Genomic DNA, 115,343 nt, shown 5'->3' with positions numbered 1-115,343 from the left:
GGCTGTTCGAGGTGCTGCCTTACTACGGCAAGACGGCGGCCGAGGTCTGCGCGCTGTTCGATAGCGTGTATGTCTCCCTGTACAAGGGCATCGGCGGGATTGCCGGAGCGATCTTAGCCGGGAGCCGGGAGTTCACGGAGGAGTCGAAGATCTGGAAGCGCCGCCACGGGGGCGACCTGATCAGTCTCTATCCCTATATTGTCCCGGCCCGGTATTATTACCGGCAGCGTATTAGCAGGATGTCACAATACTATGAGCAGGCCAAGGAGCTGGCGGCCTTATTCAACAGCTGCCATAAGGTATCCACGCTGCCGGAGGTTCCGGTCTCGAATATGTTTCACATCCATTTCGCACTGCCTCGGGAACAGCTTGCCCCTGTACTCATCGGAATCTATAACGAGACGGGCATTGGCCTGACACCGCGGCTTAAGCCGACCAGCGAGAACTCCTGCTACTACGAGCTGAACATCGGCGATGTCTATGGCGGCGTCTCGGGGCCGGCTCTGCGGGAAGCGTTCCGGCTGCTGGATGAGCGGCTGAAGCAGCTCTGACTCTGACAGATCAGCAAACAAGCCTCTGCGGAAGCCTGCAGAGGCTTGTTTGCTGATTGCAGTGCAGGTGGAAGCAGGAACAATGAAAGGCAGCGCCTGGGTTCAAAGAATAAGAATTTATATGCATCGCGCCGCGCAATAAAAATTCCTTATCTTTCTTCTTGGAGGATGCAGACTAGGCCTGACTCCGCAGAGCCACTTTTCTCACCGGTCCGGCCACCATCTGCTTCTCTGCCCCGTTCAGTCCGAACAGCCACATGGTCAGCACATAGATGAGGGAGTAGAGGATGACATACATACCCAGGTACACGTAAGAAGTGATGCTCACGAAGCTAAGCAGGAACCCGCACGCACCGGTCAGCAGCACCACCGGAATGAAGACGCGGATGATCTGCAGCCAGAAGTGAAGAATATCGAACTTCAATTTATATTTGTAGTACACATTATTCAGGCATACATTGATGATCATCCCGATAGCCGTAGCAATGGCACAGCCTGTAATCCCCCAGATCCGGATGAACCAGAAGGTTAAGGCCACCTTCAGAATAGCAACAGAGAAATAAATGAAGGCCTTCACCCGGTGCATATTCATCGCTTCCAGCATGGTGGCGAACAGCGATTGCACAATCGATGTGATCTGGGGAATGATGATGATCAGCGCAACCGTGTATGCATATTTGTAATCCGGGCCAAGCCAGATCAGAATGAAGCTCTGTCCGAATAATACGAAGCCCGAGACGATGTAGCCTACGATCAGCGCCTGGATTCTGCCTATTTTGACCAGCTCCAGCATTAGGGCCGCCTGATCTGCACCCTTGACGATCATCTTGGTGAGCTTCGGCAGATAGAAGCTGGCCAGCACATTGGAGAAGTTGAGAATATACGTGTTGAGCTGGGCAGCGATGGCGAAGACGGCGATGGGCGTAGCTCCGAGGAACATCCCGATGATCAGCGGATCAGCATTCGTATAGATTTGAAAGGCAATCGACGACAATAAGATATACGATGAATAGCTGAAGATCTCTTTGAACAGCTTGGTATCGAAGCCGTGGAATCTGACCTTCAAGTTCAGCTTGGTCCGGCAAAAGACCACATTAATCACGCCGATTGCCAGGTTCAGCACAAGCGCAACAGTGACCATTCCTGTCGATCTGAAGTCCAGCAGCAGGACCAGCACCATCATGGCCGGAGACAGGACGACGCGGATCAGGTTGATGATTTTGAGATAGACGAACCGCTCATAGGCCGTAATGATCGAGCTGAAGATATTCAGCGGGAACGAGACAGCCACATTGATGGCGGCAATGATGAATATGGTCTTCAGAATGCCGAGCTCAGCTGCATCGAGGCTGCTGAAGATCGAATCGAAATTGAACACCAGAATCACACTGGCAAGTAAGGAGAGGAGTCCGATGGCTGAGAAGAGCAGCAGGAACATTCCGTTGATATTGCGCTGGCCTGCAGAGTCATTCTCAGAGATGTATTTCGCATTGAAGCGGATGACCGCGCTGCCGAAGCCCAGATCCAGCAGGACGATATAGGCGATGATGGAGTTCACCAGCGCGAATAATCCATATTCGGATTTCCCCAGGGTCGACACAATGAATGGCGTCGAGCCCAGGGAGATGACAACGCCTAAAAATACGGAAGCATAGGTTATGATTGCAGCAAGTTTAATATTGGTTTTCAAACAGATCGCTTCCTCGCTACAGAGAGTGTCTTGTGCTTATCTTAAGCGGTAACGATGGACGAAGCAGATTCTTCAGCGCTGCTGCTTGCCATGGATTCAATGATCTGGCTGTAGTGCTGGACCGAGAACTCATTATTGTACCGGGGGCGCTGGATCGTCTTCAATTCTTCCAGCAAGGCCGGGATTTGCTTCACATCGTTCGTGAATTTCACATAGCCCAGATGCTTTATCCATTCGTAGCTGCCTACAACCTTATAATTGTAATTCCCCAGCGCAATACAAGGCGTGGACGTAATCGCAGCAAAAATCATTCCGTGCAGCCGGTCCGTAATCACAACCTCGGCCTCCTTGAACTGGTTCCATAAGGTGTTCAGCTCGTGGTCCCGGTCTTCCAGGGAGACAGGGCGGAGGATGCAGGTATCCGTGAAGGTAGTGGAGCTGTAGTGCTTGGAGGTGTACTCCTGGATGACCTTTTTATCCTGCTCGCTGAAAATACTCTCCTTATCGGCTCTAATGCACAGAAGGGCACCATGGCGCTCCTTGGGAGGATCAGTGATATCCAGGGACATTACAATGTCCGGTGTTAACAGCACTGCGTTGTTTCTGAAACCTGCTTTCATAATTTCGTACGACGTTGCCTCTCTGGCGACCAGAGTGAGGTCCTTATGGGAACCGTAGAGGTCCTGTGTCTTCTTGAACTCCGCGCGGCCAAGCTCGGTCTCACCGAAGTAGATGGTCTGCGGGAAGACGATGATTTTGTTATTCGGGAATTCGGAGATAATCTTGCGGCGGACCTCTTCCTCGCGGAAATACTCGATTCCGAAGTTGCCTCCGCCCTGTAGCACGAAGATATCTTCCGGGGTGCAGAATTCCTCCAGGCACTTCATGTTATGCATCAGCCGGTTGGCGACAATCTCAATCAGGGTATAGTCGGGAAAAGCTTTCCGCAAAAAATTCATCTGCGCATAAGTGATGGCGTGATCGCCCAGATTGTCATGCTCGGGGGAGCCGACGACGTAAATGGCTTTTGTCTTGTCTTTATATGCATTCCGGTAGCTCAGATAGCCCTTATAATATTGATAGACGGGAATATTGCTTACATAATTACGGAAAGACAGCGGCAGGATCTTCTCAAGGGCTTGGCTCATATCATATTACTTCCCTTCAAACGGAGTTTGGAATAATACAGCATTTTGTATACCGTGGAGCTGGTCAGAATAAGCAGGGCTGCGGTCTTCATCTCCCGGCGGATGATGCGGTTGCGCAGGATCGCGGAGGTATGCTTGCTCAGGAACCCGCCCAGCTCGGCCAGATATTCCTTGTTCACTGCAGTCTCGCCGGTAATCAGCTGGAAGTTGCACAGCTCAATGCCTTCGGTTACGGTGCGGGATAACGAGATTTCTTTGGCGAGCGGATAGTTTTTATCCTGAATCGTCTCGTAGATCTCCAGTGCTGCACGGAAGCGGTCGTAATATTTCCGGTTGTTCATCGCTCCGGTGATGCTGTCGCTTCGCTTGAGATACAGGTATTTGGGGGAGTCCAGCGAGACGGTCTTCTTCGCCTGGAGGAATAATTTATAGGTGGTAAAAATGTCCTCGAAATATCGGCCGACCGGATATCTCACCTGGCTGAACAGCTCGGCCTTGTACAGCTTATCCCAGGCAAGGTTCTGGATCTCGGTATCCTCAAGCAGCTTGTCAACGGCTTGCGCATTATCGTATACACGCACCTGGTGCGTGAAGGACTTTTCCAGCTTGACATCATCCTGTACCTCGCAATGGCCGCATACAGCGATATCTGCATTGTGGGCGGTGATGAGTCCGTGCAGAGCTTCATACATGTCCGGTTCAATCCAGTCATCGCTGTCGACGAACCCGATATACCGGCCCTCTGCCACATCAATTCCATAGTTGCGGGCATCGGACAATCCGCCGTTCTGCTTATGAATGACGACGACACGCGGGTCCAGCTCCTTGTAATACTCGCATATCTCGCCGCACTTATCGGGTGATCCGTCATTGACCAGAATCAATTCAAAGCTGCGGAAGGTCTGCGCCAATATCGAATCCACACACTTCCTCAGGTACAATTCCACGTTGTAGATAGGCACAATAATACTTATCTCTGGCTTCACTCGAGCAGTCACTTCCTTTCCCGGTTCTGATTCGGGTCTACGCGTCACTATATTTGTGATAATCTTACTATCCGGGTCAAAAGGTTGTATATACTACTAAAGTGTACTTATCGCTTGAGGAGGGGCGTGAGCTGCCTGGAGGGAAGCCGCTGTTCCGCAGTAAAAAGACCGCAGCACCATGGGGTGACTGCGGCCTTTCGCCTGCGGAAATTTAGTTAAATGTAATCGCCAGCGCGCTGGTAAAATGGCCGCCCGGCGGCAGGGAGATGGCATTCTGCTTCTCCCGGAAATCGCCGGTGAAGCCTTCGAGATCGGCCACGCCATGCCAAGGCTCGATACACACGAACGGCGCATTCTTCGGCTGCCAGATGCCGAGATCAGGGAAGCCCGTGAAGGCGACCGTTACGCTCTTAGCAGACTGTTTGCTTTTCAGGGCAACCGATTTAGACTGGACATTGCGGAACACAAGGGCATCATGTGCGAACATCCCGTGGTTCAGCGGCAGCTTGTTATCCGCGCCTAGCATGGTCTCGCTCTGGCCCGGAGTGATCAGGCCATTCTCATTCAGGAATAAGCGCTCCAGGCGCTCCGGCTGCTCAAATTCAAGATAGTAGTCGGTGAAGCTGCCTTCTCCGTCAATCGGGCAGTTGAAGGCCGGATGGGTGCCGAGCTGGAAGAAGATCTCCCCTTCACCGGGATTCTCCACCCTGTAGCCGATGTCCAGCGTGCTGCCGTTCAGATTATAGGTGAGATACAGATGGAACGGGTACGGGTAGCTGGCCAGCGTGTCCTCGCTGTGCGATAGCCGGTAGATCGCTTGCGTCTCGCTTGCCTCCACCAGCGTGAATTCGTTGCGTCTGGCGAAGCCGTGCCGGGCCAGCGGATAAGTCTGTCCATCTACACGGACCACTTCGCCTGCGGCTCCCCCGATCATCGGGAACAGCACCGGAGAACGGCCTGTCCAATAAGCGGCGTCTCCGTTCCACATATATTCAGTGTCTGTATCCGTTCTTCTGAAGCTGACCAGCTCAGCACCGAGTGAACTGATCTCGGCCACGGCCAGGCTGCTGCGTAAAATAGTGTTCATGCTTTTACCCCTCTCGCCCTGCAATATGTAATCCTGATGTCTCATATTCTAACAGACTTCCCCGCAGGTGCCAGCAAATAACGGAAATTCTCCAGCCTATAATTTTTACAGTATGTACAATGACAAACAGGTGGAATTCGTTAACATATAAGGATAGCAATCATTCCATATCAGCGGAAACGGGGGAATAAGCCGATGCAGGTGAAGCAACTATTGGTGAACGGTGAGCGGCTGAAGAATACCATTGAGGCCTTTGCGGATTTCGGGCGGACAGACCATAACGGAGTTACCCGGCTGTCGCTGTCGGAGCAGGATGTGCGGGTGCGCGGCTATTTCACCGCCTGCTGCGAAGAGCTGGGCATGACCGTGAAGGTGGATGATATGGGCAATATGTATGCCACTCTGGCTGGCAGAGAAGAGGGGCCGCCGATCGTGATCGGCTCCCATCTGGATACCGTGAAGAAGGGTGGCAGATTCGACGGTGTGCTGGGGGTGATTGCCGGCCTTGAGGTCGTGAGAACCTTGGTAGATCAAGGAATTAAGCCCCGGCTGCCTGTCACGGTGATGAACTTCACCAATGAGGAAGGTGCCCGCTTCGAGCCGTCTATGATGGCCTCAGGCGTCTTATCCGGCAAGTTCGATAAGGCAGCCATGCTGGGGAAGAAGGACGCGGAGGGCGTCAGCTTCGGCGAAGCACTGGAGGCCAGCGGCTATGCCGGCGACGCAGAGAACCGGATCAGGGAAGCGGCGGCTTATCTGGAGCTGCATATTGAGCAAGGCCCTGTGCTGGAGAAGGAGAACCTTAAGATCGGTCTGGTTGACTGTGTGGTGGGCATGGCCTGCTATGAGATTGAAGTGACCGGGGAATCGGATCATGCCGGGACTACGCCGATGGATATGCGCCGGGATGCGCTGTTTGCCGCTACGGATATTATTGCGGAGCTGCGCCGCAAGCTGGCCGTGCTTGATCCTGAGCTGGTCTACACGATGGGGCGGATGAATGTGCTGCCGAATATCCATACCGTGATTCCGAACAAGGTGATCTTCACCGTGGAAGCGAGACATAAGGACATGGATGTGGTCCGGGAGGTCGAGGAGGTCATTCACGGCTTGCCGGAGGAACTGCTGGACTGCAGCGTGTCGAAGACGAAGCTGTGGGGCCGCGACACGGTATGGTTCGATCCGGACATCTGTGCGCTGGTGACTGACGCAACGCAGAAGCTGGGCTACAGCAGCCGGAAGCTGGCCAGCGGCGCGGGGCATGACGCCCAGTTCGTGGCCGGGTTCCTGCCGTCGGCGATGATTTTTGTCCCAAGTGTGAAGGGGAAAAGCCACTGCGAGGAAGAGCTCACCTCCTATGAGGATTGTGAGATGGGGGTGAATGTGGTGCTGGAGACGGTGCTGTCGGTGCTGGCGGGTGCTTGAGAAGCAGGGAGGCTAAGTAACTCCATAGGATACGGTATATAAATATGCTTAAAGGAGGGATGCGATTTCCCTCCTTTTAAATTCGCCATTTAAGATTACGAACCCAATCAACCTCGTTTTTTGCTCATCATGAGTGGATAGGCAGATCAAAATCCAATCTGTCAAACTTCCTCAAGATATCCAAATCAGAGGTAATATGATGAGTACCCCAATAATAATTACCGATGGCTTGTTCAGCGACACACCAACGTTTGCCATCGGGATGCGGGTTATTATGTTCAAAGGCGTTTAATTCTTCCTCAGGTGCTATTTGAATCTCATTTGTATTATGTAGTGTGTCAATAATCGTATCCAAATTGATATCCGCAACATGTTTAAGTTCTGGATAATGCCTGCTTTGTGGCGAACCAATAAAATATACGGGCAATGGTAACCAAAACGGCCATGTTACAGGATCAAATGATTTCATTTCTAATAATACCGGGTCATAATCGGGTACACCGTTAAGCAGGATTTGACCACACATCCTATACTTGTCTTTTAAAGCCACTGCTTTGTGGTAGATATCAAGGTTGTGGTCTGCATATGTGAGTATAAAATCGGAAAGTCTCTTTGTTACTCCAATATCAGCTTCCGTGGCTTTCTTTGGGTCGAAATGAAACCATGGCAGATGTGCGAAATCATTGTTGCTAGGGATTCCTTGCATCCCCACCCAGCCGTCATCCAAAAAATATGTACCGGAATCGAGGTATTTGATGATACCCGTAATAACTAAATCTTTTATACTGCTAACAGAATCATCTGCTGTGTCCAGATAATCCAACGCTATACATATTGTATAGGGAGAAGAATTAGGGTTCCAATTGTTACACTCGATGTTGTAACCGAAACCGCCATCCTCATTTTGGTAACTGGATAGAACCGAAAGGAATTCCCCGCAGCTCCCGTTCTCAAATAAATATTTCCATTTTGTAAATTCTAGCGGTCTGGCATTACGGTGAATCAGTTTTCTTAATCTCAAAAATTCATCCAGCGATATTTTTTTCAAAATTTTTACCTCCCCATGTAATCTCGAAACACTGGGATTATTATACATTTTAGTATTAGCTGCTGTCGATGCTGATTGGTTGTCTGTTTAACCCTCAGTTGACAGAATTCGCCCATCTTCTTTAAGTGGGGGATGAATAGAAACGGTCTAATCTACATGGATTCTAACCGCCTAAGATGCAATAATTAAAGTATTCAGTCGTATCTTGGAAAGGTCAGTGAAATCAATGAAGTTAGATTCAAATAACCATTCAGTATTCTCCCTTCACTTTCACCTTATTCTAGTCATCAAGTATCGTAGGAAAGTCATTACAGATCCCATATCCGAACGTCTGAAAGAGATATTTGCATACATTCAGCCTACTTACAATGTGACTTTGCAGGAATGGAATCATGACAGGGATCACGTTCATATCTTAATGAAAACTCATCCTAATACCGACATTTCTAAATTTCTCAACGCTTATAAGAGTGCATCCTCTAGGCTGATCAAGAAGGAGTTTCCTACCCTCCGAAAATCACTTTGGAAAGAGGCTTTTTGGTCACGCTCCTATTGCTTGCTTACAACGGGTGAAGCGCCAATAGACGTCATTCAAAAATACCTCGAAAACCAAGGTGTGAAAGGGTGATCACCATTGCTGAAAGCCTACAAATACCGTATCTATCCAAGCCATGGGCAACAACACTACTTCGCTAAAGTGTTCGGATGCGTTCGCTTCATCTACAACAGAATGCTTGCAGATAAAATGGAACATTACAAGCAAACGGAAACGATGCTGAGGAATACACCCGCACAATACAAAAAGGAATTCGACTGGCTGAAAGAAGTCGATAGCCTTGCCTTAGCGAATACCCAACTGAATTTAGACAAGGCTTATAAGAATTTTTTTCGTGATAAGAAAACGGGATTTCCTAAATTCAAGAGCAAGAAGACGAATCATCATAGCTTCACAACGAATAACCAAAAGGGAACAGTGGCTATAAAGGATGGATATCTCAAGATTCCAAAGCTAAAAACGGGCATCAATATCAAGCTGCACCGCCCATTTGTGGGGCTGATCAAATCATGCACGATTTCAAAAACACCAACGGGAAAGTATTATGCTTCCGTATTGGTTGAAACGGATATCGTCCAGTTGCCCAACATGCATACGAAGATTGGCGTTGATCTTGGGCTGAAAGACTTCGCGATCACTTCAAATGGCGAAATCATATCCAATCCTAAATACTTGCGTACGTCTGAAAAGCGGTTAGCGAAGCTGCAAAAGGATGTATCACGGAAGAAGAAGGGAAGCCATAACCGTCATAAGGCTAGGCTGAAAGTGGCCAAGCACCATGAAAAAATAGCGAATCAGCGTAAAGACTTCTTGCATAAAACGTCTGCCAAAATGATAAACGAAAACCAAGTTATCGTGATGGAAGACTTACGTGTAAAGAATATGATGCAGAATCACAAACTTGCAAAAGCGATTAGCGAGGTATCTTGGCGTATGTTCCGTTCGATGCTTGAATATAAGGCTCAATGGTATGGCAGAGAACTGATTATTGCCCCTAAGCACTATGCAAGCAGTCAGCTTTGCTCCTGTTGCGGGTATAAGAACGCAGAGGTGAAGAATCTCGCCTTGCGAGAGTGGACTTGTCCAGAATGTAACGTGCATCATGATCGGGATGTAAACGCTGCTCAAAACCTACTGAAACTAGCCATGTGATATTGCAATGATTGGGCTAGGGACTAGCCTTTGAGCTTGGGTAAACTTGGAGCAGTAGCTTCATTGACCAAGAAGCCGCCACCTCTTAGGTGGATGGTAGTTCACTTAGGATATCCAATACCCTTCACTGGCGGTTATTATCTGGAGGCGCTGATGCGGCTGAAACGGGGGATTCCAGGGTATTGGTATGAGCGGACCGTGCTATAGATCCCAGCTATGTGGGATGGCGGTTCCGGGGCCCGGCCTTGATAATCGGTACATGACCTGTTGTGGTTATGTACCGATTATTATTTTCGGAGGGGATGAAATGAGAGACAGCATGAGCGGGGCAGCCAGCCTTTGGGAGCAGGTAAACGGAGATCAGTATGTACAGAACATCAGCCGCAAAATTCCCGGCTACGCGCTGCAATATGGCTTGATGGACACGCTGCTGACAGCGTGGCTGGACAAGCAGGACAAGCAGGACAAGCCAAGGCTGTTAGTCGTGGGAGCAGGCGGAGGACAGGAAATTCTGCAACTGGGCCTGAGCCACCCGGACTGGAGCTTCAGCGGCCTGGACACCTCGCAGAGTATGCTTCAGGCTGCCAAGCAGCGGCTGGCGGCTGCGGGTATTATGGATAGAGTGCGGCTGCATCATACGGAGATTGCCGCGTGGAGCAGTAATGCGCTGCATGATGCCGCAACTTGTATGCTGGTGCTGCATTTCGTGCAGGGACGGGAGAGCAAGCTGGCGCTGCTCCGCAGCATTGCCGCACGGCTTCAGCCGGGCGCGCCGCTGTGCCTGTCCGCCATCTGTGGGGTGCCGGGCTCTCCGGCCTGGGAGATTCAGATGGCGGGCTGGCGGCTGCATATGCTCGGGAACGGCATCACAGAGGATCAGTGGCAGACCTTTGAGCACTCTTTCGGAGTAACCTCCCATCCGCTCCCCGCCGCAGAAATGGAGGAACTTCTGGAGGAGGCCGGGTTCACGGCCGTATCCCGGTTCTTCGGCGCTTATCTGATTGACGGCTGGGTGGCGGTAAAGGCGCTAGAACAGCAGTGTTTGGATAGCCAGCGGGAGTGAGGAGCATCGGCAAGAAATCCAATTAATTCCTGAGGGTCTGGCATCCGGGCGTGATTAATAGGTAATTGCACTTTGTACAATGGATTGCTGTAAAAAAGGCTTCGAAATCGATTCTATTGTATTCCGTACAATTGAATATTGAAAAAAGGCCATTTTTCAGCCAAATCACAACATTCTACTGTATGAAATACAATAGAATCCCATTTTACGGTCAGCGATGCGTTTTCTATTGCAAGAAATACAATCAGTTGTCACCCCTTCACCGCCGAGCTGGCCACTCCTTCAATAATGTACTTCTGGCCGAGCACGAAGACGAGGATCATCGGAATGATCCCGGCGGTTGCGGCGGCCATCATGCCGTTGTAATCGACATTGTTCTCCAGGATGAAATTCTGCAGCCCGAGCGGAACGGTGAACAGATCCTGGTCGATCAGGAAGACGAGCGCGTTCTCATAATCGTTCCAGTGCCAGGAGAAGTCGATAATTGCCAGTGTTGCCAGCGAGGGCTTGGCCATCGGGAGGATAATCCGCGAGAAGATGCGGAAGTGTCCGGCACCGTCGATGAAAGCGGCCTCCGAAATTTCGTGAGGCACGGAGAGGAAGAACTGCCGCATCATGAACACGCCGAAGATAGTGAACATACCGGGCAGAATCAGCGCCCAGTGGGTGTTATAGATGCCGGCCCAGTCGAACATGATGAACTTGGGCACGAACAGCACCTGCGGAGGAACCATCATCATCGACAGATAGACCAGGAACATCGTGTTACGCCCCTTGAACTCAATTCTGGCAAAGCCATAGGCCGCCAAAGCAGACAGGGAGACAGCGCCGATGGTGCTCAGCACAGCGACCTTAAGGGAATTCAGATAGTAAGGCACGAAGCTGCTCTGGCCGGACCACACCTTGATATGATGACTCCAGTTGAAGTGGTCGGGAATCCACTGGATTGGATAGCGGAAGACCTCCGCAGGGGTTTTGAAGGAGGTGCTGATCATCCAGAGGAAGGGCACAATCATGACGATGCTGAAGAACAGCATGATCAGGGTGGTGATGATTTTGGCAACGGCGGCTTTATTCATATTCTCAGCTCCTTAGTAGTGAACCCAGCGTTTCTGGCCCAGCCATTGAACGACGGTGAAGATCAGAATGATCAGGAACAGGGCCCAGGAGACCGCTGATGCATAGCCCATCTCGTAATAGCGGAAGGCATTCTGATAAATGAACAGGGATAATACGGTGGTGCTGTTCCCGGGACCGCCTTGCGTAATCGCCTGGATGATGCCGAACTGCTTAATCGACATGATCAGACCGGTAATCAGCAGCAGAAAAGTAGTAGGACTCACCAGCGGCCACAGAATGCTGCGGACCGTCTGCCACGTGTGGGCACCGTCGATGGTGGCTGCCTCCAGCAGCTCCCCGGACACCTCCTGCAAAGCGGCGAGATAGATAATCATGTTATAGCCGAGCATGAACCAGATCCAGATGATATCTATCGCATACATGGACGTATCCATTGTGGACAGCCAGCCGGGAGGGTTAGCGATGCCCATAGAGCGTAGAATACCATTAATCGGCCCGTTATTCGGGTGGAACAGCAGCATCCACACGAAGGCTACGGCTACGCCGCTGGTAATGTAGGGCATGAAGTACAAGGCGCGCAGCAGCTTTTTGAGATAGACAGAACGGTTCAGAATGACAGCCACCAGGAACGCCAGCCCAATCGATACAGGAACAGAGAGCAGGAACATCAGCGTGTTCTTGATGGCAATATAGAAGACCTCATCCCCCAGCATCCGCCGGATATTGGCCAGCCCGATGAACTTGGTATGGGGACTCATAAACTTGTAATCTGTAAACATGAGATAGAACGAATACATAGCCGGTATGATAAAAAACAGTATCACGCCAATCATATTGGGCCCGATAAACAGATAGCCCAGCAGCTGCTGGCGTCGCATCCAGGTTGCTTTCACAATAGCCCCACTCCTTCTGGTCTTGTAAGTACATTACAAGCATAGCAAGCGTTCCCGTGAGGGTTAAGGAACAAAACCACCCACTTCATGGCACAGAAATATACAATTACACAAGCGGCAGCAGGCACTTCGGTCTTAGTTATGTTCTATTGGCGTTCCGGCAGCAAGAAAAAAGCGGCATTCCCGAGAGGAATGCCGCTGGAGTGACACAATGATCGTTATCCGATAAGAAACAGGCTACAGGCTTAAGCTATCCGGCTTCTCCCGCTGTTGATGCCGGTACTGGCTGGGCGTCTGCGCGGTCAGGCGCTTGAAGATCTTAATGAAGTAGTTATCGCTCACGAAGCCGACCCGATTGCCGATCTCATAGACCGGCAGGTCGGAGCCGGTCAGGAGCCGGATCGCCTGATCTACCCGTACACGGTGCAGATAGTGGATGAGGGTGTGGCCGGTTTTCTTTTTGAACAGGGTGCTGACGTAATTCTCGGCCATCATCACATACTGGGACATCGACTTCACGGTAATATCCTCAGCGTAGTGTTCATGCAGATAATGAAGAATCTTCTGGATCTCCGGGTGGCTCGTAATCTCCTCATGGGCCGGCGGGGGCGGGGTAGGCTCCTGAGGGCTGTCCGGCTCTACCTTGCGGTTCTTCTCCAGCTCGCCGCTGATCTTGCGCAGTGTGTCCCGGAGTGAATTCACACTCATCGACAGCTTCAGAATATAATTGGACGCCCCGTATTCCATGGCCTGCCGCACGTTCTCGAAGTCATTCATGCAGGTCAGCATGACGAAGCGGGAATCGAACCCTTCCTCACGGGTTCTGCGCAGCAGCTCGACGCCATCCATCTCCGGCATGACGATATCCGAAATCACCAGATCGGGCGCATCTTCGCGGATCATCTCCAGCGCCTCAGCCCCGTTGCCCGCTTCCCCGCTGACCGTGAAGCCAAGCTCCTCCCAGGCGATAATCTCGCGCACACTTTCCCGAACGAATACCTCATCTTCCACGAGCAGTACCTTCCACATGTGTAATCCCTCCCTTAGTTATGCGCCTCAAGCCGGATGTTCGTTGCCGTAAGGTGTGGACAGGAGCAGCGGCAGCGTCAAGCGTACAGTAACACCTTCACTGGATGAGAGCACCTCAAGCTGTCCCTCTTCCCGGAACAGCAGCCGCAGCCGCTCCTGAATGTTACTCAGTCCGATGCCCGGACGCTTGCGCGGAGCCTTGGGCCCCCCGCCCTGCTCCATGCCTACGCCGTTGTCCCGGATCTCGACAAGCAGCCTGTGCTCTTCGCGGCGGATGTTCAGCTCAATGAGGCCATGGCCGGGCAGCCTGCTGATTCCATGGATAATGGCGTTCTCGACCAGAGGCTGGAGGCTGAGCTTCGGCACCAGAGCATACAGAATGTCCTCGTCATACGTGAAGGTACAGTCGAATTTGTGGGCGTAGCGGACCTGCTGAATATGGACATAGGCCTCTACAAGCTCGATTTCATCTTTGAGATGGATCAGATCCTTATCGGTATTCAGACTGGCCTCCAGCAGCTTGCCGAGCGACAGGGTCATGTTCGTAATGTCCTCGTTATGCTCGCGGATGGCGATCCATTTGATCGTATTCAGCGTGTTCAGCAGGAAGTGGGGATTTGTCTGGGCCAGCAGCATCTGAAAATGCACCGCCTCCTTCTGCCGCTCCTCCGCCTTCAGCTTCTGGATCAGCAGGTTGGTATCGTCCAGCATCGTATTGAAGGTCCGGGTCAGCTCCAGGATCTCGCCGCTGAATTTGTGCTCCGGCAGGCGGATCTTCAGGTTCTTCTGCACCGCCGCCTTCATCTTGTTCTGCAGATGGGACAAGGGCCGCGTTATGGTCGTAGCAATCACGAAGGTCATCATCAGGAAGATGCTAGTCAGCACCAGGAACGTCACGAAGTACTGCTGCTTCAGCCCCTCGATCTCCGCAAACAGCACTGACAGCGGAATCCGGTTGACGATGTACCAGTCCAGCGACTCCACATAGATATAGTTAATCAGGGCGTTCGATTCTTTGTCGATAAAATATTGCTGTCCCGGCTGCCCGGTGAAGCCTGCCTTCACCTTGTCAGACAACTGGCTGCCCGGAACCGACTGGGAGATATCCTCGCCCGAACGGGTAATCAGGAAATACTGTTGCTCCAGGTCGGACTGCTTGTGGATGGAGCGCAGCCAGTACGTATAATCAATGCTGATCCGGGCCATGCCATACGGCTTATTTCCGGCATCCTCCAGATAGGCATATAAGGAGAGAAGATAGGCGCTGGTAGAAACATCCCGCAGCACGTAGTTGGCATCATTGGGCACCCAGTGATAGGAGTTGTTATCCATCTGCCCCCGGTCGAACCCCGGATTGGCCCGCAGCTTGGCATAGACCAGTGGATCCTTGGGCGGGTATGAGGTGTATGCGCTTTCAGATAAGTCCAGAATCATGAAGTAGACCGAAGGATTATACAGGAAGAAGCTGTTGTTCAGGTTCTTGAAAATATTCTCCATCAGCCGCTTATTCTCCAGCTCATTCCGCTGCTCAGGATGGACCAGCACGGACTTCACGGTGTCATCCTGCTTCAGGAACAGCAGCGTTTTGAAGGCGATGCTGATCTGGTCCTCCAGCGTGCGGTACATCTGCTCCAGCTGATAGTGGCTCTGCTGGCTGATTTTCTTCTGGATCAGCGTCTCAATACGCTGATAGTTATAAATATTCAGTGTGCCGAACGGCAGCAGAATCAGGCACACGAATGCGGTGAACAGCCGGTATTTCAACTTCTGGGGAATCAGCACGCGCAGCAGCTGTGACACAGGGAAGCACCTCCAAGCCTGACTGAACCTGCCCGGTCCGGGCCGGTTGATATGCTAGATTATAGCATAATCGCTCCGCCGGATTGGCGATATTTCAAATTGCATGGTTTTGTTCCAGCGGACACGGGAGGGTGGCGAAAATGCATAGATTTGTTCTATTCGGGGGGCTTGACAGCGGCAGAAGAAAGACGGAGCGGATAGTTATCCGCCCCGCCTTGTCAAGGGACCTCTTGGAGTCTGCTGGGGGAGAAGATGTCAGTTTAAACGAATGATGTTGTACTTCAGCGCAAGCAGAAGAAACACGCCAGCCAGGAGAAAGCCCCCCGCCGATACTAATCCGCCTATAATGATTGTCCTGTCAAAGGGTTTGAAGCTTTTGAGCATTTCATCCCTCCTTTGCGAAGATGGTCCCTCCTCCCAGATTATAAACGATCTTCCAGTGTGCGTGGTAATTAGGGTTACCGGGCGCATGAACCGCCTATGTTTGTGGAACGAAGGACTGACGGACGATGGACTGACGGACGATGGACCGACGGACTGACGGACTGACGGACTCAGGTGCTCTTATCTGGCGAAATAATCAGCTTTATGCCGGTGGGCGGACTCAGAGGCCGCTATATCCTCCAGGTAACCGAAATTGAGAGGGAAAATGGTAGTTAAGCGCATCTGAGTCCGCGTAGCCTCCAAAATAGCGCGATTCAGCCAAATAAGCGCATCCCAGTCCGCAAGCAAACTGCATTCCTCTATGGTTTCACTAACATCACTATCTTCGCTAACTCCGCTATCATCGCTATCATCGCTGTCTTCGCTAAATTCGCTAACTCCGCTATCTGCACCCGAGCCGCTACTTCTTCTGCTTCAAATACTCGTTATGCCGCGCTGCCATGGCCTGCACAGTCTGATCTAGCGACTGTGAGCCGAGGAAATATTTCTCGTACTCCTGTGAGCGCAGGTCCATTACCTCTTGCGGAAGGCTGCGGACGTAGGTTGGCGTCTTATTGTCGAACATGACGTACATCAGGGAGTCCAGATCGTAGGAGTCACTTTTGTCGCCGATGAGGCTCTTGAGTGCATCCTCCTGCTTGGCATCCTTGGAGGCCGGGAGTCTTCCGCCCGCTGCCATCGGGGACATGCCGCCATCGGAATACCACTTCAGGAACTCCCAGGCCGCTTCCTGCTTCTTGGACTTGGCATTAATGGAGATGTAATCGCCGAGGCCCCCGCGGGTCACGTAATCACTGGCGGATTCAGTGAGCCGGGGTACCGGAGCGAAGGCGATTTTGAAATCACGCGGGAAGTCGGTGAAGTTATTGGAGCTGCGCAGCAGCCACGCCCCGATATTGAGCATTGGCACCTCTCCGCTGAGGAAGACCTGCTCCACCGGCATCTTGGAAGTTAATTGCTCGCCGAGCGGCGGCGTGGTCTTATCGTCCTGCATCATCCCGTTCAGCGTCTCCAGCCATTGTCTGACCAGCGGATGATCCAGATTGGAGGTGCCGTCCGGCTTGGTATAGCCCTCCTGGGAGAGCACGGAGTCGATGGGGTCCACGAAGGGCTCCATATTTTGAATAAAACCGTACGAACCGCCGTTCTTCAGCTTCTTCGCATACTCGCGCAGCTCATTCCAGGTCCATTCCTTCGGAACGGGCAGACCGGCCTTGTCCAGGGCGTCTTTATTCAGGGCGATGAAGAATGGGCTTTTGGTCGTCGGAACGCCGTAGAATTTGCCCTCAATTTTCCAGCTCGCGGTGTCCGCGCCCATCTTCTCTTCAATGTTGTAATCGGTGTAGCCGCTGAGGTCCAGGGCCAGACCGGATTCCACCCGCTTGGCGGCATGGGAGATCGTATAGTTCACGAACAAATCCACATCCTGGCCGGTAATCATCGCCGTGTCCAGTTTCAGATTGCCGTCATCATCATTAACATAGCGTACATATTCCACCTGAATATCGGGGTGCTCCTTATTCCAGTTGTCCACGACCTGCTGCGGACCGGATTCCGGCGGGACACCGCCCCACATTTTGAGCGTAACCGGTGTATTCTTACCTGTAGCAGAGCTTCCATTGTGCGCTGAAGATGAATTGCTGCTGTTCCCGCAGCCTGTGGCCAGGCCCATGATCAGAACGAGTGAAGTGATTCCGGCAATAACACGGCTCTTATTCAAAAGCGACAACCTCCCTGTGTGTACTGTATAAGCTTGCAACTCAAGAATAGCAGATGGCCAGAAGCGTCAGAAGGAACAAAAAACAGTAGTATATGGAACATAACTTTACATTCTCTCCCCGGATTAGGGCAAGGGCGGTGATAGTGCAGGGAAACGTTCTATTCCGGGGCAGCCGCTGTGGCATCTTAAGCCCATTGTGTAAAAACACAATCATGTCAGATCATGTTTTTCTTTTTACCCAAAATGCTGCTGGAAATCATATGTTATGATTCTTTACATAAGAGAACTCTAACCTGACAGGAGCGATGAAAGATGATTATTGGCGTACTTAAAGAGATCAAAAACAATGAAAACCGTGTAGCGATTACCCCGGCGGGTGTTGTAAGCCTAACCGCTGAAGGTCACAAGGTGCTGGTGGAAGCTGGAGCCGGTGTAGGCAGCGGATTCCTGGATCAGGAGTATGCCGCAGCCGGTGCGGAATTGGTTGCAGAAGCTGCCGCTGTGTGGGCTGCCGCTGAAATGGTAATGAAGGTGAAGGAGCCGCTGGCCAGCGAATACGGCTACTTCCGTCCGGGTCTGATTCTCTTCACCTATCTGCACCTGGCTCCTGAGCCAGCCCTGGCGGCCGCGCTGAAGGACAAAGGCGTGTTCGCGATTGGCTACGAGACCGTAGTGGATGGCCGTACCCTGCCGCTGCTCACCCCGATGAGCGAGGTAGCCGGACGTATGGCCGTACAGCTTGGTGCGCAATTCCTGCAAAAAAACTACGGCGGACAGGGTATCCTGCTCTCCGGTGTTCCCGGCGTAAGCCGCGGCAAGGTCAGCATTATCGGCGGCGGTGTGGTCGGCACCAATGCAGCCAAGATGGCCATCGGACTTGGTGCCGAGGTGACCATTATCGATTTGAGCGCAGACCGGCTTCGTCAGCTCGACGATATTTTCGGTGCCCAGATCAGTACCCTGATCTCCAATCCGTACAACATTGCTAAGGCCGTTGCTGAGGCCGATCTGCTGGTAGGGGCAGTGCTGATTCCAGGCGCGAAGGCGCCTAAGCTCGTAACGGAAGCGATGGTGCAGACGATGAAGCCGGGCTCCGTCATTGTCGATGTGGCGATTGACCAGGGCGGGATTGTGGAGACGATTGACCGGGTGACCACGCACGACAACCCTGTATTCGAGAAGCATGGGGTCCTGCACTATTCGGTCGCCAATATGCCGGGCGCAGTCGCCAAAACCTCGACCATTGCCCTAACCAACGTCACCGTTCCATATGCCCTGCAAATTGCCAACAAAGGCGTATTCCAGGCCATCGAAGACAATGCCGGTCTGAAGAGCGGCGTCAACGTGGCCAACGGCAAAATCACCTGCCAGGCCGTAGCCGAAGCTCTTGGGGAAGAGTATTTCACGGTTGAAGCCGCTGTAGAGCAGGAATTCACGCTGATCTAACTTATAGAGAGGAAGTCGGCTAGAGTAGAGTGGCAGTGCAATAGACAGAGACGGAGTCCGGTGAGCAATCACCGGGCTTTTTGTGCGGAGTAGGCCGAATGTAATCGGAAAACCGATTACAATGGGCACGTGCGAGGGGGAGCGGTCCGGATGTAATCGGAAAACCGATTACAATGGACACGTTGGGGGTGTGCGGTCCGAATGTAATCGGAAAACCGATCACAATGGACACGTTGGGGGTGAGCGGTCCGAATGTAATCGGAAAACCGATTACAATGGACACGTTGGGGGTGAGTGGGCGGAATGTAATCGGAAAACCGATTACAATGGACACGTTGGGGGTGAGCGGTCCGGATGTAATCGGAAAACCGATCACAATGGGCACGTGCGAGGGTGTACGGGCTGGATGTAAGCGAACTGCTGGTGCGAAGACATGTATGCCGGATACACCATCCATGTAAGCTATCGCTGCACACTATTTTGTGTTTGACGCAAATTCTTCATCGGATGTCAGGTTTCCTCCACATTTCTTTTATCCCCCTATAGGCAACTGCCAGGCGCTGTAATATAATGTAATCACTTATATAAGCTTCGGCTATTCTTTGGGGTTGGGGTGGTAACATTGACAGAAGCAGAGCCAGCATTTGACCGTTTTTTTGACAGCATGGAATCCCTGGCGGATACCCTTAGTGAATCGCTTCAGGCTCAGGTTACGATTGAGGACAGCAATCATCATGTGATCGGCTACAGCTCCCATCAGTTTGAGAGCGATCCGGCGCGAATCTCGACCATTATCGGCAAAAGAGTACCGAATACCGTGATCATTGGCCTTCGCAAAAAAGGTGTGATGCACAGTCTGGAGAATACCGGCCATCCGATCCGTATCCCCGCCGTGATGGAGGTCGGTCTGGGTCCCAGACTTGCCATGTGCATCCGGCACCAGCAGGAGATTCTCGGCTATATCTGGGTAGTGGACGGTGGCAATCTTACCGAAGGTCATGCGGAACATATCGTGGAGAAGGCTGCCGGGATTGCCGGACGTTATCTGCTGAAGCAGCGCGGCTGGAAGACGAAGCAGGAGAAGACGTTCGAGGATTTCTTTTGGAAGCTGCTGACCTCGCATTATGAGAGTGAGCCGCGAATCCGCCAGGAGGCAGAGGCAGGGGCGATCCTGCTGCCGGAGCGTTATTATGTCGGGGTGCTGGAGAGAAGCAGGCCGGTGGATGAGCATTTTTTGCAGAAATTCCGCAGGGTGATGGATACCTATACCGGTCAGCGACTGCTCTTTCAGACTGCCGAGCAGAACCGGCTGATTATTCTGTTCTCCTTTATGTTTCCTGTGGAAGGGACGGGGCGTCTGTCTTCGTTCCTGCACAAGCTGCTAGGGGAGCTGGGCCAGAGCGAAGGCGGCAAGTTTACGGCAGGCTGCAGTCCGGAGTACCGTGAATATGCCTCGGCCGCCGAAGCGTACCGTGAAGCGGTGCAGATTTTGGAGCTGAAAAAGCTGCTGCCTTACCATACCCGTGAGCTGCTGCTCTATGAAGAGATCGGGTTCTGGGCGTATCTTCCGGCTATACTGGAGCAGAAACGGAGCCGCCCCCGCCGGAGTCTGCTGCTCTATCCGCTGAAGGAGCATGACCGTGAGCATAAGAGCGATTTCTTGAAGACCCTCGCCGTATATCTGTCGCTGAACGGAAATTTGAAGGAAGCGGCCGCTTTTCTGCATATTCATACCAATACCTTAATGTACCGCCTCAACCGGATCGCCGAGATTACAGGCCGGAGCCTCAAGGAGACCGATTACCGCACCTCCATCTACCTGGATCTTTTAACCGAGGAAACAGCGCAGGTGAATCTATGGTTCCAGGAGGCTGCCGGGTCCAGAGAGTAGCTAATGTTTGCGGGCGATCCGAAACGCGTTGGTAGCTGCTTCAAAGCCGATTTGAGGATAGAACGTTAAGGCCTCCTCAGAAGATAAAAGCACGATGGCTACTTGATCTCCTAAGGTCTGCTGAAGAAGTTTTACCAGGTCTTTGCCTATATTTTGCTTCTGATACTCCTTGATGACGGCCAAGTCTGAGAGGTAACAGCAGTAACAATAGTCCGTAATGGCCCGTGCTACTCCGACTACCCGTCCGCCATCCCAGCAGCTAATTAAGATGTCGGCTTGATCAATCATTTTGCCCATACGTTCTAGATCGCTGTGAGGGCGCTTTAGCCCCGATAATCTAAACACCTCGGCCATTTGTTCAGGGAGCAGTTTTTCATTGACCTTAAATTCTAATGCCATAATGACTCTCCTTTTACATTCATTTTTATTATTCTAATCTATAAATGAGCAAAAATGGATAAAGGATACTCTTGCATCGTTTATGATTAAGAGTATATAGAGCCTGCCTTTCTAATGGGTGGGTTCTTTATGTTGAAAGGACTTTCTTGCCCCAGAGGAAGCGAGAGCCCGATACAGGAACGTTGACATAAATTTAACTTTATAAGTAAATAATGTTATTATTACGTCATTCCTCTGGCAGTTCGCTCTGATATAATTTCTGCTAGGTAAGGGAAAGGAGATTAGAATATTGAAAAAAGAGCTAGGATTATTGATGTTATTGAGTGCCATTTTGCTTTCAGGATGTGGGTCAGATAAGCCTGCAACAGTTACACAAGGTGCAGACGATTCTCCCAGTAAACAAGTAACAACACAGCCGGAACAGATTACAGATCGTTCTGGAGATTGTACTGTAGACCGTATAAGCTTGGATATTGAAACCGCACAAAATTTCTATGGAACTTGGAAAGTTGAGAAACTTCTAGGGTTTGCAAGTTCATACAACGATGCTTCCGAATATCCCACAGGGCAAAAATTCATTGGAGATAAAATTATCATCGAAAAAGATTTTTTTTCATCAAAAGGACTTAAAAAATACACGAAATATCAAACTGAACTAAAAAATCCATTATACGAAATTACAACGACATGTACTAACTCTGACTCTTTTTATAGATTCTACAAAATAGATATTCCAGACTTAAATATAAAGGATGTAGTAAAAGTAATAGATGTAAGTGATCCTCATACAAAACTTGGCATACCTTCTGGCTTGAATTTTTTTGCTGTTAATAGTGATAGACTTATCTTGTTATCAGAGGCAACTATTTTTGAGCTTAAAAAAGTCTCGGATTAATGCAATGTTTGCTGAACCAAGTAGCGAACGACTAGTAACGCAAAGGAGCGGTCCTCCAATAACGGAGAAACGCTCCTTTTTTACATGTTAAGCTTTGAAGAAGCTATAAGTCTTGTTTCCACCTATAGAATATTTACTTTTGGGACAGCCTCTTTCCTGTTTATGTCTTAAAACGATTGAACTACAGAGTATATACTGGATATTTGTGAGTATAACCAGAGCCTTTACAAAATAAAGTGGCTTCTTCATTTCTTCGTCTTTGTAATTTTTTATCATATGAGAATGCTTTACTGACCAATTTTGAACAATTATCAATTTCGTTTGTTGTACGTGGGCCAATAAAAGTTGGATAGATTTGCTTATAGGCAAGCATGGCTCTTACATCTGGAGTTGTTAGCACCCCAGGACCTCCATTAAAAGTGAGTTAAACAAGGGCATCAAACTGATTTTGTGAAAGTGTATGGCCGTTAGGAAGTGACAATTTATTTACTGCCGAAACAGCCTTTGCAGTATCCTCAGTAAAAAAAGTATTTGCCTTAGACTGAGAAATTGGTGAAGTATAACCTAAATTTAAAGAACTTGATAGAGCATCAGCTTCTGCTTGGGTTAGAAGAGAATCCTTTGGATTACCGGTTGTATTTCTGTTATCAGATGTCCCCATCCAACTGTTGGATACCCAACAGGATCTCCATAAAATTTCAAAGAAAATCCCTCATGCGATTTGATAAGGTCTGCTCCGCCAGCGCCAAGATTTGCCATAGTAATCACTCCTGAAATTATTTTTAGTAGAAGAACAATAGGGAGGAATCAAAGCCAGAGCACCATTCCCAAGTTTTCTGCAATGCCGTATTGTCTTCACATTAAAAAAAGAGAAATAAGTCTCTTTATTTACAACCACGCTCCTAATTTTATTTCAATTCACTAATATCAAAAGTTTGTATAACCTCAATCATTTTGACATAAAGCTTTTAATCGGTGTTTGGAGATATTTTGTTGGGTGTAACCTAATTTTTTGGCTATTTCCTCGTCCTTAAGGTTGTGGACATAGGCTAGTGATAGAATCTCTTGTTGTCGGGATGAAAGGGTCTCATAAGCTTGAAAAAGTGCATAGTCTGTGATGTGATCTCTGAGATTTGCATGTATAACATCTGGATCATAAATAGTTAATAGGACAGATTCCATATTGTCATCGTTGTCTAGTGTTAGAGGAAACCGAGTGTCCTTCATTCTTCTTTTTTTGTCATAATTAATGGAGTTGTAATAAATAAGATTGGCCATGTACGAAATAAAACGGCGATTTAAACTATCATCCGGTTTCATTGTCTGCCCCTCCTTTTGAAGAGTTCCTTCCTACACTATAAAGAGAGATTAGATTCCTTTTTTACAATCATTTCCCAAATAATAAGAACAAATGTTCCTATATTTTATCACTCTAAATACTAGAGTCAATGTAAATTCCCTTTTACGAACCACGGCAAAAAAATTTATCGTTCTGGTTGTAATCCATCTGTGTAAATCACCTTATATAGTGAGGGCATCTGTTCTGAGCCTACCCTGCTAACTAGAGGAGTGTGATAGAAATGAAGAATGTACTATATGTACCGCTGGATGACCGGCCTGTGAATCTGGATGATGTGATTGTGCTAGGGAAGTCGGCCGGGATTCATGTGATCACACCGGATGTAACGGACCTTAAGAACCGCCTGGATTCGCAAAAGACAGCATCGGGCACAACCCTGTTGACCACAGGTTCACCGGCTTATGGAGACACAGCCAGGATCCGGCAATTTATTCTGGAGCACGCCGCTTCTGTAGACGGCTTCATCCTGTCGGCGGACATGCTGGCCTATGGGGGACTGATTGGCAGCCGCCGTCTGCGTACGGATGCAGGGGGCGCTTATCCCGCTTACGATGCAGCAATTACAGACTTGCTGGACGTCATCCGTGAAGTGAAACAAGCTTATCCGGACAAGCCGGTGTATGTAATGGACACGATTATGAGGCTGGCGACCACCTCTTTTGCGGGAGGACTGGACCTCGCGGCTTATACGGAGTCCCGTAATTTCATGCTTCAGCCGCGCAGAAGCTTCACGCAGTATGGCGATATTCTCAGCGGATATAACCTGTCCCCGACCGGCGACTATGGCAGTACGGCTACTTTTGATAAAGAGCAGTATTACAATACCAGAGCGCATAAATTCAAGACGAACCGCTATATTCTGGAGGTGCTGGCGCAGGAGGGCTCTATTGATTTCCTTGCAGTCGGTGTGGATGATGCTAACACTCAGGGCGTGCAGATTAACGAGATTCACTATATGGAGGCAGGCATTAATGAATGGCTGGGCGGGACCCAGGGTCAAAATCCGCACCGGGCCGTCATTCTCCCGGATGCAGACGGACTGGGACAGGCCTTGCTGGCGCGGATGGCGAATCAGCTCTACCGGAACGGGGCTACCACCAGGTACACCGTTGAATATTTCGGACCTCATGGCTCTACCCTTACGAGTCCGTATGAATATATGGATGTGCACCAGAACATTTTGCGTCATCTGGATATTGTGGGGGGAGTGGCGGTAGGCGATGCCCGTGAGGTGGAGATTATCGCGATTACCGCTGCAGATCAGGCGCTGGCTGCGGTTAACCGGATTGAATATAACGATTCCCGCGCCGTCCCGTCGTTAGTGATTGACTGTGTCGGCGCAGGTGCAGCAGATGCTGGTATAACTGAGACTCTGCTGGGCAGCAGGCATACTGGCGCGCTATTAGGATATAGTGGCTGGAACACGCCGGGGAACAAAATCGGCCTCGCACTGGGCATGGCCCAGGCCCGATATGCTTATGTCGTTACAGAGACCGATGCGGCTGCGCTGGAGCTTGCGGTTAACGCTCACGGCTCACTGCTGTTCAAGCGCTTCCTGAAGGACTATTTCTACAAAAGACTGGCGATTGGCGAAATCCGGACGTACTCCAGAGCCCATTCGCTCTATGAGAATGCTGCAACATTTACAGATCAGAATATGTTGTTGTTCAACAGCCCGGAGGACTACGCTCATCTTCAGGCTCTGCTGAGAGAGCGGATGCAGACACACACGGCTGCGCTTGCCGGAGAGAGCGCCTTCCTGATTGGCAGTGCTGAACCAGCGCGCAGTATCCGGCAGATTAACGGGGGCGATTGGGTCTTCTCGGAATATACCAGTGCTGCCCTTCCGTACGATGACCCCGATTATATCTGGGGCCGCGCCTTTGAAATTACTTTGAATCCTCATGTCACGTTAGAATAATAGGTGTTTTTGACCGGCAGCTCTCCGTGGATAGATTACGGGGGGCTGTTTACGCACCAATAGGAGGCCCGACACGTACAATAACCTATATTTCATGGCAAGAAGACGAAAGGGGGAAGCAGAATGGGGTATGGATACGCGGCTCCGGCAGATCCGGCATTTGAGAGCAGAATGCGGGGGGAGATTATTGCGGCAGCCCGGGCAATGAATGTAGGGGGTACAGATTTCTCGACCTTCGAGAATTCCCGCTGCAATCCGAGGTATTGGACCCGTACAGGAGGCGGCGGATTTGAGCTGAATTCAAATGTCACTCCTTCGGCGGCGATTAATGATATTTTTGTCAATGGACAGCTGTATGCCTTCGAATGTGCTATGGCGATGGTGATGATTCTCTATAAAGCGACCATCAACATGATTGGGGAGGCAGCCTTCAACCGGTATTTCACCGGTCTGTACCTGTGGGATTGGAACTATGACAGCAATCTGAAGCTGATTACCACGTTCAACCGGAATGAGCTGCAGCCGGGCGATGTGGTCTATTTCAAGAATCCCGACCATGATCCGTCTAAGCCGGAATGGCAGGGGGAGAACGCGATTATGTTGTCCAGAGACAGTTACTACGGACATGGACTCGGGATTAAGAATGCCACGCAGATGATAACCTCGCTTAACAGGGAGCGGGTGCCGGGCAGCCGGACTCCGGCCTATCTGGCGGATGAAGGGCTTCATCCGGACTTTGCTTATATTGCTTCACTGGGCAACGCGCGCCTGAACCTGCCGGTCTCCGCCAAAGTGAATGCAAAAACGTCCATCTTTTCCAGAATAGGTACGAAATCTTATATTATCCGCTAGAGCAGAGGAAGTTTAACCCTTGGACGAACGGAATTTGAGCGGATGCAGGCCGGTGGTTTTTTTGAATACTGTGCTAAAATAATGGGGATTCTCATAGCCAACCCGCTCCGAGATCTCCATGACCTTCAGGTCCGTGGTCAGCAGCAGCTCCTTCGCTTTGCCTATGCGGATCTGGGTGATATAGTCGGTAATGGTTCCGCCGGTCTCCTTCTTGAACAGCAAGCTGATGTAGTTAGGTGTCAGAAACACCTCCTCGGCAATCCTGGACACGGACAGCTCCGAGGCGTATCCCTCCTGAACGATAGTACGGATGCTGCTGACGATCCGGCTGTTCCTGGAGGTATTCTTGCCTGCCACATAAGCGCTTAAATCATGCAGGAGCGACAGCATATACGCCTTAAGGCCGGTAATCGTGGTCTGCTGATATAGCTTATCCATGATGCTAATCCGGTCGCTCAGCACCTGACCGATATCCTCATCAATCTCATACAGAGCTCTGGCGGAGGTGAAAATCATCTCTGCGCAGAGGCTCTGCACATATTCAATTCTATGCTTGGGCCCGGCCAGCCCGTCAAAGAGCTGCTCCATCAGCCGGGTGACAGTGTCCGTATGTCCTGCCTTCAATTCATTCATCAGCCGGGCCTGGAGTTTATAGATAAAGGTGCTCTGCAGCTTCTCCGTGTCGGGCTGGATATCCTTGATGTAGAGGACGGAGGCGGGACCGGTATAGAATTTGTACACCAGCGCAGCCAGCGCATCCTTATAGGAATCCTCAAGCTGGCCCGCCAGCGGACAAGCCCGCCCGATGCCGACGGAGGCGTCCAGCCGCAGATACTTCTGAATGTTGGCGATAATCTGCCCGCAGGTCCCGGAGATGGAGTGGGACGGAGGCGTCTGCGGGGTGCAGAACACCAGGATGAACTCGTTCTCGCTGGCCACGAAGCTGATGGCGCAGGGGTGGCTGTCCAGGCTCTCCTGAATGATATTCTGGATGGAAAAATAAAGCAGCTGCTTGTGCTCCTCCGAGTATTTGTCCACCGCGCTCCGGTATTCATCCAGCTGGAGTACACATACGCTGAGAGGCGTCCCTTGCTGGAAGGGCAGGGAGAAATACTGTATCTTCTGCCAGATCTCCTTCTCCCTGCGGTAGAGGCCGGCGATCAGATTCTGGAGGAATTTCTCCCGCAGCAGCGGCATATTGTCTTGAAGCTGCTGCTTAAGCTGCTCCATATCCAGCTGCTGCTCGCGCTGCTCTGTCAGCTTCGCCACCGCCTGACGGAAGACACTGCGGATCTCGGGCAGCTTGACAGGCTTCAGAATATATCCCTCTGCATTGACCTTCAGCGCCTCCCGGGCGTAGGAGAAGTCCTGGGCGCCGCTGATAATAATAATCCGGGTGGCGCAGCCTGCTTCCCGCAGCTTCTCTGCTACCTCAAGTCCCCCCATTAGCGGCATCATAATGTCGGTGAACAGGATGTCCGGCCGGAGCTTCAGGCATAATTCGTAGGCTTCCAGTCCGTCCGAGGCTTCCCCGATAAGCTCAATCCCGAACTCTTCCTGCCAATCGAACACACGGATCAGACTGCTGCGGATAAACGGCTCGTCATCCGCTACGATCATCGTTAACATCTTCGTTCACCTCATTCCAAGTAGTGACCACCGGGAACCGGATGACAGCCAGCAGACCGCAGCCGTCTTCGGTATTGTCGTAGTAACGGATGCCATAGGACTCTCCAAAAAACTGCCGGATCCGCATATGCACATTGCGGATGCCATAAGACTGGTTGCCCGGCTGCGGGTCTGCCAGCAATTGGTTCAGCCGCGCGGGATCTGCGCCTATGCCATCGTCGAACACGGAGATGCTAAGCAGCTCCTGTGTCTGCTCTACCCGGATGCGGATCGTGCCTGTGCCCCGCCGCTGCTGAATCCCGTGAATCAGGGCATTCTCCACCAGCGGCTGGAGACTAAGCTTCACCACCAGACATTCCTCTGCCAGCGGCTGGTCCGTCTCCTCCAGCTCATAGTGAAGCCGGTCCTGGAAGCGGAACTGCTGAATCTGCAGATAGCTCTCGACCTGCCGCAGCTCATCGCGGAGCGGGATGATATTGCGGCCCTTACTCAGGCTGTACCGGAAGAAATCCGAGAGCGAGGTGACCATGCTGCTGATCTCGGGAATATCGTGGTTAATGGCAATCCAGTTAATGGAGTCCAGGGTGTTGTAGAGAAAATGCGGATTGATCTGGGCCTGGAGCATTTGCAGCTCGGCTTCCTTTTTGCGCAGCTCGGTGACGTAGAGCTTGTCGATCAGCGCTTTAATCTGCTGGAGCAGCTTGTTGTAGCGGTTGAATAAATAGGAGAATTCGTCCTTGCGCCGGTAACGGATGGGGATATTGAAGTTCCCGCTCTCGGCATGCGACATTGACTGGATGAATTTGCGGATGGGTGCGGAGATATTCTCGGACAGCAGCAGCGCCATCAGGAAGGAGACGAGCATGCAGATGACAATTACGGCGTACATCACCCGGCGGAAGGAGATCAGCTCCCCGTTAAGCTCGCGGACAGGCGAGAAGGACAGGATGGTCCAGCCGGTGTTCTCCAGGGTTGTGTACGAGACGAGCATCTCCTCGCTTCCGATGGAGTGGCGGAAGGAATGCAGAGCGGACGGGTGGTCTGGAGGGAGCGGGTTACCTGTGTGGTCAGTGTGGTCAGTAACGTCTGTAGTCAGGCTAAGCTTGCTGTAATAATCCTGGGCGGCGATATTCTGGCCGATCAGCGACGGCTCGGGGCTGATGGCGATGGTTCCGGACTTGTCTGCGATATAGACCTTACTGCCGGGCGTGGGCTTATAATGCTCCAGGAGCGTGCCGAATTCGGCCGCCGGAATATCCAGGGTGAGCAGTCCGACATAGGGCAGTTGTGCATGCCGGATACCGAACAGGCGCTTCGCGAATTTGAGGGTGAACCGGGAATCCAGCGAGCTAAGTCCGACCACGGCAAAATCGGCTTTGGCCGGAATGCTTAAATACCAGGGCTTCAAGGTGATAAGATCAATATTGAATACACGGCGTGAGAAGTTATATTGGGTATATTCCGGCCGGTTCAGCATATAGAGCATAGGGACGAAGCTGTTGCCGGAGGTCCCGTTTGCTGGGAAATCCTCAAGGATTTTGCTAAGGGAGGCCAGCTCATTAATGATTCCGGTGCTGTCTGCTGGCCGGTTGGAGGAGATGAGGTCCGCGAATTCAGAATTCAGGTACAGCGCAGTCATGGCTTGATTGGCGGCTTCGAACCGCTGGGACAGATTATCCTGAACCAGATTGAAGTTATTCTCAATCGATGTATTCATATTCCGGGTAATGATCCCGGCAGATTTGTTATAGATGGTGACCGAGATGATCGTAGTCGGGAGAAGAACGAGGAAGAGGAAGTAGAGAATCAGGCGGCTGCGGATGCTGAAATTGTAGAGGAAGAGTGCCTTCGACAACGAATCGTAATATTTCTTCATCGGAGTCCTCCTTCCGGGGTAATAATTGGTATACATTGTAAAACGCGTGAAGTCAGGATGTCAACGCAGGAGGTGCGGTGTGAAAAGGTTATTGTTCAAATATAAGAATTCATATGTTTCACATGATAACTTATCCTTTTATTTCTCACTGAAACGGTACCGTCCTGTAAAAGGACGCCAAAGCCGTTTCCACTTGTATCTTATTGCCGTCTTAGGCTGCGGGCTGGTTATTTACACTCTTGGTTCTAACCGCCCGCTGCTGCCGGACCTCACTCCAGGCGAGAAGGCCGTACCGGCGGCGCAGCCCACCCGGGTGAGGGTCGCCCTGTCTGACTGGACGGAGAACCTGGAAGTGAAGAACGCCATCAGCCATTACAATAAAACGAATCCCGATCAGATTGAGATTGTGCCCATGAACCTTGCAACAGACGCCTACGACGATACCTTGAATATGCTGATGACCTCCGGGCAGGGGCCGGATGTGTTCAGTGTGGATAACGCCTGGCTGGCCACTTATGTCAACAAGGGGTATCTTGCTAATCTGTCAGCGGAGCTGGATGCGGGCTGGCTGCTGCGCTTTCCGGTATGGGCGAGGGCGTACGCGTCCGGCCCGTTGTTCAAGGGCGGAATCTACTTCATGCCCTCCAGTATTGATACCGTCCGTCTCATCTACAATAAACAATTGTTCCGGACCGCCGGACTTGACCCGGAGCAGCCTCCGCATACCTTCGCTGCACTGGAGCAGGCTGCCCTGCAGATTAGCCGGGCCGGAGCACCTGTGAACAAATACGGCTTCGCGTTGCCCGCCGGGGATAGCCGGGCCAGTCTCCAGGCCGGGCTGGAGCTATCGAATACCTACAGCGGTTATTATCTTTATGATTACCGGTCGGGCCGTTATGACCTGAGTGTCTATGCTCCCTGGCTGCAAATGGTACGGGAGATGAAGCAGCAGGGCAGTCTCTATCCGGGGGAGACTCTGCTGAAGCTGAGCAGTGCGCTCCGGCAATTCGCGGACGGCAATATCGGTATGATGTATGTTACCAGCAAAGATTATGTCAGGCTGCAGGAGTATATGCCTAAGGATGACTGGGGGGTAGCGCTCCCTCCCGCAGCGGACCTGTCACGGCGCGGGGCCGGGGCCCTGATGATGGTCCCCCACGCTCCGCTGGTGGTGAACAGTGCAGCGCAGAGCCGGGAGGCTGCGGTGAAGGTCTGGCGTTTTTTTCAATCCCAGGAGTTCCTGGGCATGCTGTACCAGCAGGCGCTCGCCCTCCCGGTGACAGACGGGATTATGGATCAGCCGGGCGCTTCGCGCGGGCTGCGCCACTTCAGGGAATTCTATCCCACCGCAGCAGAATCGGTCTACCCGCTCTCGCCGCAGATCATGGACCAATACGATCCGAATACGGTGTCGATGGAGCCGCGTTATTCAGGCGACCGTCCAAGAATGCAGCTGTACCTGCGGATCATCGCGGGAGATATTCCGCTGGACCAGGGACTGGGCAGCGAGAGTGAGCGGCTGAATCAGATGCTGGATATTGCAGCTACCGGGTATTCTTTTCGGCGTGAGGAGTATATCTATCCGCAGTTCGATCCCCGTTCCCCGTTATTGGGGGAGAGCCTGCAGAGCCGTTCGGGCAGCGGACGGGAATAGAATAGGCTTATATTCAGGGACCTTTCCCGGCCAATGCGGCTGAGGAGAGGCTCTCTTTGTGTTGTCTCCTATTTATACAGGATGCTTGCCGGAATCTAGCTCTACTGCACACACCCTGCCAGAATCGCAGAATATTACTATATTGATCCATCTTTCTGCTGCTAGCTTCTATGTAGTCAAAAGATAGATTAAGCGAGGAAAGGACAATCTATCAGGGCAATGCAAATCTGTCATTAAAGGAGACTGGGAAATGACTCTACTATCTACAGGACCACTGGAAAATAATGCAGTAGGAGGGGTGAGACCCACTACGCAGGTTACGGTCAGAATTGATAACCGCAGTAGTGTTGTAGCTTCTACAGTATCTTTACAAGGCTATTACATGCAGGGAGGCATGCGGGTACTGTATGTCAGTCAATCACTTAATGTAGCTGTTAATGGATCTATTACTAATACTTATTATGCGGATCTGGACGCCTTTGAATTTGTGTTTGACACTCCAGCAATTGTAGATGATCCGGTTCAGATCTCTGTATGGGGGAAGAGCAGCACGGGACAGCTTGTTACTGCCCACCGGCTGGTCTCGGCTGAACTATTGGGTGATACTGGTGTAACGGGTGCGACTGGGGCTACTGGAGCAACCGGTGTGACGGGTCCGACAGGTGCGACAGGCGCGACGGGCGCAGGAGTAACAGGAGCGACGGGCGCGGGAGTGACCGGTGCGACTGGCGTGACAGGTCCGACCGGAGCAACGGGCGCAGGAGTAACGGGAGCAACGGGCGCAGGAGTAACGGGAGCGACCGGGGCAACGGGAGTGGGAGTGACCGGGGCGACTGGAGCTGGGGTAACCGGTGCGACCGGCGCAACGGGTCCGACAGGTGCAACAGGTGTGGCAGTGACAGGGGCGACCGGTGCAACGGGAGTAGGAGTGACCGGAGCGACTGGAGCTGGGGTGACCGGTGCGACTGGCGCAACGGGTCCGACAGGTGCAACAGGTGTGGGAGTGACAGGGGCGACCGGTGCAACAGGAGTGGGAGTGACCGGGGCGACCGGAGCAACGGGAGTAGGCGTGACCGGGGCGACTGGCGCTGGGGTGACAGGTGCGACTGGCGCGACCGGAGTAGGCGTGACCGGAGCGACTGGAGCTGGGGTGACCGGTGCGACTGGCGCGACCGGAGCAACGGGAGTAGGAGTGACGGGAGCGACTGGTGAAACGGGTGCAGGAGTGACCGGGGCGACCGGTGCAACGGGAGTGGGAGTGACCGGAGCGACTGGTGCAACGGGAGTAGGAGTGACGGGAGCGACTGGTGCAACGGGAGTAGGCGTGACCGGGGCGACTGGTGCAACGGGAGTAGGCGTGACCGGGGCGACTGGGGCAACGGGAGTGGGAGTAACGGGAGCGACCGGGGCAACAGGGGCGACTGGAGTAACCGGAGCAACGGGAGCAACCGGGGCAACGGGAGCAACCGGGGCAACAGGTGATACAGGAGCGACCGGGGTAACTGGGCCAACGGGAGCAGCGGTGGCAGGAGTGGCGGGAGCAGCAGGTGCGACCGGTTCGACCGGAGCAACGGGCCCGAATTTTGCAGCGGAAGGATTCTCCGCCTTGCTGCCGACATTCTCGGCCACGACCAGTACGCAGCTAACGGGTTGGACTGTAAATTCGCCGTTCTATGACAGTGCGACACTTAATGATGCTACAGGAAGCTATACGATCCCGGCATCCGGCAGATATTCAATCAAGGCGACTATTAACTATAGCACTACGGCCGCGATCACGGTTGCATTGGGGGCGGGAATTGATCCGGCTTTTGTAGTGCGGAGAACATCTCCGACAGTAACAGATCTGATAACCGGATTGTTCCCGCTGCTCAATGTTAACATTGCGCTTCTTATAAGTCTGCGGACGATTCTTGGTAACGGTACAGTAACATTGTCAGGCGAGGTTGAACTGAGTGCAGGCGATGTCATCGGCCTCTTCTATGTAGCAGATGGATTAACTCTGCCACTGGATCTCGGCGGTCAATCCTCGGGTATTGTGTGGTCTGTCCACAGACTGACCTAATCCCGCCAGGCGGATCAAGCGCATAAGCTTCAGCTAAAAGAGCGTTCCACAGCGGTTATCGTGGAGCGCCTTTTTGTGTTTTGTCCTTGCCTCTGTATAGCTTCCGGTACGAAAAATAATTGGATTTTCGCCACTAATTCGTGAACAGAGGTCTTCGTGTACGAAAACAGTTGGAGAAACAACACTTAAAATTCAACCAATATAGCGGAGTAGGGGGAATACGCAAAATTAAATGACGTTTATCCAACTAAAGCCCGAAAGAAATCAAAAGTATCCGAATTAAGATACGTTTATCCAATTAATGTACCTCATGCCAGAGCGAGGAGGGGGCGAGCTGTCCACCTCATGCCAGAGCGAGGAGGGGGCGAGCTGTCCACCTCATGCCAGAGCGAGGAGGGGGCGAGCCGTCCACCTTACGCCAGAATCAGGACGGGAGCGGTGCGCTTTCCCATCCCTTCTGACTGCCGTTTCCAGCTTGGCCGGAAGCGAAGCCCATCCAAACTCCGTAGGATTTTGAACTTTTATTATAGATGGCCTTATTTAGCATGGGGCCGCCTGCGGCTACACTTAAGGCAGGGAAGAGAGGGACTGCTGAAGGAACACGGGAGGCGGAAGACAATGGTTATCGAGTCCAAAAGAAGTATGGCGGTCACAGGCAACGGCAGCAGCTTGCCGCCGGTAGGCCGCAATACGAAGAAGAGACACATGCTGAAGCATCTGCTGAAGCATAAGGTGCTGCTGCTGATGCTGCTGCCGGGCGTAGTATTTTTGCTGATCAACAATTATTTGCCGATGTTCGGGATTGTGATTGCGTTCAAGAATATCAATTATGTAGACGGGATTCTTGGCAGTCCGTGGGTGGGGCTGGATAACTTCAAATTCCTGTTCGCCACCTCGGATGCCTGGATTATCACGCGCAATACGGTGCTCTACAACTTCGTGTTCATTGTGCTTAATCTGCTCTTCGCCGTATCCATTGCGGTGGCCCTGAATGAGCTGAGGAACAAGCTGGCCGCCAAATTCTATCAGAGCATCATGTTCTTCCCCTACTTCCTGTCGATGGTGGTGGTGAGCTATCTGGTGTTCGCTTTTCTGAATGTTGAATACGGTTTCATCAATAAAGGGGTCTTCGCCCTGTTCGGTCTGGATGAGCTGAACTGGTATTCGGAGCCGAAGTACTGGCCGTTCATTCTGCCGCTGATCAATCTCTGGAAAGGGGTGGGCTATGGCTGTGTCATCTACCTGGCGGCGATCATCGGCATTGACAATGAGTACTATGAAGCGGCTCTGATCGACGGTGCCAGCAAGTGGAAGCAGATTCTGCACATTACCATCCCGCTCATCCGGCCGGTCATTATTATTACAACGATTTTGGCCATTGGGGGCATCTTCCGCTCCGACTTCGGGCTGTTCTACCAGACTACGCTGAACTCCGGGGCGCTGTACCCGACTACGCTGGTCATCGACACCTACGTCTATAACGCGCTGATCAATATGGGGAACCTGGGGATGTCCGCAGCGGCCGGATTATACCAATCGGTGGTCGGCTTTTTCCTGGTCCTCGGCTCGAACTGGATCGTGCGCAAGGTTGACAAGGATCAGGCGGTTTTCTAGCGGAAAGTCTGGCGGCGCACGTACCCTGTAGAAGGAGTGGAAATCCGTGGCTAATAACGAAATATCCCGATTCACTAATGTTCTTCTCCATATTATTTTTATCATTCTGTCCCTGGCTTGCCTGCTGCCGATTGTCCTGGTCTTCATGATCTCGATTACCGACTACGATTACATTGTCCGTAGTGGCTATCAGTTCATTCCTGAGAAGCTTAGCCTGGAGGCTTACGCTTATATCTTCAAGGATTACAGCGTGGTGCTGCGGGCCTACGGCATCTCCATCTTCGTCACAATCACCGGAACGCTGGCCAGTGTGTTCCTCTCTTCCCTGTATGCGTATCCGATATCGCGGGCGGATTTCCGGTACCGGGGGGTGTTCGCTTTCCTGATCTTTTTCACCATGCTGTTCGGCGGCGGGCTGGTGCCGTGGTATATGGTCTACACTCAGGTGCTGGACCTCAAAAATTCGATCTGGGCGCTGGTTGTGCCGATGCTGCTGTCCCCGTTCAATGTGCTGATTATGAAGACGTACTTCCAGATGAGCGTGCCGCCCGCGCTGATTGAAGCCTCTACGATTGACGGGGCGGGGGAGCTGCGGACGTTCTTCCGGATTGTTTTCCCGCTGTCTCTGCCGGTCTTCGCGACCATTGGGCTGTTCAATACACTGCATTACTGGAACGACTGGTTCAACAGCATGATCTTCATTACTGACACAGACCTCTATTCCCTCCAATATCTCATGTACAAAATGATCTCCCAGGCAGACTACCTGAGCCGCAACGGGGCACTCATTCAAGGCTCGGCCACCGAGCTGGCCAAATTGCCGGGGGAAACGATCCGTATGGCGATGGCGCTGATCGGCATTGGGCCGATTGTGCTGGCCTATCCGTTCTTCCAGCGGTATTTCATCAAAGGACTGACGCTCGGCTCGATCAAAGGCTAACCTCGGAACCTACCGATTAGCATATATTTGTCCATCAAGGGGAGGAAAAAAGTATGGCAGGTAAAAAAGTCACAGGTCTGCTGCTGTCGCTTGTGCTGATAGCCGGATTCACCCTGGCCGGATGTGCGGGGAACAATGGCAATACAGCTGCGCCTACAGAGAAAGCGGGAGAAAGCACCACAGCTCCGGCGGCAACGAAGGAAGCCACAGGAACCGAAGCGGGCGGAACAGAGGCGCCGGATGCACTTCCGCCGGTGGAGCTGTCCCTGTATCTGCCCGGCGGGCCGGATAAGGATGTGGCGTCCGTAGAGCAGGAGATCAACGCCTACTTGAAGGATAAAATCAACGCCACCCTCAAGATCAACCAGCTGAGCTGGGATAAACCGGCCGACAAGGTCAACCTGATGATCCAGTCCGGCGAGGTGTTCGATATGGTCTATACCTGGAACTTCATGACCAATGCCGCGAAGGGGGCGTATCTGCCGCTGGAGGAGCTGCTGGACACCTATGCCAAAGAGACGAAGGCACAGATCAACCCCGCTTACCTGCAGGCGGCCACCGTCAACGGACATTTGTATGCGGTTCCAACCGAGAAGGAGCTGGGTCAGTCGGTCGGGTTTGCTTTTGACAAGGCGATTGTGGATAAATACGGCTTCGATGTGAACAGCCTCCAGAAGCTGGAGGATATTGAACCGATGCTGAAGACAATTAAGGAGAAGGAGCCGGCCCTCTCTCCGCTGTTCATGAACCATACCGACAGTCTGCACTGGTTCACCGCGTATCCTGACAGCGAGGACTTAGACGGCAGCAATGATATCCCGACCCTGCTGGATTACAAGACCATGAAGGTGTTCAACGAATACGACACGCCGGCAATGACGGAGCGGCTGAAGCTGATCCGCAGCTGGTATGAAGCGGGCTATATTAACAAGAACGGAGCCACTGACAAGACCGAGCTGAAGGATGCGGTCAAAAGCGGCAAGGCCTGGTTCGTCTACGGCAACATGAATCCGACGTCCACCAATGATTGGACCCGGCTCGCCGAGAAGCCGATGATCATCAAGACGCTGCTGCCTGTTCAGGTCAGTACCAAGAGTCTGCAGGGCTCCATGCTCGCCATCTCCAGAACCTCGAAGAACCCCGAGCGGGCGATGATGTTCATGAACCTGATTCACACCGATCCGGTGCTCTACAACCTGCTGACCTTCGGCATTGAGGGCAAGCACTACAAGAAGCTGGAGAACAATACTGTGGAGTTCATTGCGGACAGCGGCTATAACTCCGTCTCCTCCTGGATGATCGGCAATGTGCTGCTGAACTACCTGAATAAGGATGAAGATCCGAAGCGCGTGCAGCTCTATACGGACTGGAATAAGAACTCGAATATTTCCCCAGTCATCGGGTTTGTGTTCGATTCAACCAAGGTGCAGTCACAGATCGGAGCGCTGATCAACATCACGAAGCAGTATAAGAACACCCTGTTCTCCGGGGAAAAGGACCCTGAGCCGGTCCTGAAGGAGATGAACAGCAAGCTGAAGGCCGCAGGCCTGGACGCTGTGATTACGGAAATTCAGAGTCAGCTCGACGCTTTTCTGGCCGCCAAATAAGCAGTAGAGGCCATAGCACGCCCGGTATCCGGCAGCAGCAGTCACGCGGCCGCCTGCGGCAGGTACCGGGTATTCTCTTTCGCTAATCCAGCCTTTGGGGAGCCCTATCTGATTAAGAGAGGGTGTTACTATGCGAATTCAGAGAATCACAGGCAAATTGCTCATTGCAGCGCTGGTATGGATGTCCGCAGCATTGCCCGGAGTACAGATCAGCTCTGCCGAAATGCCGCCTGCACAGGCGGTTGTGGAAGATCATGCAAATAACAGTACGGTCACAGAGGATACCTATCAGCCGTCTTCGCTGCTATGGCAGGTGGGCGAGCAGGATAACAGCTCCGCAGAATTTACAGTGTATCAGGATGTGTACAGTGAGAATATTAACCTCCCCGTCAATCCCCTGAACTGGAATACGATCTCCCGCGGCATGAAGCTGGACCGTAATGCGGCGATGGAGCTAAGCTTCAATCTTACGGAAGTCCCCCTCAATGGTGTTGAGTTCAGCTTCAAGGTACTGGATGCAAGCACAGCTATTCCGCAGCTGGCCGTGTTCACCAATGGCAGCTTCAGCGGGCTGATTCAGATTACCGGGCTGAATGACGGAGAGACCCCCCTTACGAACACATGGAAAGAAACCTATAGACTCTACATTCCCTCAGAACAGCTGAAGACCGGCAGCAATGAGCTGAAGCTGACTGTGGATCGCGGGCTATACGCTGATCCGCTGTCGCCCGGATATGACGGTGACAAGTATCTGTGGTTTGAGTGGGATTATTTCAGGCTGAAGGCACTGGAGGAGCCGGCCACAGAGCCCATCCATGGCAGGTATGTTCATCTCGGCAGCACGATTGCCGCTTCGACCTTCAGGTATGACGAGCATGCAATCCGCCATCTGGCGCCGATGGCCAAGTGGCTGGGCATTGCCTACAGCGGCAACTGGATGCGCACCTCCTTCTGGTCCGATACCAGCACAGGCTGGGACCCGCAGGGCCGCAAGTATCTGGAGACGCTGCGCGACCTCAACCTTGCGCCTATGGTTAATATCATCGGCGGCAACTGGAAGACTAACAGCGAGCTGGCGGCAGGGACGATCAGCTCTGCGCTGAGGAGCTATTACAGCGGCTTTGTCAACAAATTCGGCGATCTGTATCAGTATGCAGAGACAGGCAACGAGCCGGGACTGTTCGGCTGGGCGCAGAAGGCAGTGCTGGCGCTTCATGAAATGATGGACGAGGAGAGGCAGACGAACAGCCAGCCGTACCTGAAAATTGTCGCCCCGGGCTGGGCCTACTGGCCGTATAACGGCACCCCAGACGGCTGGGAACGGGACGCTGCCCAGCGTGCGCCGATTGAAGCACTGTCGGATGTGACCAACGGACACAGCTATGGCGGGACCGGCGTCCAGCCGTTGCCGGGCGGAAGCCTCTATGAGAATCTTCGGGTGTACAACGATTCAGAGGAAGGCTTCGGCAAAGAGATGGCCATGAGTGAGACCGGCAGCAACGACAATCATTCCGACAATACGAAATACGGGACGTATGCTTACAGGTTCGCTTCTGCTTTTGACCGGGAGCTGCGGGGGAATATCGGTTATGCCGACCATATTATGCAGCATGCCGCCTTCTTCAATGACGGGACGGAGTTTGGCCTGTTCGATTCCGCGATTAACTGGAACACGCACCGCTATGAGGATACGGCGGCGGTACCGGCTAATATCAATGAATCCGGGGAGACCCGGCTGAAGACGTTCCGCAGACTGGCCGCTGCTTACGCTACGCATGGAAGCCCGCTGGGCTACGAGGTACTGAATGCGGCTGAACTGACCGGGCTGAAGGCATACTTCCGCGCAGTGGATACCTCGACGCTGGGCACTTCGGCCATCGGGGCTGCTGCGGATAAAATCCTGCTGAACTTCGTGAATTTCGAGAAGACGCCGGTAACGATGCAGGTCCGGGTGGCCCTGCCGTCCAGCGGAGTATATACCGGGGAGCGGTTCGGACCCGGGGAGACGTACGCCGCCGCCTACTCCCGGGTGGAGCTTACGGCAGATCCCTACGTTACCCTTACAGTGGCACTGGACGCGGGAGAGACAGTCCAGTACATCCTGGATGAGCAGGACAACACACTGCCTGCTGCTCCGGGCAACCCTGCGGCAACAGCCGTAAGCCATGAGCAGATCCGGCTGACCTGGGCGGGTTCGACAGACAATGATGCTGTGGTCAGCTATAACGTCTACCGTGACGGCGGAGCGGCTCCGGTGATCAATATTCCGGGTAGGCTGACCTTCTGGAGTGACTATACCGTTGCGCCCCAGACCACTTACAGCTACACGGTGCAGGCCGTGGATGACTCCGGCAATGTATCGCCTCTTAGCGCAGCCGTGTCAGCGACTACGCCGGTTATGCCCATTACACCGCATGCCGCAGGAGATCCTTCCAAGTTCGAGGCCGAAGCTACCGCCTTTGCCCTGCCGCTGAAGACCGGTAATAACAGCAGCGCCTCGGGCGGCAAGGTCGTAGAGCAGACACATAGCGGAGGCTTAACGATCCAAGGCTTCCACTCCGTGAACGGAGGCAGCTATACTTTGACAATTGTATACGCTTCCAATGAGGAGTCGAAGAAAAACATTCTCGTGAACGGCGTGAAGCAGTCCACAGTAACCCTGCCTTCTACGGGAAGCTGGACCGCGAATCTGACAGCACGGCAGTATGGCATTACCCTCCAGCCGGGCTATAACACGATCAGCTTCACTTCGGCCGGGAAGGGGGCGAATCTCGATTACTTCAGGCTGGAGGAGGGGCAGTACGTTCCGCTCTCCCACTGGTATCCGGCCGCACACGATCATCCTTATATTGACTATGCCGGATTCACGCCTGCGCCCAATGGAGTCTCCCATGTGACCTACGAAGAGGATGCCACAGCCGCCTTCAGCTTCAATGGCATCGGTGTCCGCTGGAGATCAGATATCAAGAGCGATATGGGCAGTGCGGATGTCTACGTCGATGGCGAGTATAAGGAGACTGTAGTTATTCCGCAGGCAGGGCTGGAGGGCGATCATAAAATTGTCTACGAGCTGACGGGTCTGGAATACGGGCTGCACCGGATAGAGATTGCAGGCAAAGGCGGAAAGGTAATGGTCAGCGGGCTGGAGTATGAGAGCTACGAGTCTGTACTGCCTGTACCGGGACCGGATCTGACCGTGACGGATATCGGCTGGCAGATTGTGAACAGCGACGGCAGCCCTTCCGCGCACAGCACACCGCAGCTGGGCGACTCCCTAATTTTCTGGGCCAAAGTGAAGAACATCGGCGTCCGTCCCACACCGCTGAATGCTTCGACCGGACTTGGGCAGATTACCGGCGGCGCCTTCTCGGTCAACGGCGGGGTGGTCTCGTGGACGGACACGAATACCAGTGTGATTCAGCCGGGCGAGGAGATTACACTGACGGCTAACGCCAGTGCCCAGGGAACGCCCCGCTGGACGGTGCCGACCATCGGCGAGTTTACGGTCAGCTTTTTTGTGAATGATATCTGGCGGTATGCGGAGATGAACAAGGAGAATAACAAGCGGGCAAGGACGCTTCTGATCAGCCTGCCCTGACGGGCTAATCAGCCGCTGGGGATATGCGCGCAGGCAGTTTGTAGAATATTGAACTTATATTATAGCTGGCTGTATGTAGACCAGCTTCGCGATCCGGTACACTGGACTCAGAACAGAACCTGCCGGGAGGAGCTTTAAATGATGCAGAAGCCGTTAACCAAGGAAGAACAGGAGTGGGTAGAGGGTACGCTTGAAGCGATGAGCCTTCGTGAGCTGATCGGGCAGACGATGCAAGACCACGCAGGCAGACTGCCGTTCAAAGGAGATGATGAGGCAAGTCTCCGCAGGTATCTGGAGCAGTATCCGGTGGGCAGCTTCTTCATCGGCGGGGAGGTCATTCAGAAGGCTGCGGGCAAAGCGGAGGATTACCGGGACTGGGCGGGAATGCTGCAGGGCATCAGCAGGTTCCCGCTGCTGTTCTCCGGTGATCTGGAATTCGGGGCAGGCTCGGCCGTGAGAAGTCTCACGGCCTTCCCGCCGCTCCTCGCGCTTGCCGCCGCCGATGATGAGGCCCTGGCTTATGAATACGGCAAATATACCGCGCTTGAAGGCCGGGCGGCGGGGTTCACCTGGGCGCTGGCCCCGGGCACCGATCTGCTGCTGAACTGGATGAATCCCGTGATTACGACCCGTTGTCTCGGCGATGAGGCCGGACGGGCGGCACGCCTGGCTGCCGCTGTTATGCGGGGGATGCAGGAGCATGGCCTTGCGGCATGCGCCAAGCATTTTCCTGGTGACGGGGTCGATTACAGGGATCAGCATATCATTACTACGTTGAACAGCTTATCGGAAGAGGAGTGGTTCTCCACTTACGGACAGGTGGCCGGGGAGATGATTGATCAGGGTGTGATGTCCTATATGACCGGACATATCGCCCTTCCTTGGATCGAAGACGGGGCAGGCAGCGGATCGAAGCCGATTCCGGCAACCGTCTCGGAACGGATTACAACAGGGCTGCTGCGGGAGCGGCTGGGCTTCGATGGAGTTGTGCTGTCGGATGCGCTCGATATGGGCGGGTTCTTATCCTGGGGAGACTACACGCAGCGCATCATCGACTGCTTCAATTGCGGTACGGATGTGCTGCTCTGGCCAGGAGTGCGTTACTTCGCGGTCATGGAGCAGGCGGTGGAGGACGGACGTGTCAGCCGGGAACGGCTGAAGGCCAGTGTCCGGCGGATTCTGGAGCTGAAGGCGCGGCTTGGCGTGCATGCTGCCCGCGCCGGGGAAGAAGACGGCCGGGCGCTGCCGCTGCTGGACGACAAGCTGCTGCCCAGTCTGGACCGGCAGGTCAGACAGTTCAGCCGCGAGCTGGCCGGGCGCTGCATTACCCTGGTGCGCAACCGTACCGGCCAGCTGCCGCTGAATCCGCAGAAGATCCGGCGGGTGCTGGTCATCATGCTGAATAAGGTGACGGAGGGGCGCAGATATGAGCGGATGAATCTTTTTGTGGAGCAGCTTAAGGCCCGGGGGCTTGCGGTCGATATTCTGGATGAATTCGAGCCGCTGACGACGCTGCGGCAATGGGAGCTGTCCGGGGTCCGCTGGGATGCCGCCTTCGCCCCATACTTCCTTCCGCTGCACGGAATGATGAATACCGCCCGTCCAGTGGGGGAAGCAGCCAAAGCCATCTGGGCCATGCAGCATGCAGAGACTGTCCGGCCGATCGGTATTTCGTTCGCTACGCCGTATCTGCTGCAGGACATTCCCTTCTTAGATACCCTGGTGAATGCGTATTCCCTGCATGAAGATACGGTAGAGCTGACGGTGAAGGCACTATTCGGAGAGATTCCGTTCCAGGGAAGCTCTCCGGTGAGGACGGAGATTCAAGAGGGATATTATGGTTCAGGGAGGCTCTCCGGTAAAGGCAGAGATTCAAGCGGGTGAATACGATTCAGGGAGGCTCTCCAGTGAGGACGAAGATTCAAGAGGATGATTACGATTCAAGGAGGCTTCAGAGGTCTTGACTATCAATCGGGAGTTAGCGAACAGGCAGGCATTAGAGCAGAAGCTGGAGCGGATCTGGGAATACATGCGCTCCGAGCAGCACCAGGGCAATTGGGCTATGGATATAGATCATTGGGACTGGGTGCCCGGCGTGGGCGTAATCTCGTTGTTGGAGTATGGCACGGTGACTGATAAACAAGAGGTGAGGGATTACCTGCTGCACTGGGTGAACCGGAATAAGCAGAAGGCTGAGGGGGGTTGGGTTATTAATTCCCTGGCCCCTTATGCGCTCTTTCCTGAGCTGTACCGGCTGACCGGCGAGCCTTGGCTACTCAGCCGGGCGCAGGAGGTTGCCGCATGGATACTGGAGACTGCCCCCCGGACCCGGGAAGGGGCGCTGGAGCATACGGTGACAGAGGCGGTGGAATTCCCGGAACAGGTATGGGCCGATACGGTATATATGGCCGTGCTGTTCCTGGCCCGGCTTGCCGGCCTAACCGGCGACAGGGAGGCTGCCGCCGCCGCTGTGCAGCAGACGCTGCTGCACCTTCGTCTGCTTCAGGACCCGGAGACGGGGCTGCTGTTCCATGGCTGGAACAGCCGGGCAGGCAGCCATATGTCGGCAGCCCGCTGGGCCCGGGCCAATGCCTGGGTGCTACTTGCTATCCCGGAGATTGTGGCCGGGACAGCAAGCCTGATTGCTATTCCGCATGAGCTATACAGCCGCTACCGCAGGCTTGCTTCTGCGCTGCGGCAGGCTCAGGGGGCCAGCGGCTTGTGGCATACGGTGCTCGATCAGCCGGATTACTACGAGGAGACCTCGGCCAGCGCCGGAATTGCCTGCGGCTTCCTGAAGGCGGTGAAGAGCGGACTGCTGGAGGCTGCTTATCTGGAGAGCGCGAAGGCGGCCCTTGCGGGTATTCTTCCACTTATCTGCGAAGATGGTGAGGTGCAGGGAGTCTCGGGAGGCACTCCGGTCATGCCCTCGATAGCAGCCTATAACACCATCGAGAGATATCCGGCACTGTACGGGCAAGGGCTGGTGATGCAGCTATTGACAGAGGCACTGGATCTGGGGGAAATGGAGTATCGGCTTGCGGGGCAGGAACATCAGGAGTGTAAGCAACGACACGCGGACCAGAGGAGTAAAGAGCCTGAAGAGTACCAGAGACGACAAGAGGGCTAAGGGTGTCAAGAACATCAGGAGCGCCAGGGACGACAAGAGAGCCAAGGGTGTCAAGGACATCAGGAGCGCCAGAGACGACAAGAGGACCAGGGGCGTCAAGAACATTCAGAGCGTCAAGGGGGTAGCAACGTCAGGCGCAATCCGAGGGGAGGGTTCCCTTGAAGTTGAAGGAAAGGCAGGGAATAACAGTGAAGGATAACTTAGAAGCTGCGGGTGGAGGGCTGGATCAGCGGCAACGGCTGATTCATAAGATGGCCGGACTGGAATCCCGCTATGATTCGGCAATCTGCATGCTGCGCTCTCCGTTCAGCAGCCCGGGGTATCATACGACACTGAAGGAGGCGGAGTTCATCCACTCCACCAGAGACTCGCTCAGCTATGCGCTTGGACTACTCGACACGGAGCTGGCCGGTTATGAACAGCGGGCATTCGATATTATCCGGCAGGTGATCTCCTTGCAGGATACAGACCCGGCGCATGATACCTTCGGCATCTGGTCATGGTTCTATGAGGAGCCGCTGGACCAGATGGCTCCGCCGGACTGGAACTGGGCGGACTTCTGCGGCAGCCGTCTGGTGCAGGCCCTTTCGCGCCACGGCCACCGCTTCCCGGACGATCTGCGGGAGGCGGCCGTCTTGTCCATAGAGTATGCCTGCGAAGCGATTATCCGGCGGAATGTCGGACCCGATTATACCAATATTGCGATAATTGGCGCGTTCGTGACCCGAATTGCCGGGGAGAAGCTGGGGCGTAAGGATTATGCAGACTATGGGCTGGAGCGGCTAAGGAGGCTGCGTGCTCACACCCTGAAGCATGGGGCTTTTCAGGAATACAACAGCCCGGTCTACACCTACATTGCCATTCTGGAACTGTCGAAGCTGCAGTCCGAGACCTCGGACATCAGGGTTAAGGCATGGACCGGCGAACTGCTTGAGCTGACCTGGAGGACCGTGGCCGGGTATTATCATCCTGCCACGGCCCAGTGGTCCGGGCCGCATTCCCGCTGCTATGGGGTGCTGCTGGAGGACCAGAGCAAGGCGTTTCTGCAACTGGCGACAGGAGGAGCCGCGATGTTCTTCCCATGGGAGGAGTTGCCCTACGAAGAGGAATGGTATAAGAGCGGCATCCGTTGTCCCCCAGCCTATTTGGATCGATTCAAGGTTCCTGATACGAAGGAGGTAAGGCAGCGCTTGGAGGGGGAGGGAGAAGGAAAAGAGGGAAGGGAAGGTCGGGAGCGTGAGGAAGGACGGAGGGGGGAGCAGAGTCAAGAGCAGAGTCAGGAGCAAGAGCAGGGTGAGGACCGGGAACTGGAACTGGGGCTTGAATTGGAACTGGAGTTGGAGCTGGAGCTCGGTCAGGGTCCGGGTCAGGTGCATAGGCAAAGGCAGGAGCGTGACGGCAAGTGGGCGGTCACTTATATGACTCCGCAGTGGAGCATGGGCTCCTTCACCCACAGTGACCTGTGGAACCAAAGACGGCCGCTGCTGATCTATGCAGATCATTACGGTCAGCCTGCCTATATCCGGCTCCGTTGCCTGCATGATGGCTATGACTACTGTTCTGCACGCTTTCAATCGCTGCAGAAGGCAGGCCATGTGCTGTTCGGGATCGATTTCGTAACGGATGGAGGGGATACCCATCCGAATCTGGACCGGACCGGCGGTGTGATTGCAGCCTCGGACCTGCGGCTGCGGCTGGAGGTTGGCGGCGCTCTGGACGAAGTTACTGCCGGATTAACAGAGGAAGGTGCGGTGATCAGCATCGGAGGGACGGAGTTTAGCCTGATCACCTGGTTCGCAGCATTCAGCAGACCAGCGAATGCAGAGAATCGCTTGGCATGGGAGGTTCATAAGGCAGACGGCCGGATGAATATTGATATGATTCTCTACGCCGGTCCGCGCAGGACCCTTGATTTCACCTCCATGCAGCAGGCAGCGCTGGTGTTCTCTCTGGTGGCTGGAGAGGAGGGGAGATTGAACTCTGCCCCGCTTCTGGAGCAGACAGATGAGGGCGGACTGCGGGTTAGCAGTGGGATGGAGCATGAAGAGGACAGAACGCAGGGAGTTGCAGGAGAGAAGGCAGCGGGAGCGAAGAGGGTCAACGTATGGAATGATGAGAATGGAGCGAATGAAGTAAATGGAGTAAATGAAGTAAACGAAACAAACGAAACGAATGTTGAGAAGGGAGGGTGGGGTGTAAGGGGCGTGAACAGCATGAACAGCATGAAGGGAGGTTTCGTACTTAACCTGCGGCCCGCGCCGGGAGAGCCATGACCTCACCACTCAAAGAATGAATGTATGCGAAATACCGAACACAATTTGCTGGTACAAAGGCCGATGACCAAATGTATGCGGAAAACCGAATACAATCGGTAAGTGCGACGGCGCATGAACCAAATGTATATGAAAAACCGAACACAATCGATGCTGCTGCGATGAGGGTTAGTCCCCCATATACCGTAGGCAGTAACATCGTAGAGAAATCCTGCTAGAAGTACAGCAATACTGCCCCATAGAAGCGGCTTATGCTGAAATCCTGCATGAAAGGCAACAAAGCCAGCGCTAATTTGCTCTCATCACCAGAAATCCTGCAAATGATACAACAATATAGCGTAACCTGTAACTTTTTTAGGGAAATCCTGCAAGATGTGCAACAATGGGGCTTCATCATGCAAGCGACCAGTGAGAAAACGCGCAGAATTGGCAAGAGATAGGCGGAGCACCGCTACGAAAGGAAGGGACAATTCAGAACGTATGCGAAAACAAACCTCATAGACAACACAAGGAGCTGGCCCCGTAATGCGGGGACCAGCTCCTGTGACATTCAGAGGTTTTATTGCGGCAGCTCTATAAAATCATCTCTGAACCGCTCGTAATCGGCGGTCCGGCATTCCAGCTTCAGGCGTGTGCCCTGCTCTTCGTAGCTGACGGACTGCACATCGGCATGTTCATTAAAGTAGGAGACAATGCTGCCCCGGTCGAACGGGACCAGAATCTCACACTGTACATAGTCGGTGAAGATGCGGCTGCGGATCAGAGTGACCAGCTCGGCGATCCCGCGGTTTTTCTTAGCAGACAGGGTTACAGAGTTCTCCTCCACCTGCGGGTAAGGCTCCTCCCTAAGATCAGCCTTGTTGTAGGCGTACAGAGTAGGGATTCCGTCAGCGCCCAGCGCCTTCAGGGTCTCATTCGTTACAGCCATATGCTGCTCATGCTGCGGGTCGGCAATATCGACGACATGAATCAGCAGATCGGCTTCCGTTACCTCCTCCAGGGTCGAACGGAACGCCTTCACCAGATGATGGGGCAGCTGGCTGACGAAGCCTACGGTGTCGGTTAACAGGAAGGTCTTGTGATCAGGCAGCACGATGCTGCGCACCGAGGTCTCAAGCGTCGCGAACAGCATATCCTTGGCGAGCACGCCTTTGCCCGAACCGGGATGATAGGTCTCGACCAGGGTGTTCATTAAGCTGGACTTGCCGGTGTTGGTGTAGCCGACCAGACAGACCACAGGTACCTCATTCTTATGCCGCTGCTTACGCTGGATCTGGCGCCTTGCGACCTGCGTCTGCAGCTCTAACTGCAATGCGGAGATCCGCTCTTCAATCCGTCTGCGGTCCAGCTCCAGCTTCGTTTCCCCGGCTCCCCGGTTCTTCAGGCCGGCCCCGCCGCCCTGTCTGCCGAGAGACTCACGCAGTCCGCTCAGGCGGGGCAGCATATATTGCAGCTGAGCGACCTCTACCTGCAGCTGGGCTTCCTTGGTCTTCGCCCGCGAGGCGAAGATATTCAGAATCAGAATGGTCCGGTCAATGACCTGGCGGTCCAGCGATGACTCCAGATTGCGGATCTGGGAGGGAGACAGCTCATCATTGAAAATAACGACCGGCGCTTCATGCTGCTCCATCAGCAGCGCCAGCTCCTGGATTTTGCCGGTACCGATGTAATGCGACGGGTTCACCCGGCTGGATTTCTGGCTAAGCTCAGCCACGACCTCAATCTCGCAGGCGGCTGCCAGATTACGCAGCTCCTCCATCGAATAAGCGAAGTTCGTATCGTTCTGCAGCTGCATGCCGACGATAACGGCTTTCTGTTGTACGGGTTCCATATATAGATCAACCTCCATAGTGTAATTTGGGCATCAAAAAAGCACAGGCAGTCTGCCTGTGCTAACAGTAGGTGGAGGAACAACAGAATAAGGTCTGGTATAGCCCGCTGCGCGGGAGCAGCTATACGGCCATGCTTGCCATAGACACCATGAAGGTTCAAGCTGCAGGGCCAAGGGCCCCGGCAACTTAAAAAGATATAAAGCTAATCCTCCCGGCAAACACAGATCCTGACGGGGCGGATACATGCACTAGTGGACACAGTGTACCGGATCCGGGAATCAGCGTTCGGGTTGCGGATTAACAGGTGAATTCTATGGGTTACGTGTTATGGACAGACTTATCCTGAGTCCTCTGCACAGGGCAGAGCTTTCGCGCTATGGGAAAATAATTAGCCGCGCAAAGTGCGAATCCGGATATAATCTATCACACGCAACCCTCCGTTCTAAAAAAGTTACATTGATTTTAGCACAGTCCTTGCCATCTGGCAACAACCCCCAGTAAGCGGGAGTGTGTGTGATTTGACAAGTGCCATGGTCTGTCAACCGACCAGAAACTTCCATTTTCCTCTGCATATCCTATTGAATACGGCTCTAATCGGAGGGTGATAACTATGCCTATACTTACAACCAATATGTTAACAAAGAACCCTACCCCGGGAGCAGGACTCATCAGTCAGGCGGTAGTGAAGGTAGTGAACAACGGGATCGCCCAGGGATCGGTCTATTTGACCGGTTACAACAACGATGTAAGTCCCTCAACGCTGTTTGCACAGGAGCTGTTTGAGTCGAACTATCGGGAAGTTGTGACCAAAACGTATAATATTACGCAGAATTTTTTTCAATTCAATATTTCCTACTCCCAGGAGCAGATCCGGGCACGGATCTTTCTGGTGGACAGCAGCGGGGTCTGGATTCCTGTTACTCTGCAGCCCATAACGCTCAACCGGATTACCTCGGAATTCCGTAACAATATCCCCGTAACCGGCAGCGACACCGCAGCCCTCAGCTTCCGCAGAAGCACCACGATCACCGTTCCTGAAGCAGTGACCGCCGAGATCTTTCCGGACGGGTTGGAGATTCTGGCCTCCACTCCCATCCGCTATACGGTGATAGCCGGGGGGACCGTTAACGGGGCTTTTGTGAATTACCCTACGCCGACTACGGCTATCCCTGTCACTGAAACAGCGCTGCTGGTGAACTATACCTGCACATCGGTCACCGGCGGACGGGTGCTGACTCAAGGCATCGGCTCCGGCATATCCGGGGCGTACCAGAATGTGGCGGCGAATCTGCTGAATCAGCGGCTCGCGTACGATCTTCAGCTATTGCCGGTCACGCTGGTGGTCAGCTCGCTTGCCGGTGAGGACAATGTGGCGGTTACCTTCCGAATGTCTGAGCAATGGTGAAGACTGCCGGGTGAACGCCCGTTATTGCCACGCTGGTTGACTGGTAACAGACCCATGCCAGACCTGTAGCAGATAAAAGATAGCCGGAACAGGGGGCATCCGCAGCAGCGAATTATCCCACCCATTCCCGGCGCAGTGTGAACAGATCCTTCAGCGCGTCTGTGGACAGCTCGGTAATCCAGCCCTCGGAGCCGGAGATGACGTCGTCGCTGAGCTGCTGCTTGCTCTCCAGCATCTCGTCAATCTTCTCCTCCAGCGTGCCGAGTGAGATGAACTTGTGCACCTGCACATCCCGGGTCTGGCCCATGCGGTAGGCACGGTCCGTGGCCTGATTCTCCACCGCCGGATTCCACCAGCGGTCGAAATGGAACACATGGTTGGCGGCCGTCAGGTTGAGGCCGACCCCGCCCGCTTTGAGCGAGAGGATGAATACATTTGGCTGATCGGACGGCTGCGCTCCGGCGGCTGCATCTGCAGCCCTAACCCCTTCGCCCGCAGGCAGCACGGGAGCCTGGAACCGCTCAATCATGCGGTCGCGTGTGCTCTTCGGCGTGCTGCCGTTCAAGTACAGCACCGGTTCCTGCAGCTCCTGCTGAAGTACGGCCTGGAGCATCTTACCCATGCCTACATACTGGGTGAAGATCAGGCAGCGCTCGTTCTCCTCGCGCAGCTCGCGGACCATGGCGAGCAGCCGTTCCAGCTTCGCAGAGCGTTCTATCAGGGAGGTGGTGTCCAGAGCGCTGCCGTCCTCCGGCTCAGGAAGTACCTCCTTGGTAAGCAGCATCGGATGGTCACAGAGCTGCTTCAGGCTGGTCAAGGCGGCGAGGATGGCCCCCTTGCGTTCGATGCCCTCCAGCTTTTGCATCCGTTCAAGCAGGCTGTTCACATTCTGGTCGTAGAGTGCAGCCTGCTCGGCTGTCAGGTTGATGTAGGTTTTCATCTCATTTTTATCCGGGAGATCAAGCTGGATCGCCGGGTCCTTCTTCTTGCGGCGCAGCATGAACGGCTTGACCAGCCGCTGCAAATCAGCGGTCCGCTCGGCATTGCGCTCCTTCTCAATGGCATTTGCGAACCGGTCCTGGAACCCCTTCGGGCTGCCCAGATAACCAGGTGTAATGAAATCGTAGATCGACCACAGCTCGGACAGCCTGTTCTCAATCGGCGTTCCGGTCAGCGCGATCCGGTGCAGGGCCGGGAAGCTGCGCACGGCGGCGGACTGCTTCGTTCCGGCATTCTTAATATTCTGTGCTTCATCCAGGCATACCGTTGCCCAGGTGAACTGCTTCAGCAGTTCCTGGTCCAGTGCAGCGGTAGCGTAAGAGGTAAGCACAACATCCGCCTGTGAAGCTGCGCCGTAGAAATATCCGGCATCCAGCCGTCTGCTTCCGTAATGAAGCATCACGTTCAGGGAAGGCGCGAAGCGCTGCAGCTCCTTCTGCCAGTTGCCCAGCACGGAGGTCGGGCAGATGATGAGCGAAGGCCAGCCCGCCGGTTCGGTCTGCCGCCGGGCCACAGGTGCGCCGGAAGCTGCAGCTTCCTCCTCCTGCTCCTTCAAATGGAGCAGGTAGGAGATTAGCTGCACCGTCTTGCCAAGCCCCATGTCATCGGCCAGGCAAGCGCCCAGCCCGAAGCGGCGGAGGAAGACCAGCCAGGCGAAGCCCTCGTGCTGGTAGCTTCGGAGCTCGGCGTGCAGACCGGCCGGCACCTCTGGCTTCGGCCACTGGCTGCGCTGGCCCAGCTGGCCGATCAGCTTCACGAGATGCTCGTTCAGCTCGACCTCCAGCCGGACGCGGACCGCTTCTTCCTCGGCACGCTGCGCTTCCGCTTCCTCCGAATCACCGTCTGCACCTTCGTTCAGCAGGTGCAGCTGCAGCACGTCCTGGAAGGACAAGCCGCGCGACTTGTCCATCCCGGCCATGGCCCGCTGAATCTGCGCCAGCAGCGCAGGGTCCAGCGGAATCCACTTGCCGCGGAACTGGACGAGGCGTTCCCCGCGCGCTACGAGGTCGGCGAACTCCGCCTCGGACAGGTCGGCGTCGCCGATGGAGATGCGCCAGTCGAAATCGACCAGCGCATCCAGGCCGAACAGCGACTGCCCGCGGCTGCCCTCAGCCGTGCCGGAGCTGATCTTCGCGCGCAGGCGCGGCTTCCTGCGGCTGGCGGCTTCCCACCACGCCGGCAGCAGCACCTGCCAGCCAGCCTCCAGCAGCGCCCGGCTGTCGGCCGTGAGGAACCGCCACGCGACCTCGTCGCTGAGCGGCTCTGCCAGCACATCGGCGCCGCGCCCGATGTGCTCCGGAAGGCTGTCACGCAGCCGTGACAGCCACCCGCCCGCCCGCTCGTGGACATGCGCTGTCCACGCTGCGGGCCAAGTGCCATGCGGCTCGCCGTCTCCGGTGAGCCGCAGCGGCACAAGCGCGGACTCGTCGCGCTTGTCCTGGAGGAGCAGCTGGAGCCGCCAGTACGGCAGCTCATCGTCAGGCTCAAGCAGCTGCAGCACCGGCCGGAACGGCGCGGTGTCTGCCTTCCAGCCGATGGACATCAGCCAGCTGTCCTCGTCCATACCGGCTGCGCTTCTCCCACCTGCGCTGAACAGCAGCGGGAATTCACTGCGCAGATCACCGGCCTGCGCCTCGGTGCTGTAATACCGCTGGAAGACCGCCGCCGAGAAGGCGGCCTGCAGCCCTTCAGCGAATCCGCTGCGCTCCTGAAGACGATGCAGCGCGGCCGCATCATCCCAGTCTGCCTCGGCGGCTTCCGCCAGCACTTGCTCTGTCCAGGCCCAGCGGAGCTGGCCTTCACGGTAGGCTGCGAAGCTGGGGGCGTACTGCCGTGCCTCCAGCATTCTAGCCAGCAACGGGGCCAGCCGGGTCAGCAGCTGGGCATCGCCCTGCCAGCTCCAGCCGACATGCCGGAGCAGCCGCAGGTCCGCAAAGAACGGCAGGACCTGCTCGGCAGGCAGCACCACCAGCTCGACCTCATCGGCCTTCGAGGTGCTAAGCTCCGTGCCGTAGAAGGATTCCTCATGCCAGGCGAACAGCAGCTGCTTGAGCTGGATACCGGGCATATAATCATCCCGGTCATCCACACCATAGATCAGCGCATCCCCATACTGGGTAAGGGCGAGCTGGACGGTAATATTGCGCATCTTCATATTCATGGGATCAGTTTTCCTTTCCGCAGCTCCTCCTGCAGGGCGCGCAGGCGGCTGTGTCTATCCGTGAAGCTGTCCAGGAACACTTCCCAGCGTGCTTCGCGTTTCAGTTTTTTGTACAGCTTAGCGAGCCGCTTCAGCAGCTTCACGGCCGCTTTGTAGCTGTGCCGGTTCTTCTCCAGCACGAAGCGCTCCACCGCCTGATGGTAGAACGGCAGAAGCAGCTCCGGCGCATTCTTCTCGATCGGCTGGAGGTCACTCACCCGGAAGTCGGCAGGCCGATGGCCGGAGGCGATCTGCATATCCATCCATTCCTGCCATTTGCCGTAGGCTAGGAGCTGGGCTTCATAGATTTCGCGTGACAACGGCAGCATACCCGACAGCGTCTCCCACATCAGCGGCTCTTCTTCTGGCAGGTGACGGACTGCCTCATCCCAGTAGCCCGCATAATCCAGCAGATTATACATTCGGCTGTTCAGCAGCGGGCCGAGCGCGGTCAGCCACTGGGTCAGGCGTCTCCACTCGCCGGCTTCGGCCAGCGGAGGCAGGAAGCTCATCAGCTCCTCCGGGTGCAGCCCGGGCCGTTCGGACGCGGCGTTCAGCTTCTCAATAGCGGCCGAATCCTCATGCAGCAGCGCATGCATCCGGCTCTCGGCCAGCAGCAGGGCATGTCGGGGAGCAGCGCTTAGCTGTTCTCCGGCCTGTTGCAGCTCCGCCAGCTCCTTGGTGTACAGCTCCGGTCCGCTTAGATTCGGGGTAATCCAGTTGATCCACAGCAGGCTGTAACAAGCTGAGAAATAAGGCTGTTCTCTGGCGCGGTCGCGCGTTTCGTTCAGCATCTCGGTCCGGAGATAGGCAATCGTATCGTAGACTCTCGGCCACTCCTCGGGGGCTTCCGCCAGCGGCAGACCCCGTTTCATCGTGTCTATGATATGCTTTTGCAGCTCGGAAATCGCAATAGAGGTGTAGTAGCCCACGGAATAACCAAGGGACAAGGGGTTCGCCGTTAGGGAGGTCCCGCCAGGCCGGAGGATACTCTCCAGCACACAGAGATGAGCGTGTAGCTTGAACAGTTGGGCAGCAGCGGGAGGCAGCTTGGGCTGGCCCCCGGTAATGGCGGCGAGCGCCCGGTCCGCATACTGCGGGTTGCGCACCGTATGGGCAAGCGGCTCCACCAGCAGCGCCATGTATTCGCGCCACTGCTGCACCGTAGCCTCAGGAATCAGGGCGGCCAGCTTCTTCAATTGTTCGCCGCGCCGTCCCGGAACAGCAGGCGCCGCAGTGGAATGAAGCTTGGGCTGGCCTATCAGCGCCTTGGCGTTTGCAATGGAATGCACAGGCTGCGCCTGCTCCTCAGCGTATTTCATCAGCACAGCCGCCATATGCTTGCACATTCCGGACACTGGACAATCGCAATGGCTCTCCTCCAGATCGTCCAGGTCAATAGAGACCCCATAATCCTCGCGGCCTTCGACCAGCGACATGATTCTGTGCGGCGTGATCATTCTGAAGGCCTGCACGCGCTGCTGCTTATAATATTGAAATCCCCGTTTCAGGGTCAGATCATCGAAAGAATGGGCAACCACCGAGATGAGCTTATCCCACCCGGCAGCATCCATCATATAGTTTGACTGCATCGCTATCGTTCTCCTGTAGCAGATTGGGTGAATCCGTCGTTCCATTATATCATTATTGCATAGCGTATCCTGCAAAAGTCTGAAATCCTGGCAGGTATGATATGCCCCATATTGAAAAATTAGGGGGAAAGTAAAACGGGATGTCTGCTGACGGCCGGGGGGAGCAGGAGGATGGGTTCTATGCTCCGCAGCAGTAACATTTATAGAGAAATCCTGCAGGAAGTGCAGGAATACTGCCCCATAGAAGCGCCAGAGCCTGAAATCTTGCATGAAATGCAACAAAGCTAGCGCTAATGTACTCCAAACACCGGAATTCCTGCAAATGATGCAACAATGTACCTCAGCCCCTAACACTTTTAGAGAAATCCTGCAAGATGTGCAACAATGCGGCTCCAAGCAAGCGGCCGGTGAGAGAAAACGCTCAGAATCGGCAAGCGATAGGTCGGGCACCTCCAGGAAAGGAAGAAACACTTCAGAACGTATATGAAAAACGGAATATATAATTACATAATTTTGATTTTATAGAAACAAATATGCTTGAACGGCGTCTAAAATAGAAATCTGTCATCCAGGGAGAGATCAGGAATGAACAAACTTTTGAAAATAGCCATATCAGGATTAGCCTTGACCCTAGTGTTTAGTGCGGGTGCCTTTGCGGCTACAGTTGCTCCAAAAATAATCGTAAACGGCAATCAAGTGAAAACTCAGACGCAGCCTAAGATTATTAATGGTACGGTATATGTCCCGATTCGGGCCGTTTCAGAAGGATTTGACGCCAGTATTCAGTGGGATAATACAACTAAAACCGTGTATGTGGATTCTGATCCGAATTTCGGAATGGAGCGCAGCAGTGTGGCTTATGTGGCGAACCGCAACCTGGCATATAGATGGATTATGGCGTATGACGAACGGGATCATCAAGGAGTGCTCGATGTAATTACGCCTGATTTCAAGACCGATATCTATAACGAAAGTTTCCCGGCGGGAACGTATAATATGGAAACGATTGTTGACATGAAGGCTGTAGCAAGTACAGACAGCACCTTAACGGTGCGGATTGTCCAGAGAGTGACTGCGGAGGATGAGTACAAGGTGAAGGTGGAGCGGTGGAATTTTATTTTTGGGCAGGGGAAAATCAAGTCCGTGAAAAGGGTACCGGACACGGCAAAATATCTGGACCGGTACACCCTTTTCCCGGGAGCTAACTTCGGCATCTAGGTTCCTTATTCGGGGATGGCCCGGATCAGATCCGTATAAGGGAGGCCGGAGAATTTAAAGGTTGTTACAGTGCCGTCGCTAAGCCTCTGATAACCGCTATACACCCCGTTGTTGTAGCTAAAAGAATCCTGAAACAGATCAGAAATATACGCTGGCTGCACACCGCCGAACGTAGTTGCCGGATAACCGGGGATATCTGCTTCTGAAGCCTGCCATATGGCTGTGGCCGTTGTGCCTGTAATCTCAACCACAGTGGTTATTTCTCCATTGCTGTAGGCATAGCGGGTGGCGTCCTTTGAGGCAAAGGAATAAGAGTAGTATTGGGAGTGGTCACTTTGTGCACTTGTACCGGGCTTGAAAGAGTAGCGGACCGGCAACGAAATGGCTGCCAGGCGGGCCTGCTTAAGATCTGCTGAATGGATGGCCTGGGCATCAGGAGTGAAATTCTTGGATTGAATGAAGATGATTTCCCTTATTTTTTCATAGTACACACTGTATCCAAATGCCTCACTGACAAACTTTGCGGGAACCATGATTCGTCCGTTGTAATTATTGGCTTCACTATCCATTTGTACCGGTACGCCATTCTTATAGGCAATCGATTGTCCCTGAGTCATTTCAAATTGGTCATTTGAGGAATTCGTAATCGTTACCGTATGGCGGATACCATCCCAGGAATAGTGGAGCCCCAGGGAAGCAAGCGTGCTTATGGGAATCATCATTCGGCCAGCGAGTATGAGGGGACTGCGATCAGCGGAGATAAAAGCCCCATCGATGTTAATCTGTATAGGTTTTGTGGTTGACTGGGCCTGGCTGGCAGCAGCGGCGGAGCTAATGCCGGCAAATAAGAATAAGAGGATCAGACAGAACGGAACTAACCTTTTCAGTATAGGCATTGGCAGCTCATTCCTTCCAAGTAATGTATATCTTTTGATTATAACGTGAGGTTCAAAGGATGTTAAGATTGCGGGCAGATGAAAACAAGCCTTCCAGACCCCGTTAGGGCGTTGGGAAGGCTTGTTAAAAATATACGGGTCACCGTAGAATTCTGTCAGCTATAAGATAAAGTCACAACCCTCAAAGCGCTGCCCCTTAGAGATTAGCATCACCGCATGAGCAATAGCGGCTTGTTGAGATTCAGACAGTCCGGACTCATCGCCGTTCCAAGCATCCAGCCACCAGAAATAGGAGCAGATATTCCGGTAGTCCATGAGCATAGGGAGCTGCTGAATCCAGTAAGCGGATAACACATGATGCAAAGAGTAACCGGTCAGAAACTCATTCAGGAAGTGAGCGGCAAACTTATTTTTGGACTGCCGGTCTTTCCCGGGGGGACCCCACCAGACCGCATGGACGGCTGCGATTGCTATATCAAGGGCGTACCAGCCATAGATGCTGTCATCGAAATCGAACACCGTAAGCTCACCTTTGTCGATATGGAAATTATACGGATGAAAATCATTGTGGATGAGTCCATATGAATCCGTATCTCTTGGCAGACTGGAGAGGACATCCTCCAGGGCTTCCAATTTGTCTGTGAGCATCCGGTAGCGGCCTTGGTGCAGATAAGGGTTAGTGATACGCCGCCTTCCCCAGTCAGACCGTCTTGCAGCGGGATCTGCAGGAGAATAGCTTTTGGTGAGCAGGTGTATCCGTCCCATGGTCTCGCCCCATAGTCTGAATATGGAGGGGCCCCACAATTGCGGATCGCTTTTGTCAAAAAAACATCCGGGTGCCATCTGAAAAGCTGTAGCAATATAACACTGTTCCTGCTGACTGTATACAGCGGTAAGCTGCCCGTCTGAGGTATGGACCGGCAGGGAAGTGCGCACTCCATTGAGTGCCAGATAGTAGACCCAGTCTATCTCCGCTTGTATTTGTTTCACATAGGCTGCAGGTTTCGCTGACATTCTTAGGATATGCGGCTGATTGTTTTTGACAAACCGGTAGACTTCATTGCTTGAGTTGCTCAGGAAGACTAAAGTTTCCGCATCAAATCCAAAGGCTGCCGCTGCTTGGTGCAGCAGTTGTTGACTCACCAATTGAAACCCTCATCTCATCTTTAGCGTCCCCCGGCCGGGTGCACCCTCAGACTAACAGCATTTCCCGCTGAAATATAGACTTATAGTTTCCTGTCAAATATACTAAGACTTAAGTCCAAATCATTTTATTTCTTCACCACAGGAATCCATACCTCGCAAATACATTCATTGTGCTCATCATTCGTTGTTACTCCGGTCATGCATTCCATCGTTTCTCTTCAACCATCCTGTTTTATCATATACTCCATTCTATGCGTTTCCTGAAACCCGAGGCTGTTATACAAATGTATGGCTTCATTCCCAACAACGCAGGACAAGGTAACGTTTGTATAGCCGCGCCGGTGGATCTCATTACATAAGTACTTCACGAAGGTTCGTCCGATTCCGCGTCCCTGAAGATCAGAACGTACACTAACACTGCTGATTTCATTCCTGTGGATGTGGCTGTAAGCCGCAATTTCCCCGTCAAGCTCATAGACCAGCCGGTCCTCCGCATCCGCTGCCCAGGCTGTTCGTCTGCCTTCATTAGGCTCTGCAACCACAGAATCGGGGAAGCAGCCAACGCGCATCCGCATTTCATGAAAAGCAGTAGCATACAGCGAATGGGCGTCAACAAAGTCCTCATCTCTATACAACCTTGCTGAAGCCGTTTCCTGAGGAAAAGAACCGCCGGTCCGTTCCATATAAATAAGTGAATAGTACGGGGCATAGCCAAGGCTGCGGGCAAACGCAAGGGAAGAGGATACCCCGGACCGGACGGAAGTACTGATCTTACGGGCTCCGCCTGCCTGTAGTTGAGCTTCAGCCACCTGCATCAAAGCCCTGCCAATGCCTTGCCGGCGATGCTGCGGGGCGACGAATACATTTAAATGAGACTGAGGTGCAGGTGCTTCCATTTGGACTAACGCAAGAAGCGTATCATCCACATAAGCGGCAATAAAAAGTTCCGGCTCTTCTTCAAGCGCATGCAGGAGGTCAGGAGCAGCGTCAACATCCAGGCTTAATAGTTTTGCGGCAGCGGGAGAATCCTGCATGCTTAGGCGTTCGCAGCGGATATCTGATAGTTTCATTGGCTCTTAGTCCTCCGAATCAAGATAATAGTTGGATAACGTACTTAATTCAAGCAGTCAATAATAGCATTATTAGCTGCTGTTTTTCCACTTGCTTCCGCACATTGCCCGGAAATCTGCCAGGTAAGATGCGTTTTTCCAATGGTTTGTCCATCTGCCTCACTGTCGTAATCTTGCTCTCCTATCTCAATAGGCTGCATAAGCCGAAACGAATCGTTTATACTGGCGGTAAGAGGTGATGGGGATGGACCCGCAATTGTTTGAACGCATCTATGATACGGTGGTGCGGCGTGAGCCGACCTATGACGGCATCTACTATACGGCGGTGAAGACGACGCATATTGTCTGCCGCCCGTCCTGCCGGGCGAGAACGCCGAAGGCAGCGAATGTTGTATTCTATGGCTCCTTGCAGGAGGCTATTTCGTCAGGCTTCCGTCCCTGTAAAAGATGCCGTCCCGAAGAAGGCGGCACCCTCCGGCCGGACGCGGTCCTGGCGGCGCAGGCGGATGCCATTATGGACAGGCGGTTCGGCAGCAAGCTGACCCTGCAGGCGATGGCTGAAGAATTGAAGGTCAGCCCGTTTCACCTGCAGCGCACCTATAAGCGGGTAACCGGCCAGTCACCGGCTGCCAGATTGGATGCGCTGCGCACGGAAGAAGCCCGCAGGCTGCTGGCGGAGACGGATTCGGGAGTGGCTGAGGTTGGCACGGCAGTGGGGTTCCGCACGCCGTCCCATTTTGCCGCCTGGTTCGTGAAGAAGACGGGGCTGTCCCCTACAGAGTACCGCAGCAAGCATAACGAAGGAGGAAACCAACATGAACCCAAGCCCAAGCCGGAATAACAGCCGGAGTACAAATACTGTAAGAATTTATCATCATACCCTGAATCCCGGAAAAGGGGAGTGGACCCTGTGGGCCAGCGATAAAGGCCTGATCCGCATATCCTTCCCGCAGGATGAAGGGCAATTACCCGCCTCCTGGTTGAAAATGTATGCGCCTGCCCATGAGCTCATAGAGGATGCCGGGAGATTTGAGCAGCTTGGGGTGATCACGCTGCTGGAGCGGTATTTTGCCGGAGAGCCGGTAGATTTCAGCAGGGTGGAGCTGGATCTGTGGGGCACCCCGTTTCAGCAGGAGGTGTGGCGGGGGCTGCTTACCATCCCGCATGGGGAGACGGCCAGCTACAAGCAATTGGCGGAGCGGATCGGCAGACCGCTGGCGGTTCGTGCTGTTGGTGCGGCCAACGGGCAGAACCCGGTACCGGTTATTGTACCCTGCCACCGGGTCATCGGCGCGAACGGTACCTTAACCGGCTTCCGGGGCGGACTTCAGATGAAGCAGGAGCTGCTCCAGCTGGAGGGAATTCTGAATGTAAAGGCGGCTGGTCATGAACGATTTGCTTTTTGAGCTGCCGCTGCCGGAAGACTTCGACTTGGGAGCCTGTCTGGAATATATGAACCGCTCGCCGCTGGAATGCCTGTTCCGCACGGATGAAGCAGGCGTCAGCCGGATGTTCAGGATAGAGGGCGGCCTGCTACTGGTGAGGCTCAGTGTGTCCGAGGATCACAAGCTGAGTGTAACCCGGCTGCATGGGGCGATCCCTAGCGTGCTGGAACAGGAGCAGTTGGCCCGCTACATTGTGGAATGGTTTGATCTGGACCGTGATCTTGCCCCGTTCTACAGTTTGGCGGCGGCGGACCCGCTGCTTGGGCCGCTGGCCAATGAGCACCGGGGACTGCGGATTATCGGCATCCCCGATCTGTTCGAGGCCTTATGCTGGGCGATTCTGGGCCAGCAGGTGAATCTGGCTTTTGCCTACAGGCTGAAGCAGCGGCTGACCGCTGAATACGGGGAAGCACTGGAATGGGAGGGGCAGACCTACTACCGGTTCCCCGGACCGGAGGTGTTCGCGGCGGTGCAGCTTGAAGAATTATGCGCTTTGCAGCTAACCCGCAGCAAGGCGCAGACGATTCTTACAGTTGCCGGGTTGATTGCAGCCGGGGAGCTAAGCCGGGAAGAGCTGCTGGCGCTACCGTCCCCGGCTGCCGCCGAGCAGCGGCTGCTACAGATCCGCGGGATCGGCCCGTGGACCTCGCAATATGTCCGTATGCGCTGCCTGCGCGATGCGTCCTCTTATCCGGTCGGCGATGTCGGCCTGCAGAACGTGATCAAGCATCTGACCGGCATGGACCGCAAGCCGACGCCTGCGGAGCTGCTGGAGCTGGCCCGGCCGTGGCAAGGCTGGGAAGCATACGCCACCTTCTACTTGTGGCGGGCGTTATATTAGAACAAAGCCCTGTCTCGCGGAAGAATCCGTTGAGACAGGGCTTTTTAGATGAAATTGTAGAGTGATGTGGTGCTGAACGTATCTGGAGAATCGCTGGAAGGAGCAGGAGTGTGTTTGATTCCACAGGTCAAAGGCCGAATGTATGCGAAAAATCGAATACATTCGAAGCTGTGAGACGCTTACTCCCCCGCTCTCCGCCCAATTCCTACTTCCTGTTATCCATGAAGATCTGGAAGCAGACGCCGAACTTATCGGTCACCATGCCGTAAGCAGGACTGTAGTAGGCCGGTGCCAGCTCGATATCGACAGTTCCGCCTGCCTTCAGTGAGTTGAACAACTGCTGTGCTTCAGCTTCGGTCTCCACCGTGAGACAGATGTTGATGCTGTTTCCCCGGCTGCGCGGCATCCCCCGCTCATAATCGGCCACAAAAAACTTCGTCTCTCCCGCCAGCAGCACGGCATGGGCAATCAGCGCCTTTTCCTGCTCTGTCATCGGGTTCTCCGGGTTCTGCGGGCCCTCGCCCATTGTTTGCTTGAACAGCACCTTAGCGCCCAGCACCTCCTGATAAAAGGCAATCGCCTCCTCAGCAGATCCGTCCACCAGAATATAAGGGTTCATTTGCAGTTTCATGTCTTGTTCGCTCCTTGGAAGGTATATTTGCCTGTACTAACCGGCTATGGTTATAGTGTAGACTATAATAGTGACAGGTCTTGTCATAGTTAAAATATAAAGGGAGTGAACCCTGTGTCGAAATCCAAAAGGCTGCTGGACCTGATGATGACCGTCAACCGCAAGCGCAAATTTACCGTAAGGGAGCTGGCTGACGAATTCCAAGTCTCTTCACGCACAATCCTTAGGGATTTGCAGGAGCTGGGGGAGCTGGGCGTACCGCTCTATTCCGAAGTGGGGCCGCATGGTGGGTATCAGGTACTAAACGAGAGAATCCTGCCGCCCATTGCGTTTACGGAGGAAGAGGCGGTGGCGATTTTTTTTGCCAGCCATGCCCTGCGCCATTATAAATATCTTCCCTTCAAGGAAGAATCCTTATCCGCCCTGCACAAGTTCTATAACTACATGACTGGCGATGTCCGTGACCGGATTGATGAGATGAAGAACAGGATTGATTTTCTGACCCCGGCGCGGCAGGCGGAATTCCCTTATCTGCCCCAACTGCTGGAAGCGGCCACCGGGCAAAAAGTGCTGCTGATCGATTACCAGTCGAAGGGCCGTCGACAGCAAAGGTGGATTCAGCCCGTCGGCATCTATGCCAGTAACGGACTGTGGTATTGTCCGGCGTATTGCTTCCTGCGGGGCTGCATCCGTACTTTCCGCTGCGACCGGATTCAGTCTGCCGGGTATGATGAAGCGGGACCGGCCGCGCTGGATCTGCGTCATATCCACTTGGACAATACGGAGCATTACGGCAGCCCGCCGCAGGAGCAGGCCGAACAAAGCCTTATCCGGCTATACGTGGAGCTTGGGAGTGAGGGGGTTCAGGCCTGCGAAGGAGAGGTGTGGTCCCCGCAACTGCTGCATATCCGTGCAGACGGCACAGGCTGTCTGGAGGGAGAGGTTCCGGGAAGTGATCTGGGCTTCTTCGCGCGGTTTGTGATTGGCCTGTGCAGCGAGGCAACGGTGCAGGAGCCGCCGGAGCTGGTGGCCCAGGTGAAGCGGACGCTTGCGGATATGCTGGAGAAGTATAGTTGATCTAAAAGCCTGGGTGATTGTATTTCCTGCAACAGAAAGCTTAAATTTGACCGTGAATTGATATTCCATTGTATTTCGTACATTGGAATGCTGCATTTTGGGCGAAAAATGGCTTTTGTTCAATATTCAATTGTACCGAATACAATAGAATCTATTTCGAAGCTGGTTTGACATCAATCTGTTGTACAGAATGCAGTTACCTGCTGTTCCAGTGCATATAATAGTATACGAAAGACTGCGTAGGAATGTATGCTGGCTCGTTGAGTTCCGCCGCTGAGGGTCTTATTTGCAATATTGGCATCTGGTTTTTCACAAGTTTAAACCTGATGCTCTACTAGCCCAGCCATGCCCCGGCCAATCTGCGGATGCCCTCATCGATCAGGTCCTCGGCGATCCCGCCGAAGCCCAGGATGAATTCAGGTTCATCGTATTCCGGTTTGGCCCACCAGGTATAGGACATGGGGGTGACGCGAATGCCTTCGGCTTCCGCTACGGCAGCGAGCTCCTTTGCGCTGGTACTAATGCTGGCTCTATTGCTAACTCTGGTGCCAGCTTCTGCTGCAGGCGGCTTAAAGCTCAGCAGCAGATGGAATCCGGCATCCGTTCCGCTGAGCACAGCGGCAGCGCCGAAATGCTGCCGGATCGAGCGCAGCAGCAGGTCATGCTTGCGCTGATAGAGCAGGCGCATCCGGCGCAGGTGCTTCTCGAAATGCCCCCGCTCCATGAAATAATGCAGCGCAATCTGATGAAGCCGTGAGGCTGAATGCTCCAGGTAAAGCTCGCTTCTCAGGCTGTGATAGTCCGGCAGCAGCTCCTCCGGCAGAACCATATAGTGAATACATAAGGCAGGGGTTACCGATTGTGCGAAGCTGCACATATAGATCACCGGACTGCTCTCAGCAAGCCCTTGCAGCGCAGGGATCGGCCGCCCGTGGTAGCGGAACTCCCCGTCATAATCATCTTCGATGATATAGCCGCCTGTGGAGCGGGCCCACTCCAGCAGAGCAAGGCGTTTGCTGATTGGCATGGTCATCCCCCGGGGATACTGGTGGGACGGCGAGATGTACACAGCATCTGCCCCGCTGCTGTACAATTTGTCTAGCTGCAATCCGTCCTCCTCCAGCGGAATTGGCTTGATTTCGTATCCGCTGCGCCGAAATGCCGCTGGCAGCAGGTGGTACCCCGGATCTTCGATACCCAGTCCGCTCATTCGTCCCTTCAGCAGCAGACATACCAAAGAACACAGCGTATACTGGTCTCCGCCGATTACAATCTGCTTCTCCGTACAGCGCAGCCCGCGGAATTGCCGCAGATGGGCGGCGATGCTCGCGCGGAGGGCCGGCTCACCCTGGGGATCGCCGTACTGGAGCAGGTCTGGATTCGCCAGCTGCTCCTGGTAGAGGCTGCGCCATATTTTGTGCGGGAACAAGGAGAAATCATTGCGCGACATATGGAAATCATATGTGTAGTGCCGTGGATCACGGGGCGTGATCGGGCGGGGGGCCGGACTGGGCCGTTCCCCGGCGGCAGGGCTGCCTTCCCGGCGAACGGGCAGGATGTAGTAGCCGCTGCGCGGCTTGCTGGCGATGAAGCCCTCTGCCAGAAGCTGCTGGTAAGCAAGCTCCACCGGAGTGGCGCTGATTCCGCATAACGCCGCCAGACGGCGGATAGAAGGCAGGCGCGTCCCGCTCTGGAGGGTGCCGCCCAGGATGGCTTTTGCCAGATAATCATAGAGCTGTATGTAGTAAGGGGTCTTGCTATGTTCATTCAGATCCGGGACAAGCAGCATGCTTCACCTTCCATCTGTCCTTTGAAATCGGACGTTTCTGTATATTTTATAGTATACAGATTTATATTACGATAAGAGCAATTACGACAGTGGGAGTGGACAGAAATGAACAGTAATTCAAGGCTTTTAACAGGGGATAAGGTATATTTGCGCTCCCTGAACGGGGAAGACGCCGGGCTGTATTATGAGATGTTCCACGGCGCGGAAGTCCGCAGGCTGACCGGTACCAAGAATCATGTCACCAAAGAGCAGATTGAGCAGTATATCGCCCGTAAATCCGGGGATGACAGTACGGTGCTGCTGCTGATCGCGCTGAAGGAGAACGACGAGGTGATCGGCGACATCGCCATTCAGGATATCGATGGGGATAACCGCAATGCCAATCTGCGGATCGCCATCGGGGACGAGCGGCATCAGGGCCAAGGGTACGGGCGTGAAGCGCTGCTGCTTATGCTGGATTATGGCTTCGGCATTCTGAATCTGCACAGGATTGAGCTGGAGGTCTACAGTTATAATGCCCGTGCTGCGCATGTCTATGAGTCCATCGGGTTTGTGCAGGAGGGAGTGCGGCGTCAGACGCTGTTCTATAACCATGAGTATCATGATGTGATTATGATGGGCATGCTGGAGAGTGAATACCGGGAGCGTTATTTGAAGTAGAACAGGAAGGTCAAATAAGGTCAAATCTTTAATAATATTAAAATATATTATAAAAAACGAGCCGAAACGCCGGATTTCCCCGGATTTTCGGCTTATACCGGTTTTGTTTTCTCCGGGGGTGCAGGCTATAATAAAGCCATAGGTCAGACAAAGTCAAAGCCTGGGCAAGACCGAATTCAAAAAATCAAAAAGTCGAATGAGAGGAGAATGAAAGATGTTTGATTTGGTTCCTTTTGGTAAACGCAGAGATGATGCTTTTGGTGTGCTGGCGAAGTCGCTGAACGAAGTGTTTAATGATGATTTTTTCGCACCACTGACAAGTAACGCGCTGTCTTTCCGGACTGATATCCGGGAGAGTGAAGGGGCATATCTGATCGAGGCCGAGCTTCCGGGCTTCCGTAAAGAAGAAATCGACATTGATTATTCCAGCCCTTACTTGACGATTAAGGCGGTTCGCACAGAAGAGAGCAGTAAGGAGAACAATGGGCACCAGATGGTGCGCCGCGAACGCCGGTATGGTGAATATGTACGCCGGTTCTACGTGCAGGATATTGCTGAGGAAGACATTCGTGCTTCCCTGAAGGATGGTGTGCTGAGCCTGGAGGTGCCGAAACGGCAGAAGTCCCAGGGCAAACGGATCGAAATTCAGGATGGCGGAAATGATACTTCAGACCGGAAAGAGCTTCAGTAAGCAGAAGGGCAGCCTTAAGAGGCAGATGGACCTCCAAGTCCGGCTGAAGCTGCCGCTTCCGCAGGAGCTCCGGGCTTAGCGGCTGTAGCCGCTGGCCTATCCGGTTCACCGGGCGGCAGCAGGAATTCACCGGGCTTTTCATATAGCAATTCATATTAGACGCATTGTAGTGGGGGTTCCGGCTATAATGCGTCTTTTCCCGGAGGAAGGCAGAAAGGTTCCCATCACATGAAAGGAGGAGGTTCCGGTGGCGGCAAATTATTATGAGCGTCTTGGGGTAGACAAGAAAGCCTCGAAGCAGGAGATCAAGAAGGCCTATCAGAAGCTGGCCAAAAAATGGCATCCCGATGTCAACAAGGCCCCGGAGGCAGAGGCGAAATTCAAGGAAGCAGCCGAGGCATATGAGGTGCTGGGCGATGAAGCGAAGCGCAAAATCTATGATGAGGAGCTCCGCTATGGAGCCGCAGCAGATTCGCGGGGTCAGCGCAGCTACGGATCAGCCTCCTCTGCGTCATGGGAATCGCCGTTTGGCGCGGGCTGGAGCAGCGGAGCCGCCTCTTCCGGCGGTATACCGGAGGAGGATCTATTCGGGATGTTCTTCGGCAGCCGGGGCGCGGCTGACCGCGCGGGCTTCTTCTCCGGCGGCAGTAGCTCCCGTCCAGGCGGAAGCCCGTGGGGGGATGAGTTCAGTACGATGCAGGCCCAGCTTGAGATTACGCTGGAGCAGGCTTATAGAGGCGGTAATATCAGCGTTCAGGCGGCAGGCAAAGACCTGAACGTACAGATTCCCGCACGCTCAGCGGAAGGGGCCGTCATCCGGGTACCCGGCGGCGGAAGCGGAGCCGGGCAGGGCGGGGATCTGCTGATCTCGCTGCATCTCCTGCCGCATGAGATCTATGAGCCGGACGGCGGGGATCTGCTCGGCACGGTTGAGATCGCTCCCTGGCAGGCGGTGCTTGGCGGGGAAGCCAAGGTGGCGCTGCCGGATGGCAGCAGCGTGAAGCTGAAGATCCCTGCCGGGATAGCCAGCGGCGGAACGCTGCGTCTCTCCGGCAAGGGGCTGAGACGTCTGGACGGAACGAATGGCGACATCCTGTTCCGAATGGAAATGGTCATTCCGGCCGGAACGACCGAGGCGGAGAAGAAGCTGTACCGCCAGCTGGCGGAGTCCGGCAGCTTCCAGGCGGGTGCGAAACGGCGTACCACAGGCGGAGCGCAGCGGCGCAGAGCCGGAGCACGGTAAAGGGTTCAGTAAATATCACAGCCGGGCATCCGCCTGATTAACCTATACAAATAGAAAGTACAAATAGAAAGGCGATGATGGTATGGATTTCAATAAGCTTACCCAGAAGCTGCAGGAAGCTGTGGCAGAGGCGCAGTCGCTGGCGGCTTCCGGCGGGCATCAGGAGATTGACAATCTCCATCTGCTGAAGGCACTGCTCCAGCAGCATGAGGGCCTGCTGCCCCGGCTGCTGCAGAAGATGAATGTTCCCGCAGCCGAACTGCTGCAGGGAACGGAAGCGCTGCTTCAGCGCAAACCCAGCGTAAGCGGGAGCGGAGCAGGCACCATGCGGCGCTATGCCTCGCCTGCGCTGATTGCCATGCTGGAGCAGGCCGAGCAGGAAGCGGCCAAGATGCAGGATGAATTCGTTGCGGTAGAGCATGCCGTTCTGGCGATGGTCTCGGATGCAAGCAGCGGGAACCGCGAGCTGCGCGGGCTGTTCACCAGCCGGGGCGTTACCCGGGAGAAGCTGCTTGGCGTATTAGCGGAGATTCGCGGACACCAGCGGGTGACCAGCCGGGAGCCGGAGGCCACCTATGAGGTGCTGGAGAAATATGGCCGCGATCTCGTAGCCGAGGTAAGGGCAGGCAAGATCGATCCGGTCATCGGGCGCGATGCCGAGATTCGCCGGGTGATCCGCATCCTCTCCCGCAAGACCAAGAATAACCCTGTCCTGATCGGGGAGCCGGGTGTCGGCAAGACAGCGATTGTCGAAGGGCTGGCTCACCGGATTGTCCGCCGGGATGTGCCGGAGGGACTGAAGGACAAGACGATTTTCTCGCTGGATATGAGCGCGCTGATTGCCGGTGCGAAATACCGCGGGGAGTTCGAGGAGCGGCTGCAGGCGGTGCTGAAGGAGATCCGTGAGAGTGACGGGCGGATTATTCTGTTCATTGACGAGCTGCATACGATTGTCGGTGCGGGCAAGACAGAGGGGGCCATGGATGCGGGCAACATGCTGAAGCCGATGCTGGCCCGGGGCGAGCTGCACTGTATCGGGGCGACCACGCTGGATGAGTACCGCAAATATATCGAGAAGGACCCGGCGCTCGAACGCCGCTTCCAGCAGGTGCTGGTCAGTGAGCCGGATGTCGAGGATACCATTTCGATTCTGCGGGGCTTGAAGGAACGCTTTGAGGTGCATCACGGGGTCAAAATCTATGACAGCGCCCTGGTCGCAGCCGGTGTGCTGTCTAACCGTTACATCACCGACCGCTTCCTGCCGGATAAGGCGATTGACCTGGTCGATGAAGCCTGCGCGATGATCCGTACGGAGATCGACTCCATGCCCGGCGAGATGGACGAGGTGACCCGCCGCCTGATGCAGATGGAGATAGAGGAAGCCGCACTCAAAAAAGAAACCGACGACGCCAGTGCGCGCCGTCTGGAGAATCTCCAGCGGGAGCTGGCCGACCTCAAGGAGAAGCATCTGGGGATGACGGCCCGCTGGGAGAAGGAGAAATCGGCCATTCAGGGCATCCGTGACCTGAAGAAGCGGCTGGAGCAGGCCCGCAAGGATCTGGTCGATGCGCAGGAGATCTATGATCTCAACAAGTCGGCTGAATTAAGCTATGGCATTATTCCTGATCTGGAGCGGCAGCTTAAGGGCGCGGAGGAAGCGGCGCAGCAGGATCAGGAGACCCGGCTGCTGCGTGAAGCCGTGACGGAGGAGGAGATCGCCGATATTGTCTCGCGCTGGACGGGTGTTCCCGTAAGCAGACTGGTGGAAGGCGAGCGGGATAAGCTGCTGCGGCTGGAGGATACGCTGCATGAGCGGGTAGTCGGGCAGGATGAGGCGGTCCGGCTGGTAGCCGACGCTGTTCTTCGGGCAAGAGCCGGCATCAAGGACCCGAACCGTCCGATCGGCTCGTTCCTGTTCCTTGGACCGACCGGGGTCGGGAAGACGGAGCTGGCCAAAGCACTGGCGGTATCACTGTTCGACCGCGAGGATGGTATGATCCGCATCGATATGTCAGAGTACATGGAGAAGCATAGTGTCTCCCGTCTCGTAGGTGCTCCTCCCGGATATGTCGGCTATGAAGAGGGCGGCCAGCTGACGGAAGCAGTGCGCCGTCAGCCGTATACGGTGGTGCTGCTGGATGAGGTGGAGAAGGCGCACCCGGATGTATTCAACATTCTGCTGCAGCTGCTGGATGACGGGCGGCTGACCGATTCGCAGGGCCGGATGGTCGACTTCAAGAACACCATTGTCATCATGACCTCCAACATCGGTTCACCGCATCTGATTCAGGGCACGGATGACAACGGCGAGCTGACCGAAGCCGTGAAGGACCGGGTCATGAAAGAGCTGAGCGGGCATTTCCGTCCAGAGTTCCTCAACCGGGTGGATGATATTGTAATGTTTAAGCCGCTGACCATGAATGAGACGGAGCAGATTGTCGTGAAGCTGGTAGACGGCCTGCGTCTGCGATTGGCTGAGCGGAACATCGGGCTGGTCCTCAGCGCCCGGGCGGTGCACTTCATTGCCGAGGAAGGCTTCGACTCCGTGTACGGCGCCCGGCCGCTGAAGCGGTTCATCCAGCGCAGCCTGGAGACCCGGGTAGCGCGTGCGCTGATCGCCGGAGAAGCGGAGGAAGGCTCAGTGATGACGGTGGACGAAGCGGACGGCGAGCTGACCGTGCAGATAATGGCACCGGAATCTGCGGAGACCGTAGGATCGATGTGAAATGTAATGGGCCCCGGCGTCACCTCCTAGTACTGTGTCAACGGCCCGAAGAGGCCGTATCCCCACGAGAACGCCACCTTTTGCAGCGTAACGGACACAGTGGACCTTATCGTCTTTCTGTGAGACGTTTTGGAGCTGAATTGCAGGGGATAAGGTCTTTGCGGTCCGCTAATCGCCCAAGTGACGACTTTCTTCCCGGATAAGTGAAGCCCCTGTGTCCGTTACTCTACCTCCCGGCTAGGTCTTTGGTATAGTCTAATCAGCATCGGAGTGAGACTATGAGACGATTCTTTGTAAATATGTGGTTTAAATGTTATCAAGACGGGGGCTGCCGGGTAATAGAAATGATTAGAGCTTTCGAATATGGCTGGATTTGAAGCAGAAGCCAAGGAAACGGAGGGAGAGATCATGGCGGCACAGACGGTATCTGGTATCAGCCCGGTACGGGCCACTACAACTTACGGCAGCACACAGAGTGATGTCAGTTCGATGGAGAAGCAGCGCAACCGGCTGCTGATGGAGCTGGATAAGGTGAATGCGGCGCAGGGCGGCGCGATGCAGACTCCTTATCGCCGGGAGCAGCTGCAGCGGCAAATACGGCAGCTGGAGGCACATCTGGTGCAGAAAAGCGGGAGTACCGCTTCGGCTTCATTTGTACCTGCTCCCCCGCTTCAGGATCATACTCCGCCCTGGCGGACTGAGGGAAAGGGAGGCCTTAAGGGCATCGGTCTGACTGATCCCCGGACAGCGACGGTAGACGCAGAAGGCCATTTTGATGCGTTGATTTAGATAAGGGAAAAGTGAACCCAATCCTTCCCTTTGACCGCGTTCATGTTTTCAAAGAAGCTTTGAGCGCGTTTATTGTTAGTAGAAGTAATCCAAGTCATGTTGGCATATCCATGATTCTGTGAGTACTGTTGACATGCCAGGAATAGTTCTGATTCCACTTCGGTATCACTAAAGGGTTCTCTTACAAAGAGGTCGTTCATAATACTGATTTTATCTGCTTTCATAGTGCTGAATGTAAAGAATAGGGTAGCAAAGCCGACCAATTCTCCATTCTGCTCTGCCACGAACTGCACCCCCTCCTGCCGGTCAAAAAGGGTCTGGATTAAGGCGTTGATTTTATCGGCAGGAGGTTTAGGGTTCTGATAAAAACCAACGATGTATTCATACATCAGCTCGGTCAGACTGTTTACATCATTAGGCTCAGCATTTCTGATTATCAATGGCATAGGTGTGCTCCTTTTTCGCGAAGTATGAATAATAATACAACTGTTAGTATAATAACTCAACACTTGATAGACATATCCGTACAAAAAAGGCCATCCATAAAGGGTGACCTTATCCAAAATCTAAAGGATTCTCACTATATTGTTAGAAACTGCCGGATAGTGTTCGAATATTTGCAGATCATGGAATGGGAGCAGAATGAATCCTTAGCAAATTATTGCACCAGTAGCATTCATCGCCGGTTATTATATATTCGGTATGAACCGATAGCCTGTATCGCCCTTTTCTTCTCAATGAGGGTGATTAATGACAAGCGGGCAGGGCCACGGGTAGGGTGGCGTTTGCCCGCTTTGTCATGTGCTGTCCCCGGCCTGTATGAAGTTAAGAATCTCCGTCACAATATGAGAAATGGCATCCTCCCGCGGGAGAAGAATGCATTGACTGACCATTTCAATGTCCTCCTGAAATAGCTCAATGATCTGGAGCATGGCTTCCGGCCGTTTCTGGCGGACACCGGTCAGAAGGTCTGCGAATTCGCTGTCTGTGATAGCTGCTGGAGCATTTTTTGCTTCCATTTGTTAACCCCCTGTTGACTCATATGCAGCTGTGCCGCGACCTCAGCCTCTGTCATTTCCTGCAGATAAATCTTCTGCAGAATCACCTTTCCTTTGGTTGGAAGTGTATCTAATAGCTGCTCAACGGACAAGCGGTTAATCATCTCCTCCGTTTCATTCCGCTGAGCCGGGCGGATATCCAGGAAGGTACATTCATGCCGGCGGGTTCGCTTGCTGCGGTATTGTAAGCGCCAGCCGATTCGATAGATTTCCTGCCGGTAACGCTGTATCATTTGCTGTTCCATTGCGGTTACGCCTCCTCTTCTATATATCTTTCTAATAATAGGGAAATATTAGGTTATATTTTACAACCAAAATGCGAACTTATGTTCTGTTATTTTATCATATTTGCCTGCGCACCTATAGTGATTTATTTCCTGAGGCTGATTCGCACAAAAAGAAGAAGCCCCGATAGGGAGCTTCTTTCTCTCTTCTTATGACTAGTATTGTGCCTTATTCACTCCAAGGCACCAGCCGGGGATGCGGGTCAAGGATAGACTGGTACTGCTCCTTCCAGCCGTACTGGGCGTCCGGGTCCAGCAGCATATAACGCAGATACTTCTCCAGCCGGAATTCAGGCTTCGACCAGCCAAGATGCTTCAGGCGCAGGTTGCTTAACTGATGGGACAGCTCGAAGATATTCTCCGGCAGCCGCCCGCAGTGCTGCGGCAGATCATTCCAGGCATAGGTGAAGTCTTCCCGGTAACGGAGCAGGAACGGGCGGTAGCTCTGGTGAGCCTGCCAGTAGCTGTCCTCGCGGTAGCTGGCCTCATCCCAGAAGTCGTAGAGCCGGAAGCAGAATAAGTCGCAATCCGCTGTCCGCAGCAGGGAATCAATCTCTTCTGGAAAACATGACTCGAACAGCTCATCCCCGTCCAGATTAAGAATCCACTCGGGCCGGGCCTTAACCACCGCCTCCCACTGCTGCTTACGCAGCTCTGATTCATTATGGAAGCGGGAGACAGGGTTCTGTATCAGGTGCAGCGGAATCCCCTCAAGAACCTCGCGGCAGATATCGGCTGTATCATCTGTGCTTGCGTCGTCGATAATGACGGCCTCATCGATATACTTACGGTGCTCCTGCAGCACCTGACGCAGGAACCTGGTGCCCTCATTCTTGACGATCATGGTGAGAGTCAGCTTGGGGCGGCGGGAGGCAGGAGCTGCAGAAGTAATCTTCTCCGCCGCCCGGGTTGCATCAGCAGGCAGAGGCTCCTTGGACAAGTGCTGCCGGGCTTCGGCTTCGGTCCACAGCACCTCCCACTGCGCTGCTGCCTCCTGCACTCTTTTGTCAGCGGGGGTATCGCTGTCTTCAATGCCCGCTGCTTCGTGTGGGCCGTCAGGTTCTGCTTCCGTGTCCGAGGTGTGCCGGATGAACTCCGCCACCAGATCCAGATCGCTGTCTCTGTAGAGGTGCAGTGCCGGGAAGTGGGTATCCACGAAGAGCGGAAGGCCGAGAGCCGCTGCACGGATGCAGAAATGACGGTCCTCTCCCCAGTAGGAGATATTGCGCATCCGGTCGTAGCTGATCCCGGAGCTGAGGGCTGAGCTGCTGATCAGCGTGCAGGCGCCAAGTCCGCCAACCTCATAGATTCCGGGCTGCTGCATCTTCTGCAAAAAAGCAAAAAAGCGGTGCTGAATCTCCTCCGGCGAGAGCTGCTCTCCCGGATGAATCTCCCACTGGTTGTATTCGTCATGCATCCATACCTGCGGCTGAAGCAGTGTATTCGGCTGCCACTGTGTCCAGAAAATCTCGGAGATAATATCCTTGCCTGTACCGATCAGATGCAGCAGTGTATCCGGGTGGAGAATGAGATCGGAATCAATCAGGAACAGGTAGTCATAGCCGAAGGCCTCGGCCCGCCGGATCATCAGATTCTTGAATCCGGCCACCTTCCAGATCAGATTGGAATGCCAGACATGCGTATGCTCATCACGGATATAGTCATCATGAAGCCCAGAGGATTGCAGGAAGACGGATCTGCCGTTCCGGGCGAACTGCTGCAGAAGTTCGCTTGCGGCTTCATCCGGGTTATCGTCAATCAGATAGAAGTCCAGATCGATATCCTTCAGGTTCAGACGCAGCAGAGAGTTCAGGAATTGCTCCAGGATCGCCGGTTTTTGATGAATCGGGCTGCCTAGCAGCACCCGGGTTCTATTCGAATTCATAGCAGGCCACTCCAGAATAAGGTCAACATGATAGAACATCCCCTTGGATTCGCAAATAGTTGATATCAATTATATGTATTCGATATTTTTAGAGAAGTACCGGAATTTCCCCATTTCCCTGAAATAATAACCTGCATGTATAGAGGAGAGCCGTATTGCCGTCTGCCCTGAGCTGTTGTACAATACCGCTAATATATATAATCCCCGGTAGAGGGCAGGCAGGAGTGAGAGGATGGACAAGCCAACGTTAAAAGTACAGCAATTGATCAATGTCCTCCTGGCGATGAATCCGCGTGCCGAGGTGTACCTGCATACGGAGGGCGGAGAGCTTAGGCCGCTCGTGGACGAGGATATCGAGGAGATTTATGCGCCGCTGCATGCTGCCAAGACGGCAGTATATATCGGTGCACCAGCAGATACTGCGGCCCGTGTAGAGGGGGAGTCGCCATGAAGCAGGCTCTGATCCGTCTGGAGCAGGGACCGGAGATTCAGCTGGAGCTGTTCGAACAGGAGGCGCCGGGAACCGTAGCCAATTTTGAAAAGCTTGCGAACAGCGGCTTTTACAACGGTCTGGCCTTTCAGCGTGTGGTTCGCGGCTTCGTCGCCCAGGGCGGCTGCCCGGACGGTAACGGTAGAGGCGGCACAGATCCCATTCCCTGTGAGACGCAGGGGAATCCCCATAAACATGTGCGCGGGGCGCTGTCTATGGCGCATTTTGGACCGGGTACGGGGTCCTGCCAGTTTTTTATCTGTTATGATACGTTCGATTATCTGGATGGCTGGCATACGGTATTCGGCAGAGTCACAGAAGGCATGGAGCATGTCGATGCCCTGCGGCGCGGCGCGGTCATGCAGGAGGTCCGCGTCTGGTAAAGAGCATGATAAAGACCATGGTAAATTCATACATTGTAATTCCTAGTATTCCGATATATAATTGCTCAACAACGAGTAACAATGCTCATAGACATGGAGGAAGAGACAATGCGTAAAGGGATAACAGGGGTTGCTATTCTACTATTATTAACACTGGTGATCAGTGCATGCTCCAATGGGAATAACGCTTCATCTACCAATGCCGCACAGACACCGGCTGCATCACAAGAGCCAGCTGCCGGCGAGCCGAAGGATGGAGGCAGTCTGATTATAGGGGTCGCTTCCGATCCGGTAGTACTGAACCCGAACTATGCGGGTGACCGTGTCAGTCTGACGATTGACCAGGCGCTGTATGCTCCGCTGTTCCAGGTGAACAACGGCAAGAAGACCTACTATCTGGCGGACAGCCTGACACCGTCAAGCGATAATCTGACGTATACATTGAAGCTTAAGGATGGATTGACCTGGCATGATGGAGAGAAGCTGACGGCAGATGACGTGGTGTTCACCATCGACAGCATCCTTGACGAGAAGCAGAACAGCTTCCTGCGGGCCAACTTCCTGATTGGCGGCAAGGCCATCAAGGCCGTCAAGGTTGATGATCTGACCGTTGATTTCAAGCTCCCGCAGGTCAGCCCGGCCTTTGAGGCTACACTGGTGCAGGTAACCCCGATTCCTAAGCATATTTTTGAGAATGAGACTAACATCGAGAAGAGCACCAAGAACGCTTCCCCGGTAGGCTCCGGTGCCTTCAAGTTCAAGGAATACAAGGCTGGCGAGTACCTGACGCTGGAACGCTTCGACAACTACTTCGGCGGCAAGCCGCATCTGGATTCGGTCACATACCGGATTGCCAAGGATACCAATGCTGCGAATCTGGCTCTGCAGAACGGCGAGATTAATGTGCAGTATCTGGACCCGAAGGATGTTCCTACGATTCAAGCGACGAATAATTTTGAGATTCTCCCGTATAGCGAAGGCCGCCTCGCTTATCTCATGTTCAATGCGAACAGCGATACCGGCGCCCTCGCCAAAAAAGAAGTCCGTCAGGCCCTGTCCCTGGCCCTTAGCCGCGACGAGCTGATCCAGACGGCTTATACTTCCAGCGAATATGCTGATCCGGCAAAATCCTTCCTGACACCGGATGCGCTGTACTTCACGAACGATGTCCCTACCTTTGACAATGATGCTGCCAAGGCGAAGGAACTGCTGGCTTCTGCCGGTGAGAGCAACCTGAAGCTCCGTTATATCGTACAGAGCGGGAACAAGGCGCAGGAAGCCATCTCGCTGTATGTGCAGCAGAAGCTGAAGGCAATTGGCGTAGAGGTTGAACTGCAGAACATGGATTCCTCGGCCTGGGTGCAGAAATTCATTGATCTGAAGGCGACCGATTATGAGCTGGCGTTGACCGGCTATATCATGGGCTATGATCCGGATGCGTACCGTATCCTGTTCACTACGGACAGCTCATCCAATTACTCGCATTATTCCAACAGTGAAGTTGACAAGCTGATGAATGACGGTGCAGGCGAAGCAGATCCGGCCAAGCGTGCAGAGATCTACAAGAAAGCACAGGAACTGGTAGCCGAGGATGCACCGATCTATCCGATCGCCTATACTAAGACTGTGGTAGCGGTATCGAAGAACTACGGCGGTATTGATGAAGCGGTACTGAAGCCTGTCGTCATCTTCGAAGACCTGTCCAAGATCTACAAGAAATAATTGGCCTCACAAAATAAGCAAGGCAAAAAAATAAGCTGGTTTCCCCAGCTTATTTTTGCCTGTTAAGAGCTGGGAGAAGCTGCGTATGAGACAACTCATCGTCCGAAGGTTGCTGCAAACATTGCCGATGCTGTTTTTCGTATCGGTGGTCTGTTTTACTATGATTAAGCTGGCTCCGGGAGATCCGGTGCTGTCTTTCGTTACGCCCAATATGCATGCTGATGATATTGAGCGCATCCGCCATAATCTGGGGCTGGACAAACCTGCTTATATCCAATATTTCATCTGGATCAAGGAAATGGTCCAGGGTAATTTCGGCTATTCCCTGGTCAATCACCAGCCTGTGCTGGGCCAGATCCTGGAACGTCTGCCTGCGACAGCGGGACTAATGGGCAGCGCCATCGCGCTGGCAGTAATCCTGGCAATTCCGCTAGGCCTCGCGGCCGGTGCGAACCGCAACCGCTGGGTAGACAAGCTGATCAATTTTATCGCTTATATCGGCATCTCCATCCCCTTATTCTGGCTGGCGATCCTGCTGATGTACCTGTTCGCGATCAAGCTGCATCTGCTTCCAAGCATGGGAATGCGCACCATTGGTGTGGAATCGCCGCTGGATGTGCTGAAGCACGGGATATTGCCTTGTACGGTGCTGGCCTTCAGTTTCCTGTCCGGGTATGTGCGCTATATCCGCTCCAGCACGATCGGACAGCTTAAGGAGGAGTATGTGCAGATCCAGTACGCCTTTGGCTCGAAGAAATCCACCATTCTGTTCCGCCATGTGCTGAAGCATGTACTGCTGCCGGTCATCACTCTGATCGGTATGTCGATGGGAGATCTGGTGGCCGGGGCGATTGTTACGGAGACGGTGTTCTCCTGGCCGGGGATCGGCTCCCTGGGAATGACGGCGGTGAAGGGGATGGATTATCCTGTCATTATGGGGATTACCCTGTTCTCTTCCTTAATGCTGATCTTCGGTAATCTGGTGGCAGATATTCTCTACAGCGTTGTCGATCCAAGAATCAAACTGAAGGGGTGACCTCATGAATCGCAGTAAATGGAAAAACCTGCAGTCCGAGCTGTTTACGAACGGTCTGGGTGTCGCTGCTCTTGTCATATTGACGGTGTTTACACTGGGGGCGGTCTTTGCCTTCCTGTCCGGCCATGATCCGAATGCCATGGATGCCATGGCCCGCCTCACGAAGCCCGGCGCCGCGCATCTGTTCGGTACCGATGATTATGGCCGAGACTATTTGTCCAGAGCCTTATACGGCGGCCGGGTTTCACTGCTGGTCGGATTCGCTTCCATGATCGTAGCAACCTTTGTGGGCGTGCTGGTTGGGGTGATTAGCGGATATTTCGGCGGCTGGATCGATAATCTGCTAATGCGGATGCTGGATATCATCATGTCGATCCCGTCCTTCCTGATCCTGCTGCTGCTTAGCGTCTATCTGAAGCCGAGCATCGGCAATCTGATCATTATTATTGCTCTCTTGATGTGGATGAATGTGGCCCGTGTCGTTCGCGCGGAGACCCTGACGATCAAGGAACGGGAGTACGTGTTATATGCCAAGGCCTCGGGACAGAGTGCCTTCGGCATGATCTGGCGGCACATCCTCCCGGGACTGGTCCCGGTAATTATCGTAGGGGCGACGAATAATATAGCCTCGGCCATTATGATGGAATCGTCGCTCAGCTTCCTCGGCTTCGGGGTGCAGCCGCCGAATGCCACATGGGGGAGTATGCTGAACAGCGCACAGGGGTATATTGCCCAGGCGCCTTATCTGGCGCTGTTCCCCGGACTGATGATCCTGTTTACTGTGCTGAGCTTCAATGTGCTGGGAGATATTTTGCGGGTCGGCTTTGAACCCAAGCTGATCCGGAGATAGGAGAGTGGAACATCATGACTGAACGGCTGCTGACTGTTGAGGATTTACAGGTTTCTTTCGCTACCCGGGACGGAGAGAATCAGGCCGTCCGCGGCGTTAGCTTCCATATTGATGCGGGTGAGACCGTAGGCATTGTCGGGGAATCCGGCAGTGGTAAAAGTGTTACAGCCAAGGCGGTCATGTCCCTGATCACACCGCCGGGACAAATGACTGCCGGGAAGCTGGAATTCCGCGGCAAGAGCCTGAAGGGGCTTACGGAGAAGCAGTGGCGGTCCTTACGCGGTAACCGGATTGCAATGGTCTTCCAGGACCCGATGACCTCGCTGAATCCGGTCAAGCGCATCGGCCAGCAATTAACAGAGGTTATCCGCAGACACCGGGGACTGGATAAAGCGGCGGCATATACCGAAGCGGCGGAGCTTCTCCGCCAGGTCGGCATCCGTGATCCGGAGCAGCGGCTGAAGCAATATCCGCATGAATTCAGCGGAGGAATGCGCCAGCGGGTGATGATCGCGATGGCGCTCTCCTGCCGCCCGGAGCTGCTGATTGCCGATGAGCCTACCACCGCACTGGATGCGACCATTCAGGCGCAGATCCTTGATCTGTTCAAAGAGCTGAAGGAACGGGGAGATACAGCAGTTGCGCTTATCACCCATGATCTGGGAGTAGTAGCCCAGGTCTGCACGCGTGTCATTGTCATGTACGGCGGACTGGTTATGGAGGAGGGGACGGTGCAGGATATCTTCTACCGGCCTCAGCATCCGTATACGCAGGGCTTGCTGCGTTCCATACCGAAACGCGGCGGCGGTGAACGTGAGCGGCTGATTCCGATCGAGGGCACACCGCCCGACCTGCTGAATCCCCCGCCCGGCTGCCCGTTCATGGACCGTTGTCCGCATGCCTTCGCCCGCTGCAGTGAGCGTCCTCCGGTAGTCGAGTTTGCACCAGGACACCGCTCGATGTGCTGGCTGACCGAAGGTACAGAAGAGATGACGGCAGTTACAGCAGGGAGGGATTTCACTTGAGTGAGCGCAAGGTGCTTGTAGAGGTTAGCAATCTGAAGAAGCATTTCCCGAAGGGCAAGGATCTGCGCGGACGGGATAAGGCGGTACTTAAGGCTGTGGACGGGGTCAGCTTCCAGATTCGTCAGGGCGAGACCTTCGGACTGGTTGGCGAATCCGGGAGCGGCAAGTCTACGGTCGGACGCTGTCTGCTCCGTCTGTACGATTATACGGACGGCGAGGTGTTCTATGACGGGAAGCCGCTTGGCAGGCTGGGCGAGAAAGGGCTGAAGCCCTTCCGCAGGCGGATTCAATCGATTTTCCAGGACCCGTACTCCTCACTTAACCCAAGCCTGAACGTACTGGAGCTGATCAGTGAGCCGATGCGGATTCATGGTCTCTATCCAGGCGAAGAGCGCAAGGAGGCGGTGGCAGAGCTGCTGGAGAAGGTGGGACTGAAGCGGGAGCACCTGTACCGATTCCCCCATGAATTCAGCGGCGGGCAACGCCAGCGGATCTCCATCGCACGGGCGCTGTCGGTCCGGCCCGAGTTTGTCGTCTGCGATGAGCCCATCTCTGCGCTGGATGTCTCTGTCCAGGCCCAGGTCGTTAATATGCTGGAGGATCTGCAAGCCGAGTTCGGGCTGACCTATCTGTTCATCGCCCATGATCTGTCGATGGTCCGGCATATTGCAGACCGGATCGGCGTGATGTACGGCGGCCGGCTGGTGGAAGTGGCTCCAAGCGATGAGCTGTACGATAATCCGCTCCACCCCTACACCAAAGCGCTGCTGTCCTCCATTCTGGAGACAGACCCGATGAAGGCCAGCCAGCGGATTCAGTTGGATACCTACCCGGCGGCGCGCGGGACGGAGGAAGCTGCTGCACTGCGGGAAGTGAGTCCTGGACATTATGTGGCCGGGGACTATGGAAATTGACTTATACGAAAAGGGAGGATGCACCAATGACAGAAATGAAGAATAAGATCAAATTATCACAATGGGATGCGCTTCTGCTGGAATCGCTGCGCGCTTTGTCAGGATCTGACGAAGAGCTGCTGCGCAGAGTCAGTGAAGGGGATCTGCCGGCCGATGAAAGTAAATATGAGTTCGATTACGGGCAGTTGTTAACCCTTGCTGATGAGCAGCCCGAGTTGTTCCGTCAGGCTGTAACGGAAGGCTACCAGATCAAGTACAATACCATCCGCGGCATCCGCAGCTGGATTGAAGTTGCCTTCGGCATCGAGCCAAAGCTGGAGCTTGAGGAAGGCTGCGAAGCAGTCGAGGCGTTGTTATCTGAATCACAGAAGCGGCAGCTGGAGGGTGTATTATCCTTCGGCTGGCACATTACAGGCAGCGGATCATCCGCAGATGGCGGGAATGCCGCTTACCGGATCGAGCCGATCCAGAGATAGACCGGAATTGCCGGGCGATCTTTGTTTAAATATAAGAATTTATATGTTGCACATGATAACTTATCCTTCTATTTCTCGCTGAAACGGATACCGTCCTTTACAAGGACGGCAAAGCCGTTTCCACTTGTTTGGATTGGAGCAGGACGTTGGTCCGTAGATGATAGGTTCTAGTAAAGTGAAGGGGGACGAGAGATGAGCTTGATCCTGAAACACATCTTCACAGTGCTGCTAGCACCACTTATGCTGATTACCGCAGGCTGCGGATCTTCCGCTGACACTTTAGCTGCGGAGAACACACAGGTTACCGAGCCGGTTAAGCTGGATTGGCAGGAGATGCAACCTACGCTCAAGCCTGAGGCTTGGGCAGGTCTTCCTTCAGATGCGGAGATCATTTCGGAACAACATCTGGAGGCATTCGGAGGAATCCGGCTTACCTTCTTCACGAAGCCCGGGGATGAGGATTATGTATATGCTGGACTGGAGTCTTCGGCCGGATCTTACTTTCTCGGTCCGTCAGGGACTTACAATTACCGGGAACCCGGTGATAGTACTGCCGCTGCTTGCGTACTGTTTGACGGTGTGGCCCTCAAAATCACCGGTGGGCTTGGAGCAAATCTGTCGCTCAGCAGTTATTACACCATTGATGCTTTAGGGATACCGGCTGGAGTATTGCAGGTGAGTACCGGGCATACCCGTGAAGCGGATGTGGACCGGGATGGGAGTACGGAGGTGGTTGCAGCACATGGCACCCCTATGTCGGCCTATGTGTACCGCTGGCATAACGGCCATGCCGAGGAGGCTTATCTGAATGATGCCCTGCAGGCCGATTCCGTGATGCTCAGGGATGATCTGGTGTACGAAGCTGCTGATTTGGGTGAGAGTCAGGTAATGGAATACCGGCTCATTCCCGAAGGATTGATTCCGGTAGATGCTGAATAAATGAAACGGTGTACTCCCGACAGTAAGAAGCCGTGTACACCGTTCATTAATATTCAGCTGCTTACACAGTATGTTTACATATTTAACTGAATTCTGCGCGTGCTTAGTACGCCTTCCAGTCCGGTAGGGTCGGTGCTAACCTTGCGGGCCACGAAGGCTTCGGCCCGCTCCGAGGTGCGCAGGCGCAGCGGCTTGGTCTCAAGCTGTACCAGCTCCCACATCACATCCGCAACAGAGTCTGCCGTTTGCGGCTCCACATTGCGCTCCAGGAAGGCCGCTCTATAAGCATCCAGAATGGGCTTGTACTCGTCTTCCAGAACGCCGCCGGTGCTGGCGACATGCCCCATTACAGTTGAATTGAATTCCGTGGCGATTGCCCCTGGCTCAAGCAGGGTGATGTCGATGTTGAACTGCGGCTTGTAATAGGTGGCCAGACTCTCCAGCAGCCCTTCCACTGCGAATTTGCTGGCGCAGTAGACCTCGTTCATCGGTTGGCCGACCAGCCCGCCGACACTGGAGGTGGCGACAATATGGGCGTAGCCCGTCTTTTGCAGCAGCGGCAGTGCAGCACGGATCGTATGCATTACCCCGTACACGTTGGTATTGAAGACATCCTCGATCTCAGGGAACGGTGCCTGCCCAAGCGCTCTCAGGTAGCCGAAGCCGGCATTGCAGAATAATAGATCCAGCTTGCCTTGCTCCGCTTCTATCCGTTCAATCACCTGCTTAATACTCTCCGGCTGTGTCACCTCCAGCTCTACGAACTGCAGACCCTCCACATTCTGGTACAGCTCCTGTTCACGCTTCAGATGGCGGGTTCCGGCGTAGACCGTCCAGCCCTCATGGGCGAACTTCAGTGCTGTGGCAAGGCCGATGCCGGAGGATGCTCCGGTGATGCAGATTACTTTTGACATACTAGCTTTCGCCTCCATTAGTTTGAACTTCATTGATTTGGACCTATTGAAAAAGGTATAAATGTTCCAATTTCGCCCACATTATAGCATATAGCAATAGAGCTACCTGAAAATCGACATAAAGTTCGCTGTTTCGCGGGAATTGGGCTGTGCCAAAGTTGCTATAATTGTTTTCAGTACGGTACACTATAACTAAAATCTTAATCGCCTGCGAATGGAGAGGAACAAGGGAACAATGGAAGTATTCAAGCGTTATGTCGCCAATTTAACAGTCCGGCGCTTCTTGATTCTGGGATTGATTGGACTGCTGCTGTACAGTATCAGGGATATGCTGAATCTGGTGCTGCTGACCTTCCTGATTGCTTATGTAATGAACAGCTTTCAGGTGCTGCTGAGCAAGCGGATCGGCAAATTCGTGAAGGTGAACAGCAAGGTCATCATCATTATACTGTATGTGGCGCTGATCAGCATGATCGTCATGGCACTCGTCAAATACATGCCCAAGGTATTCTCGCAGATCAAGCAGTTAACCACCTTTCTCGGTACGCTGACCTCCGATGATATTCCGCAGAATGAAATTATGCAGTACTTGTTCCGAAAGGTCAAGGAGCTCAATTATCAGAGCTATTTGAATCAGGGGATCGAATATGTCTTCAAAATCAGCAACTGGGGAACCACCTTCGTCCTGTCCACAATTCTAAGCCTTGTCTTCATTCTGGAAAAGAACCGGATCGTCAACTTTACCTCCCGTTTGAGAGACAGCAAAATCTCCTGGTTCTATGTGGAGCTGGAGTATTTCGGCAGAAAGTTCATCTCCTCCTTCGGTAAGGTCATTGAAGCGCAGATTCTGATTGCGCTGTTCAATACTTTGTTTACCGTGGTCGGGCTGTGGGTGCTTGGTTTCTTTTTCGAGCCGTTCCCGTATCTGTTTGCCCTCTCCATTATGATCTTCATGCTTAGCCTGATTCCGGTTGTCGGCTTTGTCATTTCACTGATTCCGCTGTGCATCATCGGCTATAACACGGGCGGACTGGTGCTGACGGTTAACATTCTGGTGATGATTGCCGTTCTGCATGTCATTGAAGGCTACTTCCTGAACCCTAAGCTGATGTCCTCCAAAATGAACCTGCCGATGTTCTACACGCTCGTAGTGCTATTGTTCTCCGAGCATTATATCGGGGTGTGGGGACTGATTCTCGGGATACCGATCTTCGTCTTCTTCCTGGATATTCTGGATATTAGCCGGGACAATAAGCCTTCACTGGAATGATGCAGCCAATTATATAATCCGTAGTACGCATAGAGCGATATTCAACCTGCACAAGGTTCGGGTATCGCTTATTTTCATATTAAGCATTGGAGGAGACATAAGATGATCAGATATCCAGTATTAGAAGCAGGAGCCGTTATTGGTGTAACTGCACCCTCATCTGGAGTGGGGGAGGCGCTTCGTGAACTGCTTGAGCTGGCTGTAGAACGGCTGCAAAAAAGCGGGTACGGCGTAGTCTGCGGACCCACAGCGTGGACACAGCAGAAGGCCAAATCGGCCCCGGCCGCCGTACGTGCCGCTGAATTCAACAAAATGATGGCCGATGAGTCCATCGGACTCGTCATGCCGCCCTGGGGCGGGGAGCTGCTGATCGAGATGCTGGAGCTGGCGGATTTCAGCAAGATGAAGTCTAAATGGATTCTCGGGTATTCCGACATCAGTGTGCTGCTGCTGGCGGTCACTCTGAAGACGGGGATTGCCACTGCTCATGGCACGAACTTCATTGATCTCCGGGGAGAAGAGACAGACCCGACAACCGCCATGTGGGACAAGGTATTGTCCACTTCAAGCGGCGGGACTGTAATTCAATCATCCTCACAGCAATATCAGCTGGAATGGGGAGGCGAGCCGTCACCCCATGTGTTCAACCTTACAGAAGCAACTAACTGGAAGACGGTGGGCAATCACGCTATCGCCATGCAGGGGCGCCTGCTGGGGGGCTGCATTGACGTTATCCGGCATCTGATCGGCACCCCTTACGGAGATGTCCGGCACTTCCAACAGCATTATATCAACAACGAGCCGATTCTGTGGTACTTAGAGAACTGTGAGCTGTCCGTGACCGATCTGCGCCGCTCTCTGGTGCAGATGAAGCTGGCGGGCTGGTTCGAGCATTGCAGCGGTCTTATGTTCGGCCGTAGCGCGGCTAACCGCCCTATGGACAACTATACCGTTGAGGATGTCTACCAGGAGCTGGCCGATGAGCTGGGCCTGCCGGTTGCATACGATATCGACTGCGGGCACCTGCCACCCCAGGTTACTTTGGTGAACGGCGCTTTTGCAGAGGTAGTGGTTGGGGCATGTAAGGGAACGGTCACGCAGTACTTCCGGGATTAAAGAAATAGTCCCAGGTGGGGTGAATTTCAGTGGTTTCCGATGTATGAAATACAATAGAACCTTGAAAAAAGCTGGCCCTCCAAAGCCCCAATGAAATGGTTTGAATATCCTTTTTTTACCTGTTCCCATACCATAAGCAGTCCTCTCTTAAACAGGTATATTCGTCATATATAATGTGAATTTATGTCGAATTTAGTTGAAAAAAAGTGATGGGATTATTCAAGGAATACTCTACGCATAGCTTGCATCCTGTATAATTTATGAATATACAGACAGCCATAGCTGCCGATTCCTGAGCAGTGAATCCCTCACGAAAGAGAGTAGTGACTATGAAATCCATCGCCTGGGTGACTGACAGCACCAGCACCATTGATTCTGAATTCGCTATGAATAACCATGTGTATATCGTTCCCCTCCGTCTAATCGTCAATAATGAATGTTATAGAGAAAATATAGATATTAACGCCGATCAGTTCTATGACAAAATGCGTCAGCATGACAAGGTGGGCAGCTCCCAGCCGCCGATTGGCGAGTTCGTGGAATTATACGAGCGTCTGAAGGAAGAGTATGACGAGATTATTGCGATCCACTGCTCCTCCGAGCTTAGCGGAACCTTCAACACCTCAATGCAGGCGGCGGATATTGCTGGAGTGAACGTAATGGGTATCGATTCCAAAGTAGGCGCATACCCCATCCGTGAGATGCTGCTGCGCGGTATTCACTGGCAGCAGGCAGGCTGCTCTGCACAGGAGATCAAGCACAGAATTGATAATATAATTGAGGAAATGTCCTTCTATATCATCCCGGCCAGCCTAAGCCAGCTGCACCGCAGCGGACGGCTCTCCGGCTCCCAGTTCCTGCTGGGCCAACTGATGCGGATACATCTGCTTCTGAGGTTCGATGAGGGCAAGATTGTCGTTGTTGATAAAATCCGCACCTTCAAGAAGACGAAGCAAAAGCTGCTGGAGACCATCCAGGAAGAAAACGGCCGCTTCCAGGATGTATGTATTATGCACGCGAACAATAAAGAAGAGGCGCTGAGCCTGGAGTGGGCTATTAAGGCCATGTCCCCTTCGGTGCGTACAGAGATTATGCCCTTTATCCCGGTGGTAGGTGCTCATATGGGCGAGGGAACACTGGCGTTGTCTTGGATTAACCGTACGGCCCTGAATAGTATTGATGCTGAGGATGAAGTGCTGGAGTCTGTGCTCTAAGTTGATTTGCGTCAGGCGTAGCTGCCTGCTCCCGTCCTTAATGAACCTGATAGACGCTTGGACTTCCGTATGTGGGAGGCAAGCGTCTTTTTGCTTTTAAGAAGACCCCAGTACCCCTGTTGTTGACAGTACTAATCCTATTCGTTATGGTGATTAAAAACAGGATTTAATTGAGAATGATTATCTGTTAGATCATTTTAGGGGGAGCTTGCGAACAGCTATGGATGCTCTGAGACTTATACAATTATGGAATCAGGTGACGGTGCGCGTGCTTGATGTACGGCTGAAGCAGGCTGGAGCAGGCGGGGATTTGAAGCAGTACCATTTACCGGCGAGCGCATTTTTATTCGTTTTCCAAGGACAGGGTGAGTTGTGGGTTGACGATGAGGTATGGCTATGCGACCGTTTTTACGTGCTGCACGCCGGTAAAGGTGCTCAGGTGACGATCCGGAGCCGGGAAGCCCTAAACGTATATATCGTACTGTACAAAGCTTCGCTACCTGCTTCAGCATTACATGAATTTCATAGGATGTTGCAGGAATCCGATCCTTTTCTGGATAACTGGGGCTTCCCGCCCATTGAACCGCTGGCCCTGTTAGAGCTGCTTCAGACCATATGCGGCAGTTGGCTTCAAGGGGACGAAGGGTTGACCCGACTCTCGGTCAAGGGAGATTTCATCCGCTTCGTTCACGCGGTTCTGAGTGAGCGCCTGTTCAGACCCGGTGAGCTATCCTTGTCCGAGCAGGTCATCCGGTATTTGTCCAGAAATTACCGTAAGCCCATCTCCCTAGAGGAGCTTGCACGCCAACTGAATTACAGCCAGCAATACATATCGAGAAAATGTAAAGAACAGACAGGACTCAGTCCGCTGGATTATGTCATCCGTTTCCGGATGGAGGACGCGAAGACTCTACTGGCCGGTACGCTGGCAACACAGCAGGAGATTGCATCGCATATCGGTTACCCCGATCTTATGTATTTCAACCGGATGTTCAAGAAATATGCTGGCATAACACCGGGCCAATATCGTAAACGATACGGACAGTCCGTTTCAGATTATGCAAGGAATAGGTCACAATCGTCCGTTGTTCCGAGCCGGTCATTACGCTATCCTTTTCATGTGAGTGATATTGATTATCAATTTCAATGGAATGAGGCGAATAAAATGACCAGAGCAACCAGAAGTATGTATGCAGCGATGCTGTTATGCTTGACCGTGATGTTAACGGCTTGCGGTGGGCCGGTGAACAACGGAAGCCCAACGCACAGCCAGGTTGCCGTCAGCGCTTCTCCAACCGTTACCGGTGCTAACGCCTCTTCGGAGACTAAGATGGTTAGCACCGCTTTTGGCGATGTTGAGGTTCCTGAACACCCTAAGCGCATAGCGGCAATCTCTTATCTCGGTACTGTACTTGCGCTGGATGTTCAGCCAGTTGCAGCCGAATCGTTCCTGATGTCGAGCCCGTATCTGGAGGGAATGCTGGATGTTGTGACGGATGTCGGCGACTCGCTTGAGAAGCTGCTGGAGCTGAATCCGGACCTGATCATAACGCATAATCCACAGCCTGAGGTAGTTGAGAAATATCAAAAGATTGCACCAACGGTATCTGTGCCTTATAATCAGTTCGCATCTATTCAGGATGAAATACTGTATTTCGGCAATTTGCTGGACCGGCGCGAGGCCGCGGAGCAATGGAATGAACAATTCGAGAAGGAAATTACAGACATTCGGGCGAAGGTTCAACAAGCGGTTCCTGAAGGGAAGACGCTCTCGATTATGCAGGAGTATGATGGGAACGTGAGCCTGTTTGGTCCGAAGTCGGGCCGGGGCGGCAGGTTAATGTATGAAATTATGGGGCTGAAGCCGCCGGCTGCGGTTCCCGGATATATGCTGGAGGAATCCTACTACGAATTTTCACTGGAGAAGCTCTCAGAGTATATGGGGGATTATTTAATTCTGACCACAGACTCCAGCTTGGAATCGCTGCAGGCTGATCCGATATGGGGGTCGCTGGGCCCCATTGCCAACAATCGGGTGTTTATTTGGACGGAGAACCAATCCTGGTACCGTGACCCGATCGCTGTGAAGAGACAAATCAACGAACTGACCGATTGGATCATCGAGGTAGCTAACCAGTAATAGATTTAGGGTAGGGTTGATACAAGCTACGCTGGGAGGGAGCGGAACGATGTTCTTATACCATTATTATGATGCATCTGTGGGTCCGTTTGTCAGCCTATCCGATTTGCCAGGCGATCAGGCGAGGGCTGTGCTGGAGACGATTAAAGAGACCAAGCCCAAGGCCCAGAGCGCCCAAAGACACGATAAGTATGTGGAATATCGGCAGAACTGCGAGAGCAGCATCCGGTCGGAATTTATACGTAAGGGCGGTGTGGTCCAGCGGTCCTCCCCGCATTATATGGTAGTTGAACACAGTCCGTGGCTAAGCACGTGGTTTGAGAATGGCGCATCGCTCAAGATTCCGATTGAGGAATTTGAGGTGAACACGATTTCTTTTACCTATGGGGACTCCATGCCGACCTTCAGCCCGTTGATTAACGATGGCAAAGAGTACAGGCATACCCTGTATACCTATTCCGAGATTGTGGGCATCATCGACAAGTACGGGTTACCGCAGAACTGGAACAATGACGGAAAATACGGCCCCGAGCGGTACGTCGAAGCGCATATCTGGAGCGATGAGACGGTTGGGCGGTATCTGAGTGATCGGGGCCGGAACCGATAATGTAATATCGAAATAACCAGAAAACGGCTGGATCAGGGGAACCTGACCAGCCGTTTTGTTATGAAATAGTATTATTATCAAGACTTCAATCTAAATGATAACAGAAGTGAAATGAATAGTCTAGTAATTTCTGGGCGAGGTGTTAACATAAGGTTACCGGTAAAATAAAATGGGAGTGCGCACGCAGGACTTGCAGACCTCCGGGGCGAACCGTTGTCGGCCAGGTTGCTTATCAACCGCATGGTGGAGCAGGCAGTTCAACTGATTTTTCTCTATAACAAAAGGCTCCGGCCCGGAACCTACAAATGGATATCCAGGGAGCTGGCGCAGATCAGCCCTGAGGTTAGCAGGCAGACCAAGCAGCTTGAAGCTATTTTGCTGGAACCCTCTGTTACAAGGGCCGTTGAACAAATGGAAGAGATATTAACGGAATTAGTGAATCAACATAACGAGATGAAGCTGACGGATCATATTGAGCTTCAACCCTCCATTTTCTACGCAAGAGGCTTGCAATCCTATTCTTATACCAATATGGAGGATGCTCTATTCGCTACGTTACCCGAAGAACTTCAGCAGCTGGAAATCCCGGGTACGCTGGATCAATTCATTACAGAAATTAGTCGAGAAAACCCGCTCCTTTAGGGGTGGGATGAATTGTCTTTGTTTAAGGAACATCCTTATGTTGTCAAAATTATATTAAATGAGCGCATATTTTTGAGGCAGTTAAATTATTTAACTGCTACAATCTAGGTATGAGACAATCCTATATAAATACGAAAACAACCGTACCGAAACGATCAAACAATATGTTGAGGAACAAAAAAACAAGGGGGGTGAAACCCTGCAAACGGTAACGATTCAAATCCGCATTTTTCCAACCCATCCGTCTGTATTGGTGGATATGGGTAATGAATATATCCGAACCGTCAACGAATTAACGGAGCAAGCCGAAAGGTCCGGAACGTTTCCGAAGCTAACTTCAAAAACCGTACATGCCAATCTACCCTCTGCCGTAAAGAATCAAGTGATTCGAGACGCCAAAAGCCTATTTCAGCGGTTTAAGAAAACGAAGAAGCGACCTCATCTCCAAAAGAGGGTGTACTACGTGAACAATCAAAATTATACGATCTGGGGCAACCACATTTCTTTTCCGGTGATCCTGGAAGGAAAAGCACAACGTCTTGTGGTTCCTGCGCTTCTTTCGGACCGGGAGCGAGGCATGTTTGTGAACGGGAAGCTTGGACTTCTGCGCGTGGTTCAAAAATCAGCGAAATGGTTTGTTCAAATTTCAATCGAACGCCCCACTAAGCCAGCCGAGGGTCATGAAGTGATGGGGATTGATTTAGGCTTGAAAGTTCCTGCTGTTGTCGTAACCTCTAGCGGCAAGACAAAGTTTTGCGGAAATTGACGTAAAAACAAGTTTGTTCGCCGTAAGTACAGTGCCTATCGCCGCAAATTAGGAAAGCTTAAAAAGTTATCAGCGATCCGTAAACAGAACGACAAGGAAAGTCGTTTTATGAAAGATCAGAATCACAAAATCAGCCGCCAGATCGTGAATATGGCGATTCAAGAAAAGGTGTCTGTCATCAAGCTGGAGAAACTGACGAATATCCGTAAGACGACAAGAACAAGTCGTAAAAACGCTAGAAATCTGCATCATTGGTCGTTCTATCAGTTGCAAATGTTCATCGGGTATAAGGCGACACTCGCTGGAATCAAAGTGGTTGAAGTGAATCCGGCTTACACATCGCAAACCTGTCCCTCTTGTGGAGAGCGGAACAAAGCAAAGGATCGAACGTATCAGTGCGACTGCGGTTATATAGCACATCGAGATCGGGTCGGTGCCATCAACATCATGCGTCAACCTGTGGCAGATGGTAATAGTCTGCCAGCCTAGATAGCTATACGCTCTGATCTAGGATGGGTGAATGAACTCGCCCTTAACTTAGCAGTAGGGTAAAGCGGAAACGTATGCACCCACTAACTAGCTAAGAATCCCACCCTTTTAAGGGTGTGGAGGTTCAAAAGTGAACAGGTATTGATCTGGGCGGATCACTATTCCAAATTCAAGTCAATATACGGCGTCAGGTCTGATATAGAGAGAACTGGGGTGGGGGATATGATTGTATAGCTTTTGCAACCTAACGTTGCGAAAGGGATGCGCATTATTCAACTTACCCTCGATTTCGATATCATCCCTTCTATGCTACTATTGGCTGTGTTGAGTGATAGTAGAGTGGAGGTGTCGTCACGTTGATAGATAATAACAAAGCCGGGCAGAATATATTGAACTTAAGGAAGGGGTTATCCCTGACCCAGACAGAGCTCTCCAGCTTAGTTGGCGTAAGCCATCAGGCGGTTTCCAAGTGGGAGCAGGGAGACTGCCTGCCTGATATCGGGGTGTTGCTGAAGCTTGGACAGGTCTTCGGGAAGTCGGTGGAAGAGCTTCTGTTAGGGGATAGTGTTAGCGGCGGTTCAGCTTCTGATAAAATTGTAAGCCCTCCCATCGAGCTGCCGGATGAGGTCTGGACTGAGGCTTTGGATCATATTCAAACCCGCATCTCGCCGCCCAGCTTCAACACCTGGTTCAAGGGCACGAAGGGGAGGCAGCTGGGGGAGACTTACTGCGTCTACAGTCCTAGCCGTTTTGCTGCAGAATGGTTATATCACCGCTATTCGGATTTAATTGTACCGGTTCTCGAAGATATTACAGGCACATCCGGCCTTAAGGTCGAGTTCTGCTCTACGGGAGCGTGGGACATCAACCGTAAGGATTAGGTTTCTGCCCGGTAGGTTTTGCCGAGCTGATGACCCAGACCAAAATAATGGCGGAAATTGTAGATGAGCGGACTCCATTTCAGAGGATCGATATGATTGTCATCGATAATAATATCCTGGTGGGCATGTACATGAACAGCCTGCGCCTCAATGATGGCAAAGCCAGGCGAATGATCCGGTATACGAATATGTTGGACGCTTGCTTCAATTTGTAACGGGCATTCCATAATTCGTGAAGGCTTAACTGTTTTGGACGATACGGGTGTGAGTCCGCTGGCAGCATATTTATCCTTTTGATAGGAGTACCCATGTTGTTGCTTGTAATCAGGGACAGGATTCTTACCCGTATAGGGAGCAAGCTGCTCCACATTCTCCCATAGTGAAGGGCCGGGGATGTTGATGACGCATTCGGGAAGCTGTTCCAGGTTCTCGATGGCTTTTCCCCCAAGGCCAATTCCTAGTACTATACAGTCTCCCAAGGCCCAGGAGGACGAAATAGGGGTGATATTGACGGTATCATCCTCATTTAAGGTGTTCAGTAAGATGACAGGAGTTCCATAATATAAAATCTTGGGTTGTATCGTTTCAGTGTTCATTCTTTGCTTCGTAGGGTTCATTGTATTTCTCCTCCCATATTGTAGATCCTGCTTCAGTGTATAATATAAATAATTCAACACTCATCGAAGTATGGAATACAAAAAGGAGGTTTAGGATGCAGGCCAATCCGAATGTTGCGATCATCGCAGCTCTAGTGAGTGAAGCTTCGCGGGCGGCAATATTAACCGTTTTACTGGATGGAAGGTTCCATTCAGCAAGCGAGTTAGCCTATATGGCAAGAATCAAGCCTCAAACGGCAAGCTTTCATTTAGCGAAATTGATCGATGCTAACGTTGTAGCTGTAGAGAAACAAGGGAGACATCGTTACTTTGCGATTGGAGGTCAAGAGGTTGCGCAGGTGATGGAGTCCTTATTATCTATTGCTCCGCCTGTGACCGTTAAGTCTTTAAGGCAATCCTCACAGGATAAGGAGTTGCGTTATGCCAGAACATGTTATGACCATCTCGCCGGGAATGTGGGGGTGCAATTAACTAATGCGTTGCTAAGAAACGGTATTTTGATTGAAGAAGAGGACAGGTATACGGTGACGGAGCATGGGGAGAAGTTTTTTGCCGACTTTGGCGTTGATTTGAACGAAGCTGCAACGAAACGCCGTCAATTCTCGCATCAATGCCTGGATTGGAGCGAACGCCGCCACCACCTGGCCGGAGCCCTAGGAAATGCCCTTCTGGAGAGAGTCTTGGAGCTGGGCTGGGTCCGGCGTCTGCCGGGTACACGTGCAGTACAGGTCACGAATAAGGGGAAAGCGGGTTTTGAAGAAATATTCTCCCTGGATTTGAATTAGGGGGAATGTGTGCGAAAAACCGAATACATTCGGTGGGCACAGAAGCCAACGGGCCAGATGAACAAGTGAAGTAGTAGCGCATATAAAAAAGCTGTTCCACGCGCAGTGTACTGCTCGTAGGACAGCTTATTTAAATACTTTAAGTCACATTTAATTGTCGCTGCTCCGATTCATTCACTCACCCAAATGAAGTCTCGACACTCTGCGCCACAATCTCCCTGAGCTCGGCCTTCTGCGCGTTGAACTGCTGCGGGGTGATGCTGCCGCTGGCGAGTCTGGCTTCGAGCTGCCGGGTCAGCTGCTTGACCTGCAGGTTGATGACCTGGGTCACGTTGCCGCCATTCTCTTCTGCGATGTTACGCAGGGACTTGCCGTCATACAAGGCGTCGTATAGCTCTTCGTCAGAGGCCGGGTTCAGGTTCAGGGCATCCAGCAGCTCATCGGTATCGGCCACATCTGAGGTGGACCATTTGGCGACAGGAAGGGTATGTAACGCCGGCTTGCCCCAAGCCGTTCCTCCGAACGACATGGCTACGATCATTGTTCCTACAATCATTACGCGCTTGATATTCATATGTTTTATATTCATGTGTATAATCCTCTTTTCGTGGTTGGTTATATCGGTCAAGGTTCATCATTTACGGCGGCTTGTGAACTTCAGCTAAGTACAGTTTACCCAACTATACTGAAATGAAGCTTAAGTCTTCTTAAAGATAACCTAAACTTTGCTTGTCTCTGCCGGTTCCTTGCTCCGGCTTCTTCATCTGCGTTATTCTTGAAGGGCATTACCCGAACTGAACAAGCGCGAGCGGAAGGATGAACCGTCTATGAAAAAAATACTGGTCGTCGATGACGAACCGGCCATTGTGAGTGCGATTGCCTACGCGCTGCGGCGTGAAGGCTATGAAGTCGATACTGCCGGTGACGGGGAGGAAGCACTGAGCAAGGCGAATACCTTCCGTCCAAATGTGCTGGTGCTGGATGTAATGATGCCGAAGCTGAGCGGTTATGATGTCTGCCGCAAGCTGGAGGACCGTGATGATATTGGAATTATCCTGCTGACCGTCAAGAATGATATTGTTGATAAAATTGTCGGTCTGGAGCTGGGGGCAGACGATTATATGACCAAGCCCTTCGAGATCCGCGAGCTGCTGGCCCGGGTGAAGGCGCTGCTGCGCCGGCTGGAGAAGAATACGGCTGAGGGCCGCAGTGAGCTGATCGAATACGGTCTTTTGCAGGTTCACCCGGACCGGCGCAGCGCCGAGCTTGGCGGGGAGCCGCTGGAGCTGACCCCGAAGGAATTCGATCTGCTGCATCTGCTGCTCTCGCACCCGCAGCGGGTGTATATGCGCGAGGAGCTGCTGGAGCAGGTCTGGGATATGGACTATGCCGGGGGAATGCGAACCGTAGATATTCATATACAGCGGCTGCGCAAAAAGCTGGGTGAGCCCTACCAGAATATCCTGCAAACCGTCTACGGCGTAGGCTATAAGGCCGTGCCTGCGGGGAGCTACTCATGAGAATCAGCATTAAGCTGAAGTTCAGCCTGTTCCTGGCGGCACTGCTGATTCTGGCCGTCGGCGTGCTGAGCTACTTCGTCTTGCGCGGCGTGGAGCGCAACGAGCTGGGCCAGACGGAGCGCAGTCTGGCCCAGCATGTCAACACGGTCAATCTGCGCGTGAAGCAGACTTATTATACAGGCGCGCGCCTTACGCCGCAGGCCTTCATGCAGCAGCGCGGCAAGGCGCTGGCTGCCGAGCTGGCCGGATTCACCGGCCTGGAGGTGACCCTGTACGACAGCCAGGGCCAGCAGGCGGGCACCTCGGCGCAAGACGGGCCTGAGCCGGGTCCGGGCAAGCCGGATCTCAGCACAGCGCTGGACTACGCGCTGAATAACAAGGTCGCCTACCAGAGTGAAGGCGACAAGCTGTTCTATCTGGCCCCGCTGCAGGGACCGGAGGGGCAGATGGGCGTGGTGCAGCTGCAGTATTCCCTGGAGGGCGCCCGCAGCTTCCAGCAGACACTGCTGAATCTGTTCCTGACGACAGGCGGCGCGGTGCTGGTGTTCAGCTTCATCCTGGGGTATCTGTACTTCAACCGTGCGGCTGCCTCCATCGGACGGCTGAAGAAGGCGGCGGAGGATATCCGCGGGGCCAACTATATCACGGCTCCGCCGGTGCGGCGCAAGGATGAGCTGGGGGAGCTGGCCGAGGGCATCTACTTCATGAGCCGGGAGATTGAGCGCAGTATTGCCGCCAAGGATGAAGAACGGCGCAAGCTCCAGCTGGCCGTGGAGAAGCTTCAGGCGCTGGAGCAGCAGCAGAAGCAGTACATCGGGAACATCAGCCATGAATTCAAGACACCGCTGACCTCGATTAAGGCGTATGTCGATCTGCTGAATATGTATGACGATGACCCCAAGCTGCTGTATGATGCTAAGCTGAGCATTGCCAAGGAGACAGAGCGGCTGTACGAGATGGTGGAGAAGGTACTGCAGTTGACGGCACTGGAGAAGTATGATTTTGAATCCCAGGCAGAGCTGCTGGAGGTAGAGAGTACGCTGCGCGATATCTGCGGACGGATGAAAGGCAAGGCGGAGCGCTACGGCCTCACAGTCACGCTTGATGCCCAGCCCGCGCATATCTGGATTGACCGGGAGAGCTTCATGCATATCTTCATCAATCTGCTGGACAATGCGATCAAATATAATGTCCCGCAGGGGAGTATTCATCTGCACAGCGAGATCAGGGAGCAGCGGGTATGGATCACCGTGCAGGATTCCGGCATCGGCATTCCCGAGGCGTCGCGGGAGAAGATCTTCGAAGCGTTCTATACGGTCAATCGTGACCGTTCCAGAGCCTCGGGCGGCACAGGGCTTGGTCTCTCGCTGGTCCGTAATCTGGTGGAGAAGCAGGACGGCACCATTGCCCTGCTGGAAGGCTCAGTCGAAGGAGCAGCGTTTGAGCTGTCTTTTCCGCTGGTGACCTGAAGGGATAATGTTTACAAGTTGGATATAGTTGAGATGCAGTTTGGAAATAAGCGTCCGGTATGCTGAAGAGGCAACATGAGCGATGAGCTGGAGGGAAGCCTGAATGAATCATATGAGCCTTAGAGCCAGCGGCAAAATCTGGAGCATTCTGCTCTGCGGAGCTGTTCTGCTATCAGTTACTGCCTGTAGTACTGAGAACACAGATACACGTGAGGTTGTAGAGAAGGCAGGCCGCAAAATTACAGTCCTCGACAATATCAGCGAACCGGTCTACACAAAGCTGAAGCTTGACGGCATACAGAAGGTGGATGGTGTGCGGGGGACGGATTTTGCCGGTGAGGATGTAATGGTAGTGACCAAGGAGAACCGCAGTCTCCCCCCGCAGGTGATTGAAGGACAGGAACGGTATCCGCTGAATCTCTATCTGCATACCCTGTCCACAGGTGAGGAAGCTCCGCTGCAGGTTGGAGAGCTGAATTATGGCGCGCCGCAAATCTCCCCGGACAAGACGCATATCTTCTTCAAGGAGCTGTACGACAACACAGGATTCGGCTATATTATGGATCTGTCCGGAGGTGCTCCGGTGAAGGTAAGCGATGCGGAGTTTCGGGTAGAGGAAGGGAAATGGGCGGATGACGCGCATGTGATTTTTCCTGATATGGAAGGCAATATTCGAAGTGCCGATCTAACCGGCAAGCAGGAGACGATCCTGAAGACGGGCATTCCCTATGTGCATGAGGTGGTTCAGACCGGCAGCCGGATTCTCTATGTTACTGGTGAAGACAGCCAGCTTAGCGCCTATGACACAGTGACGAAGCAGACCAAGGTGCTGCGAAAAAATGTGATCTGGGCGGTTCCCTCCCCGGACGGAAGCCTGCTGGCGATTGTCGAGCGTACCGGACGCGGAGAGATGACGCTGAAGCTCTGTGACAGCGAGGGCAATGAGCAGTCTAAGCTAGCATCGGGGCAGCAGATCTTCGGCACCAGCTGGTCGCCGGACGGCAAGCTGCTCTCTTATGCGGTCACGGCGGCCGGTTCAACGGATGACCAGCAGGACCTGTTCATTACCGAGGTGGAGACCGGAGAGCAGACGCCTGTGCTGAATGATTTTCGTTTGGCTGATTCTCTCCACTGGAGTCCATCCGGTAAGAAGCTGCTGGCTACAGCTACGGTGCTGAAGGATAATATCTATCAGTTTCTGACCTACGTGATCAGCCTGTCGTAACGCTTTTATGCGACAAAAGCAAAAGGCTGCCCGGAATCAGCCGCATGACGGCTACCCGGACAGCCTTGCTTTTTAGATGATGAACAGCTTGACGGCTGGCATTAATGCACTAAGGCTGGAGGGTGATCGTGGTCTCCAGATTCTTCAGATAAGTCCGTTTGCCCAGATTCTCGCTTCCCGGCAGAATGTTGCCATTGCTGTCTTTCTTCTGCCCCACAATGGTGAAGTCATCGTTCTTAACGGTCAGAGTATACGGCTTGATGGTTATGGTCTTAGGCGTGTTAGCAAAAGGAGGATACAGCTCATTCAGATGGTATTCTGTCTTCGGCTTGCTGTCGTAGAATCCGTATCTATTAGGGTCAATAGAATTGCCCTGGTCATCTACAAGCTCATAGTACATCATGCTGGCATGATATTCGCCGGACTGCTCTGCGGATTGCGGCACCTCACCCTGACTGTTCAGAACCAGACGGGTGGATACCGGAGTGACCTTTAATTGTTCGACAGTATAGCTGAAGGCACCCTCTGTTTTGGTGATATTCGGAGTAACCGTGAGCGCGGTATCCATGATTTTTACAGGTGCAACGAATGTAAAGGTCTCATTCATTGACTTCACCTTGGCCTCCACCGTCAGGGTAAATTCATTCGGCAGATTTAAATCGCCCGACAGCTCGGCCAGATAAGCATTATCCTGATAAGGAATATCGCCGTAGGCTCCTGAAGTGAATTTAACCGGTTGCCCGTCAGCCAAGACGGCCGGAGGCTCGATCAACTGTCCTATAGTTCCGCCGGAGAAATCTAATCCGCCCTCATGCTCAAGCTGGAAGCTAAGCCGTGTGCCGTCATAGAGCAGATCCGTCAGCTTGAGTGTCACTCCGTTATGGGTTACGCTGAGACCCGGCTGTGACAATATCCCCTGGCTTTTGGCCAGCTCAAGCGACTGTGGGCTTGTTCCCTGATAAAGAATGCCGATCCCCGGAATTTTCTTAAGCGTCTCTGCCATTGCCGGTGACACGAAGCCAGCACCCAGAACGCCTGCACCCAATACCCCGGCGATGGCGGCGGCGATAGCTGTTTTTTTGATGAACCCCGATCTGGCCTTCGCTGCTCTTGATCTTGTTATGTTGCTCATTTCTTCCTCTCCAATCTTATTCATAATGATCGTGCTTAACTCCGCTCTTGGCTTAACGGACTCCCGGATCTGTTGTTCAATGGCATCCATCTCAGGATGTCTTGTTCGCTCCCGATATTGTTCCATGCATCCTCGCTCCTTTTTGGCCGGCACGCTCCAGCAGTTTTTTGCGCAGCCGTTCGTATTTTTTGCGGACTGTGTTGGCCTTGATCCCCATAATCCCGCTGATCTCCTCGAAGGTATACTGCTCTACCGCCTTCAGCAGCAGGATGTGACGCTCCTCTGTGGTCAGACAGGCCATTAGCTCGGAGGTTACCGATTCACCTGGCGGGACCTGCTCCTGCCGCTGCTGATCCTTGTAATGCTCTACTAATCTAAGCCAGCGGCTTTGTTGTTTCTTCAAATTGATTAGATGGTGGTAAGCCATCTTGTACAGCCAGGCTGAGAAGGAAGTGCTGCTGCCATAGCGGTGAAGGTTCGCATAGGCGCGGATGAAGATTTCCTGAACGGCATCTTCTGTTTCGGTATGGTCTTTGAGAATATAGAAGCAATAGGTATAAATCTGGCGTTGAAACCGCTTAATAATGATTTCGTACGACTGCTTGTCTCCAGCCTTCACAGCCTCTACAGCCTGCTCGATCATTAAGCTTCGTTCGTCCGCTTCCCCGGGGACGGTTAATTGCACTTACCTCACCTCCTTTGGTTGGATACCTATATAACAATCGGAATGCCACGTATTGTGACACAATCTTATACACAAGGGAATTACGAGTATAAGCGGGTTAGCCGGTCCAATCTTATTTTTCTAATTCATACTTGACAGGTTGGTTTAAAGGGGTATATGATAACAGCAATCGTTCACCGCTAATTAAATGAACAGTGAAAGAATCGCTGTGAACATCATACCTGAGATTTGAGCTGATTGGACCACCAAAGGCTCCCGTTACAGTTCCCGAACAGGGAATGGACCGGGGGCCTATTTGCGTCCCGTGGATGAATAGCAGAGGAGAGAGAACATGGAGTATAGACAATGGGAGCGGCTGGAGCAGGCGGATCATCTGTTCCGTAAGCTGGTACGCAGGTTCGTTAAGGAGCGTGACCGGGTAAGCGTGGAGGGAGTGGCCTTGCCGGGAATGCTGATTCTGCACAAAATCATCCGCGACGGGGAGCAGCGGCTCGGCGATCTGGCGGAGCAGCTTGATTTCACCTCAGGCGCTATAACAGCGCTCAGCGACAAGCTGGAAGCGGGCGGATATACGGTACGCAGGCGTAAGGAGGATGACCGCCGGACTGTGCTGCTGGATATTACAGACCGCGGCCGGGAGATGGTGCAGCGTAACGGCAACATCGGTGCGAGGTGTATTACGCTTCTGTTCGAGGGCTTTACGGAGGAGGAGCTGGAGCAGCAGAGCCGGTTCTATGAGCGGATGATCGGGAATCTGGAAGGGTTCTCGGAGACGCTGCTGGAGCTGGCAGGGCAGAATGCTGCCATTCCAGTTCCTGTACAGCCTGAACAGAAGCCGAGCACAGGCACGAAGAGTAATTATCTCAGCTACTGAGAAAAGAAGAGAATACGAACCCAACCTAATGATGAGGAGAGATGAGCATGGGACATTCCACAATATATCCAACAGGGGCAACTGTATATAACCCGGCCAAGGCATGGAGCGGCTACACGGTATTTCAGGCAGGCGATGAGGGCGTAGTGCTGATCGACATGAGCGGCAAGGAGGTACATCTATGGCAAGGGCTGATCGGTTTCCCGGCCAAAATCCTTCCCGGCGGCTATGTCCTGGGCAGTACCGGCCGAAGAGATCCCAAATTCGGCATTCAGGATAATGTCGATCTGGTGCAGGTGGATTGGGAAGGCAATGTGGTCTGGAGATATAACAGCTATGAGTTGATCAAGGACCCTGGGGCCGAGCCGCTCTGGTATGCCCGCCAGCACCATGATTACCAGCGGGAAGGCAATCCTGCCGGATACTATGCTCCCGGGCTTGATCCTTCGGTTAACAGCGGGACAACACTAATTCTGGCGCATAAAAATCTGTATAACCCCGGGATTTCCGACAAGGAGCTGCTGGATGACACGATTATTGAAGTGGACTGGGAAGGCAACGTCCTCTGGGAGTGGGCAGCCAGCGATCATTTCGCGGAGCTGGGCTTCGACCAGGCGGCGCGCAATGTCCTGTTCCGCGACCCCAACACCCGCTCCTTCGGCGATCTGGGCGGCGGCGTAGGCGACTGGCTGCATATTAACTCTGCGTCCTATGTGGGGCCGAACCGGTTCTATGATCAGGGTGACGAGCGCTTCCACCCGGACAACATTATATGGGATGCCCGTGAGGCAAATATAATCGCCATCACCGATAAGCGCAGCGGGGCCATCGTCTGGCGTCTGGGCCCGGACTATTCCCTGCCCGAAGTGATGCATATCGGCTGGATTATCGGCCAGCATCATGCCCACATCATTCCGAAGGGGCTGCCGGGGGAAGGCAATCTGCTTGTATTCGATAACGGCGGCTGGGGCGGCTACGGTCTGCCGAATCCGGCATCGCCGTTCGGGCAGAAGAACGCGCTGCGTGATCACTCACGCGTGCTGGAGATTAACCCGGTGACGCTTGAGATCGAGTGGCAGTATACTTCGGCGGAGGCCGGATTCTCCATTCCGACGGATTCCTATAAGTTCTACAGCCCGTATATCAGCTCGGCACAGCGGCTTGCGAACGGCAACACGCTGATTACCGAAGGCTCCAACGGACGGCTGTTCGAGGTCACAGCAGCGCATGAGCTGGTCTGGGAGTATATCTCCCCATACACCGACCGCCGCAATACGAATATGGTCTACCGTTCTTACCGGGTACCCTATGCCTGGGTGCCGCAGCTTACGAAGCCGCAGGAGAATGCGATTGCGCCGCTTGACGTGTCCAGCTTCCGGGTGCCGGGAGCCGCGCCGAAGGGATCGGATTCAGTCGTGCAGGTGGCGACGACGCTTCCTTTTACAGAGGGGGCAGCCTGTGTAGCCACTACGGATGAAGGCAGCGTCCGGCGGGCCAGGTAGAGACTCAGGCAGGCTTCATAAATTCATAGACGAAGAGGTGCGTTCTTGTGACAAAATCATGGTACAGCTCAAGCCTTCTGCTCTTATCCTTATCGCTGGCACTGGTGCTCTCGGGCTGCAGCTCCAAGGGAGATGCGGCAGCCTCTTCGGGAGAGGGCGGCGGTACACCGGAGACCCTGAAGATCAGGATTGCCGATATCAATACGAATCCGACCTTTCGGGTAGCCCTTAAGCAAGGCATTTTCAAAAGCCACGGCATCGATGCAGAGATCATCAACTTCGGGACACCGGCGGAGGGAGTGAATGCGCTGTTCATCAAGCAGGTGGATGTGGCCTTCGGGGCGGACTTTCCGGTGCTGAACGCCGTTGCCAAGGGCGACTATTCGATCATTGCTTCCGCCGGTCAGGCCACGGATCAGGCAGCGGCAGTCTGGAAGCTGTACGTCAAGGACGACATTCAGTCTGCCGCTGACTTGAAGGGCAAGAATCTGAGCTTCCTGCGCGGGACGTTCCTGCCGTATCTGTGGGATGAATACCTGAAGGAGCAGGGCATCGCGCTTAGCGATGTGAAGCTTACAGGACAGGGGGCCTTCGACGAAGCCTTCATCGCCCTGAAGCAGGGAGATGTCGATGCCGCCTGGTTCAGCGGTTCAGCACTGACCGATAAGCTGGCTGCGCTTGAGGGCGTGCATGAGCTGACCGATATGTCGAAGACTCCGGTGCGGCTGGGGATGGGAATCGTAGCCGCGGATGCTTTTGTAGAGGAGCATGGTGAAGGCATTGGTGCTTTCCTGGCAGCGGTGGATGAAGCCTCGGCATACGTGCAGGAGCATCCGGAGGACGTGGCGGAGCTGATGTACAAGGAAGTGAAGCAGCCGAAGGAAGCAACGCTGAAGGATCTGCCGGCGAATCCGTGGAAGGTGGGCTTCACCCAGGCTGCATATGACAGTCTCGCCGGACAGAAGAAGTATATGGTGGATACAGGGATTATCACGCAGGACTTTGATCTTGGCAGCAAGCTTAAGCTGGAGCCGCTGAAGCAGGCGCTGCCGGATAAAGTGACCTATCCGAAATAAATGAAATCACAGGAGGTGCCCCATGTCTTTATCTGCTAAACCAGCGGCAAGGCAGCATGCTATTCATATCGAGCAACTGCGCAAGAGCTACAGTGAACCGGCAGCCGGAGATGTCCACTACATTATTAAGGATGTAGATCTGGTGATCAAGGGCGGAGAATTCTTCGTGTTGCTTGGCCCAAGCGGCTGCGGCAAATCCACGCTGCTCAATATGATTGCCGGGTTCGTCTCCAAGTCGGGCGGACATTTGCGGGTAGACAATATCGAGGTGGATAAGCCGGGCCGGGACCGGGCGGTGGTGTTCCAGCAAGCCGATTCGTCCCTGTTCCCCTGGCTGACGGTGCGGGAGAATGTAGAGTTCGGACTACGGATGAAGAAGGTGGCCAAGGCAGAGCGCCGAAGCTTATCGGACCGGTATATCAAGCTTGTCGGACTGAACGGTCATGAGGATAAATTCCCGAAGGCGCTGTCGGGCGGGATGAAGCAGCGGGTACAGCTGGCCCGGGTGCTGGCGAATGATCCGGCGATCCTGCTGATGGATGAGCCGTTTGGTGCGCTGGATGCCATGACCCGGCGGACGATGCAGAAGGAACTGGTGCAGATCTGGCGGGAGACGCATAAGACGGTGATCTTCGTGACCCACGATATTCAGGAAGCACTGCTGCTGGGGGAGCGCATTGGCATTATGTCGGTAGGGCCCTCCTCCAATATCACAGACATCTATGACAATACGCTGCCCTTCCCGCGGGATGTGGCTTCACCTGAATTCTACGCGCTGTATGGCCGGATTCAGAGCCATTTTGAAGAATAGGACGGAGGTGAACCTGATGAGATGGCTGGAAAAGAAATGGGTATCCATATCCCTGCTGTGGCTTGCCGTACTGCTGCTCTGGCAGCTGGGCGCCTGGGTGTATGGTCCGGATGTTATTCCCGGGCCGTGGGCCACGGCCCGGGGCGGGCGGGAGCTGGTGGAGGACGGAACGCTGGTGCAATATATCGGGGTCAGCTTGTACCGCGTGCTGATCGGCTGGGTGCTTGGCAGTCTGCTGGCTATTCCGGCAGGACTGATCACCGGCAAGGTGAATGTTGTCCGCCTGTTCGCCGAGCCGTTCCTGAATTTCATCCGCTTCATTCCGCCGATTGCCTTCATTACCCTCTTCCTGGTCTGGTTCGGCATCGGTGAGCAGTCGAAGATCGCACTGATTATGTATGCCACCTTCTTCATTGTGGTGTTGAACACCCTGACCGGGGTCATGTCGGTGGAGGAGGACAAGATCCGCTCCGCACGCAGCATGGGGGCCAGTGAGTGGCAGATTCTGCTGCACGTCATTGTGCCTGCGACGATTCCGTATATTTTCACGGGTGTGCGGCTGGCGATGGGCACCTCCTATATGGCGATTATCGGCGCGGAGATGATTGCCTCGAACGAAGGGGTGGGGTACCTAATCTGGAATTCGCGGCTGTTCTTCCGTACCGACTGGATCTTCGTAGGGCTGATTAGCCTCGGCTTCATGGGCTTCTTCACAGACCGGGCCTTCGGCTGGTTCGGCCGGAAGGTGCTCTACCGCTATGGTGTGGTCAGCGCGGGTGCGCACAGACGATAAAGGAACGGATTAGATCGGATCGGATAGATGCAGCGGGATTCATGGTATAATGGGGGAATCTGCAAGCAAGCAGGATGAACAGGAAGGAGCAGTACCCCGAATGGAAGTAACCGCACAGGAAGTAGCGGAGTGGATGGTCAAGGAAATCAAGTTCACAGGGACGTTATACCAGACCGCTGCGATTGAATATGTGAAGGCAAACTTCGGTGAACAGTTTGTATTCGTGAATGAGAACAGCAACGCTTCGTTATCCAAGGAAGTGAAGAAGGCCTTCCGCAAGCTGCATGGCGGCCGGATTGCCTGGGACCGCGACGGATTCCTGTGGGCCTGGACTTAAGATAGGCCGGTGCATTGTGCTGAACCGCTGTACGCATATAGCGGGGTATGGCGGATTGGCCGGAGCCCGGTGATTGGGCGGGATTAACAGAATACTGGCATGTCCCGCTGGCGGGCATCCGCCAAAGAGCACTAAAGGGAGCGCTGCAGTAATTGCAGCGCTCCCTTTATACTTGTCCAAGTGCGGACGGGTTTCAATGTAGTCGAAAAACCGACTACAATTGGCCAGATAGCGGCACGTAGGCCCAATGTGATCGAAAAACCGACTACAATTGGCCAGGTGGCGGCACGTAGGTCCAATGTGATCGAAAAACCGACTACAATTGGCCAGATGGCAGCGCGCAGGCCCAATGTGATCGAAAAACCGACTACAATTGGCCAGGTGGCAGCATGTAGGTCTAATGTGATCGAAAAACCGATTACAATTGGCCAGGTGGCGGCACGTAGGCCCAATGTGATCGAAAAACCGACTACAATTGGCCAGATAGCGGCACGTAGGCCCAATGTGATCGAAAAACCGATTACAATTAGCCAGGTGGCGGCGCGCAGGCCCAATGTGATCGGAAAACCGATTACAATTGGCCAGGTGGCAGCGCGCAGGCCGAATGTGGTCGAAAAACCGATTACATTCCGTCTACACCGGGACCTCCCGGGTGCTTGGTTCCATCGGGGAGCTGCATAGCGGGCACGGCTTCGAGGCCAGGTGCTCCTCTGCTCCGCCCGCCTTCTTACGGGTCCAGCCCGGGCAGGCTCTGCCGGTGCATTTCCAGACCGCGACAGTATGTGTTCTCACGGGGGCTGAACCCGGGGCGCTGCTTCGGGTTATAGGCGTTCTGCCCGGGCGGCTGCCTCCGGCAGCCGGAGCCGGTGCCTGCGGGCGCACCGCAGAACGGAAGGCCGCAAGCATGAAGCGCGAGACCTCCGCCTTCTTGCCCCGATGCCGGGCGGGCGAGCTGATGAACAGCTCTTCCTTGGCCCGGGTAACGGCCACATAGGCGAGTCGGCGCTCCTCTTCCAATGCGGCATTGCCCGCTTCGGCTGCGGCTCTTGCGGCGGCCGGGCTGATTACCTTGACCGAGGCCTTCGCTGGCTTGCGGTCCTTCACGCGGTTCTCCTCCAGAGCGGAGCTATGCGGCAGAATGCCTTCGGAGGCTCCAATCAGGAAGACTACGGGGAACTCCAACCCCTTGGATTTGTGGATGGTCATCAGCGCCACCCGGTTGCCTTGCTCCTTCAGCCCCGGCTGCCGGTTCTGCTCATTGCGCTCTGTTACGTTGCCGATGAATTCAAGGAATAGCGGAATCGTAGCGAAGCGCTCCGCTGAGGACTCCAGCTCATCGAGCATTTCCTTCAGCGTCTCCCGGTGCAGCGTAGCCTGATGGCGCTCGCTGCCTTCGATGAAATAATCGTAGAATACCGTGCGGATCTGGCGGATCGCTTGGAGCGGTGTCAGCTCCCGCAGGCCGCGGATCAGGTCCAGCCGCTCGCGCAGCTTGCCGCCCTTGAAATCCTCCATGCCCGGCATGGACAGCAGATGTATCAGCGGGCCCTGCTTCGCCTGCACCGCCTCCATGCGCCGGATATGCTCCATCCCCTTGTCCCGGTTCATGTAGAGTGTTGGCAGAATATTCTCCATGGCGGCGAAGTCACGGCGGTTCAACGACAGGCGAAGGTGATCCAGCACCGGAGAGATCAGCCAATGCTCATACAGCAGCTGACCTTCCCCATAATCTATATAAGGAATATCGTGCAGCAGCAGCAGCTCCAGGACCGCCCGGTTGCTGCTGGTCGCGCGGTATAACAGGGCGAAATCACGGAATTCCCTGGTCCCGCTCTGGGTCTCACGCTCTATATGCTCCACAATCTGCGCGGCCTCGTCATCTGCCGTCAGCGGACGCAGATAACGGGGCGGCAGGCCGCTATTGCGGGCGGCCTGTAGCGTCTTGGCACGGCGCCGTGAATTATGGCGGATGATGCCGTTGCCCAGCCCGATGATCGCCGGGCCGGACCGGTAGTTGATATCCAGCGTAATCACCTTGGCCTGCGGATACAGCTTCTCGAACTCCAGGATGAACTCGCTGCGGGCTCCGTTGAAGGAATAGATCGTCTGGTCATCGTCACCGACCACCATCAGATTATCCTGCGGAGCAGCAACCATCTTCACCAGCTCATATTGCAGCGCATTCGTATCCTGGAACTCATCGACCATCACATATTGATACTGCTGCTGCAGCTCCCGCAATAGCGCAGGCTGTTCGCGGAGTATCTGGTAGGCGAGCAGCAGCACATCATCGAAGTCGATTTTGAAATGATCGGTCTTCCACTGCTCGTACAGAGCCAGAATAGCCTTCATCTCCTTCTCTGCTTCTGTAGTCTCCGGCAGCTGTGCGGGCAAGCCCATGTTCATCTTCCAGGCAGAAAGCAGACTGAGCAGATTCTCAGGAGGATAGGCATCCTTCGGCAGTCCTAACTCGCGCATAATCTGCTTCAGCAGAATATGCTGGCGGCGGGTCTCGCTGAAAATATCCTGTCGCAGCCCCTGCCGCCGCAGGAAATAAAGAAAGAACGAGTGGAACGTACGCGCCGTAAGGCGCGCAGCATCCCCCTCGTTCACCCCCGGCAGCAGGGCGATCCGCTCGCGCATCTCTGCTGCTGCCTTGCTGGAGAAGGTCAACAGCAGCAGGCGTCCGGGGGCGATGCCGCGCACAGACAGCAAATACCCGGTTCTGCAGATCAGCACCGAGGTTTTGCCGGAGCCGGCTCCAGCCAGTGTCAGCAGCGGCCCGAGATGATGGCGGACCGCCGAGATCTGCGGCGGATTGAGCAGAATGCCTCCAGCCTCCAGCCGCCTGAAATAAGACGCATCGCGTTCCCCCGGCTGAACCGTCTCCCGGCTCGTCCGGGCCGAGGCGACCTTCGCCTGGGGTATATTCTCACCGCTGGCTCCCAGCGGGATATTATGGAATAAGAGCTTGTTCATTATGTTCACCTTCGTTTGCTTCTGAATGCATAATCAGTCATGCGGTTTTGGCCAGTATACACTATACCATTCTGCACTCTTTTCTGCACGAGGCTATCTCGCGGATGTATTTAGCTTGGCCAGAAAAGAATTCACCTTGCGCTCATACAGCCGCGGCTGATCCTCCTTGATCTCCTCCAGCAGGAAGGACAGGCACTGACGGATTCTTGGAGGCATGCGCACAGCGATCTCAGCGTAGTCTCTGCGGAAAGTGTCGTCCTGGAGAATTCTTTGGTTTAGCACAATCGCCCAGTTACGGGCATGCTCCAGCATCTCCGGCAGCGATTCCAGCAGCTGGGTCAGATACATCTCCATCTGGACACTCTCTACAAAATGAACAAGGCTGAACATGACCTCTTCCTGCTCCGTATCATCGTCGAATACTTTGAAAATCTGGTGAATGACGGCATCTTCCGTATCACCGGCCAGACCCTCCAGCGCCTGATCAAACTGCTCGCATTCCAGCTCGGTGCGCAGCAGCCGGTTCTCATATAACCGGGCAATCCCGGGGTATAGGTGGTTCATAGAGTAATTCCTCCCAGCAGAAAATAACGCCATTTATCATAAAGTCCACTTTTTGGCAGATAATACTAATATATTGGACAAAGGACTAGCTGATTATAACAGATGGACAAATAGAAGTGAGGTAATGGAGGGATATCATGTTTATTCCGGTGCTTATGGAATTAAGCAATGCCGAACGGTTGATGCTCATTCTATATTTGGCCCTCAATCTGGGAGCCATCTCATTATGCTTCATCCGGCGCTCGGGAACCGACCGCAGGTAGCAGAGAGCAGCCTTCATTTGAAGGCTGCTTTTCTGTCCAAATATAAGAACTTATATGTTTCACACGATAACTTATCCTTCTATTTCTCGCTGAAACGGTACCGTCCTTTAAAAGGACGGCGAAGCCGTTTCTACTTGAGAAGATGCCGCAGCCCAGCCGCTACACCATTCTCCGTATGGCTTAACGTAATGAAGTCGGCGGTCTGCTTCAGCACGGGGGCGGCATTTTCCATGGCAATCTTATACCCCGCCATCTCGAACATAGGCAGATCATTGTAGCTGTCGCCCATCACCGCCACTTGCTCCACGGGAATCCCGTAATGGGCAGCGAGCATGCTTACACCGGCGCCTTTATTCGCTTCCTCATGGTTGATCTCGATATTGTTGACATGCGATGCGGTAATAATCAGTCCGGGAATGGCGGCGAACCGCGCAGAGGCTTCCTTCAGCAGCTCACGGTTCAGCGAGAAGACCAGGGTTTTATAGATCAGATTTTCTTCCTTGCTCCAGACGTCCTCCATCTTCTCCACGTAGGTCACCGCTGCCTGCTGGAACTGCTGATCTACCATCGCCTGAAGCAGCCAGGCCAATTCCTCGGGAACCTCAGTATCCTTATGAGCAGCCAGCTTTTCCAGCTGTACCCGCTTGTCGAGCTCTACATATACATTATCCTCAGTGTACACCTCGTAATACAATTCAGGAATTTCATTCATCCAGCGTAGTAGGGGGATAATATCCTCTTTATTCAGCGGGGTGCTTGCCGCCACGCTCCGGTCAGCCAGCGTGATTACAGCACCGTTAAGACTCACCACAGGACATTCCAGATCAGCCAGCCGCAGCTGCCGCTCAGCGTCCATATAGGACCTGCCTGTAGCAATAATCACGATATGCCCCAGGCGCTGTGCTTGAAGAATAGCCTCTTTGTTCTCGTTGCTGATTTCACCCTCCGCATTGAGCAGCGTTCCGTCCATATCCAGTGCAATAAGCATGTAATTGTTCTCCTGTTCTATCTATGGCTTTGTCTGTATTTTATCATGACTGACCGGAAAATTTGAAATGAAAGTGATCATCTAGAGGATTTTCAGAAAAGAGTACTCACGTGGTACAATGTAAGGCAGACCTGTAACCTGACAGCCTGGTTTATCTTCTGCATGTGCAAGGGACGATGGCCGGGATGCTAGCGGCATGGGGTCGCTATGTAAGGGGGAAAAGATACTGATGAAATCCAGAAATTTAGCTACGATCTCACTGGCTATTATGGCCTGCGGCTTTCTGTTCACCTTGTTTCTGCCGGAGAATCTGGCAGTTATTCTGCTGAGAGGCGGCTTCGAGGCAGGTCTGGTCGGAGGCATCGCCGACTGGTTTGCCGTAACGGCGTTGTTCCGCCATCCGCTGGGCCTGAGAATTCCGCATACCTCGCTGCTATTGAAGAACCGGGATAAGCTGATCCAGTCCCTGATCTCTGCGATGGAGAATGAGCTGCTGAACAAGGAGAGCATTGAGAATAAGCTGCGCACATTCAATATAGTTTCGCTCGGAGCTACCGTGCTGACCCGGTTCTTCTCCCGAAAGAAAGCGCGGCAGGAAGTGCTGGAGCAGCTGAAGGGCTTCGTGCTGCGGCTTCCGGTAGAGCAGGCCGTTCCATATATTCAATCGGCAGCGGCAAGCTACCTGCGTGAAGCTAAGCTTGGAGCCGCAGCAGATACGATTGCCACTAGCCTGATGAATGAGGGCAAGGATATTGCAGCTCTTGATTTTGCGCTGGAGGGGATCTCCGCCTGGAGTGGACGCCCGGAGACGCGGGCTATGCTGGGTAAGATCGCCAGCGAGAAGCTGGCCGAGGTCAAGCTTGGCGGACTGAAGGGGATGGCCTTCCAGGCCTTCGTCGGGTTCGTGGATGCCGATATGCTGGGGGAAATGCTCCAGGGCATGGTGCAGTCTACGATCCGTGACTTTAAGGAAGAAGATAGCCCCTACCGGGAGGAGGTTATCCGGGAGATCCGGGTGGCTCTGTTCCAGCTGCTGAGCGATGAAGAACGGATTGCCTCGCTGAAGAATTGGGCGCTGAATGAGCTTGAAGGGGAAGCGGCCGCCGCATTTGTGCTGCAGCAGCTCCAAGGGCTGCGCGGCAAGGCGGTTACACTGCTGGAAGAGGACCGGGGGCGGGGCGGGTGCAGGCTGTTCTCGCTGTATGCCGCGCTGGTCCGGCGGGTTAGCCGGGAGAAGGAATGGATTCAGACATCAGAAGAACGGATTCGCGGTACGCTGATCTCCTTCGTGGAAGCTAATCATTACCGGATCGGGCAACTGGTCAAGGAGAACCTCGATCAGATGGACGATGCCGCTCTGGTGAATATGCTGGAGGAGAAGGTCGGCAAGGATCTGCAGTGGATTCGTGTCAACGGGGCCGTCTGCGGCTTTGTGGTCGGGCTGGTGCTTACCGTCATCCAGCTGATCTGAGATTGATATATCAAAAATTCATAAAGGCAGCAAGGCAGTCCCCGGTCGTCCGTGATGGCGGAGAGCGGGGGAATGCTTTGCTGCCTCTTTCAAAATATAAGAAGGCGCGAATATAACAGGGCGAAGACGCTCTACAACTGGTTCTTGCCGTTGCTGATGGTGAAGACCTCTTGTACCGGCAGGACAAAGATTTTGCCGTCGCCGAAGGAGCCGTGCTCACCGGTTCTGGCTGTACGCATAATTATGCTGATTACGTCATCCTTGTCATCATCCTGAATGACGATCATCAGCAGCTTCTTGGAGATTTGATTGTAATGGTTGGTTCCGACCTGAATGCCCTTTTGCTTGCCGCGTCCGAGCAGATCCATCTTGCTGATGGAGGGGAAGCCGGCCAGCAGCAATTCGGCCATCACTTCATCCGCTTTCTCAGGTCTTACTATAGCTTTGATCATTAACATAACGATGCACCCTTTCTACAGCGAATAATAGGTTGTAGGGGGTTGCCAATATCTCGGTGGATTACTGTACAATGCATTTGTTTAATGGCAACGCTTACATGTGTAGTATATGATTAACTCCCGGCTGCATCCTGCGAGAAGGATCACAAAATCCGTATGACACATTGTCGCAACCTGACTGGACTTTCATGCTGGCAACGTCTGCCCTCCAGAGGAGCATTGCAAGGTAAAGGGGGGGCTCCTTCGTTAACCAGAAGAGCCATGAAGGAGAAAGCCTCCTCTGGTTAACGTAATCCCGTCAGCTTCAAATAAATATTCTCCAGCAGCTCTGCGGTATGCTGCCACTCATACATCTGCAGCGCGTCGCTTCTGCCCTGTAGTCCGATCCTTGCGGCAAGATCCGGATTGCGGCCGATCTGCAGCATACGGCTGGCAAAAGCAGCAGGGTTCCTGTACTGCTTCACCAGATAGCCGTTACGGCCCGAATCGATAATCTCCCGTATTCCGCCGTTGCTGGAGGCAATCACCGGCAGCCCCGAGGCCATCGCCTCCACATTCACCAGCCCGAAGGCTTCATGCTGCTGGGAGGGGCAAATGAAGCAGTCGGCAGCCTGATACATACTGTGGATGTCCTCATGGGGAATGTTGCCGAGAAAAGACACGTGTACGCCCAGCCGCCGCGCAAGGACTCTCAGCTGCCGGAGATACGGCGGCTTCCCCTTGCCCGCGATCAGCAGCCGTGCAGGCATATGCCGGTTCAGGCGGTGCATGGCCCGGAGCAGCACAGGCACTCCCTTGCGCGGGATGACCCGGCCTACGAACAGGACCGTGAAGCCGGTGCCAAGACCATGCAGTGTGCGCAGACGCGCCTTCTCCTGCGCAGACGCAGGAGTGAAGCGCGACAGGTCTGCTCCCAGAGGAACCACACGAAGCTTGCTGCGGATGCCGGGGAACCTCCGGATAAGCCGCTGCTCCAGGGAGCTGCTGTTGGCCGTGACGGCATCGGCCAGGGCCAGGCTGCGGGCGATGCCGGGCTCCTGGGGCACGAAGGTGAGAGAGTGAAGGAATATCATCACCGGAGTGCCGGGGGACTGCCGCTTCACAGCCGCTGCCAGCCGTGGCCGGTTATCAATCTGAATAAGGTCGAACGGTTCGGCAGCTTCCAGGAACATGAGAACGGAGCTGCGGTACCGGGAAGGGCTGCCTGAAGGCAGCCGGATGAACTTGACCTGCTCAAGCTCATCCGTGTCAGGAAGACCGGCGGCTCTGCGGCTTAGGATGGTTACCTTATGTCTCTTGGCCAGCCTCCGCGCGATATTCCAGATGCAAATCTCCACAGAGCCGTCCCCGGGAACCGTGAACTGCTCCGGTGCAATCATGCAGATGTGCATTGTAGCTGCTCCTCCCGCTGCATAGTAGATAGGGTTCTTAACCTAACATATGCGTTCTGGCGTGCAGAAGACACAGGAGCAAGCAGGGAACGGCGGTCTGCGGCTTAGCTGCCCGTCTGTTTAAGAGTAGCGGCAATGATTCCGGCAATTGTCTGCTCATACTCCAGGATCTTCAGCTTGCCCGCTGCGATCTGCTTGTATCCGGCGACCATAGAAGATAAGGATTGTCCGGCCAGAGCAGGATTCTGCTTGCGGATAGCCGCCTTGAAGTCGCTCCAGTCTGCCGTTAGCCGCTTGTTCAGGGCAGAGACTGCGCTTTTTTGTGATTTGATTAAGCTTTGCGGTCTGTCAATGCCGGCCAGGGTCTTGCGGGCAGCGGCCATCCGGCGCGAACGGGTATCCTTGGCGGCCTTGAGCAGCGCTTCCTTGTCGCGGATCTCCTGGCGGGCTATCTGGACCAACAGCTTCATGGCTTCTGATTGGGCCTTCAGAACGGAATTCAGCGTCTTGTCCTTCAGTCCCTTGAGCAGGGAGATCCGCTTGTTCAGCGCGCTGTATTGATCGAACAGCGGCTGATAACGCTGCTTGGCACTGCTGACGGAGGTGCTCAGCTTGGTGATGGAAGCCTGGTCCATATTCTTGATGGACTCCCGGACTGCATTCAGCGCCTCTGTATTCTGATCATGAAGCGCCCGGATCTGCACCTCCCGGCTGTCATACCCGGCAGACAGAAGGGTTAATTCGGTGAATTGGCTCTTCATCCGGGCGCGGGCAGTGCTGTCCGCCTTAGCAGCAGTCAGGTCAAAGGAAGCTTGAACCGTTGAGGTAATGACCGTCGCAGCTGCCGAAGCCGGACCGGCCGGGAAGCTTAGGGCAAGGGCAATCAAGAGAGACAGCAGCAGGCAATTTGGCTTATACAGATTGTTCATTAACATTCCTCCGCTTGTCTTCATGTCCCGGAACACAAACAAAGCACCCGCAGTAAAGGCCAACAGGCCTCTATTACGGGTGCTTCCGGCGTAATGAGTCACGAAGATAGTTTTATTTTTAAATATAGGGAAAACCGTATATTTTGTCAATGATTTCAATTTGAACTTTTAAAAATCAAGGACTGGGCTTCCATTTCGTTCTGTGACAGTCATAGCGTATACTGTGAAGGTAGAAATGGCAGACGAAGAACAGCAGAGGGTCTGCAGAAGCGAGCGCCAGCCCGGAATGAAGGAGGTCTTATGTAATGGATAACTTGGCCAGTAATAACAGCATTTTCGATCAAGCCTTCCGTTTATCCCCCGTGGGGATGGCGGTATTGTCTCCTGAAGGAGGCCGATGGATGAAAATTAATCCTGCCTTTTGCAATATGCTGGGCTGCACTGAAGCTGAGTTTCTCTCAGGGACTCAATCGGGGGCCGGCCGGGAACTGCAGGAGCGGTTCACCATTCAGCGAATCGTGACAGAGCTTGCACAGCAGCAAGGACAGGCTCTCCAGACGGATCAGCGGTTCTCCGGCCGTGACGGGCAGCCGTTCTGGCTCGCCCTGACCTTCATTCCGGCTCAAGAGGAGCCTTCCGGCCAGACTGTTATTGTATATGCACAGGACGTAACAGACCGCAAAATTGCAGATCAGCTGACCGTAGACAGCCGCGATCTGTACAATTTATTCATAAAAGACGATCAGAGTATGATCTCCTTCTCGCTGCCGGACGGAACGATAACATTCATATCGCCGTCCTCTTACTCCCAGATTGGATACTATCCAGAGGAGATTATCGGCAGGAACCGCGCAGAATTCTATCATCTTGACGATGTTGGGGCTATCAACAGCTCCGGCGGTCTGCTGGAGAACAATATCTCCAGCCGCCGCCTGCGTCATAAGGAGGGTCACTATCTGTGGTTTGAGACCTCCTTCCATGTGATCCGTGGCGAGAAGGGTGAAATCACACGGATAATGGGGATTGGCCGTAACGTCACCCGGCGCAAGCACAGCGAGGAGGCTCTTGCATCCGCCCAGCGGGTGGCCAGAATAGGCTCCTGGGGCTGGGATCTGCTGAAGGGCAGAGTCACGTTCTCCGATGAACTGCAGCGTATTCTGCAATACAGTGTGGAGACAGGGCATGTGAATCAGAATGCCTTTCTGGCACTGGTCCATCCGGAGGATGTTCCGATTCTGAGGGAGGCCGTCGAACGGGCCAGGGGACTGGGGGAGCCGGGGAACACGGCTTTCCGGATGATTT

The 115,343-nt window shown here is 53.7% G+C and carries 101 protein-coding genes and 1 pseudogene (2 of these 102 cut by a window edge); 61 read left to right on the top strand and 41 right to left on the bottom strand.

Going from position 1 to position 115,343, the window contains the following annotated elements; genetic code table 11:
- Window positions 1–551, top strand: the 3' portion of a protein-coding gene (locus NSU18_RS18315; RefSeq protein ID WP_341149727.1) for a threonine aldolase family protein. 541 nt of this gene lie to the left of the window's left edge; the window shows 551 of its 1,092 coding nt (coding positions 542–1,092); its start codon lies off the left edge, out of view; it ends in the stop codon at window positions 549–551.
- Window positions 552–726: 175 nt separating this feature from the next.
- Here the strand turns inward: NSU18_RS18315 and NSU18_RS18310 are convergent, their stop codons facing one another.
- From NSU18_RS18310 to NSU18_RS18295, 4 genes are all read right to left on the bottom strand, one after another.
- Window positions 727–2,241 (bottom strand): oligosaccharide flippase family protein, encoded by a 1,515-nt coding sequence (locus NSU18_RS18310; protein WP_341015200.1) that lies wholly within the window; start codon window positions 2,239–2,241, stop codon window positions 727–729.
- A gap of 41 nt (window positions 2,242–2,282) precedes the next feature.
- Window positions 2,283–3,389 (bottom strand): polysaccharide pyruvyl transferase family protein, encoded by a 1,107-nt coding sequence (locus NSU18_RS18305; RefSeq protein WP_341015198.1) that lies wholly within the window; start codon window positions 3,387–3,389, stop codon window positions 2,283–2,285.
- On the bottom strand, window positions 3,386–4,375 hold the full coding sequence (locus tag NSU18_RS18300; RefSeq protein WP_341015196.1) for a glycosyltransferase: 990 nt from the start codon (window positions 4,373–4,375) through the stop codon (window positions 3,386–3,388). Before NSU18_RS18300 ends, NSU18_RS18305 begins: the two co-directional genes overlap by 4 nt.
- Before the next feature lie 211 nt (window positions 4,376–4,586).
- On the bottom strand, window positions 4,587–5,462 hold the full coding sequence (locus tag NSU18_RS18295; RefSeq protein ID WP_341015194.1) for an aldose 1-epimerase family protein: 876 nt from the start codon (window positions 5,460–5,462) through the stop codon (window positions 4,587–4,589).
- A 195-nt stretch (window positions 5,463–5,657) separates the two neighbouring features.
- On the opposite strand from NSU18_RS18295, the gene NSU18_RS18290 reads away from it, so the two are divergent.
- Window positions 5,658–6,887 carry a Zn-dependent hydrolase gene (locus NSU18_RS18290; protein WP_341015193.1) on the top strand — a complete coding sequence of 410 codons (1,230 nt, stop codon included), beginning with the start codon at window positions 5,658–5,660 and terminating at the stop codon, window positions 6,885–6,887.
- 127 nt (window positions 6,888–7,014) lie between these two features.
- On the opposite strand, the gene NSU18_RS18285 is transcribed toward NSU18_RS18290, so the two are convergent.
- Window positions 7,015–7,935, bottom strand: coding sequence for a hypothetical protein (locus NSU18_RS18285; protein ID WP_341015192.1), 921 nt, complete (start codon window positions 7,933–7,935; stop codon window positions 7,015–7,017).
- Window positions 7,936–8,161: 226 nt separating this feature from the next.
- Here NSU18_RS18285 and tnpA point away from each other — a divergent pair, with 226 nt between their 5' ends.
- The 3 genes from tnpA to NSU18_RS18270 all read left to right on the top strand — a co-directional run bounded on the left by tnpA (window position 8,162) and on the right by NSU18_RS18270 (window position 10,706).
- The gene (gene tnpA / locus NSU18_RS18280; RefSeq protein WP_341151067.1) at window positions 8,162–8,563 is read left to right on the top strand and encodes an IS200/IS605 family transposase; all 402 of its coding nucleotides are present in this window, start codon (window positions 8,162–8,164) and stop codon (window positions 8,561–8,563) included.
- 6 nt (window positions 8,564–8,569) lie between these two features.
- Window positions 8,570–9,643, top strand: a complete 1,074-nt coding sequence (gene tnpB, locus NSU18_RS18275) for an IS200/IS605 family element RNA-guided endonuclease TnpB (RefSeq protein WP_341149726.1) — start codon at window positions 8,570–8,572, stop codon at window positions 9,641–9,643.
- A gap of 307 nt (window positions 9,644–9,950) precedes the next feature.
- On the top strand, window positions 9,951–10,706 hold the full coding sequence (locus NSU18_RS18270; RefSeq protein WP_341015187.1) for a class I SAM-dependent methyltransferase: 756 nt from the start codon (window positions 9,951–9,953) through the stop codon (window positions 10,704–10,706).
- Between the two features lie 251 nt (window positions 10,707–10,957).
- On the opposite strand, the gene NSU18_RS18265 is transcribed toward NSU18_RS18270, so the two are convergent.
- From NSU18_RS18265 to NSU18_RS18245, 5 genes are all read right to left on the bottom strand, one after another.
- Window positions 10,958–11,785: a carbohydrate ABC transporter permease gene (locus tag NSU18_RS18265; RefSeq protein WP_341149725.1), complete on the bottom strand. Its 828-nt coding sequence runs from the start codon at window positions 11,783–11,785 to the stop codon at window positions 10,958–10,960.
- Window positions 11,786–11,797: 12 nt separating this feature from the next.
- Window positions 11,798–12,679 (bottom strand): carbohydrate ABC transporter permease, encoded by an 882-nt coding sequence (locus tag NSU18_RS18260; RefSeq protein ID WP_341149724.1) that lies wholly within the window; start codon window positions 12,677–12,679, stop codon window positions 11,798–11,800.
- A 237-nt stretch (window positions 12,680–12,916) separates the two neighbouring features.
- Complete coding sequence (locus tag NSU18_RS18255) at window positions 12,917–13,708, bottom strand: response regulator (RefSeq protein ID WP_341149723.1); 792 nt, start codon at window positions 13,706–13,708, stop codon at window positions 12,917–12,919.
- Window positions 13,709–13,735: 27 nt separating this feature from the next.
- Window positions 13,736–15,508, bottom strand: coding sequence for a sensor histidine kinase (locus tag NSU18_RS18250; RefSeq protein ID WP_341149722.1), 1,773 nt, complete (start codon window positions 15,506–15,508; stop codon window positions 13,736–13,738).
- Between the two features lie 844 nt (window positions 15,509–16,352).
- Window positions 16,353–17,672, bottom strand: coding sequence for an ABC transporter substrate-binding protein (locus tag NSU18_RS18245; protein ID WP_341149721.1), 1,320 nt, complete (start codon window positions 17,670–17,672; stop codon window positions 16,353–16,355).
- A 312-nt stretch (window positions 17,673–17,984) separates the two neighbouring features.
- Here NSU18_RS18245 and ald point away from each other — a divergent pair, with 312 nt between their 5' ends.
- Both ald and NSU18_RS18235 read left to right on the top strand, forming a co-directional pair.
- Window positions 17,985–19,118 carry an alanine dehydrogenase gene (gene ald, locus NSU18_RS18240; RefSeq protein ID WP_341149720.1) on the top strand — a complete coding sequence of 378 codons (1,134 nt, stop codon included), beginning with the start codon at window positions 17,985–17,987 and terminating at the stop codon, window positions 19,116–19,118.
- A 622-nt stretch (window positions 19,119–19,740) separates the two neighbouring features.
- A complete protein-coding gene (locus NSU18_RS18235; protein WP_341149719.1) occupies window positions 19,741–21,009 on the top strand; it encodes a PucR family transcriptional regulator in 1,269 nt (422 codons plus the stop codon).
- Here NSU18_RS18235 and NSU18_RS18230 read toward each other — a convergent pair whose 3' ends face one another.
- Window positions 21,010–21,408 (bottom strand): GNAT family N-acetyltransferase, encoded by a 399-nt coding sequence (locus tag NSU18_RS18230; protein WP_341015173.1) that lies wholly within the window; start codon window positions 21,406–21,408, stop codon window positions 21,010–21,012. It abuts the gene before it with no gap.
- Between the two features lie 289 nt (window positions 21,409–21,697).
- Here NSU18_RS18230 and NSU18_RS18225 point away from each other — a divergent pair, with 289 nt between their 5' ends.
- A complete protein-coding gene (locus NSU18_RS18225; protein WP_341149718.1) occupies window positions 21,698–22,303 on the top strand; it encodes a hypothetical protein in 606 nt (201 codons plus the stop codon).
- A gap of 181 nt (window positions 22,304–22,484) precedes the next feature.
- Here NSU18_RS18225 and NSU18_RS18220 read toward each other — a convergent pair whose 3' ends face one another.
- The 4 genes from NSU18_RS18220 to NSU18_RS18210 all read right to left on the bottom strand — a co-directional run bounded on the left by NSU18_RS18220 (window position 22,485) and on the right by NSU18_RS18210 (window position 23,623).
- Window positions 22,485–22,703, bottom strand: a complete 219-nt coding sequence (locus NSU18_RS18220; protein WP_341149717.1) for a hypothetical protein — start codon at window positions 22,701–22,703, stop codon at window positions 22,485–22,487.
- A 24-nt stretch (window positions 22,704–22,727) separates the two neighbouring features.
- Window positions 22,728–22,964, bottom strand: a complete 237-nt coding sequence (locus NSU18_RS18215) for a hypothetical protein (RefSeq protein ID WP_341149716.1) — start codon at window positions 22,962–22,964, stop codon at window positions 22,728–22,730.
- Window positions 22,910–23,062 carry a glycoside hydrolase family protein gene (locus tag NSU18_RS32425; RefSeq protein WP_445321812.1) on the bottom strand — a complete coding sequence of 51 codons (153 nt, stop codon included), beginning with the start codon at window positions 23,060–23,062 and terminating at the stop codon, window positions 22,910–22,912. Before NSU18_RS32425 ends, NSU18_RS18215 begins: the two co-directional genes overlap by 55 nt.
- A gap of 186 nt (window positions 23,063–23,248) precedes the next feature.
- Entirely contained in the window at window positions 23,249–23,623 is a 375-nt protein-coding gene (locus tag NSU18_RS18210; protein ID WP_341015168.1) for a sigma-70 family RNA polymerase sigma factor, read from the bottom strand.
- A gap of 260 nt (window positions 23,624–23,883) precedes the next feature.
- On the opposite strand from NSU18_RS18210, the gene NSU18_RS18205 reads away from it, so the two are divergent.
- Entirely contained in the window at window positions 23,884–25,584 is a 1,701-nt protein-coding gene (locus tag NSU18_RS18205) for a DUF4127 family protein (protein WP_341149715.1), read from the top strand.
- Window positions 25,585–25,707: 123 nt separating this feature from the next.
- Complete coding sequence (locus NSU18_RS18200; protein WP_341149714.1) at window positions 25,708–26,436, top strand: protein-glutamine gamma-glutamyltransferase; 729 nt, start codon at window positions 25,708–25,710, stop codon at window positions 26,434–26,436.
- A gap of 12 nt (window positions 26,437–26,448) precedes the next feature.
- On the opposite strand, the gene NSU18_RS18195 is transcribed toward NSU18_RS18200, so the two are convergent.
- Window positions 26,449–28,065 (bottom strand): response regulator, encoded by a 1,617-nt coding sequence (locus tag NSU18_RS18195; RefSeq protein ID WP_341149713.1) that lies wholly within the window; start codon window positions 28,063–28,065, stop codon window positions 26,449–26,451.
- Window positions 28,040–29,941, bottom strand: coding sequence for a sensor histidine kinase (locus tag NSU18_RS18190; protein ID WP_341149712.1), 1,902 nt, complete (start codon window positions 29,939–29,941; stop codon window positions 28,040–28,042). Before NSU18_RS18190 ends, NSU18_RS18195 begins: the two co-directional genes overlap by 26 nt.
- A gap of 79 nt (window positions 29,942–30,020) precedes the next feature.
- Between NSU18_RS18190 and NSU18_RS18185 the strand changes: the two genes are divergently transcribed.
- The 10 genes from NSU18_RS18185 (at window position 30,021) to NSU18_RS18140 (ending at window position 47,262) form a co-directional block, all read left to right on the top strand.
- Window positions 30,021–31,595: an ABC transporter substrate-binding protein gene (locus NSU18_RS18185; protein ID WP_341149711.1), complete on the top strand. Its 1,575-nt coding sequence runs from the start codon at window positions 30,021–30,023 to the stop codon at window positions 31,593–31,595.
- 250 nt (window positions 31,596–31,845) lie between these two features.
- On the top strand, window positions 31,846–33,660 hold the full coding sequence (locus NSU18_RS18180) for a hypothetical protein (protein ID WP_341149710.1): 1,815 nt from the start codon (window positions 31,846–31,848) through the stop codon (window positions 33,658–33,660).
- A 618-nt stretch (window positions 33,661–34,278) separates the two neighbouring features.
- The gene (locus NSU18_RS18175; protein ID WP_445321811.1) at window positions 34,279–35,274 is read left to right on the top strand and encodes an ABC transporter permease; all 996 of its coding nucleotides are present in this window, start codon (window positions 34,279–34,281) and stop codon (window positions 35,272–35,274) included.
- Window positions 35,275–35,320: 46 nt separating this feature from the next.
- A complete protein-coding gene (locus NSU18_RS18170) occupies window positions 35,321–36,214 on the top strand; it encodes a carbohydrate ABC transporter permease (RefSeq protein WP_341149709.1) in 894 nt (297 codons plus the stop codon).
- Between the two features lie 53 nt (window positions 36,215–36,267).
- Entirely contained in the window at window positions 36,268–37,821 is a 1,554-nt protein-coding gene (locus NSU18_RS18165) for an ABC transporter substrate-binding protein (protein ID WP_341149708.1), read from the top strand.
- Window positions 37,822–37,951: 130 nt separating this feature from the next.
- Window positions 37,952–41,419, top strand: coding sequence for a carbohydrate-binding domain-containing protein (locus NSU18_RS18160; protein ID WP_341149707.1), 3,468 nt, complete (start codon window positions 37,952–37,954; stop codon window positions 41,417–41,419).
- A 138-nt stretch (window positions 41,420–41,557) separates the two neighbouring features.
- Complete coding sequence (locus tag NSU18_RS18155; protein ID WP_341149706.1) at window positions 41,558–43,303, top strand: glycoside hydrolase family 3 protein; 1,746 nt, start codon at window positions 41,558–41,560, stop codon at window positions 43,301–43,303.
- Between the two features lie 76 nt (window positions 43,304–43,379).
- Window positions 43,380–44,549 carry a glycoside hydrolase family 88/105 protein gene (locus tag NSU18_RS18150; protein ID WP_341149705.1) on the top strand — a complete coding sequence of 390 codons (1,170 nt, stop codon included), beginning with the start codon at window positions 43,380–43,382 and terminating at the stop codon, window positions 44,547–44,549.
- Between the two features lie 188 nt (window positions 44,550–44,737).
- On the top strand, window positions 44,738–46,822 hold the full coding sequence (locus tag NSU18_RS18145) for a hypothetical protein (protein ID WP_341149704.1): 2,085 nt from the start codon (window positions 44,738–44,740) through the stop codon (window positions 46,820–46,822).
- Window positions 46,823–47,088: 266 nt separating this feature from the next.
- On the top strand, window positions 47,089–47,262 hold the full coding sequence (locus tag NSU18_RS18140) for a hypothetical protein (protein ID WP_341015149.1): 174 nt from the start codon (window positions 47,089–47,091) through the stop codon (window positions 47,260–47,262).
- Window positions 47,263–47,381: 119 nt separating this feature from the next.
- Here the strand turns inward: NSU18_RS18140 and hflX are convergent, their stop codons facing one another.
- Window positions 47,382–48,653: a GTPase HflX gene (hflX, locus tag NSU18_RS18135; protein WP_341149703.1), complete on the bottom strand. Its 1,272-nt coding sequence runs from the start codon at window positions 48,651–48,653 to the stop codon at window positions 47,382–47,384.
- Between the two features lie 632 nt (window positions 48,654–49,285).
- Between hflX and NSU18_RS18130 the strand changes: the two genes are divergently transcribed.
- Window positions 49,286–50,059 carry a hypothetical protein gene (locus NSU18_RS18130; protein WP_341149702.1) on the top strand — a complete coding sequence of 258 codons (774 nt, stop codon included), beginning with the start codon at window positions 49,286–49,288 and terminating at the stop codon, window positions 50,057–50,059.
- 112 nt (window positions 50,060–50,171) lie between these two features.
- Here NSU18_RS18130 and NSU18_RS18125 read toward each other — a convergent pair whose 3' ends face one another.
- Window positions 50,172–53,219, bottom strand: a complete 3,048-nt coding sequence (locus NSU18_RS18125; RefSeq protein WP_341149701.1) for a DEAD/DEAH box helicase — start codon at window positions 53,217–53,219, stop codon at window positions 50,172–50,174.
- Complete coding sequence (locus NSU18_RS18120; protein WP_341149700.1) at window positions 53,216–54,850, bottom strand: SWIM zinc finger family protein; 1,635 nt, start codon at window positions 54,848–54,850, stop codon at window positions 53,216–53,218. Before NSU18_RS18120 ends, NSU18_RS18125 begins: the two co-directional genes overlap by 4 nt.
- A 585-nt stretch (window positions 54,851–55,435) precedes the next feature.
- Between NSU18_RS18120 and NSU18_RS18115 the strand changes: the two genes are divergently transcribed.
- Window positions 55,436–56,068 carry a copper amine oxidase N-terminal domain-containing protein gene (locus NSU18_RS18115; RefSeq protein WP_341149699.1) on the top strand — a complete coding sequence of 211 codons (633 nt, stop codon included), beginning with the start codon at window positions 55,436–55,438 and terminating at the stop codon, window positions 56,066–56,068.
- Window positions 56,069–56,073: 5 nt separating this feature from the next.
- Here the strand turns inward: NSU18_RS18115 and NSU18_RS18110 are convergent, their stop codons facing one another.
- The 4 genes from NSU18_RS18110 to NSU18_RS18095 form a co-directional block, all read right to left on the bottom strand.
- Window positions 56,074–56,964, bottom strand: coding sequence for a copper amine oxidase N-terminal domain-containing protein (locus NSU18_RS18110; RefSeq protein ID WP_445321810.1), 891 nt, complete (start codon window positions 56,962–56,964; stop codon window positions 56,074–56,076).
- A 159-nt stretch (window positions 56,965–57,123) separates the two neighbouring features.
- Window positions 57,124–58,107 carry a phosphotransferase enzyme family protein gene (locus NSU18_RS18105; RefSeq protein WP_341149698.1) on the bottom strand — a complete coding sequence of 328 codons (984 nt, stop codon included), beginning with the start codon at window positions 58,105–58,107 and terminating at the stop codon, window positions 57,124–57,126.
- Window positions 58,108–58,328: 221 nt separating this feature from the next.
- On the bottom strand, window positions 58,329–59,180 hold the full coding sequence (locus tag NSU18_RS18100; protein WP_341149697.1) for a GNAT family N-acetyltransferase: 852 nt from the start codon (window positions 59,178–59,180) through the stop codon (window positions 58,329–58,331).
- Window positions 59,181–59,224: 44 nt separating this feature from the next.
- A complete protein-coding gene (locus NSU18_RS18095; RefSeq protein WP_341149696.1) occupies window positions 59,225–59,380 on the bottom strand; it encodes a hypothetical protein in 156 nt (51 codons plus the stop codon).
- Window positions 59,381–59,424: 44 nt separating this feature from the next.
- Between NSU18_RS18095 and NSU18_RS18090 the strand changes: the two genes are divergently transcribed.
- Genes NSU18_RS18090 through NSU18_RS18080 form a run of 3 tightly spaced genes read left to right on the top strand, consistent with a single transcriptional unit; the run spans window position 59,425 to window position 61,466 of the window.
- Window positions 59,425–60,021 carry a bifunctional transcriptional activator/DNA repair enzyme AdaA gene (locus tag NSU18_RS18090; protein WP_341015136.1) on the top strand — a complete coding sequence of 199 codons (597 nt, stop codon included), beginning with the start codon at window positions 59,425–59,427 and terminating at the stop codon, window positions 60,019–60,021.
- On the top strand, window positions 59,996–60,586 hold the full coding sequence (locus NSU18_RS18085) for a methylated-DNA--[protein]-cysteine S-methyltransferase (RefSeq protein WP_341015134.1): 591 nt from the start codon (window positions 59,996–59,998) through the stop codon (window positions 60,584–60,586). The genes NSU18_RS18090 and NSU18_RS18085 overlap by 26 nt, the downstream gene beginning before the upstream one ends.
- Window positions 60,567–61,466 (top strand): DNA-3-methyladenine glycosylase family protein, encoded by a 900-nt coding sequence (locus NSU18_RS18080; protein WP_341149695.1) that lies wholly within the window; start codon window positions 60,567–60,569, stop codon window positions 61,464–61,466. The genes NSU18_RS18085 and NSU18_RS18080 overlap by 20 nt, the downstream gene beginning before the upstream one ends.
- A 205-nt stretch (window positions 61,467–61,671) precedes the next feature.
- On the opposite strand, the gene NSU18_RS18075 is transcribed toward NSU18_RS18080, so the two are convergent.
- The gene (locus NSU18_RS18075; protein WP_341149694.1) at window positions 61,672–62,097 is read right to left on the bottom strand and encodes a VOC family protein; all 426 of its coding nucleotides are present in this window, start codon (window positions 62,095–62,097) and stop codon (window positions 61,672–61,674) included.
- A 114-nt stretch (window positions 62,098–62,211) separates the two neighbouring features.
- On the opposite strand from NSU18_RS18075, the gene NSU18_RS18070 reads away from it, so the two are divergent.
- A complete protein-coding gene (locus NSU18_RS18070) occupies window positions 62,212–63,174 on the top strand; it encodes a helix-turn-helix transcriptional regulator (RefSeq protein ID WP_341149693.1) in 963 nt (320 codons plus the stop codon).
- 334 nt (window positions 63,175–63,508) lie between these two features.
- Here NSU18_RS18070 and pdxR read toward each other — a convergent pair whose 3' ends face one another.
- Entirely contained in the window at window positions 63,509–64,963 is a 1,455-nt protein-coding gene (gene pdxR / locus NSU18_RS18065; RefSeq protein WP_341149692.1) for a MocR-like pyridoxine biosynthesis transcription factor PdxR, read from the bottom strand.
- A gap of 105 nt (window positions 64,964–65,068) precedes the next feature.
- On the opposite strand from pdxR, the gene NSU18_RS18060 reads away from it, so the two are divergent.
- From NSU18_RS18060 to NSU18_RS18040, 5 genes are all read left to right on the top strand, one after another.
- The gene (locus tag NSU18_RS18060; protein ID WP_341149691.1) at window positions 65,069–65,623 is read left to right on the top strand and encodes a GNAT family N-acetyltransferase; all 555 of its coding nucleotides are present in this window, start codon (window positions 65,069–65,071) and stop codon (window positions 65,621–65,623) included.
- A 214-nt stretch (window positions 65,624–65,837) separates the two neighbouring features.
- Window positions 65,838–66,314 (top strand): Hsp20/alpha crystallin family protein, encoded by a 477-nt coding sequence (locus NSU18_RS18055; RefSeq protein WP_341015124.1) that lies wholly within the window; start codon window positions 65,838–65,840, stop codon window positions 66,312–66,314.
- Between the two features lie 247 nt (window positions 66,315–66,561).
- A complete protein-coding gene (locus NSU18_RS18050) occupies window positions 66,562–67,557 on the top strand; it encodes a DnaJ C-terminal domain-containing protein (protein WP_341149690.1) in 996 nt (331 codons plus the stop codon).
- Between the two features lie 82 nt (window positions 67,558–67,639).
- Window positions 67,640–70,282 (top strand): ATP-dependent chaperone ClpB, encoded by a 2,643-nt coding sequence (clpB, locus tag NSU18_RS18045; protein ID WP_341015122.1) that lies wholly within the window; start codon window positions 67,640–67,642, stop codon window positions 70,280–70,282.
- A 363-nt stretch (window positions 70,283–70,645) separates the two neighbouring features.
- On the top strand, window positions 70,646–71,071 hold the full coding sequence (locus NSU18_RS18040; protein ID WP_341015120.1) for a hypothetical protein: 426 nt from the start codon (window positions 70,646–70,648) through the stop codon (window positions 71,069–71,071).
- Here the strand turns inward: NSU18_RS18040 and NSU18_RS18035 are convergent.
- The 4 genes from NSU18_RS18035 to NSU18_RS18020 all read right to left on the bottom strand — a co-directional run bounded on the left by NSU18_RS18035 (window position 71,068) and on the right by NSU18_RS18020 (window position 74,298).
- Window positions 71,068–71,517 (bottom strand): GNAT family N-acetyltransferase, encoded by a 450-nt coding sequence (locus NSU18_RS18035; protein ID WP_341149689.1) that lies wholly within the window; start codon window positions 71,515–71,517, stop codon window positions 71,068–71,070. The genes NSU18_RS18040 and NSU18_RS18035 overlap by 4 nt on opposite strands.
- A 351-nt stretch (window positions 71,518–71,868) precedes the next feature.
- Window positions 71,869–72,090: a hypothetical protein gene (locus tag NSU18_RS18030; RefSeq protein WP_341015116.1), complete on the bottom strand. Its 222-nt coding sequence runs from the start codon at window positions 72,088–72,090 to the stop codon at window positions 71,869–71,871.
- Window positions 72,033–72,374, bottom strand: a complete 342-nt coding sequence (locus NSU18_RS18025; protein ID WP_341015114.1) for a sigma factor-like helix-turn-helix DNA-binding protein — start codon at window positions 72,372–72,374, stop codon at window positions 72,033–72,035. The genes NSU18_RS18030 and NSU18_RS18025 overlap by 58 nt, the downstream gene beginning before the upstream one ends.
- A gap of 208 nt (window positions 72,375–72,582) precedes the next feature.
- Window positions 72,583–74,298 carry a glycosyltransferase family 2 protein gene (locus NSU18_RS18020; protein ID WP_341015113.1) on the bottom strand — a complete coding sequence of 572 codons (1,716 nt, stop codon included), beginning with the start codon at window positions 74,296–74,298 and terminating at the stop codon, window positions 72,583–72,585.
- A gap of 232 nt (window positions 74,299–74,530) precedes the next feature.
- Between NSU18_RS18020 and NSU18_RS18015 the strand changes: the two genes are divergently transcribed.
- From NSU18_RS18015 to NSU18_RS17975, 9 genes are all read left to right on the top strand, one after another.
- Window positions 74,531–74,749 carry a hypothetical protein gene (locus NSU18_RS18015; RefSeq protein WP_341015111.1) on the top strand — a complete coding sequence of 73 codons (219 nt, stop codon included), beginning with the start codon at window positions 74,531–74,533 and terminating at the stop codon, window positions 74,747–74,749.
- Window positions 74,746–75,171: a peptidylprolyl isomerase gene (locus NSU18_RS18010; RefSeq protein WP_341015109.1), complete on the top strand. Its 426-nt coding sequence runs from the start codon at window positions 74,746–74,748 to the stop codon at window positions 75,169–75,171. The genes NSU18_RS18015 and NSU18_RS18010 overlap by 4 nt, the downstream gene beginning before the upstream one ends.
- A gap of 108 nt (window positions 75,172–75,279) precedes the next feature.
- Complete coding sequence (locus tag NSU18_RS18005; RefSeq protein WP_341015108.1) at window positions 75,280–76,893, top strand: ABC transporter substrate-binding protein; 1,614 nt, start codon at window positions 75,280–75,282, stop codon at window positions 76,891–76,893.
- Window positions 76,894–76,978: 85 nt separating this feature from the next.
- Window positions 76,979–77,929 carry an ABC transporter permease gene (locus tag NSU18_RS18000; protein ID WP_341015107.1) on the top strand — a complete coding sequence of 317 codons (951 nt, stop codon included), beginning with the start codon at window positions 76,979–76,981 and terminating at the stop codon, window positions 77,927–77,929.
- A gap of 4 nt (window positions 77,930–77,933) precedes the next feature.
- Window positions 77,934–78,779 carry an ABC transporter permease gene (locus NSU18_RS17995; protein ID WP_341015105.1) on the top strand — a complete coding sequence of 282 codons (846 nt, stop codon included), beginning with the start codon at window positions 77,934–77,936 and terminating at the stop codon, window positions 78,777–78,779.
- 14 nt (window positions 78,780–78,793) lie between these two features.
- Complete coding sequence (locus NSU18_RS17990) at window positions 78,794–79,804, top strand: ABC transporter ATP-binding protein (protein WP_341015104.1); 1,011 nt, start codon at window positions 78,794–78,796, stop codon at window positions 79,802–79,804.
- Window positions 79,801–80,718 (top strand): ABC transporter ATP-binding protein, encoded by a 918-nt coding sequence (locus NSU18_RS17985; RefSeq protein ID WP_341149688.1) that lies wholly within the window; start codon window positions 79,801–79,803, stop codon window positions 80,716–80,718. Before NSU18_RS17990 ends, NSU18_RS17985 begins: the two co-directional genes overlap by 4 nt.
- 26 nt (window positions 80,719–80,744) lie before the next feature.
- Window positions 80,745–81,194, top strand: a complete 450-nt coding sequence (locus tag NSU18_RS17980; protein WP_341149687.1) for a hypothetical protein — start codon at window positions 80,745–80,747, stop codon at window positions 81,192–81,194.
- Between the two features lie 192 nt (window positions 81,195–81,386).
- Window positions 81,387–82,133 (top strand): hypothetical protein, encoded by a 747-nt coding sequence (locus NSU18_RS17975; protein ID WP_341149686.1) that lies wholly within the window; start codon window positions 81,387–81,389, stop codon window positions 82,131–82,133.
- Between the two features lie 74 nt (window positions 82,134–82,207).
- Here the strand turns inward: NSU18_RS17975 and NSU18_RS17970 are convergent, their stop codons facing one another.
- Window positions 82,208–83,047, bottom strand: a complete 840-nt coding sequence (locus NSU18_RS17970; RefSeq protein ID WP_341149685.1) for an SDR family oxidoreductase — start codon at window positions 83,045–83,047, stop codon at window positions 82,208–82,210.
- A 235-nt stretch (window positions 83,048–83,282) separates the two neighbouring features.
- Between NSU18_RS17970 and NSU18_RS17965 the strand changes: the two genes are divergently transcribed.
- The 8 genes and pseudogenes from NSU18_RS17965 to NSU18_RS17930 all read left to right on the top strand — a co-directional run bounded on the left by NSU18_RS17965 (window position 83,283) and on the right by NSU18_RS17930 (window position 92,172).
- Complete coding sequence (locus tag NSU18_RS17965; protein ID WP_341015098.1) at window positions 83,283–84,317, top strand: AI-2E family transporter; 1,035 nt, start codon at window positions 83,283–83,285, stop codon at window positions 84,315–84,317.
- Window positions 84,318–84,419: 102 nt separating this feature from the next.
- Window positions 84,420–85,433 carry a S66 family peptidase gene (locus NSU18_RS17960; protein WP_341149684.1) on the top strand — a complete coding sequence of 338 codons (1,014 nt, stop codon included), beginning with the start codon at window positions 84,420–84,422 and terminating at the stop codon, window positions 85,431–85,433.
- Window positions 85,434–85,762: 329 nt separating this feature from the next.
- Window positions 85,763–86,647, top strand: coding sequence for a DegV family protein (locus tag NSU18_RS17955; protein WP_341018500.1), 885 nt, complete (start codon window positions 85,763–85,765; stop codon window positions 86,645–86,647).
- Between the two features lie 220 nt (window positions 86,648–86,867).
- Window positions 86,868–88,787 (top strand): AraC family transcriptional regulator, encoded by a 1,920-nt coding sequence (locus NSU18_RS17950; protein WP_341149683.1) that lies wholly within the window; start codon window positions 86,868–86,870, stop codon window positions 88,785–88,787.
- A 49-nt stretch (window positions 88,788–88,836) separates the two neighbouring features.
- Window positions 88,837–89,394: a hypothetical protein gene (locus tag NSU18_RS17945; protein WP_341015095.1), complete on the top strand. Its 558-nt coding sequence runs from the start codon at window positions 88,837–88,839 to the stop codon at window positions 89,392–89,394.
- 225 nt (window positions 89,395–89,619) lie between these two features.
- Window positions 89,620–90,036, top strand: coding sequence for a hypothetical protein (locus NSU18_RS17940; RefSeq protein WP_445321809.1), 417 nt, complete (start codon window positions 89,620–89,622; stop codon window positions 90,034–90,036).
- A gap of 259 nt (window positions 90,037–90,295) precedes the next feature.
- Window positions 90,296–91,291, top strand: a pseudogene (locus tag NSU18_RS17935) (RNA-guided endonuclease InsQ/TnpB family protein).
- Between the two features lie 389 nt (window positions 91,292–91,680).
- Window positions 91,681–92,172: a helix-turn-helix transcriptional regulator gene (locus tag NSU18_RS17930; RefSeq protein WP_341149681.1), complete on the top strand. Its 492-nt coding sequence runs from the start codon at window positions 91,681–91,683 to the stop codon at window positions 92,170–92,172.
- On the opposite strand, the gene NSU18_RS17925 is transcribed toward NSU18_RS17930, so the two are convergent.
- Complete coding sequence (locus NSU18_RS17925; RefSeq protein WP_341015091.1) at window positions 92,169–92,789, bottom strand: flavin reductase family protein; 621 nt, start codon at window positions 92,787–92,789, stop codon at window positions 92,169–92,171. The genes NSU18_RS17930 and NSU18_RS17925 overlap by 4 nt on opposite strands.
- A gap of 95 nt (window positions 92,790–92,884) precedes the next feature.
- Here NSU18_RS17925 and NSU18_RS17920 point away from each other — a divergent pair, with 95 nt between their 5' ends.
- Window positions 92,885–93,574 carry an ArsR/SmtB family transcription factor gene (locus NSU18_RS17920; RefSeq protein ID WP_341149680.1) on the top strand — a complete coding sequence of 230 codons (690 nt, stop codon included), beginning with the start codon at window positions 92,885–92,887 and terminating at the stop codon, window positions 93,572–93,574.
- Window positions 93,575–93,752: 178 nt separating this feature from the next.
- Here the strand turns inward: NSU18_RS17920 and NSU18_RS17915 are convergent, their stop codons facing one another.
- Window positions 93,753–94,163, bottom strand: a complete 411-nt coding sequence (locus NSU18_RS17915; protein ID WP_341149679.1) for a hypothetical protein — start codon at window positions 94,161–94,163, stop codon at window positions 93,753–93,755.
- A 238-nt stretch (window positions 94,164–94,401) separates the two neighbouring features.
- Here NSU18_RS17915 and NSU18_RS17910 point away from each other — a divergent pair, with 238 nt between their 5' ends.
- From NSU18_RS17910 to NSU18_RS17900, 3 genes are all read left to right on the top strand, one after another.
- Window positions 94,402–95,094, top strand: a complete 693-nt coding sequence (locus tag NSU18_RS17910) for a response regulator transcription factor (RefSeq protein ID WP_341149678.1) — start codon at window positions 94,402–94,404, stop codon at window positions 95,092–95,094.
- The gene (locus tag NSU18_RS17905; protein WP_341149677.1) at window positions 95,091–96,563 is read left to right on the top strand and encodes a sensor histidine kinase; all 1,473 of its coding nucleotides are present in this window, start codon (window positions 95,091–95,093) and stop codon (window positions 96,561–96,563) included. The genes NSU18_RS17910 and NSU18_RS17905 overlap by 4 nt, the downstream gene beginning before the upstream one ends.
- A 103-nt stretch (window positions 96,564–96,666) precedes the next feature.
- Window positions 96,667–97,788, top strand: coding sequence for a TolB family protein (locus NSU18_RS17900; protein WP_341015086.1), 1,122 nt, complete (start codon window positions 96,667–96,669; stop codon window positions 97,786–97,788).
- A 109-nt stretch (window positions 97,789–97,897) separates the two neighbouring features.
- Here the strand turns inward: NSU18_RS17900 and NSU18_RS17895 are convergent, their stop codons facing one another.
- Window positions 97,898–99,046 (bottom strand): DUF4179 domain-containing protein, encoded by a 1,149-nt coding sequence (locus tag NSU18_RS17895; RefSeq protein ID WP_341015084.1) that lies wholly within the window; start codon window positions 99,044–99,046, stop codon window positions 97,898–97,900.
- Entirely contained in the window at window positions 99,012–99,605 is a 594-nt protein-coding gene (locus tag NSU18_RS17890; protein ID WP_341149676.1) for an RNA polymerase sigma factor, read from the bottom strand. The genes NSU18_RS17895 and NSU18_RS17890 overlap by 35 nt, the downstream gene beginning before the upstream one ends.
- A 331-nt stretch (window positions 99,606–99,936) precedes the next feature.
- Here NSU18_RS17890 and NSU18_RS17885 point away from each other — a divergent pair, with 331 nt between their 5' ends.
- From NSU18_RS17885 to NSU18_RS17860, 6 genes are all read left to right on the top strand, one after another.
- A complete protein-coding gene (locus tag NSU18_RS17885; RefSeq protein WP_341015081.1) occupies window positions 99,937–100,479 on the top strand; it encodes a MarR family winged helix-turn-helix transcriptional regulator in 543 nt (180 codons plus the stop codon).
- A gap of 47 nt (window positions 100,480–100,526) precedes the next feature.
- Entirely contained in the window at window positions 100,527–101,981 is a 1,455-nt protein-coding gene (locus NSU18_RS17880) for an aryl-sulfate sulfotransferase (RefSeq protein ID WP_341015080.1), read from the top strand.
- Window positions 101,982–102,028: 47 nt separating this feature from the next.
- A complete protein-coding gene (locus tag NSU18_RS17875) occupies window positions 102,029–103,057 on the top strand; it encodes an ABC transporter substrate-binding protein (protein WP_341015079.1) in 1,029 nt (342 codons plus the stop codon).
- A gap of 22 nt (window positions 103,058–103,079) precedes the next feature.
- Window positions 103,080–103,868, top strand: a complete 789-nt coding sequence (locus NSU18_RS17870; RefSeq protein WP_341015078.1) for an ABC transporter ATP-binding protein — start codon at window positions 103,080–103,082, stop codon at window positions 103,866–103,868.
- A 16-nt stretch (window positions 103,869–103,884) separates the two neighbouring features.
- Window positions 103,885–104,661 (top strand): ABC transporter permease, encoded by a 777-nt coding sequence (locus NSU18_RS17865; protein ID WP_341149675.1) that lies wholly within the window; start codon window positions 103,885–103,887, stop codon window positions 104,659–104,661.
- 100 nt (window positions 104,662–104,761) lie between these two features.
- Window positions 104,762–104,998 (top strand): DUF6953 family protein, encoded by a 237-nt coding sequence (locus tag NSU18_RS17860; RefSeq protein WP_341149674.1) that lies wholly within the window; start codon window positions 104,762–104,764, stop codon window positions 104,996–104,998.
- Between the two features lie 633 nt (window positions 104,999–105,631).
- Here the strand turns inward: NSU18_RS17860 and NSU18_RS17855 are convergent.
- Window positions 105,632–107,977 carry an ATP-dependent helicase gene (locus tag NSU18_RS17855; protein WP_341149673.1) on the bottom strand — a complete coding sequence of 782 codons (2,346 nt, stop codon included), beginning with the start codon at window positions 107,975–107,977 and terminating at the stop codon, window positions 105,632–105,634.
- Between the two features lie 93 nt (window positions 107,978–108,070).
- Window positions 108,071–108,541: an Imm30 family immunity protein gene (locus NSU18_RS17850; RefSeq protein ID WP_341015075.1), complete on the bottom strand. Its 471-nt coding sequence runs from the start codon at window positions 108,539–108,541 to the stop codon at window positions 108,071–108,073.
- Window positions 108,542–108,678: 137 nt separating this feature from the next.
- Here NSU18_RS17850 and NSU18_RS17845 point away from each other — a divergent pair, with 137 nt between their 5' ends.
- Entirely contained in the window at window positions 108,679–108,804 is a 126-nt protein-coding gene (locus NSU18_RS17845) for a hypothetical protein (RefSeq protein ID WP_341015073.1), read from the top strand.
- A gap of 130 nt (window positions 108,805–108,934) precedes the next feature.
- On the opposite strand, the gene NSU18_RS17840 is transcribed toward NSU18_RS17845, so the two are convergent.
- Entirely contained in the window at window positions 108,935–109,792 is an 858-nt protein-coding gene (locus NSU18_RS17840) for a Cof-type HAD-IIB family hydrolase (RefSeq protein ID WP_341149672.1), read from the bottom strand.
- A 229-nt stretch (window positions 109,793–110,021) separates the two neighbouring features.
- Here NSU18_RS17840 and NSU18_RS17835 point away from each other — a divergent pair, with 229 nt between their 5' ends.
- A complete protein-coding gene (locus NSU18_RS17835) occupies window positions 110,022–111,263 on the top strand; it encodes a DUF445 domain-containing protein (RefSeq protein WP_341149671.1) in 1,242 nt (413 codons plus the stop codon).
- 131 nt (window positions 111,264–111,394) lie between these two features.
- Here the strand turns inward: NSU18_RS17835 and NSU18_RS17830 are convergent, their stop codons facing one another.
- From NSU18_RS17830 to NSU18_RS17820, 3 genes are all read right to left on the bottom strand, one after another.
- The gene (locus tag NSU18_RS17830) at window positions 111,395–111,721 is read right to left on the bottom strand and encodes a P-II family nitrogen regulator (RefSeq protein WP_341015069.1); all 327 of its coding nucleotides are present in this window, start codon (window positions 111,719–111,721) and stop codon (window positions 111,395–111,397) included.
- 284 nt (window positions 111,722–112,005) lie between these two features.
- A complete protein-coding gene (locus NSU18_RS17825) occupies window positions 112,006–113,112 on the bottom strand; it encodes a glycosyltransferase family 4 protein (RefSeq protein ID WP_341015068.1) in 1,107 nt (368 codons plus the stop codon).
- A gap of 104 nt (window positions 113,113–113,216) precedes the next feature.
- On the bottom strand, window positions 113,217–114,041 hold the full coding sequence (locus NSU18_RS17820; protein WP_341149670.1) for a hypothetical protein: 825 nt from the start codon (window positions 114,039–114,041) through the stop codon (window positions 113,217–113,219).
- A 305-nt stretch (window positions 114,042–114,346) separates the two neighbouring features.
- Between NSU18_RS17820 and NSU18_RS17815 the strand changes: the two genes are divergently transcribed.
- Window positions 114,347–115,343, top strand: the 5' end (the start) of a protein-coding gene (locus NSU18_RS17815; RefSeq protein WP_341015066.1) for a PAS domain S-box protein. Its footprint extends 2,477 nt past the window's final position; the window shows 997 of its 3,474 coding nt (coding positions 1–997); its start codon is at window positions 114,347–114,349; the stop codon falls past the right edge of the window.

The organism is Paenibacillus sp. FSL H8-0048 (assembly GCF_038002825.1).
In the GTDB taxonomy this organism is placed as follows: Bacteria; Bacillota; Bacilli; order Paenibacillales; family Paenibacillaceae; genus Paenibacillus_AQ.
This window is presented reverse-complemented; position numbering and strand designations above follow the sequence as displayed.

Excerpts from the sequence above, each read along its gene's own strand:
- NSU18_RS18305 (WP_341015198.1), bottom strand. The coding sequence starts at position 3,389 with ATGAGCCAAGCCCTTGAGAAGATCCTGCCGCTGTCTTTCCGTAATTAT.
- NSU18_RS18295 (WP_341015194.1), bottom strand. The coding sequence starts at position 5,462 with ATGAACACTATTTTACGCAGCAGCCTGGCCGTGGCCGAGATCAGTTCA.
- NSU18_RS18290 (WP_341015193.1), top strand. The coding sequence starts at position 5,658 with ATGCAGGTGAAGCAACTATTGGTGAACGGTGAGCGGCTGAAGAATACC.
- tnpA (WP_341151067.1), top strand. The coding sequence starts at position 8,162 with ATGAAGTTAGATTCAAATAACCATTCAGTATTCTCCCTTCACTTTCAC.
- NSU18_RS18270 (WP_341015187.1), top strand. The coding sequence starts at position 9,951 with ATGAGAGACAGCATGAGCGGGGCAGCCAGCCTTTGGGAGCAGGTAAAC.
- NSU18_RS18265 (WP_341149725.1), bottom strand. The coding sequence starts at position 11,785 with ATGAATAAAGCCGCCGTTGCCAAAATCATCACCACCCTGATCATGCTG.
- NSU18_RS18255 (WP_341149723.1), bottom strand. The coding sequence starts at position 13,708 with ATGTGGAAGGTACTGCTCGTGGAAGATGAGGTATTCGTTCGGGAAAGT.
- ald (WP_341149720.1), top strand. The coding sequence starts at position 17,985 with ATGATTATTGGCGTACTTAAAGAGATCAAAAACAATGAAAACCGTGTA.
- NSU18_RS18230 (WP_341015173.1), bottom strand. The coding sequence starts at position 21,408 with ATGGCATTAGAATTTAAGGTCAATGAAAAACTGCTCCCTGAACAAATG.
- NSU18_RS18215 (WP_341149716.1), bottom strand. The coding sequence starts at position 22,964 with ATGGGGACATCTGATAACAGAAATACAACCGGTAATCCAAAGGATTCT.
- NSU18_RS32425 (WP_445321812.1), bottom strand. The coding sequence starts at position 23,062 with ATGGCAAATCTTGGCGCTGGCGGAGCAGACCTTATCAAATCGCATGAG.
- NSU18_RS18210 (WP_341015168.1), bottom strand. The coding sequence starts at position 23,623 with ATGAAACCGGATGATAGTTTAAATCGCCGTTTTATTTCGTACATGGCC.
- NSU18_RS18205 (WP_341149715.1), top strand. The coding sequence starts at position 23,884 with ATGAAGAATGTACTATATGTACCGCTGGATGACCGGCCTGTGAATCTG.
- NSU18_RS18200 (WP_341149714.1), top strand. The coding sequence starts at position 25,708 with ATGGGGTATGGATACGCGGCTCCGGCAGATCCGGCATTTGAGAGCAGA.
- NSU18_RS18195 (WP_341149713.1), bottom strand. The coding sequence starts at position 28,065 with ATGTTAACGATGATCGTAGCGGATGACGAGCCGTTTATCCGCAGCAGT.
- NSU18_RS18190 (WP_341149712.1), bottom strand. The coding sequence starts at position 29,941 with ATGAAGAAATATTACGATTCGTTGTCGAAGGCACTCTTCCTCTACAAT.
- NSU18_RS18180 (WP_341149710.1), top strand. The coding sequence starts at position 31,846 with ATGACTCTACTATCTACAGGACCACTGGAAAATAATGCAGTAGGAGGG.
- NSU18_RS18175 (WP_445321811.1), top strand. The coding sequence starts at position 34,279 with ATGGTTATCGAGTCCAAAAGAAGTATGGCGGTCACAGGCAACGGCAGC.
- NSU18_RS18165 (WP_341149708.1), top strand. The coding sequence starts at position 36,268 with ATGGCAGGTAAAAAAGTCACAGGTCTGCTGCTGTCGCTTGTGCTGATA.
- NSU18_RS18160 (WP_341149707.1), top strand. The coding sequence starts at position 37,952 with ATGCGAATTCAGAGAATCACAGGCAAATTGCTCATTGCAGCGCTGGTA.
- NSU18_RS18155 (WP_341149706.1), top strand. The coding sequence starts at position 41,558 with ATGATGCAGAAGCCGTTAACCAAGGAAGAACAGGAGTGGGTAGAGGGT.
- NSU18_RS18140 (WP_341015149.1), top strand. The coding sequence starts at position 47,089 with ATGAAAGGCAACAAAGCCAGCGCTAATTTGCTCTCATCACCAGAAATC.
- hflX (WP_341149703.1), bottom strand. The coding sequence starts at position 48,653 with ATGGAACCCGTACAACAGAAAGCCGTTATCGTCGGCATGCAGCTGCAG.
- NSU18_RS18130 (WP_341149702.1), top strand. The coding sequence starts at position 49,286 with ATGTTAACAAAGAACCCTACCCCGGGAGCAGGACTCATCAGTCAGGCG.
- NSU18_RS18125 (WP_341149701.1), bottom strand. The coding sequence starts at position 53,219 with ATGAATATGAAGATGCGCAATATTACCGTCCAGCTCGCCCTTACCCAG.
- NSU18_RS18120 (WP_341149700.1), bottom strand. The coding sequence starts at position 54,850 with ATGCAGTCAAACTATATGATGGATGCTGCCGGGTGGGATAAGCTCATC.
- NSU18_RS18115 (WP_341149699.1), top strand. The coding sequence starts at position 55,436 with ATGAACAAACTTTTGAAAATAGCCATATCAGGATTAGCCTTGACCCTA.
- NSU18_RS18110 (WP_445321810.1), bottom strand. The coding sequence starts at position 56,964 with ATGCCTATACTGAAAAGGTTAGTTCCGTTCTGTCTGATCCTCTTATTC.
- NSU18_RS18100 (WP_341149697.1), bottom strand. The coding sequence starts at position 59,180 with ATGAAACTATCAGATATCCGCTGCGAACGCCTAAGCATGCAGGATTCT.
- NSU18_RS18095 (WP_341149696.1), bottom strand. The coding sequence starts at position 59,380 with ATGCAGCCTATTGAGATAGGAGAGCAAGATTACGACAGTGAGGCAGAT.
- NSU18_RS18090 (WP_341015136.1), top strand. The coding sequence starts at position 59,425 with ATGGACCCGCAATTGTTTGAACGCATCTATGATACGGTGGTGCGGCGT.
- NSU18_RS18085 (WP_341015134.1), top strand. The coding sequence starts at position 59,996 with ATGAACCCAAGCCCAAGCCGGAATAACAGCCGGAGTACAAATACTGTA.
- NSU18_RS18080 (WP_341149695.1), top strand. The coding sequence starts at position 60,567 with ATGAACGATTTGCTTTTTGAGCTGCCGCTGCCGGAAGACTTCGACTTG.
- NSU18_RS18075 (WP_341149694.1), bottom strand. The coding sequence starts at position 62,097 with ATGAAACTGCAAATGAACCCTTATATTCTGGTGGACGGATCTGCTGAG.
- pdxR (WP_341149692.1), bottom strand. The coding sequence starts at position 64,963 with ATGCTGCTTGTCCCGGATCTGAATGAACATAGCAAGACCCCTTACTAC.
- NSU18_RS18060 (WP_341149691.1), top strand. The coding sequence starts at position 65,069 with ATGAACAGTAATTCAAGGCTTTTAACAGGGGATAAGGTATATTTGCGC.
- NSU18_RS18055 (WP_341015124.1), top strand. The coding sequence starts at position 65,838 with ATGTTTGATTTGGTTCCTTTTGGTAAACGCAGAGATGATGCTTTTGGT.
- clpB (WP_341015122.1), top strand. The coding sequence starts at position 67,640 with ATGGATTTCAATAAGCTTACCCAGAAGCTGCAGGAAGCTGTGGCAGAG.
- NSU18_RS18040 (WP_341015120.1), top strand. The coding sequence starts at position 70,646 with ATGGCTGGATTTGAAGCAGAAGCCAAGGAAACGGAGGGAGAGATCATG.
- NSU18_RS18035 (WP_341149689.1), bottom strand. The coding sequence starts at position 71,517 with ATGCCATTGATAATCAGAAATGCTGAGCCTAATGATGTAAACAGTCTG.
- NSU18_RS18030 (WP_341015116.1), bottom strand. The coding sequence starts at position 72,090 with ATGGAAGCAAAAAATGCTCCAGCAGCTATCACAGACAGCGAATTCGCA.
- NSU18_RS18025 (WP_341015114.1), bottom strand. The coding sequence starts at position 72,374 with ATGGAACAGCAAATGATACAGCGTTACCGGCAGGAAATCTATCGAATC.
- NSU18_RS18020 (WP_341015113.1), bottom strand. The coding sequence starts at position 74,298 with ATGAATTCGAATAGAACCCGGGTGCTGCTAGGCAGCCCGATTCATCAA.
- NSU18_RS18015 (WP_341015111.1), top strand. The coding sequence starts at position 74,531 with ATGGACAAGCCAACGTTAAAAGTACAGCAATTGATCAATGTCCTCCTG.
- NSU18_RS18010 (WP_341015109.1), top strand. The coding sequence starts at position 74,746 with ATGAAGCAGGCTCTGATCCGTCTGGAGCAGGGACCGGAGATTCAGCTG.
- NSU18_RS18005 (WP_341015108.1), top strand. The coding sequence starts at position 75,280 with ATGCGTAAAGGGATAACAGGGGTTGCTATTCTACTATTATTAACACTG.
- NSU18_RS18000 (WP_341015107.1), top strand. The coding sequence starts at position 76,979 with ATGAGACAACTCATCGTCCGAAGGTTGCTGCAAACATTGCCGATGCTG.
- NSU18_RS17995 (WP_341015105.1), top strand. The coding sequence starts at position 77,934 with ATGAATCGCAGTAAATGGAAAAACCTGCAGTCCGAGCTGTTTACGAAC.
- NSU18_RS17990 (WP_341015104.1), top strand. The coding sequence starts at position 78,794 with ATGACTGAACGGCTGCTGACTGTTGAGGATTTACAGGTTTCTTTCGCT.
- NSU18_RS17980 (WP_341149687.1), top strand. The coding sequence starts at position 80,745 with ATGACAGAAATGAAGAATAAGATCAAATTATCACAATGGGATGCGCTT.
- NSU18_RS17975 (WP_341149686.1), top strand. The coding sequence starts at position 81,387 with ATGAGCTTGATCCTGAAACACATCTTCACAGTGCTGCTAGCACCACTT.
- NSU18_RS17970 (WP_341149685.1), bottom strand. The coding sequence starts at position 83,047 with ATGTCAAAAGTAATCTGCATCACCGGAGCATCCTCCGGCATCGGCCTT.
- NSU18_RS17965 (WP_341015098.1), top strand. The coding sequence starts at position 83,283 with ATGGAAGTATTCAAGCGTTATGTCGCCAATTTAACAGTCCGGCGCTTC.
- NSU18_RS17960 (WP_341149684.1), top strand. The coding sequence starts at position 84,420 with ATGATCAGATATCCAGTATTAGAAGCAGGAGCCGTTATTGGTGTAACT.
- NSU18_RS17955 (WP_341018500.1), top strand. The coding sequence starts at position 85,763 with ATGAAATCCATCGCCTGGGTGACTGACAGCACCAGCACCATTGATTCT.
- NSU18_RS17950 (WP_341149683.1), top strand. The coding sequence starts at position 86,868 with ATGGATGCTCTGAGACTTATACAATTATGGAATCAGGTGACGGTGCGC.
- NSU18_RS17945 (WP_341015095.1), top strand. The coding sequence starts at position 88,837 with ATGTTCTTATACCATTATTATGATGCATCTGTGGGTCCGTTTGTCAGC.
- NSU18_RS17925 (WP_341015091.1), bottom strand. The coding sequence starts at position 92,789 with ATGAACCCTACGAAGCAAAGAATGAACACTGAAACGATACAACCCAAG.
- NSU18_RS17920 (WP_341149680.1), top strand. The coding sequence starts at position 92,885 with ATGCAGGCCAATCCGAATGTTGCGATCATCGCAGCTCTAGTGAGTGAA.
- NSU18_RS17915 (WP_341149679.1), bottom strand. The coding sequence starts at position 94,163 with ATGAATATAAAACATATGAATATCAAGCGCGTAATGATTGTAGGAACA.
- NSU18_RS17910 (WP_341149678.1), top strand. The coding sequence starts at position 94,402 with ATGAAAAAAATACTGGTCGTCGATGACGAACCGGCCATTGTGAGTGCG.
- NSU18_RS17905 (WP_341149677.1), top strand. The coding sequence starts at position 95,091 with ATGAGAATCAGCATTAAGCTGAAGTTCAGCCTGTTCCTGGCGGCACTG.
- NSU18_RS17900 (WP_341015086.1), top strand. The coding sequence starts at position 96,667 with ATGAATCATATGAGCCTTAGAGCCAGCGGCAAAATCTGGAGCATTCTG.
- NSU18_RS17895 (WP_341015084.1), bottom strand. The coding sequence starts at position 99,046 with ATGGAACAATATCGGGAGCGAACAAGACATCCTGAGATGGATGCCATT.
- NSU18_RS17885 (WP_341015081.1), top strand. The coding sequence starts at position 99,937 with ATGGAGTATAGACAATGGGAGCGGCTGGAGCAGGCGGATCATCTGTTC.
- NSU18_RS17880 (WP_341015080.1), top strand. The coding sequence starts at position 100,527 with ATGGGACATTCCACAATATATCCAACAGGGGCAACTGTATATAACCCG.
- NSU18_RS17870 (WP_341015078.1), top strand. The coding sequence starts at position 103,080 with ATGTCTTTATCTGCTAAACCAGCGGCAAGGCAGCATGCTATTCATATC.
- NSU18_RS17865 (WP_341149675.1), top strand. The coding sequence starts at position 103,885 with ATGAGATGGCTGGAAAAGAAATGGGTATCCATATCCCTGCTGTGGCTT.
- NSU18_RS17860 (WP_341149674.1), top strand. The coding sequence starts at position 104,762 with ATGGAAGTAACCGCACAGGAAGTAGCGGAGTGGATGGTCAAGGAAATC.
- NSU18_RS17855 (WP_341149673.1), bottom strand. The coding sequence starts at position 107,977 with ATGAACAAGCTCTTATTCCATAATATCCCGCTGGGAGCCAGCGGTGAG.
- NSU18_RS17850 (WP_341015075.1), bottom strand. The coding sequence starts at position 108,541 with ATGAACCACCTATACCCCGGGATTGCCCGGTTATATGAGAACCGGCTG.
- NSU18_RS17845 (WP_341015073.1), top strand. The coding sequence starts at position 108,679 with ATGTTTATTCCGGTGCTTATGGAATTAAGCAATGCCGAACGGTTGATG.
- NSU18_RS17840 (WP_341149672.1), bottom strand. The coding sequence starts at position 109,792 with ATGCTTATTGCACTGGATATGGACGGAACGCTGCTCAATGCGGAGGGT.
- NSU18_RS17835 (WP_341149671.1), top strand. The coding sequence starts at position 110,022 with ATGAAATCCAGAAATTTAGCTACGATCTCACTGGCTATTATGGCCTGC.
- NSU18_RS17830 (WP_341015069.1), bottom strand. The coding sequence starts at position 111,721 with ATGTTAATGATCAAAGCTATAGTAAGACCTGAGAAAGCGGATGAAGTG.
- NSU18_RS17825 (WP_341015068.1), bottom strand. The coding sequence starts at position 113,112 with ATGCACATCTGCATGATTGCACCGGAGCAGTTCACGGTTCCCGGGGAC.
- NSU18_RS17820 (WP_341149670.1), bottom strand. The coding sequence starts at position 114,041 with ATGAACAATCTGTATAAGCCAAATTGCCTGCTGCTGTCTCTCTTGATT.